This window comes from Brevibacillus sp. HD3.3A, from assembly GCF_013284375.2.
GTDB classification, from domain to species: Bacteria; Bacillota; Bacilli; order Brevibacillales; family Brevibacillaceae; genus Brevibacillus; species Brevibacillus parabrevis.
The window spans coordinates 1225515-1340857 of record NZ_CP085874.1 but is presented as its reverse complement, the minus strand read 5'-3'; the positions used below and the strand labels follow the sequence as shown (position 1 = coordinate 1340857).

Genomic DNA, 115343 nt, shown 5'->3' with positions numbered 1-115343 from the left:
ATTATCAACTAGGAACATTTCTCATTTTACTAGATATAAAGTAAAAGTCAATATCTTTTTGTAATCATTTTAAATAAGCTTTTTCCCATGGAGCGATATGCCAGCCAAGCTTATGATCGCAAGAAATGTGCTACTACTCCGTATTATTTTGCTATTCTGAATTTATTTGAACGCGTTGACGAAGCTGGGCATTCAGGATAAAGTCAGCCTATCGCTTGAACGCACAAAAGCAAAAAAGCCAAAAAGCGACAAAGCACAAAAGTAGAAAGCTGTGCAGCTTGTCCGCTTTTGCTTGCCAGTCTTTGCAAGGAGTTGCCATCATGAACAAAACTATTTCCTTTTCCCAAAGTCTCTGGGTGCTCTTGATCATATTCGGCATCCTGTTTCCCGCCTTATTCTGGGGGAAAGTAGAACCACACATGCCGCTTTTTGCCGCCACGATTGCGGCAGCCACTCTGCTGCGCCTGTTCGGCGTGCCTTGGAAGCAGATGGAGGAAGGCTTGGTCAAAGGCATTCAAACCGCGATCGCGCCGATGCTGATTTTGTGCCTGATCGGCATTTTGATCGGCGTCTGGATGATGAGCGGAACTGTGCCGATGATCCTGCACCTCGGCATTTCCTTGATTTCGCCGGAATATTTTACGATCAGCGCCCTCTTTTTGACCGTGATTGTCTCGACTGTCACTGGCAGCTCGTTTACGACGATCAGCACGATCGGCGTGGCGATGATGGGTGTCTCCACTGCGCTTGGGCTTGATCCGTTGATGACCGCCGGAGCGATTATTTGCGGAGCCTGTTTTGGGGACAAGATGTCTCCCCTGTCGGACACGACCAACTTTGCTGCGGCTATCGCCAATGTCTCGCTGATGAATCACGTCAAATTCATGTCGCATACCGCGATTCCGGCGCTGGCGATTACTGCGATTTTCTTCGTCGTTCAAGGGCAGTCCGCGAACGTGAGCCTCGATGCCATCCAAGCGATCCAGTTGTCTTTGGAACAAAACTTTTCGCTTGGCATAGCGACTTTGTTGCCTGCTGCCGTCGTGCTCGTCTGCTCTGCCCTGCGCAAGCCGATCCTCCCGACGCTCGTCTTCGGGATTTTGAGCGGAATCGCCACAGCTGCCCTGATGCAAGGTGTTCATTCCCCTGTCGAATGGATGAACGTCATGCAAAACGGCTTCGCCAGCGAGATCGCCAACGAAGCCGTTGCTTCTATCGTAAACCGGGGAGGGCTGTTGTCCATGACCTGGTCCCTCGCCTTGATTTTGATTGCCCTGTCTCTCGGCGGCATCCTGCAATACAGCGGTGTGTTCCACGCCTTGTTCGCAGGCATGATCAAACGGATCAAAAAAGCGGCAGGCATGGTCGGACTGGCCGGATCGTCTTCCATCCTCGTCAATGTGCTGACAGGGGAGCAATACTTGTCGATCCTGCTGCCGGGACAAATGTTCCGCGATGCGTTTGCCGAGCAAGGAATCGAGGGCCGACGTCTTTCCCGCACATTGGAAGACTGCGGTACATTGGTTAACCCGCTCATCCCCTGGGGCGTCAGCGGAGCCTTTTTCACCTCTACGTTGCACGTAGCGACGATCGATTACTTGCCGTATGTGATCTACCTGTGGATTTCGCCGCTGCTCACTTTCCTTTTTGCCCTGCGACAGCCGAAAGCCTAGCCTGTCGCATACACGGTCGTACAGTTTTTGCCTCTGCGCTTGGAGCGGTACAGTGCCTCATCGGCTGCCCGCTTCAAGCCGTCCGCCGTGTTGCTGTCGTCCGGAAACCGGGCGATGCCGACACTGACCCCGATTGGAATACAGCAATTGTCCTGAAGCAAGGGATGCAAACGCAAAAAGTCGCGAATCGCCCTCACCTTTTCTTCCGCCTCTTTCATGCTCGCCTGTGGACACAGCAGCATAAACTCGTCTCCTGCATAACGATAGGCGTTCTCTTTTTTGTCCGCCACCGTCCGCATCGCTTGGGCAATTCTGCGGATCAGCTCATCCCCGGCATGATGCCCGTACAGATCGTTCACCGATTTCAGGCTGTCCGAATCGAGCATGATCAAGGCAACCGCCGAATCCTCTTCTCCCAGCAACTGCTCCAAATCGCGGTGAAACGCCCGGTAGTTGGCAAGCCCGGTCAATTCATCCTGAAAAGACATTTGGTACATGCGATCGTACAGACGCGCCGTCTCAATCGCGCTCGCCACCTGGAAGCCGATCATTTTCAAAAGCTCCTCGTGCTCTTTTTTATAGGCAAATTCGAGATACGACTGGGCCGAGATCACGCCTTTGATTTGATTCCCCAGCATCAAGGGAACGAAAATACAAGTGTTGGTGTCGATCTCCGGGCTGCCCCAGCGGATCATTTCCGGCTCGCTCGGCTCTCCCTTCATCGTTCGGATGTGGATCGTTTGCTTCGTCTCGATCACTCTGGAGATGAGCGCCTGTCCGTACGGAATGACAAGCGGCCCGTAATTGACACCGTCGTCGATGCTGATCGGAATCCTGATCTCACTGTCGCCCTCGTCAAAAAACGCAATGAAAAACGCATCTGTGCGCATCACGCGCGAAACCAGCTCGAACGCTTTCCACAAAATCTTGTCCTCTTCAAACGTCTTCGCAAAAATGTGGCTCAAGTCGTGCAAAATCTTCATGTGCTCCGACATCCACATCATTTCGGACACTTTGTCGCGCAAGGCGCTGATTTTGCCCAGCAGCTCCTTGTGCAGCTGTCCGACATCTGCGGAAAATACTTCGTCTATCTCGACAGCGACTGCCTCGATTTCCTGCGGATCTACTGATTCCACACGGCTGAGCCAGTCGCTGTAACGCTCCAACAACTGCTTTGCATACGCTTCTTTTACGGCGTGGTCTTCATGCATGAACAACCCTCCGACTATTGGGTAGTCTTACGATTTTTTCTCATGATATCGATCGACAGCTGCACGAATTGCCTGCAAAACAGCTCCCTGGCCGGGGGCGAGGAAACGCTCCTGAATCGTCTGCGTAATTTCCTGCATCCCTGCTGCCACAGACTTGCCCACGAGCAAACTGACCAAAAACTCACTGGTCTTGTCCATCACAAAAGTAAAGCTGGCATCGCATATCACACCGTCATCCGCGTCGATGATGAGCACACAGCCGACCATCGTCGACACCTCGTACAGTGTCGTCCCTTTGGGAATTTGGGCAAACCCCGCTGTCAGCACCGTATTTCTGTTTTTCCAGTCAGCCATTTGCTTGTCCTCCCCTTCGCCGCTCGCGCCCTGTTAACTGATAATGGGCAAACATACCTCTACCGTCGTACCTCTGCCCTGGGTGCTCATGAGCCGTAATGTCCCGCGATGGTTTTCGATGATTCTGCGGCTGACCATCAATCCCAGTCCGGTTCCTGACTCTTTGGTCGTGAAAAACGCCTCGCCCAGACGAGCAAGCTGCTCCTCGGGTATCCCTACTCCATTGTCCTCAAAACGGATGACAACCTTGTCCCTCTCGCACCACAGCCGGATGACGATTTCTCCGCTGCCGGATGTGGCTTCGATCCCGTTTTTCAAAAAGTTGATGAATGCCTGCTTCAGCTGGTTCTCATCGCAATGCACCATCGGCAGCGGCGACTCCATGACCATGCGAATCGTCACTTTTTGCAGGATCGCTTCCGTTTCCAAAAGCGTCACGACGTGGTTCATCAAGTTGGTCAAGTCCCGTACCTCGAAGGCGGAAGCGTGCGGTTTGGCCAGCACCAGCAGTTCGCTGACGATCAACTCAATCCGGGCCAGCTCCGAGCTCATGATGGAAAAATACTCCTGCTTTCTCATGCCATCTTCTTGCATCAGCTGCACAAAGCCTTTCAAGGAAGTCAGCGGATTGCGAATCTCATGAGCGATCCCGGCAGCCAATTGCCCAACCAATGCCAGTTTTTCCGAGTTTTGCAAAAATTCATGCGCTCTTTTCCGCTCGGTCATATCGCGAATGAGTATGTATTTGCACAGCTTGTCCTGAATCATGACAGATGTTCCGCAGACCTCGACTTCAATGCGCGCCCCGTCCAGCCGGATCAGCTCCGCCTCGATCGGAGCCGCTGTCTCTCCCCACTCCAGCCGCTTTTGCAACTCGCGAATCAACGGCATGTCTCGCGGATGAAAAAAGGATGTGAAAGGATACGGCAACAGTTCCTCGAAACGCTGTGCCCCGATGAGCCTGATGCCAGACTGGTTGACATAGCGCAGCACGCCCTTTTCATAGACAAAAGCCGCTTCCAGAGACAGGTCCAGTATTTTGCACTGTTTGACCTCGCTGGCCTCTGCCATGGCTTGCGACATCTTTTGCACCATCGCGTAGTATCCGATCGTTGTCCCTTCGGAAAAAAACTCGCCATATGTAATATGTACGTGAACAGGCGGGCCATTCTTGCGGGAAAAATAGGTACAAAACGGCTTCGGCTCCCCTTTTACCGCGCACTGCGTTTGCAGACGCACTCTTTCCTGTTCTTCTGCAACTGCCAGCTTCCAGAACGGGTCGCCTTCCCACTCGTCTGCTGAAAAGCCTGTCAGTGCTTCGCAAGCCGGATTTCCCTTGCAAACGCTTCCTGATTGATCTAGCAAAAAAGCGGCTTGCACCATTTGATCAAAGAAGGAGCGATAGAGAAGACTGCTCCTGCATTCATTATCTACCAAGTCTTTCATTGTGCCCCTCCCCTCCTGGGACGAGAAAACGGCTACTCCACTCCGGAAATAGCCTAACCGTTCTCAAATGCTATTCATACCCAATTTTACCCTATTCCCTGGGTCGTTTCCAACCCTTGGGTTTGCGAAATGCACATAAATCTTCTTTTATATAAGTTCGATTGCTTCTCTGACCTTGTGGCCGACACGCGCCAGACGCTCTTGTGCTGCCTTGGCTGCCAGTCCTGTTTTCTGCATCACAATCGCCACTTTCACATCGCCCGCCGCTTCCGCAAGCAGTCGGTCGGCAACCGCGTACGAGACACCCGTCGCCTGCATCACAATATGTTTGGCCCGCTCGCGCAGCTTCTGGTTGGTCGCCTGGACGTTGACCATCAAATTTTGGTAGACCTTGCCCAGCTTCACCATGCTGGCTGTCGTCAGCATGTTCAGCACCATCTTCGTCGCGCTGCCCGCCTTGAGCCTTGTCGAGCCTGTCACCACTTCCGGGCCGACTGCGAGATTGATCGCAATATCCGCGCTTTTGCCAATATCCGGGTCAGAGTTGCAGGAGAGCGAAATCGTTCCCGCCTGCCGCGTCTTTGCTTCCTGAAGCGCGCCCCATACGTACGGTGTCCGCCCGCTGGCGGCTATTCCGACCACGACATCTTTTTGGCTCACTCCTGCCTCCTGCACATCTTGACAGCCCAGCTCGCGGGAATCCTCGGCTCCTTCGATCGCCTCTGTCATCGCTTTGACTCCGCCCGCGATGATTCCTTGCACGACAGAAGGCTCCGTGCCAAAAGTCGGAGGGCATTCTGCCGCATCCAGAATCCCCAGCCTGCCACTCGTACCCGCCCCGAAGTAAAGCAGCCGCCCTCCGCCGGACAAGGAGCGCACGATCATGTCGACGGACTGAGCTATTTGTGGCAGCACACGCTTCACGGCCAAGGCGACCTTTTGATCTTCTTCGTTCATCAAAGTGACGATTTCCAGCGCACTCATCTGATCCAGCCGCTCGCTTGCCGCATTGCGCTTTTCGGTCTGAAGCTGATACAAGTTCTCATCCATGGTGAGGCTCACCTCTTCTCCAAGGCTGTACCGCTTTCTCGCAACTGCTCTGCCACGCTTTCGTCCACCCGGTGGCCTGCGCGGGTCATGGCTGCAACCAACGCCCCGATCACAGGCGAAACCTCAGGGATCACAACCGGAAATGAAGCTTCTGCGAGCACGCGCTGTCTGACCAGCGTGTCTTGTGCAAGCACCCCGCCAGCGAGGACAACCGGGAGCGCTTCCTGCGTCTTTTTCAAGCAAGTATGCGCCAGTTCGCACAGCGCAGCCGCCGCTTCCCGGATCAGTCCGTTCGCGAGACGGTCCTTCTGCCTTGCCGCCTGCTCCACCAGCTCACTGGCCCTGGCAAGCTGCATGCGCGGGTTGTCGTCACCGTAAATGAATGCGATCAACTCTTCCGGACTGGACACATGGTAATGGGCAAGAAACAGCTCGGTTAAAACCGTCGGCTCCCCGCGCCCGTCATGTGCGCGCAAAACGGCCGCGGCCGCTTTTTTTCCCAGATCAAAGCCGCTGCCTTCATCTCCGAGCAAATAGCCCCAGCCACCTACGCGATGCCGCACTCCTTCGCTCGTCAACGCACACGCGATCGAGCCTGTGCCTGAGATAAGAACGATCCCCGGCTGCCCCCACGTCCCGGAGTAAAGCGCCGGGATCACATCGTTGTCAAAGAACAACCGCTCCTGCCACGCCTCAGCAAACGCAGCATCGATTTTTTCCCGAACAAACGGGCGATCTGCACCGCCCAGGCCGATGAACAGGCCCGAAACCTCTTCATCCCTGATCCGGGCCTCTTGGCATACGGTTGTGACGAGCTGTTTGAGCGTCGCTTCCACCTCAGCCCAAGGACGCGACAACGGATTGGAAGAATCGCCTGTCGCGATCGTCTGCACCTGACCTCGCTCATCGCAAATCGCCGCTTTTGTCTTTGTTCCCCCTCCATCTATCCCGATAAACCATTTTTTTTCGTCATTTGACAGCACCTGCGGTCAACCCCTCCATGAACTGCTTCGACGCCAGCAAAAATACGACGATCATCGGCAAAGCAGACAATGTCAATCCGGCAAAAAGCAGACTCCAATCTGTTTCGTATTCTCCGAACAAAACCATCATGCCCACCGGAATCGTCTTCAGCGCTTCTTCCTGAATGAAAATCAGCGGGAAAAAGAAGTCGTTCCAGGCGTGGATGAAATTAATGATCACAACGGTCGCAAGCGCTGGCCGGATCAACGGCAAAAGCACCCGCCAAAACACTTGAAGATGATTGCAGCCATCGATTCGCGCCGCTTCCTCCAGTTCCACAGGCAAGGTCCGGAAAAACCCTGTCAAAATAAACACGGAAATGGGAATCCCGCTTGCTGTGTAGATGAGAATCAGCGACCAGAGCGAATTTAATAGCCCGATATTTTTCATCAGCAAAAACAACGGCACAATCCCCAGTTTAATCGGAATCATCAGCCCGATAATGAAAAAGAAGTAGAGCGCCCCCGTCCATTTGTAGGAAAAGCGAGACAAGTAAAAGGCCGCCATCGCGGAAAAAACGGTGATGAGCAGGACCGACATGCCACTGACGAAAACACTGTTCAGCAAAAAGTCGGCAAAGGGCACGGCTTCCCACAGCTTTTTATACGTATCCAGACTGAAAGAGTTGGGAAGAGACAGAGGACTTGAAAATATTTCCAAGTTCGTTTTCAAGGAAGAAAGAATCATCAGGACGATCGGATACAGCGACAGTAATGCAAACACATACGCGGCGACATACGAGATCGCCTTGCTGCCCACGTTCGTTTTCACCCGCATCCCTCCCTTCACGTTCCATTTGCCACACGCCTGATCGCTCAATGCTGGACTTCACGCTTGCGCATCAAGTAGAGCGAGACGGCCGATACGGATGCGACGATGAAAAACAGCACGACAGCCAGGGCAGAACCGAGTCCGACTGCCACGTCTCCCGCCCCGCCCGCGCTGGAAAACGCCAATCGGTAAAAATAGACGGCAAGCGTATCCGTCGACCGAAACGGCTCGCCCATCGAGCCTTGCATCGCATACACCAGCTCAAAAGCTTCAAACGCCTGGATAAAGGTGAAAATGGTCATAATCGTAATCGCAGGCATGCACAACGGCAGGATGATTTTCCACAACAGCCGGAAGCCCGTAGCGCCATCCAGCCTGGCTGCCTCAATCAGCTCCTCCGGGATCGCCTGAAGCCCCGCCAAAAATATGAGCATGGCAAAGCCGATGCCGAACCAGCAGTTGATCAAAATGATCGCGAGCAGCGCCGTATCCGGGTCGCCCAACCACGGTTTGGCCCATTGTTGCAGCCCGATTTCTGTCAGCAGCGTATTCAACGCACCATAATTCGGATTCAAAATCAATTTCCATAAAAACCCAATCACAATAACGGACAGAAGTCTCGGCATGAAGTACGCCATCTTGAGAAAAGCCGCGCCGCGAATTTTGCGGTAGATGAGAAAAGCCAGGCCAAAGGCGATGCCGTTTTGCACGATCATCTCGATGACAAAATAGTAGACGTTGTGCCCGAAAGCATTCCAGAACATTTCATGAAACGGCTCCACTGTAAACAACGTGACGAAATTTTTCAGCCCGACAAATACTCCGCGCTTGATCCCATCCCAATCGTACAAGCTATACAAAAAGGCGCTCACAATCGGGTACAGGACAAACAGCGTGTAAATGATCAGCGCGGGCAAAGGAAACAGGTGGATCAACCAGCGAGCCCGCCCTTTCGGTTGAATCGTGTGCCTGTTCATCGTACCGATGTTCTCCACCCCCTTAACAAATCAACAGGCGGGAGTTTTGCCCTGCCTTTGCCTCCCGCCTGTTGTCATCACAGCCTACTTTTTAAATGGAGGGAACCAGGTAGCGGCTGACTTTTGAATTTCCTCTGCAACCTGTTCCGGTGTGAGCTTGCCCAAATACATGCCTTGCAGTGCATTTTCCAGCGCTTGCTTCGTCGTCGGTTTGCCCTCGGCAAAATGAACGACCATCAAATACGGTGTCGAGCTGGATTGGGACAGCTCCGCCATTTTGTTCACCAACGGATCATCAGTCGACACGCCCGGCACTGCACTGATCCGCTTGAATTGGTTGGCAAACAGCTCCCCGAATTTTTTCGTCGCCATAAACTCCATGAACTTCAACGCTTCCGGCTTATGCTTCGACTTGGCGTTCACCGCATAAGAGCCGTCTACCCAAGTCGTAATGACTGCTTTTTGATCGTTGGTCGGCATCGGGAAGAAATCGAGCTGCAAGTCAGGGTTGAGCTTTTTCAGTCCTTCCAGCTCAAAGCTGCCATTGATGAACATCGCCGCTTTTTCTGTCGCAAACAGCGTGCGCATATCATTCAACTCAAGGCCAACATAATTTTCCGGGAAATAAGGGATGAGTTCCTGCATTCGTGAAATGGATTGGAGAAACTCGGGACTTTGCAAATTGCTCTCGCCTTTTAGCAGCTTGTCGATGTAACTGCTGCCGCTGTAGCTCGCTGGCGCAATGACGCCGTGACTCAAGGAGAGCAGCCAGCCTTCTTTTGCTCCAAACGAAATCGGAACGATTCCTTTTTCCTTCAACGTTTTGGCCGTTGCAATCAGTTCATCCCAGCTTTTCGGTTCCTTCAGGCCGTTTTGCTCGAAAATTTTCTTGTTGTAGAAAAATTGCGTGGAGTTCAGGGAGAGTGGGACGCCGTAGACTTTGCCGTCTTTGCCTGTCGCTGCTGCGAGGACGTCTTTGGGGAAAGCCGAGATGCCTGCTATGTTGTCCAGCGGTTCCAAATACCCTGCTTCCGCAAGCGAAATGCCCGGGGCGTATGGCCGCAACTGGAGAATGTCCGGCCCGCTGTCGCTTTGCAGCGCCGTGTTGAGAATCGTGTTGTACTCCGTCGCTTTGAACGGCTTGAAGTCGATCTTGATATTCGGATTTTCGGCCTCGAATGCTTGGATAATCGCCTTGTAGCCTTCCGTGTCCTCGACGCGCCAGCTATGCATGGACAGCGTCACTTGCTGTCCGCTCCCTTCACTTGCGCCTGGCTGAGTGCCTGGCGCGGCTTTCTCCCCTCCTTGCGAGCTGCAACCGACAAGCGCCATGGCTGCAATCAAACAGACAGATGCCACCTTGTGAAGACGGAACTGCTTCATCCGCAAACCCTCCCCCTTTTTCTTCGAACCGATCCTTCCTGCTGCTCTCGCTTTATCCAGTCAGACCGTTTGCAAAGCGGTCGTGACAGCGTCATGCAGAATAGGCCGCAGTTGCCTAAGCTGATGATTGCGCCCGAGGTGAACGGCATTGGTGAGGAAAATGACAGCAAGCTCGCGTACCGGATCGAGCCAGATGCTTGTTCCGGTAAAGCCTGTATGTCCGTAGCTGGTAGAGTGAAAATTTTGACCGCAACTGAGCAACGTTCCCGACTGATTCAGCTCCCAGCCGTAACCGCGACTGCCATTGGCGTACGCCGTATGATTGCGGACAGCCTGATCGCGCCACTGCTTTGCCAGCAAGGGAGGGTCGGCGTACAGCCAGCTTTTGGCGTACAGGCACAAGTCGTCAGCCGTCGAAAACAATCCGGCATGGCCTGCGACGCCTCCCATGGCGAATGCTTTTTCATCGTGCACTTCCCCGCAAATGTACGCGTCTGTGAGCGAACAATACTCCGTTTGCGCAATATTCGGAAAACAACTGGCACTTGGACGGAAACAGGTGCGTTCCATTTTCAAAGGAGCAAATACGCGCTGCGTGACAAACTCATCCAGTGGCTTCTCTGCCAGTTTTTCAATGAGCAAACCGAGCCAGATCATGCCGAGATCGCTGTAAACGACCTGCTCGCCTGGCTTGTGAAGCAACGGCTGGCGATACAAAAGCCCCGGCAGGTCAATGTCGCTGTTCCTTGTGCGCACCTCCAGATCAGCGGGCAAACCGGATGTGTGCGTGAGCAATTGCCCAATCGTAATCTCAGCCTTATCTGCTGGACAATCCGCAAAAAAGGCGCCAATCCGGTCGTCAGCCGCAAGCTTTCCGTCCTGCATCAAGAGCAGCACGGCGGGCAATGTCGCCGTCACCTTCGTCAGGGACGCCAAATCGAATAACGTGTCTTTTGTAATCGGTTGGCCGCAAGCTACACTCGTGGCGCCAACATCGAGAGAAAAGCAGGTCCGCCCTTCCCGTACGATGCGCAGGGCGGCTCCTGGCAACAATTTCTCGTCGATCCAGCTTTGCAACAATGTTTCGATCGCCTTCATGCTTTCCCCTCCTTCCGCTGTCAATTGGATGAACGCTTCGTACGGCTGACAGCCAGCCTGGTTTTTTCCAGCAATGGTATGACCTCTTCCTGCTTTCTGCTGACCATGGTCATGAACAAAATATCGATGACATTCAACTGTGCGATGCGTGATGCCATCGCTCCGCTGCGAATGCTTTTTTCGACCGAACTGGTAAAGAGCCGAATGTGGGCCAGCTCCGCTACGGGAGAAGGGCCGAACTTGGTCAGCGTAATGACGGTAGCCCCTTGCTGTCTCGCTTCCGTCAGCGACTGAATGATGTCTTCTGTCTGCCCGGAATAGGAGATGCCGATCACTACATCGTTTGGCGTCAAATTGACTGCCGATGTCAATTGGGCGTGAAAATCGGAGTACGCCTCGCACCACAGATTGATCCGGCAAAATTTTTGCTTGATGTCATCGGCAATGACGGCGGAAGCTCCCACGCCGTATACATCTATTTTTCTCGCTGTAGACAGCGCTTCGACCGCTCGCTTCACTTCCTCGCTTGATAAAACCGAGAGAGTATCCTGGATCGACTGGATGTTGTTCCAGCTGACCGCCTGCATGATCGATTCTACCGAGCCTTCCATCATGATTTCCTGATAGCTCGTGGGAGTCGTCTGCTTGTTCAGATCGCCCGCGATTCGCAGCTTCAGCTCCTGATAGCCTTTCATATTGAGCGAGCGAGCCAGACGAATGATCGTCGCCTCGGACACTCCGCTCAGCTCCGCCAGTTTTTGCACCGACAGCTTCACCACGTCTTCCGGGTGAGCTACTATATATTCTGCCACCTTGCGTTCGGATGGTTTCAACTCATCCAAAATCGCCTGCAAGCTGACAAGTCCTCCGTTTAACATATGCGCCACCGCTTTCTTCCTCCAAATCTTACTTCCATTTTATGTAGCATTATTTCCTGCGTCAATTGTTATCTAATAAACAATATTACAGAAACCTGCAAATCAGCACTGCTTTTCCGCCCGATGCTGTTTTTTTCACGGCAAAACGTCCTTGACTCTGCCGTGGCGTGAAGCTTTACGCTAACAACCGAACAAGATACCAAGGAGGAAGCGGAAATGAAAACATTGCTGATTAAAGGCTGCCACATCATGACGATGGTGGAAAAGGAAAAGCCGTGGATCGGAGACATTTTGATCGAGAATGGCCGGATCGTCCGAATGGCGGAAGCGATTGAGGCGAGTGCAAGCACCGTCACCGTGATCGAGGCGAAAAATAGGATAGCCATGCCAGGGCTGATCAACGCGCACAACCATGCCAGCATGTCGCTGTTGCGCGCTTTTTCCGACGACCTGAAGCTGATGGATTGGCTGGACAAAAAAATGCTGCCTGCCGAGGCGCGCATGACGCGAGAAGACGTCTACTGGGGAACGTTGCTTGGCATTGCCGAGATGATCGCATCCGGCACGACTGCTTTTGCCGACATGTACGTGCACATGGATGCTGTCGCCGAAGCGGTGCAGGACAGCGGAATCAGAGCTTCCCTGACTCGCGGGCTCGTCTTTTTGCAAGATGACGGCGGCCGCCGCATGACAGAAGCCCTCGATTTGATTGATAAATGGTCGGGTGCAGCAGACGGCCGAATCACGACGATGCTCGGGCCGCACGCACCTTACACGTGCCCTCCGCAACCGCTGCAAGAAGTATCCGCCCTGGCCAGAAGCCGGCAAATCCCGTTGCATATTCACCTCGCGGAAACGCGCGAAGAAGTGGTCAAAGTCCGCGAAAAATACAACCAGACTCCTACCGAGTATTTGCACGAGCTTGGGGTGTTCCACGACAATCACGTCCTGCTCGCCCACGCTGTCCATCTCGATCCGGAAGACATTGGACGGCTTCGCGGCATGCGCGGCGGTGTCGCGCACAATCCGGTCAGCAACCTCAAGCTCGGCTGCGGCATCGCGCCTGTGACGGAACTGCTCTCGCAAGGTGTCACCGTCGGAATGGGTACGGACGGAGCGGGAAGCGCCACAACGCTCGACATGTTTGCCGAAATCAAGGCGGCATCCTGGATGCAAAAGCTGCACTACGGCGATCCGACTGTCCTGCCTGCCGAGCAAGTTTTGCGCATGGCGACGATTGAAAGCGCCAAGCTGCTGCGCATCGATCACGAAGTGGGCACACTTGAGGTCGGCAAGCGGGCTGATCTCATCCTGATCGATACGAACAAGCCGCATCTCTCTCCCCTCCACGACTTGCATTCGCTCATCGCTTACAGCGCTACCGGAGCAGATGTCGATACGACCATCGTCAACGGGGAAATATTGATGCGCAACCGCGAACTGACGCTCATTTCCTGGGAAGAAATCCAGCGGGAAGCCGCTGTGCGGGCCAAGCGACTCGTCGAAGGACTGTAAGCCAAGCAGCGCTCAGCGCTCACAAATTCAGCACACAGAACGAAACAGCCAAGTAGATGGCAAATACGCTCCACTGCAAGTACGGAATCAAGAGCGAGGAAGCGATTTTGTCCAGAGGACGGATCGCCCGGATCAGGACCCATGTCGAGTACAAAATCAGGAGCGTATCGACAGCGGCAAGAAACGGGAGCTGCAAGCCATAGAACAAAAGCGGAAACAGCTGATGAAAAAACCAGTTGATTCCATATAATAGAAGCAGCTCCCGGTTCATTTGCCTGCGGCGAACCGAAAGAACGACAGAAGCGGCGATGAGCGCATGCAAAAGAAACCAAACCGTTCCCAGCACATAGTCGGGTGGCGTTCCGTCGGGCTTGGCTAATGAAGCATACCAAGCCCCGCCTACTGGAAAGGCGAAGCTCGCCAGCGAATAAAGGACAATGACAGTGAAAAATAGCAAAACATGATGCAGCGTACTCATTCAGACAACCCTCTCCTTTTTGCCAAGTTGCCTTTCCTATGTTTCTATGTCTATGAGAGTCGCTACCATTTTCATGCCGTATTTTCAAAGATAGTCCCTTGCTTTTTTTTCAGCGTCAAGTTTAGAATGCGTATTGCCTGATAAAAGGAGGCAAGCAAATGAACAGGCCTCTCGGAGTAACCTTAATCGGCTATTTTTACATATTTGGTGCAGTCGTGCTGCTCGTCACAGCCGTAATGTGGCAAGCAGATGCCAGTGAAATCGGGCTTGCAGACAGATTTGGCGTCTCGCCCTTCCCGGAACAACTTTTTCGAGTGATCGTGGCTATTGCTGCCCTGATCGGCGTCTATGGCTACATGCGGCTACAAAAATGGGGTTTCTGATAACTCCTGGCAAAACAAGAAAAACCGCTTGTCCCTTTTTCGAGACGAGCGGTTTTTTGCAATCGCAAAACAAGTGCTCAAGCTACGGCAGACGCAAAATCTCTCCCGGCTTGAGCGCTTTGCCTCTGATATCCTTTTCGGCCAATGTCGCAACAAAGGCGTCTCCATCCTGCTTGATCGGCGGGAAGGTGTCATAATGAATCGGCACAACGTAGTCGGCTTCGATCCACTCAGCAGCCTTCACGGCATCCTCCGGCCCCATCGTGAACACGTCTCCGATCGGCAAAAACGCCAGATCGATGTCGTGGGAATCGCCGATCAGCTTCATATCCCCGAACAAGCCTGTATCTCCCGCGTGATAGATCGTTTTGCCGCCCAGCTCGAATACGAATCCGCCCGGCATGCCCATGTAGACGATTTGCTGTTGGTCATCGAGCACCACGCCCGAGCTGTGGAACGCCTGTGTCATTTTGACTTTGCCAAAAGGCAGCGTCACCGATCCGCCCAAATTCATGGAAATCGTTTTTACTCCTTGCCAGCCAAGGTATGTAGCAAGCTCATGCGTCGCAACGATCGTGGCATCGTTCGCTTTTGCCAGTTCCACTGCATCGAGAATGTGGTCCTGATGTCCGTGCGTCAGCAGGATGTACTGGACGTGGATGTCTTCAAGCTTTGTTTTTGCCAGCGGATTTCCCGAAATAAACGGGTCAATCATGATCGAATGACCTTCACTGGTCAACTGCACGGAAGAGTGTCCGTGAAACCGGATTTCCAACATGGTATCCCCTGCCCTCTTTCATTATCGTTTTGTACTCTATCATGTTACCACGTCCAGGGGTGGGAATAAAATCCACCTGAACAGTTGCTGCCCAAAAAGAGAAGAGGCCGCCGATTGCTCGACAGCCTGAGGAACAACTTTTTTCTTGCCAAGACTTCCTTGGAAGCTTAGCAATCGTGGTCGTGTTCTGTAACGGCAATGATTTTCGAATCACGGATGATAGTGCGGCGATTATTATCGTGTTCACGCAGGATGATCGTGCTGGATTTCACTTCAACCAGCTTGCCGAAAAAGTTGCCATTCACAGTCTCAACCTTTACATTTTTCCCTTCGAATCGTTTCACCTGGTCTCTGAATGCCATGGTCAATCCCTCCTTCTGTAAGCATCCTATGTACGTTTGGCATAGCCCTACTGAGCAGATGCACAGACAAACAGAAAATGTACTTGTACCCGTCCGTCATTTGTCCCGATTGCCGCTTTTCCCGTCAGATAGACAAGTTTTTCCGCCAGTTGGCAGAGCCGGACAAACAGTCGTGCACGAGTTTCGAACGCTGCTGGAATTTGTCGCACGATTCCAAAAGGATTTCTCTTTTGGCGCACAGAAAAGGGTTAGAAAACGTACGAACGCACTCTGCGTCAGGAGGGGTAAACATGGGAGACGTCATTGAGCTTGTTGCCAGAGAACGGACTTACAGCGGCAGGGAAGTCGCCGAGATGCTGGGAATTGGCGCGAGCACCTTGCGCAAATGGAGCATGCTCTTAGAACAGCACGGCTACTGGTTCCTGCGGGACAGCCAAAACCGCCGCGAGTATCGCCAGCTGGATGTGTCCTGCATGAAACGCTTTTATCGGCTGACCAAAGATCAGCTCATCCCCCAGGAAGAAGCCGCGCAAATGATCGTCAGCCAAACCCAGGTGGAAACGACCCGAAACGAAACGGCTGTCGCGGTTGCCCTCGCTCCTGTCACTCACCCTGCCGCAAATGAAGACGCCCTGGAAGCACTGGAAGCCATCGATGAAAAGCTGCACGCACTGGCGCTCCACGTGAAGCAACAGGACGAGAACCAGCAGGCATTGCTCGCCCGTCTGGAAAAGCAGGAAGCGTACATTCGCACCAGCTTGAAGGAGCGCGACCGCCGCCTGACCAAAGCAATGAGCGACATCATGGCCGCCAAGGTACAGTTGGCAAAAATGCAGGACGCCGAGCGGAAAACTTCTATTTGGCATAAGCTGTTTCGGCTGAACTAAGTGTAATGGTAGATAGCTGCTGCTTGGCAAGCTGGCGGGGGACGGTTCTGCGGTTTCGTTCATTTGTTCGTGAGGCAAATGCAAAAACACTCTGACTCGCCTCGGTGCGGGAGGGCGGTAGAGTGTTTTTTGTTTTGGTCGTTAACTGTTACGTTGTGGGGCTGGTCATGATAGGCGATTGCGCATGCGCTCCAGGCGCGTTGCTGATCATTGGGTGTATTTTTCATCTCTTCCGCCAGTTCGATTCTGGCAGACAGCTTGCCGCTCCATCGTCCATTCAGGTAGCCTTCCCTTTGCCCTCGCTGTCTCTCCGGTGAAATTTCTTGATGCGAGTCGTTTACGATTTCAATGAACCACTGTTTATCTGTCTCCTGCGAAGAGTCAAACCTGACGATCCCTTGTCATTTATTTGGCACTCTTGTGCAGACATTTGATAATGTTCTAAAGCCAGTTTGGCACCACCAGGAGGGACTCAGAAGCTGACGCCAGTTGAGTACCGACATCAGCTTGCTGCCCAGGACTTTTTTCAATGTCCACTAAACAGGGCTTGACCACAACTCGACCTATTCAGATACCAAAAGACAGGTGGAGAAAATAAATGAAAAAGCTTTCCATAACGGTACTTTCAAGTATGTTAGCTGTGTTACTGGGAGTGGGTTCTGTTGTCGCTCTGAACGAATACAAAAAAAGCGATCGTCAGGAAACCACTGCTTTAAGCCCAGCCTACAAAGAAAAAGACAAGCTGATGAAGAAATCGGATCTGATTGTGACAGGCTTTGTTCCCGAACAATATACGGAAGTAGAAGTAGAACTGCCTGACGAAAAAGGGCTTTATGAAATTTCACGCGTGTACGAAGTCAAAGTGGCAGAGTCCGCCAAAAACAACAGCAACCACGCTCTTAAAAAAGACGAAATGATTGAGCTTTACGTTCCAGTTGGATTGAAACAAAAGAAAAGCGGTAAATTTCTTCCTCTTGTCGAAGAAGAAAAAATAAAATTGGAGGCAGGAGAATATTTACTCTTTCTTAAAAGCACCCACTCAGATTTATACGGGAAAGAAATTTATCAGCTGACAACTCCCAACCATATATACAAAAAGAACGGCGAAAAATACGAAAACATCGGCTCTTCCCTTGTTCCAGTAATAGAAGCAAGAGAGCTTTCCATTGAATAGTTTTGCCACAGCAAAAACAGACACGTCACATGCACGTGTCTGTTTTTCTTGCAACAACTCCCCGCACCCGAACCGGAACTTGCACGCTTATAGTAACTTGGATCTGTACTTCCTTCCATCATCTTCCCAAAAGCATAAAAATTCAAGCGTTTAAGTACGTACAAGCATATTAGAGGAATATCATGCGGAGGTGATGAGGGTTAAGTTCTTTCGGAGTGTGCCGCCCGATTCATTTGGCACTGGGTGTGAAGGAGAGATAGAGAAGGTGGCAACTATTCAGCTACCACCCTCTTGTAATTATTTGTTCATTGCTTATTCTTTAACATCTATTTATGTCTACATCCAACACTTCAATTTCGTCATGATTTTTAAGTACACTTTTAAGCAGCATGGTTAAATAATAATCAAGTTTAAACTCCTCTCGTTCAACATCACATATATTGTCATTTGGCAAAATTGATAATACATAACCTTCTGTTTCACCAAATCCTTTATACCCTTGTAATACCACGCTCAGACCTAATAATGGAGATGAGATGAATAATGCTGGTACCTCATCATAAATTCTCTTCTCCTTCCCTCCAAATTTTAATCCCCCTAATATTTCCTTAGAAATAACGTTTCCTACTTCCTCTATTTCCAAGTTCGATTTTATTGTAACATCGCCCACGAGATAAGGTAATTTATCCATTCATGTCCTCCCTATTTAAATAAATTGTATCCATACGGTTTAACCTTTTGTTCGAACTCTGCCTCTGTCCAAACCCTAAATGTAAATGGTTTTCCAGGTTCCGTGCGATATCCATCAAAGGATTTTTTAAATACCTTCTCCAAGTCATCACATATAGCACCTAATTCCTTAAACCTTCTCGCATCCCTGAAAACAACGTTAGGGCCAAACTGAGAAGCCAATTTATCACTTACGATGAAAGCATCTACGTCAAAATCATTCGGGTCAAAAGGGCCCCCAGTGGAATATTTGGTGCCAGTTGCAAGAGACCCTCGATAACCAACTTTTGCATCGGGATATAGCTTTTTAATTTTTGTTACATAGGTAGTCATAATGTTGTAAACACTTTTAGCTATATCACACCATCCAATATTATGAACCCAAATGCCCAAGTCACTTACAAAGTAGGTATGGAAGTCAGCAACAGTAAAATTATATACCTCAACTGGCTCATCATGCTTAACAATCTTGATGTTGTCAATCGTCAAGGTATTCCCGTTACTCTGCTGTAACTTATCCCCCACCTTCAAGTCTGCCGCCAGTACCCAGCCTTTGCCTATTGCCCAAAACGGATGGTTATCGGTTGTCTCAATGACTTGGTCGCCTACAGTGAGTTCATAGATGATCTCCTTATCATTTCGATACAGATGCGTAACTACCTTGTAAGCCTGCTCACCAGTTTCTTCATTCTTGGAAAGAACCTTATCTCCGACTTCAATGTCTTCGATATTTTTCTCCCCTGCGTCTGTTAAAATCTTTGTGCCTGCTGTAAAGCAGTTGCATTCAAATAGATCATCAATGGTCTTACCCGCTTTCTTGACTAGCTTTCCACCACTCTTGGTCAAGCGAAGCACAGGAACCGCGGCTGCACCAGTCTCATATATAACAATATCTCCATTAAAGAGAAACTGAGCAAACTTTCCATATTTATCCCGCCCAGTCGCTCTTCCTGAATGGATGTAATAAACTAACTGATTCGTTAACTCCCCTTTCTCTTCTAGCACTTCTCCACCGCCAACGTTTACGTTGAGAGAAACATGCACGCTTCTGTTCAGAATCACTTCAAAAGCAATGGCAGACATCAAGAAGTCTTCATTGTACGCACCCGTGATCGGGCCATCGTAGAACAGCATCGCCTGTAGGTTCTCTTGTGCTTGACGGATCGTTGCGCTTGGAATGGTGCTATTGTAGCGAGAGATTAAATATTGGATATCAAGCTCTTCATTCGGGTTCGTATTCACAACGCTTATTGGCACAAGAATTTGATATTGTTGTGCATCGGAAGCTACGACTTTAACAAAGTAGACGCCACTTTCAGCCCGTTGTCCGGGATTCCCTTTTGTGTAGATGCCATTCCAGCTAAACGTATGGTATCCTGCTGGTTGGTTTGTTCTGGTCTCTTCATAGACAGGTCTTCCCTGCTTGATTACCTGAATCGTTACGTTTGGATGCGGATTTGAAAATCTCCATTGTACTGTTACTGATTTTTCAAAACCTGGTGTTGTATCCACTGCGAAATTACTGGAAATTCGTTTTGGGCCATGAAAACCTGCCTGATAGTTTCCACCGATTTCGGTGGACAATAGCGAAATGCCAGACTTTAATTGGGCTTGCGTCTGGCTTTTATTCCAAACTACTTTTGCATAATAGGTCCCAGCCACTTCTGTAACAAACAACGTGTCTTCCTCATTCGCATGGAAGGTTTTAAGCTCTGTTCCTTGCGAGTCCTCCAAGATGAGCATGTTATTTGTCACATAAAGGTTCATGTAAGCCATTTCTTCAGCCGTGAGCACAAAGTAGTCAACGTCATAGGGAGAAGACAATTTGTCCGTATAAATTTCATCCCATTCAGCCGGAATGGCTGTTTCTCTCGTGCTGTCCAAGTCTTCTTCAAATGTAAGTCGAGACTGCAAGGCAGATGCTGTTGTTTCAAGTTTAACGTAGTATGTTGTATTCGCTGTTGCGTCCCATTCGACTTTTGAAAATTTGGTGCCAAAAGGACCATCGTGATCGTCGTTGCTTGTCACTTCATTCTGCAAATTTACATCCGAATAAATATACAGTCTTGTATCTTGTTCAAGTCCATTATTTAAATACGGAGACGAAAAGATCCGGTGCTTACCAGAATGGTCCGGCGTTACTTTAAAGAAAGCCGCTGTGCGATTATTTTTATTTACATCCGTAAATACATCGACACTCAAGTTCTCAAACTGCGGTTCATTGCCGCTGTCATTTGCGATTTGAATATGATCGTAGGAACCAAAAAAAGTGATCGGAGCTGCTGATGTTACGGTTACTTTAATCGCTCCACCTGCCGGAACTTGAAGCGAAGTAAGCGCTGAGTTTAACTCGCTGGAAACCAGTGAACCCGCGCTATCGTAGATTTCGTAATCGTATCTCTCCACCACATTGATCGCATCGTATCTCAGCAGTTGGCTCTCCAGCAAAGATTTGTTTTTAAATGCAAGGTTCTGGCCTTGAACAACGGTTTCTCTAATAATTGCAGGCTGTGTTCTTTCCAAGCCAACAAAATCCGAGGTGAAGGCTTCTAGCATGAGCGGATCATTGGAATGATTCGTAATGATCAATTTGCCACGCGGCGGAACTTGCATGGTAGAAATGGTTGCATCCATATCTTGTGAACGGATAGACCCATCCTGATTCAAGGTCACAAAATCAAACGACTTTGCTCCATTGGTACGGATATCTACACTTTGTTGCTGATCGGTTTGATTCACAAACTCATACGATTGAGTGTTCTCCAAAGTCTTTTGAATGATAGAGGAGGCACTCTGCAATTCCGGCCGAAATATTTGTTCGTATCCGCTAAAGGTAACGGGCTCCTCTGATGTTACGGTAGCAAGGATAGTTGCATTCGCAGGGATGTTTCGATAGGAAACAGCGGCATTATGATGAGCAGATGTAACCGTTCCGTTTTCCATCAACTGGTAACTAAACTTGCCTCCACTGCTCATGGTGAGCAAGTCTGCATTCGCCTTGCCGATGTTCGTTACCGAGATACTGCTTCCTTTGCTGAGCCTCTGTGTAAATAGAGCAGGTCTCGATGTATCTTGCCCGATAAAATAAGATTTGAATGCCCGGAAGGTTACAGGCAACTCTGATGTTGCGGTAACGACAATCGTTCCACCTGCAGGGACAACTTTGGAAGATACGCCTGAATCAATATCCTGGTATAACGGGTCCCCGCTGCCGCTATAGATGGCATAGTTAAAAGTTCTTTTACCGGACGAATTTAAAGTCCCATCTGTATCTATGCTTTGGTTAGAACCTGACGTATTTACGAAAATATAAGATTGACCATTGTCCAACGTTTTCGTAATGATCGAATCCGCCGAAGTAAGGTCTTGCAAAATATCATAATAGCCGGTAAAGGTAACAGGCGTATCACTGATTGTGGTTGCAATCAGCTTGCCACCAGCAGGGATGGAGAGAGAGGTATTTCCAGAGTCATAGGACTGTTGATAAGTAGATCCATCACTTTTTAACAACTGGTAACTGTAGCGTCTGCTGCTGGAGCCGTTTACCAAAACCGTCGTGCTTTCCGTTGCCGTATTGAATAGTTGAATGGTTTCCTCTTTTTTGAGTGTTTTTTTGATTAATGCCGGATGATCGTTTCTTTTCCCACTAAAGTAGCTTGTGAAAGCCTTAAAGGTAACGGGAATAGCTGACGTGGCAGTAACGACCATTTTCCCGCCAGCAGGGATCGTTTTGGAAGTAACCGTTGCATCGGCATCCTGGGCATGAGCGCTACCATCTGCTTTATATATGGCTGAATCGTATGTCTTCTTGGCACTGGACGAGTTTGAAGCGTTTGTTTTAATGACGTGGGTAGCCGTATCATCAAGATTTTCAAAAAGATAGGATTCCCCTGCTTCCAAAGTTACGAAAAGTAATGCATCGCTTACAGGTTCTTCGTCGTTAAAGTCATAATATCCAGCAAACGTAACGGGATCGTCGGCTGTCACTGTAGCGATGATTTTCCCGCCTGCGGGTATCGTTACGGTACTGGAAGCATAATCATAGGCTTCGGTTGATAAAGTACCATCTTCTTTATACGTTTGATAACTAAACTCTTTTGCTACACCTTCCACCTTGATGGAATTGTTAACCTCCCCGGTATTTACAAACGAGAAACTCTCTCCTGACGACGCTTCTTTTTTTACTAATGCCGGAGTAGTGCTCGCTTCAGAGCTGACTTGACTGGTAGTAAAAGTGAAAGTAACGGGGTTTGACGAGGTAACTGTAACGACCATGTGCCCACCGGCACGAACGGACCTGGAAGTAGACTTTGAATCCGTATCATAATCGTAACCGGATCCGTCTGGCAGGTAGATGGCGTAATCGTACGTATTTGTACTCGTTGCGTTAGATTTTATGTACGTGGCATTCGTATGGATGTTCGTGAATTTATAAGACTCACCCTTTGATAAGGTGATGGATCCATCGTAAGCTGCTGCTAGTGCAAACTCCCCTTTTACCGGGGCTTCTTCTTCAAGATTAGCAGGCTCTGCTTCGGGTGTTTTTTCTGATGACGTGCCATCAGCAATCTCTTCTTCTGTATCAGTCTGGACAGGTTCTTCCGGAGGGGCAGTGCCCGGATTCGTCTTGCTTTCATCGACGGATGAAACAACTTCCTGGGCCAAGGCCGTGTTGTTAAAAATGAGTGGCTGGCTAAAAAAACCGATTGGTTCTAGCAATAGGCAAAACATAACAAAGCAGCATAAAAGTCGTTTTAAGTGAACCAAACCTTACACATCCCTTCCTCTTTTTCCAATTAATTGATATGCAAACTTGATTATACGCTTAATGAATCTGAGTGCAAGATGATTAGCTTTTCACATCAAAAACAGACACGTCACATGTACGTGTCTGTTTTCCAAAAAACCCCTGCCCCCAAACCAAAATCTACCGCCGCGGCGGGAAGAGAACGATTCGATCATCCTGCAACTCGATCCGCAGCTTGCCGTCTGCCTGGATCGCCTGGAGGTACTCCATCGGGATTTGCAGCCGTCCAGCCTGGTCAAGCACTGCCCATTCTTCATGGGAATCCGCCTCTTCTCCTGCTGAATCGCCGCTGTCCTCTTCTGTTCCTTTTCGCCGCAACAACTCGCTGGACGTCTTTCCGTCCCGGATCGCTACGACGCGATCCACCTTGCGCGCAAGCTCCAGGTCATGCGTCACGATCACGACGGTAAGACCGAACGAACGGTTCAGCTCCTGAAACAAGTCGAGAATGATCGCCGCTGTGCGGGTGTCTACGCTTCCCGTCGGCTCGTCAGCCAACAGCAGCTTTGGGTTGTTTGCCAAAGCAATGGCGATCGCCACTCGCTGCTGCTCGCCACCGGACAGCTCGCTCAGCTTGTTCTTTTTGCGATGGCCCAGCCCGACCAGTTCCAGCAGTTCGTGCGCCCGCTCGCGTTTTCGCATGCCGCGAAGCAGCATCGGCATCTCTACATTTTGCAAAGCCGAGAGATACGGGATCAGGTTGCGCGCGTTGTTTTGCCAGACAAAGCCGACCGTCTGCAAACGATATTGCACCAATTCCCTTGGCGTCAACCGAAACAAATCCGCTCCCGCGACCGACAGCTTTCCGGCCGAGGGACGATCCAGTCCCCCCAGCATGTTCAGAAGCGTTGACTTTCCGCTCCCGCTATTTCCGATGATTCCCATCAATTCCCCGGTCTCCACACGCAGATCCAATCCTTGCAGCGCCACTACTTCCAGATCGTTAGCCTTGTAGATTTTAACCAAGTTTTCGCACACAATCATCTGCTTAGTCCTCCCCCAGCTTGACGGCCTGGTGAATCTGCATGCGCGACAGCAAAAACCCTACAATGCCGATTCCGATCGCAAGCGTCACCGCAATAAACGTATAGATCACTTGCTCATCTTGCGGCATCGAGACGACGGTAAAGGGCGGCACTTGCTTGTCTGCGTGCAAGTAGAGACGCAGTGCCGGCAAAAACAGGATGTTGGACAGCTTGCCTGCCGCCATTCCGATCGCAAAAGCAAAGCCGAACGTCAACAGCTGCTCCCAGGCCAGGATGGACAAAAGCTGCCTGAACGGCATGCCCATCGCGCGGAACACGCCGTATTGCAATTTCCTTGCTCCCAGTGTCAGTACCCAATACATCACGTACCCGATAAAAGTAACGAGCATCGACAGCAAAAATCCGAGCGTCAGCGAGCCGTTCAGTCCGAGGTAAAAGGCGTTGTTTTTCACCGTGATCAGCTGCTGCCTGGCATTGTCCAGCATGGCGAGCTTGACCCCGCCTTGGGCCAAACTTTTGTAGAGCGACTCGGAGGATGCCCCAGCCTTCATTTTGATCCAGACCTCATAAGGCTCCAGCCGAATCTTGTCCTGGACAAAAGGCAAGTTGGCCACAGCCAGGTACTGTTCCTGCATTTTGCTTGTATACGTGCTTTTGACTGGCGCCGGACTCCATCCCGGCCAGTAGTCGACGATCGCATATACAACCATCTCAACCCGGCGCGAATTGCCCCATCCCATCAGGATCGTTTGCCCCTCCACAACGTGCAGCTTGTCGGCGAGCGAACGGGACAACAAAAGCGCCCGCGGTTCTTTTGCCAGCAAGTTCAAATATTCATGAAAATGATGCGGCAGCAAACCAGGCTTGATCCAGGCCGTCTGTCCGAACTCTTTTGGATCGATCCCCATCAAGGTAACATCGGACACCGGATCTCCCTGAAAAGCGGCCTCGGCCAGTCCATTTACGTATACCTTCGCGGCATGCTCCACTTCCGGCAAGCTGGTGAACACTTGAAAATCCGGCTCGATATACTGAACAGGAGGCGCTACAGGCTCTTTTTCCGCGCTCTCGCCTTCCTCTGCGTTGTTGCCCCGCCTAAAGACCATGACAGGTGGCTTGTCGCTCTCCCACTCGGTTTTCAGCCGGATGTCGGCACCTGTTCCGTAGCGGATTCGCTCTTCCGCATTTTGATTAATGGTCCGCGCCGTGCTTGCGCTGTACATCCCCACTGCAACGGTAATCGTCACAAAGAGCATGAGAAAATGATACTGGCGCGGCGACCTGCCTACCTGGACCAGCGTAGTATGCAGCGAGAGCGGAAAGACCGAGCGCCCCGCCCACGACAGCAACCGCAGCAACCACGGGTACAGCCTGAGGCAGAGCAAGCCAAAGCCTAGCGAAAACAGAACAGGCACAAAAAAGAGCAGGAAGTCTACGGAGATGTCCGAAGCCCCTTCCGTCACTTTGGCGGCGTTTTCCACGGCGAGTCGGTGCGAATACCAGCCATACCACGATATCGCAAGCAGCAGTACATCGAGGAAAAGCCGATGCCAGACCGCCGAGCCACTCATTCGCGCGAGACTTTGCTTATGCGTCACTATATTTTGTCTCGTAGCGAAAAGCACCGACAACAGCAAAAGCCCGATACATGCAAGCACCGTCCACGCCGCGTAAGCAAAAACCTCGCTGTTTACGGCGATCTCCAGTCCTTTGCGATCGACAAATTCGAGAAACCCGTTGGAAATGCCCAATATTTTGCTGAGCTGAACCCCGACAAAAGGCCCGAGCAGAAAAGCGCACAATCCGAGAATGCCTATTTCCATTAAATAGATAAAAAAGATTTGCAGCCGACTCGCTCCACGGCTCCCGAGCACTGCAATCTCTGTGCGCTGCCTCTCCACAATCAAGCCGGAAACCATGACCAAATACAGGCCGAGCATCAGAAAAATCGGGATGTAGAGCGACCAAAGAATCAGCTTGAACTGATTCGCCTGCTCCTCGTATTTTTTCGCGATACTGCCTGCTGGAAACTGAATGCCGTACTCCGCCCCCTTCAAACCTTGCTGCTTCAAATACGCTTCCATCCCCGCTACGACAGAAAGCAACTGTTCCGTATCGGGAATGCGAAACGACTGATACTGCATGGCCACGTACATCTGGGCAAATATAACGAGATTCTTTTCCTGCAAAAAAACGCTGCGCAATAGTTGCTCGTCCAAAATAAAGCCTTTTTCGTATTCGGACGCGGTGACAAACCAATACGGATCGTTTCCCTCTTTTTCCTTGAATACGCCAACTGGCTTGACTCGTACCGCGAGTCCTTTTGCCTTATCTGTCGTCAGCTCATACAAACTTCCCAGGACCATTTTTCTATCCCGCAAAGCTTTTTCCGTCACAAGCGCTTCCAGCACGCCATCTACTTGCGTTGCAGCCGGCATTCGCCCATCGACCAGAGTCGTATGCTTTTCCAACTCACTCAAGGAATAGAGCGGCGTACTATCGGAGCTGGCAGCCTTTGTTCCTTGCAGACGGGATGGCACGGCGTCAAAAGGGACTGTCCGCAAAACGGTGACATGTTCGAGTACAGGCACACCCAGCGGAGCAATCACCTCGTTTTGCAAATGGACGGCCATATTGTCGAAAAGGGCTGCGCTATTCTCCACTGGTTTGTTCAAATTGACGGAGACGAGCAGGCCGCCAGGGAAGTGCTTCACCTTGTTTTGGTATTCCTCCAGCTCCTTTGTGAGCAAACGCTGGAGAACCCCTGACGTGAAGGCAGGAATGCTGGAAACCAATCCTACAGCGACGATCAGCCCGATCAGCAAACTGCCGACAAGCCAGCGGTTATTTATCATTTTTCGCAGGATCATCTGCACCATCGCCACGACATTGTCCCCCTATTCCAAAATAATCAGTTGGCCTGCCACAAGACCTTTGCGAATTTCGACCTCCGTCTGGTTCATGATCCCGATCTCCACGTCCACTTCCTTCTTGCTCTTGCCGTCCAAGACGCGCACGTAGTTTCTGCCCGCTATTTCATGCAGCGCTTTTCGCGGGATAATCAGTGTCTGCTCCGCTTTGTCCACGATAACCTCAATGCTGACTCCCGTTCCGATTTCCAGTCCCTGCGCAAACGTTTTCGGGGAGATGAGCAAGCTTCGCTGATACAAATTGCTCAAATCTTCCGGCAAATTTTCCGGGACGTGAAGCGGTGTCTGTACGACTGTTCCCTCTATTTTATCTCCGCCGTTAACAGAGATAATGACGTTCATGCCTTCCTTGACATCTTTCAGAGCCTCTCGCTCCGGAGCGGTGTAAATGACGTACAGCTTGCTCGGATCGCCTACAGTGACGAGCGTTTGGTGCGCGTCCACCTCATCGCCTACTTGCTCGTTGCTGACGAAGATGACGATTCCGTCAAAAGGCGCCACCAGCTTGGTCTGCGTCCAGCGTTTTTGCAGATTGTCCAGCTCCATTTGCTTTTGCTTCACATTCAGCTTCGCCCGCTCCACGGCGTACTTGCGCTCTTGCGGGTCCTGCAATTTTGCCAGCTCCAAAAGAGCCTTGTCCCATTCGATCTTGGCCAGCTTCGTCTCACTCGCCTTGGCGTTCATCTCCGCCTTCAGAGCATCCAGCTTGGCCGATTCCACTTCGTAATGATTGTCGCGCTGGGCATCCAGCAGCTCCAGCTTGGCTTTTTCCACCTCGTAGCGGGCGGATTCGATCTCCCGCTCCAGATCGGCGGCATCCAGCTCAGCCAGCACTTGCCCTTTTTTCACCCGCTCCCCGCTTTGGGCAGCAAACGACTTCAGGCGCAGTCCTTTTGTCTCGGGAAAAGATAGCTCCACCGTATTCGCGGTCGTAAACGTACTGTTGCCTTTGACGCTTTTCACGATTGATCCTTGCGTCACTTCGGCAACCTCGTACGTAATCGGAGATGGCTCCACCAACGGCGGCGCCAAAGCTTCCTCTTCCTTTGGCAACAGGGAACAGCCTGTCAACATCACGGCCAACGATACATACAGCCACTTCATCTGCTTACCTCGAACCGCGTACCGTCTTGATGCGACCGTCCTCCAATTCATAGACATCATCCGCCACCTCCATTACCCCAGGATCGTGTGTGGTCATGACGATGCTCATTTCGCCTTCATCCACCAAGCGGCGAAACAAACGGCTGATCTGCAGCCCTGTTTTGCTGTCTAGCTCGGCTGTCGGCTCATCTGCCAAAAGCAGTGTCGGCCTGCTCGCAATCGCTCTGGCAATCGCACATCGCTGCTGTTCTCCTCCGGACATCTCGAACGGCCGATGCTGTGCCCGTTTGGACAATCCCACGAAGTCAAGAGATTCACCGACACGCTCCTTCCATGTCGCAGCAGACGCTCCGGACAGGCGCAGCCCAAACTCGACGTTTTCCGCCGCTGACATGAGTGGAAGCAAGCCAAACGATTGAAAAATAAAGCCCATGTGCTTTTTCCTGATTTTGGTGCGCGCATGATCAGGAAGCTTGCCGATTTCACGGCCCTCGAAATAAACGCTGCCTGACGTCGGGCGATCAAGGCCGCCCAGCAGATTTAAAAGAGTCGTCTTGCCTGACCCTGATCTTCCTTTTAAAACTAGCAATCTTCCTTTTTCCACGTGCATTTCTACACCTTGCAGCGCTCGAACGGCAGCCGCCCCTCGGCCAAATATGCGTTCTACGCTTTTTGTCTCTGCAATCAAAGTCACGATGACACCCCCGAAAATAAATTTTTAAATAGATAGAATATTATAGTAACGAAAATAATGACTTCTTTTCCATGAAAATGCAATAAAGCAATATAAAATAAAATAAACCGTTACTTTATTTCTTTTTGTTTCCAGTTCTATTCCTATTCAAAATTCTTATTGATAATAGTAATCATTCTCTAATATAATCATCCCAAAAGACAAAGATATTGATTCTCATTATCAAGTAACGGGAGGCTATACATCGTGAAGCAAGCAGGATGGAAAATGGGCATGATGGCGTTGCTGTTGACAAGTGCAGTCGGGTGCAGCAACACGCAACCTGCCGAACCGGCGAAGGATTCAAGCGCAACCGCACAACAACCAGCTACAGAACAACAGACAACCTCGTCCTCAACAGAGAAAGCGGCTGCCGCAATTAGCGTGGACGAGAAACAGGCAGCAGAGCTGCTGGCGCAATTCCAGGGTCACTCTCCTGCCAAAGTCGTAACGATCTCCGTCGCGATTACCGAAATCATGAACGAGCTAGGCATTGCCCCGATCGGAGTGCCTACGACCAGCAGCAAGCTGCCTGCTGCTCTGGACAGCGTGCCCCGGATCGGGACGTCGCACCAGCCTGACCTGGAGCAAATCGCCAAGCTCCAGCCGGAAATCGTCCTCGGCCCCAGCTCCATCAAAGACAGTGTCGACAAAAAATTGAAGCCTGCGGGCACGCCAACCGCTTATTTGCCCGTCGATTCCCTCGATGAGCTGAAGCTGTCCACAGTCGTGCTCGGACGCCTTTTCAAACAGGAAGCGAAAGCAGAACAACTGCTCGGCAAAATCGCGGAACAGGAAAAAACCGCCATCGAGGCGACGAAGGGCAAGCCGGCTCCCAAAGTGCTGTTTTTGTTCGGCTCGGCTGAAGCGCTCATGGTCATGAATGAAAACACGTTCGCCGGAAGCATCGCCCGCAACCTGGGGGCTGTCAACGTAGCTGCCGATACACTCAAACAAACGCAAACCTACGCTCCTTTGAACATGGAGAGCATCATCGCGGCCAATCCGGATGCCATCTTGCTTGTAGCGCACGGCGATCCGAATGCTGTAGCGAAAAAATTCGAAGAAGACGTGAAAAAGAACGGCGCCTGGGAAAAAATGAACGCCTTCAAAAATGGCAAAATGCAGTCGCTTGATTTCAGTACGTTCGGCACGGCTTCTCTCGTCAACGCCCCTGCGGCCTATCAGCAGCTTGCGGACATCCTGTACAAGTAAGCAATAAGGAGCTTTTGCCGTGAGCCAGAACCACTCAAACAAAAAAACAGTCGTGTTGGGAATCGCCTGCCTGCTGCTTCTGCTGGCTACGCTGCTCTCTGTCGGGCTCGGGAGTGTGCAGCTATCGCTGTGGGAAACAATGACAACGGTACTGGGGCAAGGGACTGAGGCCAACCATACCATCCTGTGGGACATTCGGATTCCCCGCGTTTTCCTTGCGCTCTTGATTGGCGCCAATCTCGCCGCATCCGGAGCGCTGTTGCAGGCTGTCATGCAAAACCCGCTGGCCGATCCCGGGCTGACCGGAGTATCCAGCGGTGCAGCCGTCACGGTTTTGTTCATTATGCTGGTGGTGCCCGGCTATTCCGCTCTCATCCCGCTTTTTGCCATCCTCGGAGGCGGGGTCGCTGCCTTGATGGTTTACATATGGGCCTGGAAAAAGCAGGGGGGCTTCACTCCTGTGCGCATCATCCTGTCTGGTGTCGCCGTCAATGCCGTATTTGGCGGCGTCATCGGCCTGTTGTCCATTTTGTACAGCGACAAGCTGCCAGCGGCTCTGCAATGGATGAACGGGAGCCTGTCCGGGAAAAGCATGAGCGATGTGCTGACGATCCTCCCCTACTCGGTCGCCGGGTGGATCGCCGCTCTGTTATGCATTCGCTCCGCCAACATTTTGCGCCTGGGCGAGCAGGTCGCGCACAATCTCGGGCAAAACTTGAATCGGCTCCGCTTCACCTTGTCCCTGATCGCCGTCTACCTCGCTGCCATCTCCGTATCGACCGTGGGACTGGTCGGTTTTGTCGGGCTGATCGTCCCGCACATGGCGCGCATGCTGATGGGCTCCGATTACCGGATGAACCTGCCTTTCGGACTTGTCCTCGGCTCTCTCGTCCTGCTCGTAGCGGATACGCTGGGACGGACGCTTTTTGCACCGCTCGAAATTCCGGCAGGGATCGTCATGGCGATTGTCGGCGGCCCCTACTTCCTTTACCTGATGCGAAAAGGAGGACAGTGAAGTGCTACATGTACAGTCGTTGAATATAAATTACGGGAGCAAACGAATCGTCAACGATTTTTCCCTGACGATCGAGGAAGGGGAAATCGTTTCGATCATCGGACCAAACGGCTCAGGCAAATCGACCGTGCTCAAAGCGATCTCGCGCCTGATTCCTTGCGAGAGCGGCTGTGTGCGCATCGCGGGCCAACTGGCGGACAGCATGAGCATGAAGCAGCTGTCCCGCGTCATGTGCATGCTGTGCCAATCCAACTCCTGTCCCTCGGATGTCACCGTCGAGGAACTCGTCGGATATGGTCGTGTTCCGCACAAAAAATGGTATGAACGACTCGATGCAAACGATTTTGAAATCGTCGACTGGGCCTTGCAGCAAACAGGCATGGACAGCTACCGGAAGCGCTATCTGGCTTCCCTGTCCGGCGGGGAAGCCCAACGAGCCTGGATTGCCATGGCCTTGGCCCAGAAACCGAAGCTTCTCTTGCTCGATGAACCGACAACGTATTTGGACATCGCCCACCAGCTGGACGTGCTGGAGCTGGTAGCAAAGCTGAATAAGGAATTACAGCTCACGGTTGTGATGGTGCTGCACGATCTGAACCACGCCAGCACTTACAGCGACAAGATTTGCGTCATCAAGGACGGGGACATTCGCGTATTCGGCAAGCCCCAGGATGTCTTTACGATGGAGCTGATTCGCAGCGTCTACGGCGTCGACACGGAAATTCAATATACGCCAGACAGCAAAAGCCCGCGTATCCACGTCCTGAAAAAAGCACAATAATTTACGAAAAGCGAGGGATGCTCGTATGAAAGCAATGGACAAAGAAGCGATGAAGGTTCAGTACCAGACGTTTGCGGCCGGTATGAAAACACTCATGCTCAGCACAATCGACGAGCATGGAACGCCGTTTATCTCCTATGCCCCGTTCGTCAAGCACAACGGAAATTTTTATATTTACATCAGCAAAATCGCCAATCACTACCGTTACCTGGAAGAACAGCCGGGAGTCGATGCGATGCTGATTGAAGACGAATCCAAGACGGCGAATCTGTTTGCCCGCCAGCGCGCCCGCTTCGTCTGCACAGCCCGCAACATCGGCAACACCGGACATGATGAGATATTCGCCCAGTTCGAACAGCGCTTCGGCAAAAGCATGATGGATATGCTACGCGGCCTCGACTTCTCCCTGTTCGAGCTTGAGCCATCGGAAGGCCGCTACGTTGCCGGATTTGGTCAGGCGTACGACATCGACCTGGCCGCGGACAAATTCGTGCACGTCAACCGGGACGGCCATTCCCAATCAGCCAAATAGACATTCACGCCAACAGGAGGGCAATTTCATGACTACATATTCAACTGCATTGACACTGTGGCTCACCATCCAGGAGAGATTCCACAAAACAGCCAAAAGCATGCCGGAAGAAGATTTGAAGCTCCGCATGGGCGCGGCATCCATCGGCTATATGCTCAGACATAACGCCGAGGTGGAATACATGTTTGCCGACTGGTATTTCGGGCAAAGCATCCCGGCAGACGTTCAGCTTTTGACGAAAAACGGGCCTGTCGAGGGAAAAGAATTTACCAACATGCGCGAGCTTGCCGATTTCATGACAGCCTCCAACGACCATCTGCTTGCCGGAATGCAGAACATGTCGGAAGAAGCGTGGACGACGCCTGTGACGACGCCGCTCGGTACGTCGACCCCGCTCGAAGCATTGGGACGCCTCATGTACCACACAGGCATCCACGCCGGACAAATCTCGCAAATTCAGCGAGCGTTCCATGCAAAAGAAAAAGAGCGCACGCATTAAAGCGCCGCTCTACACAAAAAAATCGCCCCTCGTCACGATCCAGCGGACGAAAGGGCGATTTTTTCATTGGCAATTGCGTCAGGACATGACGATTTTTCTGGCTGCGTTCAAAAACATTTTCACGCCGATTTCCAGCGCATCCTCGTCGATGGTAAAGCGCGGATGATGGTGCGGGTAAGTGATCCCCTTTTCCTTGTTTCCGGCCGCGACATAGAAGAAGCAGCCCGGAGCTTTTTGCTGGAAGGCGGAAAAGTCTTCGCCGCCCATCGTCGGACGCATATGCTCGACCCACTCTTCGCCCAGCGCTTCCACGACGACCTCTTCCATCAGACGCGTCACTTCCGCATCGTTGATTACCGGACGGTAGCCGAACTCGTATTTGAACTGATAGCTCGCGCCGTGTGCTTCGGTAATCCCTTTGATCACGCGCTCCATCAGGCCGGGAATGGACTCCCGCAACGTTTGGTCAAAGCTGCGCACCGTCCCGCAAATTTCTACCGAGCCAGGAATGACGTTGTGAGTAGTCCCGCCGACAAACTGCGTGACGGACAGCACCAGGTTGTCGAGCGGATCGGCATTGCGCGAGACGATATGCTGCAAATTGGTTACGACCTGTGCCGCAACGGCGATGCTGTCGATAGTTTCATGCGGAAGCGCGGCATGGCCGCCTTTTCCCACCACAGTGATCCAGAACGTGTCAGGCGCTGCCATCATTGGTCCCGGGCAAATGCCGACTGTCCCGAACTCCATCGTCGCCCACAGGTGCGTCCCGATGACGATATCCACGCCATCCATTACACCTGCCTGCACCATCTCCTCCGCACCGCCTGGAAACACTTCTTCGGCGTGCTGGAACAAAAAGCGCACTTCGCCCTTGATCTGCTCTTTCATGCCGGACAAAATTTTCGCAGTACCAAGCAGCATCGAGGTATGTCCGTCGTGCCCGCAAGCGTGCATCACGCCCGGATTTTTCGAGACAAATTCAAAGCTGTTTTCTTCCGTGATCGGGAGCGCGTCCATGTCCGCGCGCATCGCCAGCACTTTTCCCGGCTCGGAGCCGATAAGCCGCGCCATCACACTGTTTTTCGTCGGTCTGCTCACTTCCAGGTTGCCAAAAGACAAAAGCGTCTCATAGACGAATTGCGCTGTCTTCTCTTCGTGGAAGGACAGCTCGGGATGCTCGTGCAAGTAGCGTCTCCACGCTATGACTTGCTCTTTGACCGCTCCGGCCGCCTGGTTTAAATCTGTCACTGTCGCTGTCATCGTTGTCTCCTCCTCGCCCGGCGAACGGCTTTGGAGCGCCTGTCCGCCTGCCTGCTCTCTATATTTGCTTTGCCAAAGTCAAAACGGTTCGGTACAACACCTTCGCTCCGTCCGCGCAATCCTCCATAGTCGAGTATTCCGCCGGATTGTGGCTGATGCCGTCTTTGGAGCGGATGAAAATCATCCCGACCGGACACAAATCGACCAGCTGCATGCAGTCGTGCCCCGCTCCGCTAGGGAGTCGGAACACTTCCAAGCCTTCCGCTGCACAGCCGTCCGCCGCAGCCTCCTGAATGCTGTCCGAGCATACCGCTGGCGCGATCCGCTGCAACAACTCCACTTTCAGCGTCACGTTGCGCTCTGCACAAATCGCCTTGGCCCGATCGCAAATGCGCCGTTCCACGTCATCGCGAATCAACTCGTCCACATCGCGCAAGTCGAGCGAGAACTCTACCCGGCCCGGAATCACGTTGACCCCGCCAGGAAACGCCTGGATTTGTCCGACTGTCCCGACGCTGGTTCTCGTCCGGGCGGCTTCGTCTTCGATGGCGAGCATCACGCGTGCAGCCGCTGCCAGCGGATCACGGCGCAAATTCATCGGGGTAGCTCCGGCATGCCCTGCCTCGCCTTCCAAAATGAATTTCATCCAGAGCGGCCCCGCTACACCTGTGACGATTCCGACGGACAAACCGCGGCTTTCCAGCACTTTGCCCTGTTCGATATGCAGCTCCACATACGCCTTGACGCTGCCAGGCGCGCGTGCGGCAAGGCCCGTCTGGTCAGGATCAAGCCCGACCTGGCGCATCGCCTCGGCTATGGTGATTCCGTCCTTGTCTGCCTGCTCCAGCTCGCTTCTTTTGATCAGTCCGGCAATCGCCCGGCTTCCGATCATCCCGTAGCCAAACCGCGTTCCTTCCTCGTCCGTCAAAGCAAGCACCTCAATCGGGTGCTCCGTCTCAATTCCCTGCTCATTCATCGTCTGCAAAATTTCCACGCCTGCCAAAACGCCAAGAGGCCCGTCAAAATCTCCGCCATTCGGCACGGAGTCGATATGCGAGCCAACCAAAACAACAGGTGCCGAAGGATTTTTCCCTTCTTTGCGTCCAATCAGATTGCCTACTTCATCCTCGCGAACGTCAAGCCCTGCTTCCTTCATGAAGGAAGCTACGAGATCTTTTGCCGCACGCTCCTCGGGGGTAAACGACAGCCGCGTTATCCCTCCAGCTTCCTGGGCGCCAATCTTGCCCAACTGCCCCAGCCGATCCCACAACCGATCCGCATTGATCATGACGAGTGACTCCTCCCTTATCCAACCGCTTATTAACGGTTGATTTACGGCTATGTCCCTAATTGTATAATAGTCTGTCTATTTTGAAAAGAAAAAAGCGTGTCGCCACGCCTCCCAAATAACGCACTTTTCACAAGGAAATCCGGTACACTTTGCGCGGACGGCCGCGCGGATTCGGACTCTCCTCGCCGACGACTTGCGCGATGCCTTTCGACTCCAGCTCGATCAATATCCGGCGGGCGCTGCGCGGCAAAATTTGCATATGCGAAGCCAACTCATGCGCGTTGATCTCTTGCTTGCCCCGCTTTTTCAAAATCGACTCCAGCTTGGACAAAGTCATGACGCTTAACGACGTCAACTGGCTCAGTTCCTGCAACTTTTCCGAGTCGTAGCGATAGGCGATCTGCTCCTCCCGTCCCAATGGCCCAAGGACGCTTTTGTCGTCCAAAAACACCATCCAGTTGCCAGCTCCCCGCTCCTTGGCGTGAAGCAGTGCCGTGCCGCCGTGAATTTCCGCTTCGTAAGCTGTCTTGCCGATGCCGATGCCGCACGTGACCAGATCGGGGCGAATCCCGAACAGCTCCTCCAGATCGGGAATCGTGGCGTAGTCAGACGTGACCTCCTGCACTTTTCCGCGCGTGGTAAAAATCACGTAGCGCCCCGGCCCGGCCGTCTTCAGCGAGCCTTGCAAATACTTGGCGTAGCGCAAGAGCTTTTCCATCGTCTTGATCTCGGCATTTTGCCATTCATCCGTGGAAAAATTGCCGCCCGCAAGCTCGCGGAACGGATCGATTTCCATCATCTGCACCGCGATCTGCGTATCCTTGAAGTGGAGCATCTCGTGCGTGCGCAAAAGCATGTGGATGACAGACAGCACGCCCGCTTTTGTCGGCACGACGCGATGTACCGGGACACCGCGGCGCAAAAGCTCCAGCTCAGCCGTTCGCAGGCAAGTGACCGCTGCCTTTGTCTTGCCTTCCTGCCATAGCTTTTCGTGAAAATCCGCCAGCTCACTGGCCAAAATCGCGCCCTCGTAATGTTTGAGCCAGCGAAAGCCTTCTGCTATGCCCGCTTCCTGCAAAAAGTGTCCCAGCTCTTCCGCAGTGAACGTGTCGAAGCTCACCTCGTCTACGCGAATCCCGAGCTGGTGGGACAAATGCAGCAACGTTCGGTACAAGCTCGCGCCAATGTGCGGCACATAGGCTGTCGGCACCTGGATTTTGCCCGTCTGGCTCGCCATCGCATGCGGAACCTGGCCGGAAAAAAGCCACATGTCCACCTCGTCCAGGTGCGGCAGCAGCAAATCCGGAATGTCTTCTTCTCTCCAATACACAATCGGCAAGCATTCAATCTCGGGAAACTCCTGCACAGCCGATTCGATGATCGCAAGCGAATCATCTGCGCCGATCACGCCTAGTCGCAGCCTCAATACTCGTCCCTCTTTCACGCTTTTTTCCTAGAATAGCAAAAATTTGCGCCGGCAAACAGCCACCGCCTTCCGTTAACGGGCGACCAGACTGCCTGCTGCCTGCCCGATCCGGTGCGCCGCGTACAAAATGGGCACGACCAGCAAACAGTAAGGCAGCGTGCTCCAGACGAGCGACCATGTGACCAGACCCGCTTCGAACAAGCGAACATACGTGTACACGCTGTAGGGCAGAACCAAAATCACGGCAGTTGCCACGCCAGGTGTGTACGTGCGCAGCGCAATTGTATGCCCGAGATGGGTGAAGACATGCAGAAACATGACGTGCAGGCAGACCAGGAACAACGGCAAATAAGTTCCCTGTGGCAGTGTGGCAGCCGCAAGCACGACCGCAGCAGAGAGGACAGCGAAAATGCACGCGACTGCCACGGCAAACTGTGCGGTACTCATGGACAGAGACGGCTCCAGCCATTTTTGCAGGCCGCGGGGAACCTTTTGCATGATCTGCTCCCGCTTCACCCGGAGCCAGCTTTCGACCATGATGATTTCCTCCAGATCGTGAAAGACAAACACAACCAGCAACAGCCAAATGAGATGCGTCAACTCACCCATGCGCCATCCTCCTCATCGCTTTTCCTGCAAAATTCCGTGCGCCAAAAAGCATACGGCTTCGTCGGCGAGCTGCTCGGGCGGCTTTTCCCCGGTCAGCAAAAAGCGGGCCGTCAGCCGGTAGCATACGGCGACCATCGCTTCTGCGGCCACTTCAGGCGACAAAGCGGCGCGGACGTGTCCGGCAACCTGATTTTGCCGCAAGTTGGCGCTTACCATCGCTGCCAGCTTGCGGTGCAGCTCCTCTCCTGCTTCCGCCTGATACAGGACAATCTGCGTCAATTCGGGCCGCTCCTGAAAGAACCCAAACAGAGCGACGAGATTTTCGCGCACCTGGTCGAAGACGTCTGCTTTGCCCAACGCCGTTACCTTGCTCCCTCCGTCAGCAAGCTCCCACAGCCGGGAAAAAAATTCGTCCATAAGCTGCTGGTACAGCCCTTCCTTGCTCTCGAAATACTGGTAAAAAGAAGCTTGCGTCAGCCCCGCCGCCTTGACGATGTCGCTCACCCGCGCACGATGAAACCCTTTCGCCGCAAATTCAGAAGCTGCCGCCGCAAGCAGTCGGCCACGGCTTTGCTCGCCTTTTGGCAATTTGCTCTCCTCCATCTCCCCACCCCCAAAAGTAACTCAACAGTTATATAACTCATGAGTTACTTTTACATTTTTTGGCTTATTTTGTCAATCCCCTCTTGCTTTTTTGATTGGCACTGCGTAAAATGATTGCTCAAAGGGTATCTTTTTAATGGCAATGAGGAAGAAGAGTAGTCATTTTTCGAGACGACAGAGAGCTGATGGTTGGTGCGAATCAGTGTTGAGGGAATGATGAATGGGCTTCCGAGCTCCAAACCGAACCCGGCTTGTTCGCAGCGGCAGTAGGCTTTGGCGTTACGTCCGTACGTTACAAAGGACACCGTATCAAAACGGTACGGAACAAAGCGATTTTGCGCATGATTGTTTCCTGTGCAAAATAACAAGGGTGGCACCACGGTTCATTCGTCCCTGTCCAGGGCGGATGGACCTTTTTGTATTTCCATCATTTATTTCCCCATTTGGAAAGGAGCAGCATCTATCATGAAAACCATTTTTTCCGGTATTCAGCCCAGCGGCATCTTGACCCTCGGCAACTATTTGGGCGCCATGAAGCATTTTGTTCCGTTGCAGGACCAGTTCAACTGCTATTACTGCATCGTCGATCAGCATGCGATCACTGTGCCGCAAGAGCCGGCTGTTTTGCGCGAAAACATTCGTCGTCTCGCAGCCCTCTACCTGGCAGTCGGCCTCGATCCGAACAAAATGACCTTGTTCATCCAATCGGAAGTTCCGGCCCACGCCAAGCTCGGCTGGATCATGCTTTGCACGGCGTACCTCGGCGAGCTGGAGCGCATGACCCAATTCAAGGACAAATCGGACGGACGCGGCGAGTCGATCCCTGCCGGACTGCTGGCGTATCCTCCACTGATGGCGGCAGACATTCTCCTGTACGGCACTGACCTCGTTCCGGTCGGCGAAGACCAGAAGCAACACCTGGAGCTGACACGCGACCTGGCAACCCGCTTCAACAACCGTTACGGAGAAATTTTCACCATTCCGGAAGTTCGCCTGCCGGAAACGGGCGCACGCATCATGTCGCTCGCCGATGGCACGAAAAAGATGAGCAAATCCGATCCGAACCAGGGCGGCTTCATCTCCATGCTGGATGACCCGGCTACGATCACGAAAAAAATCAAGCGTGCGCAGACCGATTCCGACAGCGCTGTGCGCTATGACAAGACAGAAAAGCCAGCTGTCTCCAACCTGATGACCATCTACTCGCTCTGCTCCGGCAAATCGCTGCAAGAGATCGAAGCGATGTACGACGGCAAAGGCTACGGCGCTTTCAAGACCGACCTGGCCGAAGTCGTGGTGGAAACATTGCGTCCGATCCAGGAGCGCTACGAGCAGCTATTCCACTCCTCCGAGCTGGATGACATTCTCTCTGCCGGAGCCAAAAAAGCCAATGATGCTGCCAACGAGATGCTGCACAAAGTCGAAACAGCGATGGGCATGGCTCGCTAACCGACAGCAAGAACCACGCAAAAAACGGGCCGGGATATATCTCCCGACCCGTTTTCTTTTGGCAAAAGCGACTACGAATACTGCGTTACTTGCTTCGCATCGGCCGCCTTTTTGGTAACGAAGCTGACAGCAACCATGACGAATATGTTGACCACGAGAGCGAAGACCCCGTTGTTCAAATCCTGAATCCACTGGGGGAAGCCCGCGAACAGCATGGCCATGGTCGTTTTGGTGAACGTCATGTACAAGACGATTCCTACCCCGAAGAAAATGCCCAGGAACGCCCCTTGCTTCGTAATCTGGTTACGCTTCATCAAGCTGCAATACAGGGCCGGAGCCAGTTGGGTCACCAAACTGAACGAGGTGAGGTACAAAGTGGCAAGCGTGTTGTTCTCGCCCAAAGCCATCATCGTGCACACGAGGGACAGGACGATCACGAAGCTTTTGGCAATCAGGGCAGAGTTGGCCCCTTCGGCCTTGGGAAACATGTAACCGTATACATTCTTCGTCAGCATCGTAGCCGCAGACATCAGCATCATGGAGCCGGGCACGAGGGTAGCCAACAAGCCTGTAGCACCGATGATGCCCACAAACCACGGATCAAACGTCTTCATCGACAGGCGCAAAAGCGCGTAATCGCCGTCTGGCCCCGTAAGTCCAGGCACTTGAACGATGGCGGTAAAGCCGACAAAGTAGACGAACAAAATCATGATCGCATAGAGCGGAAGCAAAATGGCGTTGGTACGGAATGTCCGCGCATTTTTGGCTGCGAAAATCGTCGGTGCGTTATGCGGCCACATGAAGTAGCCGAAAGCGCTGATCGCTACGGTGGAGATGAACCAGGAGAGACTCATGCCTTTGTCCGGCAAGGTCAAAATCCCTTCCTTGGCCGCACTGACCGTTTCAAACATATGTTGAAAACTGCCATGGTAATGCACGGGCAAGTAAATACCGAGGAACAGGATGACAAAGAAAATCAGAAAGTCTTTCACCGTGGAAGTCCAGGCAGAACCGTGGATGCCGGAAATCATGACGTAAACGACCAAGGCGATCATCCCGATCCAGATCGCTACGGTAGGAGAAATCGCTCCGTACGAAGTGGCGGACACCAGTATACCCATCGACTTGAACAACAGAACAATATAAGGGACAAGGGCGACTACGCCGACAATCGTCACAAACACGCCCAACACGGGACTGTTGTATTTGACGGCAAAAAATTCGGATTGGGACACGAGGTTGTGTTTCTTCGCGAACCGCCAGATCGGGGGCAACAGCCAGTAGGACGTAATCGCGCCCAAAGTCGTTAAAGCGATCAGATAAAAGCCGACTGCGCCTTTGGAATAAGCCAGACCGCTCGTGCCAAGCAGGGTAAAAATCGAGTACGTCTCACCCGCCAACAGCAGGAACACGAAAATACTGCCGAATCCCCTGCCGCCAATCGCCCATTGCTCCATGCTCATGTCTTTTCCCCTGCGGGCCATGATGCCCAGCAACAGACTGACGAGTAACGCCCCGAAGATGATCCCCATCGCGCTGTTCATTCGGTTTCCTCCTCTTGTTTGTTAATCGGATCGAGCTTGAAAATGATCCACATGATGACAGAGGACATAATCGTCCAGAAAAAGAACCAGAACAGCAGGAAAGGAAGTCCGAAAACGAATGGTTCCATTCGGTTGACAAATCCTGTGCCGACAAGAATTGCCAGAAACGGCAGCAAGCCGAGCAAATAATACACTTTCATCGATGTAGCCCCCTTTTCGTGGCAGGCAACAGGAGACCAGCCGCCCGGTCCGGTCGTTTACAGCCGTTCCGGTAAAAATGGCCAGCGCTCCGTTCGCCTGCTCTGTGACTGTTTTTATTGGGCCTGTCCGTATGTTTTCATCAACAAATGCAGCGTTTCCAGCATGACATTGGCTCCAGCCTCAATGTCTTCCCAAGACGTAAACTCATCCGGATGATGGCTAACCCCGTCCTTGCTGGGAACGAAAATCATGCCGACGTCGGTAACAGCCGTCAGCGAGTTGGCATCGTGATTGGCCCCGCTGAACATGTACTGGTAAGACTCGCCTAGTTGCTGGCACGCTGCCTCTATGTTCGCCTGAATCCGCGGCGAGAGCGCGTTTGGCCGCTTTTCCACGTCCACCTCGATCCGGGCCGCGATATTGGCTTGCGACCAGTTCCGAATCTGCTCCTCAATCCCCTTCATTTCCTCCCAGTTGCTGCCGCGAATTTCAATGTTGAGATCGGCTTCGCCTGGCACGACGTTTGCCAGATTGGGCGAAATAGCTATTTCGCCAACCGTTGCCACAATATCGCTGTTCGCTGCGACAGCGAGCCTGTTGACCTCCTGGATCAAGCGCGCCGCATCAAGCAAGGCGTCATGGCGCAGATGCATCGGTGTCGTGCCGGAGTGGCTGGCCTGCCCCTTTACTTTCACGGCTAGTCTCAGGATTCCCGCAATGGCTGTCACAATGCCGATTCGCTTTTGATTGGTTTCCAAAAGGGCTCCCTGCTCAATGTGCAGTTCCAGATAGCAATGGTAGTCGTCTTTACTGCGCTTGGCGCCTGCAACGTCGCACCATGTAAAGTTCAACTGACGCAGTTTTTTGTCAAAATCTTCCGACTGTTCGATTGATCCTGCGACTGCTCTGCTGCCAAATGTGCCTCCGAGAAGATTGGCTTCCTCGCCTACAAAACCAACCAGTTCTAGCGGCACTTCCGGCAGGCTGCCTGCTTCCTGCAATGTCTGGATACATTCCAGTCCGACGATGACGCCGAGCGCTCCGTCGTACAATCCGCCGTTTGGCACCGTATCGAGGTGGGAGCCAAACACAATGGCGGGTACTCCCGCAGCTCCCCACCGACCAGTCACGTTTCCCAAGCTGTCTTCGTTTACCGTCAGCTTCAGTGCGGACATCTTTTCTTGCAGCCAGGCAAGCGCCCTTTTTTCCTCGGCGGAGTAGGCCAGCCGGGTATAGCCTGCTGTTCCTGCATTGGCAACCGCGCCCACTTCCATCAAGTTGTTTTTCAACCGTTCGAGGTTGATGCGCATTCGTGTCATGTTGTCTTCATCCTTCCACTGACCAACTTTCGATCCGCTCCAGCCATTCGCTGACGGACGTTCGCTCTGGCAGCAGCAAGGCTTCTGCGATCATCTTGCTGGATACATCCGCCTTCCATCGTCCGAGCATGCTGGTAAATTTGTCGCGCAGCAATTCTGTTGGAAACGGCTGATCGAATCCCCCCGATGCCGCATCGACGTAGACGCTTTTCGTTGTGCCTTCGCGCGTCGCAACCGTCACTCTCGCCGCACGCTTGGCTGGCAGCAGCGCCGTCATTTCGGCACTTTCCGTCACGCGTATTTTTTTTGCCAGCTCGCGGACAGAACGGTCTTGGAACAGGGCTCCAGAGAAGCAATCGTACAGCGAATGGCCGTGAATGAGCACGGAGAGCAAAAACGGGATGGAAAACTTCGCCGCCAAAGCGTTCGCCGGATCTGGATCGTCCAGGCGGGCCGCCAAACCGTACGTCTCTACTTGCACGAAGTCGATCTGCGCTGCTTGCAGCTCCATTTCTTGCTGGAGAGCAAGCAGGGCATCGATTGCGGAATGGGAAAAACGGCAAGACGGGTATAGCTTGAAGTAATTTTTGTTCAACAAGGGCGGTGCCCACAAATCCGTCTGGAACAGCTCATACCGGATGCCTTTGGACAAAATCGTTCCCCACAGATGGTCGACGACATGCTCGCTGCTTGCAAAACCGGCCGCCTGGAACTCCCACGCCTGCAACGCCAGAAAACTGCCGATCCCGGCATACAGATTGCGAACCGTCATCCCCGTGACGGCTGCTTCCCAAGACGTTGCCAGCGGGAGCGAGGCAGCGAGCAGCGCCGCCTCGATGATTTGCTGCCTGGACTTTTTTTGCAAAAGGCCGCTGGCAACCGCTCCCCCGACAATTCCCCACGTTCCGTGCGGGTGCATGTCGTCATTCATGTTGCTCGCATAAGCCAGACGCGCTGCTACTTCATAGCCAATGGCAAAGGCACGGATCAGTTCTGCGCCTGACGCCTTGTGCTCCAGGGCGGTAATCAGGGCAGGCGCGAGCATGTGCGCCGCAGGATGCCCTTTTGCAAACTGGTTGCCCTCATCCAGCTCATTCGTTACGATCGCAGTGCCGTACAGCATCGCTGCCTGCGCACTCGTCGTATACAATCCGGTTCCAAATACGGGAACGGCGTGCAGTTCGTCCCGCTCGGCAAAAGCCACGTTTTCCAAATAGGCGCTCAGCTCTGGCGAAGCGAAGCCGTAGCAGGCAGCAAACAGCGTATCCGCAATCATCCACGTAGCCCGCTCGATCGTCTCGTCAGGGATGTCTTCCGGCCGCAAGTCGAGCAGTTCGCTCAACATGTCTGTAAATCGCTCCATGCTCAATGGTTGCGCCCCCCAACAGCCGCTCCCTTGTAAGCGGAACCGGGAACAAACGAACCGAAGCCCGGCTCGACAGTGACCTCTTCGCCGTCGTACACAGTCGTCCCGCGCACAATCGTCTGAATGACTTTGCCCTTCACTTCCTGGCCGTGGAACGGCGACATTTTCGAATGAGAGCGGAAGCGAGTCTCGTCAATTACCCATGTCTGGTCAGGATCAATCACGGCAAAATCGGCATCGTAGCCTACCGCGATTTTCCCTTTGCCCGGAATCTGGAACACTTCTGCCGGATGCTGCGCCATTACTTTGGCGAACTGGACAGGGGTCATCGTGCCTTTTGCTACCGTCGCAGCAAACATCAGCGGCGTCATGATCTCCACGCCTGGCAAACCGGATGCCGCTTTGAAAATGTTGTCATTGCCCGGATTTTTGTGCTCGGCTCCCCATGGCGCATGGTCGGAGGAAATCAGTTCGATATTCCCGTCCTGGAGGTGCTTCCACAACCCTGCCACTTCCTCTGGCTCGCGCAGCGGAGGATTGTTTTTCGCTTTCGGTCCGAACTGATCCAGTGCGTTCACGTCCAGCAGCAAGTACGGATAACAAGTTTCGCTCGTCACCTGGACGCCTTGCGCCTTGAAAGCATTGATCAAATCGATCGTACGCGGATGACTGACATGGACGATGTGCAGCTTCACGCCTGTCCAATAGGCAAATTCCATCAGCTTGAGCACGGCGCTTGTCTCGGTGACAGGCGGGCGCGTCTCATTATGCGCTTTTGGGTACACTTTGTTTGCCTGTTTATACTCCTCGATCATGTCGACGATGATTTCGTCATTTTCGGAGTGAAAAGCTGCGCGCAGTCCCGTTTCTTTGATCAGCTCCATCGCCTTGATAATTTCCGGGTCCGGGATGCGCGGAAAACGGTACGCATCGGTCTCAAACGTGGACATTTTGAAAGCGACGGCGCCAGCCTCCGCGAGCGGCACGATCTGATCCGTCCCGTTCGTTTTGGAAATGGTGCCCCACAGACATATGTCCACGACCGCTTCTTGCTCCAATTGTTTTACCTTTTTTTCAAAGATTTCTACATTCGAAATCGGATTTGGCAGGTCGTAGGGCATGTCCAGAAATGTCGTGATTCCCCCTGCTGCCGCAGACATGCTCGTCGGGATAAATCCTTCGTTCGGATTGCTGAAACAGTGAACGTGAACATCGATGGTTCCCGGGAACACGTAGGCGTTGGCAAAATCCAGCACCTTATCCGCCACAAGAACCGCATCCGGCGACTCGATAACGGCAATCTTCCCGTCCTTGACTCCAATCTGTCCCAAAGTCACCTGATCTTCTCGTACCATTTTCCCGCGAACAACCAAATCGTATTTTTCCATTGTATTCTCCCACCTATCTTTACAGATAGCGCTGAATCGACTCTGCCGCTGCCATCAGATGGGCAACCAGTTCCTTTTCGTCTTTTTCCAGCATCCGTCCACGAGGTCCGGCAATGCTCAAAGAAGCGACAACCTGCTGATCGGAATCATGGATGGGTACACCGTAAGAAACGACGCCTTCATCGATCTCCCCATCCGAGAAGGCATACCCCTTCTCTCTGATTTCAGCCAAATTTTGTTTCATGACGGCGAGATCGGTGATCGTCTGCTCGGTATGTTTGCGCACAAACCCTTTCCCGTACAGCTCTTCCACGATCTCCTCTGCAAGAAAGGCAAGCAGCGCCTTGGAAGATGCCCCGCCGTACAACGGAACAATCTGTCCTTGCTCCGACGAAACTTTGATGGGCTGATGAGACGCAATCGTTTCGAGACAGACCGCCTGCATGTTGGAGTACACCAGCAAAATCGACGTCTCTTCTGTCACCTTGGTCAATTGCCTCATCACAGGCTGCGCGATGGCTGTTATGTTCATGTCCAGGCGGACGATTTTCGCCAGCTTCAAAAAACGGTAGCCCAGGCTGTAGTACCCGTTGGCCGATTCCATGATATAGCCTTTTTCTTTGAGCAAACGCAGATGACGATAGACAGAACTTTGCGGCTGTCCCAACTTCTCGGCGATTTGCGGTACGTTCAACGCTCTTGTGTCAAAATCGAACAAATCCAAAATGTCCAAGGTTTTCTCTGCACTCATCTGATCTTGTATCCTTCTTTCGTAGTGTGATATCCCTCCTAACAGATTAGCATAGGACTGACTCTTGTTCCATTATCAACATTTGATAATTGATTATCATTTATTAAATTTTATGTTTTTACTATAGCGCACTTCGTTTGCTGAAGACAACTCATTTTTTCATTTGCCTGAAAATAAAGCTTTTCTCCCGGCCATAAATGCTTGATACGAGCGGGTTTTGTTTGGTACGCAGCAAAAAAGAAAAAGCTCCCCTGTTTGACAGAGGAGCTTTTCGCTCATTGGCTAGTTTCTACAATTCGCACAAACACATACACCTTCACCGTCTTGCCTTCATACTGGATCGTGATCGTTGCCCTTGTACCCCCAGAGGCATCTGCCAAGACGCGAATCCGTCCTGTCTCGTCTACCTCCACCTGCTCGGGCACGCTCGACTCGAACTGGATTCCTGCTGCATCCGTCACTTCTTCTGAACTTCCGTCGCCGTAAGTAGCGAGGACTTCAAGCTGCAGCTCCTCTCCAGGTACGAGCTTTAGCGATTTTGCCTTGACTTCGAGTTTGTCCAAAGCGGCATCTCCGACGACGTAAGCCGCAGCGGATTGCACCGGGAACACGGCCATGTCATCCTCTTGTGTCACCTTGATCGGCTTGCCCCTGGCTCCGGTTACCGTCTTCCACTTTTTGTTCCGGTACGTGTAAACTTGCCGCTTGTCGTCGCCGTCAGTTGCAGCGGGCAATCCGAGCGTGAAGCCTGCTTTGCCCAGGCTGGTCAGTTCTTTTCCGTTACTCCACGCTTGCAACAGGTAGGCTTCGCCCGGATTGGGAACGCCTTGCCACCCGTTTCCTTCTGCTTCCGTCAAGGAGAGGGCGAATTTTCTGGCCCGTTCCGCCGCAAAATACGCTCCCGGCACTTCCACCCATGCCCCGCCAGGTACGGTCAGGCTTGCACCGATCTCCTTTTTCTTCAACACTTCGACCAGTTGCTGATCCAGTGAAATCTGCTGCTCTTCCTGCCTTGCTTGTTTGCTCTGGAAGCGATCTTCTGTATCGGCATCATCCTCCTCGGGTGCCTCTACTGCCTCCTCTTCGATCTGGATGAACAACGCAGGCGTGAAGCCGATTTTTTCCCTCACATCCTTGATTGCCACAAGGAAATCGCCGAGCGTTTCCAGCAATTCCTCCACTTGCTCGTCTGACGCCTTGATCTCGGCTCCAGACTCGACCTCGATTGTGCCAGCCTGTTTCAGCAGCGTTTCAGCCAGGACGCGAACGCGTTTCGCCGCGTCTTTTGAGATATCTTCTGCATCGAGTGGGGCGAGCGCCGTTTTGGCAAAGTTCGTCAAGGCAGCAAGCCCGAGTCTGGCAAGCTCTTCGTCCTCCCCTTTTTCGCTGACAAGAGGATCAAACGCTTTTTGCAAAAATGATTCGGTCAAATCACGCAGTGTCGCTTCCCGGATGACGTCACGTTCGGCCTGCTCCATTACAGCAGCCAGCACCGTTGAAATCGTATCGGAAACTGTATCCCACTTGTCCGCTGGCTCCGGCTTTTTCGATTGGAGCAGCTTTTCCAAACTGCCGAGAACGAGGCCCACCTGTTTCACAATGCTTTCCTCGTCGGTTGCAGACAAAATCGCGTTTTCCGCTTGCTTGTTCAACTCCCTCTGCTTTTCCGGCGTCGGTGTCGTGTCTGGCGGGGTGACTGGCGGAATCGACGGGCTTGTCGGTTTGGCAGGCACTTGTACCGCAAGCGTTTGGGTCAGGGCAGTCGATTGATCTGACAGCCTGGTCACTTGCAAAATCAGCTCTACACTCGTCGCGCGATTCGGCGGCGTGATCGTGCCATCCAGCGCTATGACATCGGTGTCGCTCGACGACTTGATCGCCACCGCAAATTTTGCCGGCACTTGCGGCAGAGCGAGCCTGGTCGCTCCGGCTGCTGGCTGGGCGATGCGCGTGATACTGTCTGCTACTTCCTGCGCTGTCGTTTCGTACTCGCCTTGATTTTGCAAATCGAGCTGCACAAGCACCGGATCATGGTCGCTTACCCGGCCTTGACGCTCTGTGAACCCGGCATTGATATGCACGATATCGACCTTCGCGTTCGATTCCAGATGCGGGCTGACCAAAATTTGATCGAGCACTTGCGAGTTGCCTTGGTACACATACGTGTATTGTCTGCCCGGCGGCAGCGTCTCGACCATGTTGGTCAAAGCTCCATCCGCCAAAGCTCTCACTGGGTTGGAGAAGGGGAAGTCATTCAGGTCACCCAAAACAACTACGTTTGCCTTGGCGTCTGCTGCGTGAATCTGTTTGACAAAGCGGTTCACAACGCCGGCGATTTTCATCCGCTGTGCTTCACTCACCAGCTTCGGCGGCTGATCTTTGCCAAACAGCGCCCCATCTCCGCCCTTGGAATTAAAATGGTTGGCGATGACAAACACGGATTGGTCCTGGAATACAAACTCGGCTGCCAGCGGCTTGCGGCTGGACGCGAACGCCTCGTTGTTCGGATCGACCCGGCCCGGATTGAGTGTGAGGTGCGGCGCTCCGTTGCGCGACTCGACCTGCACCGCTTCTGTTGCTGTTCCCGCTGCGCCGTCTGCCAGTTGCACGCGATCCGGGTTGTAGAAAAATCCGACGCGAATGTTGCCGCCTGGCTGGCCGCCGTCCTGGTTGTTTTGCGGAGCGATATCGACGTAGCGGTAAGCAGGCCCGTTCTTTTGCCCGATGGCCTGAATCAACGCTTGCGCCGATTTGGAAGCATCCGTCTCACCGTTGTCTGTCGGCCCGTTGTTGTCCTGCATCTCTACGACACCGATAATATCCGGCGCTTTCATGTTCTCCACGATCGTTTCCGCGATGCGCCCGATTTTGTCTGAATCCGTTTTCGCTGAAAAGTTCTCGATGTTGTAGGAAGCGATCACGAGCTTATCCGGTTTTGGAGACAGTTTGGTCACAGTCGGCTCGCTTTCGCCTGCCTGTACGGAAAACGTTTTGGTGTGATACAGCTTGTAGTTCGCAAAGCTGTAATCGACAATTCCTACCAACGGTTCGGAAAAAGTGTCGCCAACCTTCGGATGATCCAAGATCGGCTCGAATTTGTCCGCTACCGTAATGCGCTCAGGGTGAAAATCGTCTGCTTGCAGCAAAACTCCGCCTGCTGGCGTGCGCGGCTGTTCGGGGTGCGCCTGGTCGTCAATGATGACGAACTCAACGCTTGCCGGGTTGGAGAAAACTTTTGTCTCCCCGACCACGACTGGATTGTCGATCTGAACCAGCATCCCTTCGAGGCTTTCCCAAAAATCAATGCCGTCCTCCTCCGGATCGAACTTGCCCAGACTGTCGTTGTCGATGACCCTTTTTGGATAGCGGTAATTTCCTTTTCCGAGCACAATCGGGTCTGGCAAGGACTGATCCGGTTTCGTCACGGTGACTTTCGCAGCATCAATCTGCGTCTGCGTGAGGTCAGTGGCCGCCCTGCTCTGTTGCACATACTCCTTCACAGTCCCGTCGACGCTCACTTCATCGCCCGGTTTGACGGCTGCTTTCGGCTCATACACATAAATTCCTTCTGATGTACGCGGATCATCGTCGGGAGCTGTGTCTTGCATGTAGAAGCCCTGGACTGTTCCGCCGCTTTTCACGACCGCCGTGACAATTCCCGCAACGGCTTTTACCGTGCCGTCCGCCATCGGCGATTGGTGCGAAGCTCCTTGGATATCATGAATGCGAATGTTGTCTTTTTGGATCGTGTAACGGAACGTGGCGACTTTGCTATCCGTAAAGCCTTCTTTGACTGCAAACGCTTGAATCGTCGTGTCCGCATCAATCTGGAGCGGGGCTGTATAGACGGCACTGGCGCGAGTCGGCGGCGAACCGTCTGTCGTGTAGTAAATTTTCGCATCGGCCATAGACGTAGACAAAGTTACTTTGGTGCCTGCGGCGATCAGCGGCCCTTGCGGATACGCTGTCACAGTCGGCACTGTGGTCGCATCCTCTACCAGATCAGCCGCCGTGCGCGGCACAAGTTTGTACTCGTTATAATCGTAATTGACGACCCCGGTGATGCTGGCGTAGGTCACGTCCTTTTCCAAAGGAAGCGCTGGCGATGGACGCGACAGAAAGCTTCCCTGCGCGTCTTGCAGCGTGTAGTTTCCGCTTTGTACGGACTTTACCGTAACTTGGTGAACTGTGACCAGCTTGCCTTCGATTGCTTCTCCCGTGCTTGCCGCAAAATCGGCCGAGGTAACCAACTGCGGTGCTGGCACGCCTGCCTGCTTTTCTACGACCGTGACCTGATCGGCTGCCGCTTCCAACTGGGCAAGCCCGTAGTAGTCGTTCAGTTTTCCGGTCGCCTGAATTTTGTCTCCGACCTCGATCTTGCCCGCAAGTCCTGGCGCGCGCAGGACAATCCCGGCTGTGTCATCCTGCATGTAGACGTTGAACTGCCCGCCTGCCTCGAACATGGCTGTGACGGTTCCTTCAATCATGGCTGTTGTCCCTTTGGCCAAAACTCTCGCTTCGGCAATCGCGCTCGGCGCAAGCACAGCCTTCGCCACGGCTACAGGCTCGCTTTCGAACATCTGGCCGCGCTCGTCCGCAAGCTGCTGCGTCACGTACACTTTTTCCAGCTGATCGGGAACTTGAACCGAATAGGAAAAGGCCCCATTGTCCGCTGCGCTTCCTGTCGGACTGCCGCCGAGCAACAAGCTGTTTCCGCCGGGAGCGTCATACGCGCGAAGAATCGCCTTGCCCGCTGCCGCTCCTGCCTGGCCCTTCAGCTCGGCTGTCTGCCCCCCTTGCTGCAAACTGACTTTGTCTACTGCGATGGCAGGGCTTGTAGCTGCTGGAACCAGTTCCGCGCCCTGACTTTCCTGTTTGCTGCCTTCTTTTGCCGTGAGATAGACAGCCGTTGCCCCCGGATTGTGATTGGCAAAAGTCAAATCGATTTGCCCGGCTTGGTCTGCTGCTTGTTCAGCCAGAGCTGTTTCGCTTCCCGTGGGCTGGGCTGCGTATACTTTGATCGTGACATTCGGGCGGACATAGCCGCGAATGGTGGCTGCCGCCGGATTCGTGTTGTCAAACAGCAGCCCTCTGCCGCTCGGCTTCTCGGTGACATCTGTCGCAGGCGGAGTTTCTGCCGGACTCGCCGTATTTTTCGGCGTCAGCTCACCCGCGATGAAGTCGGCGCTGTTATCGTTCGTATCCCAGCCGTTTCCGCCGTTTGGCGCGATGCCGTCGGCGTTGCTTTTGCGGGAGACACTGGTGGAGGCCGTCGTAGCCGGAGCAGGTGCTGCGCCTTCATACGCATTGGCTGCTCCGAAGCCGACCAGATCGACGATATCAGGGGATGACACATCGGTTCCGGTCAAAACGGTTCCGCTCCTGACCAGCGCAACCTTTCCTTCCGTGCCGGACAAGTTCAGCGTCCCTGTATCATCCGGTGCGGGAAGCTCTGCTATGCCACCTGTGCCTGCCGCCTGTTTGACCAAATAAAAGCCGTACGGGGCAATCGTGCCAGTCAAACTGGACTTTTGCCAGGCGCCTGTTCCTTTGGCAGAACCGTATTGCACCGACCAGCCGTTAAGAGATACTGGTGTGCTAGTCGGGTTGTACAGCTCGATAAAGTCATTTTTGTAATGGGACCCGCTGTTTCCCCCGCCCCCGTACACCTCGCTGATCACGATATGATCGGCATGCTGCGCCTTTGCCTGCGGCAGCCATCCCGTCGGCAAAACCGCGCCCGCAACCACAGCTGCGATTAGCGCCAGCTTGGGCAAACGGCGAAAACCTTGGTTTTTGTGTGACATTCTTTCTTCATTCCTCCTCTCCAAAATACGAAACGAAAGCTATGAACATCGTAAACAATCAATCTGAACTGTATGTAAATTTGATGTAAACAATGTATAATCCTTCCATTATGCACACAACAAAAACCGCCAAAAAGCACGATGCTTTGGCGGTTTTTCTGTCTTTTCACTTAATCCTCCGGAACTTTCATACTGCGGGCGATATAGAGAACCGGCGTGGAAGCGGCCGATACGACAAACTTGATCAGGTAGGTAGTCAGCAAAATTTGCCACCATACTTCCATCGGGTATACACCGAGAAAAGCAATCGTGCAAAAAGTAACGGAATCGAGCAATTGGCTAAACAAGGTGCTCCCGTTGTTGCGAATCCACAACTGATTGCGGCCCGGGCATTTCTTTTTCAGCCAGGAGTAAATTTTCACGTCGACAAACTGGCTGAGCAAATACGCGCACAGGCTGCCCAGCGCAAGCCGCGGCATCAAGCCGAACAGCGTCTCCAGCGATTGCTGCGAAATGTCTGTTTCTTGCGGCTCAAATACAAGCACGAGCTGCATAATGATCGTCGTCGCGATCAAGGTGAAAAATCCGAACCAGACTGCCTTTTTCGCTGCCTTCTCCCCATACTTTTCGTTCAGCAGGTCTGACACGAGATAAATCGACGCGTAAATCGTGTTGCCCAATGTCATGACCAGTCCAAACATTTCGATGGTTTTCACCACCTGTATGTTGGCGAGCACCGTAGCCATCCCGATCCAGGCATACAGCCCCATGCGGCCGAACAGGCGGTAGCAGAGCAGAAACAGCCCGAAATTCACCAGAGCGAAAAAGACTCCAAGTGTAAGATTAAACATATATAATGCCTCCTAGTTTTGATAACGCGGGAGTTTTGCGAACCGCGGCCCTTTTTGGGCATTCCAACATTGTACTTGGATTTGCTTGTTTTCGCAATGATATCTTGGCGAGGTTCCCACTCCCTCCCCCTCCCCCTCCGGCTTGCCGCGCCGCATGTCGCCCGCTGTCGTTTTCCACGTGCTATTTTTCATGACAACGATCCTTCAAGCATGTCCTGTTACTCCTTTGTCAGCACGATGTCATCCGGTTGTAACCATTTCGCTATCTGCTTCGTACATAATGAACGCATAGCAAGACACGAGCTCACTCACCACACACACCACGAACAAACATCTGGACAGGAGAGGATTTTCATCATGAACAACTGGAACAAAATCGTAACCGGAACGGTGCTCACTTCGGTGCTTTTCACCGGACAAGCCCTGACTGCCGATGCCGCAAGCACAAGCTCTGCACCGAAAAACTTGCAGGTGCTCTCGCAAAAAACGGCAGACGTTACCGGCGACAACAAAGCCGACACGATCGCCTTGTATGGCAAAAAGGAGAAAAACAGCCCGTACGTGAGCGATCTCACTGTCAAAGTGACAGACGGCCAAACGAAAAAGTCCGTGACGATTGACCTCAAAGACAGCGGCTATGAGCCAAAGCTGTCCGTGCAAGATTTCACTTACGACAAAAAAGGCGAAATCATGGTTTCGGCTGATACAGGCGGCAGCGGCGGCTATACCACCAACTATATTTACACGCTGAAAAACGGCAAAGCCGAGAAGCTCAGCTTGCCTGGACTGGATAAAAACAAGGCAGGTGTGCTCGGCGGCGGATTCGTCCAGCTGAAACCGATCGACAACAATAAAAACGGCCTGTACGTTCTGGAAGGCACAGAGCGCCTGACCGGAGATTACAATGCGGACGTTCGCGGCTACCTCCAGTCGAAATGGAAATGGAGCCAAAACAAATGGGAATTGATGAGCGCCCACTTCGAGCCGACCAAAACGGAAAAGCAAGTGTACCAAGGTTCTTTTAAAAGCCATGACTCCGCGTATGCTTTTCTCGCGCCAAAGTCTTGGAACGGCAACATCCTGATTGACGAGCGGACAGGCCCGAACGCAGACCCTTACTTGCCGGAAGCCAAAAGCGTGACTTCCTTCCAGTTCAACGCAAGCAAAACGGAAGATCAGGCGGCTGTCGTCGTCATCTACGCTTTTGACAAAAACGACTGGAAAAAGCTGAACAACCCTGACGAGCCGCCAGTCGGCTACGAAATCGCGCAAGATCCCGCTACCAACACGGTCTATGCAGCTGCTTTGCCTCAGGACAGCGTATTCGACCCGGCAACAGACCAAGGCAAAAAGTTTCTCTCGCTGGTCATGACGCTGGATGAAGTGAAAAAAGCGTTCGTGCTGGTGAAGCGCTAAGCTTTCAAGCATCTGAGCCAGCCGAGCCTCTAGACTTCGTGAGCCATGAAAAAGAAAAGGACACCTTTTGCCCGATCAGGTGCAGCAGGTGTCTTTTTTCTGTGAACAACGTCTCGGCGTTTTTTTATGCAATGGGGTGTGACGGCTTGCGCTCAAACGACACGGTCATGACTGTTTGGTTTGACACAGAAAAAACGTTCCGTCCCGGGGTACAGCTCTCCCAGGCTCTCCACGGCAAAGCCACACGCCTGATAAAACGCGACTGCGTCCTGGTCTGTCTCCGCTTGCAGGGCAGCAAACGAATGCTGCTGCAATACCTCGTCAATCAGTTTGCGGCCAATTCCTTTTCCTCTTTTTGCTTCTTCGACAGCGATATGTAAAATGACGGCGGTATTTTCCGTGCGATTGATTTTGAGTCCAATGATCGCCACGAGCTTTTCGCCTTCCGCGAAAGCGTACAAAATCCGGTTCGGGTCGGACTTGTACAGCCGCATGAGCACGTTCAGTTTTTCCTCGGTCGGGTTGAAAATGCTCGCTGCGATGACGGACGCGACATCATCCGTCAGTTCATGGATTTGTTTTAGCTGGAGCATTTGTTTCCTCCCCTTTTTCACTTTTTGAATGCCGCCGACATAAAAATCATTGGCTGTCAGGTTTTCCTTGAAACAGGCATTGCATCGCTCTACACCTGCTCGTTCATTATACAGATTCCTCCAATTTTCTTGTGTCCCGATGTGACAATGAAAATTTGTGGAGATCATCGGTGCCGTTCACTTTTACTACCATTCCGTATTTGGATGAGGAGCACCAGTTCGAACCGTGTGGAAACTTTACTTTTCCCATCACATGAGGGCAGTGAAATTTGAGATCGTTTCTGTCGTCGCCTGCGTACGCCATTTCAAATCTAAATGTTGCAATGGATGGAACCGGATGATCGATGGGAAACCCACATTGATAACGCAAACGTAAATCACTGATAAATCTCAGGTGAAGGGCAATAAATTAAAAAGTGCCTTCGCGCGGCGCCATCAACAAAGCCCGTAAAATCGCTTCGCGGCTGTGCCCCGTTGCACCTTGGGGGGAATGCTTCTTAATTCTTTTACGTATTGGCACAAGTGACTTCACCTTTCTCGAAGTTTTCGTGCTTGGTCGCTTGAAAACCTCCAAGAAGGTGAAGTCTTTTTTATGCTTTTCTAGCCCTTGATACCAAAGGTCTCAAGAACCTGTCAAAGACTCATCTATGAAAAACGCTTTAGAAAACTATGCACCCTATTTATTTTAAAGATAGCTATTAAGAGACGTATGAAAGCCAAAGTAAAAGTTTCAAAATATTAATAATTGGAAATGAACTCCTAAACAATATTTTACAACAAAAATAATTAATGGTAATATTTCACTTATTATAAAGGAGGTAATAAGTATGAAAAAAATAAGTAGTTTAGTTATAGCTTTTGCTCTTGTATCTTCCTTAGTGGTTACACCTAGTGGTATGGCAGCAGAAAAAAATTTCAATATAAGGACAGTAGGTCACCTTGAGTCAATCACTTCAGAAACGGAGTACAATGAAGCAACAGGGGAAGAAATAACAACTGAAAAACACGGTGTAGATGTAAAAGGAATGTTTAACGTGAATGAAAAATTGTTTTCAGCCAAGATTAAGAATTTAGAACAAGGGATTTCCTACAATTTAATAGGAGAATTAGATAAAGTATTGTCTGAAGATCAAGCTTACTATTTTATTGGAAAAGATTCTAATAATGACTTGATTCAATTTGAAGCAATAGTAGAAAAAGTATCAGACAATGACTATAAATCAACCATTAACATCTATGAATACTTGGAAAACAATGAAGAACCAATAAATGCAAATACTTTTATATTTGATGGAAATTCTTCTGAGATAAAAAAATATAGAATTGAAACAGAAAGAAAACCTATTGTACTTAGCTTATCTAATAATGCTCTAAAATCTTTTAGTGAAGAAGACTCCTATTATAGCGATTTACAAGGTGGGTCTGGAGAAGGCTATAGATACTTAATTCAAGGGCCTGAGACAACACATATAGACGCTGGTAATAATTACGCATTTAGATGGGGTACAAAAATTAAGGACATTGAAACAAAATTAAAAAAAGAAGGGATTGATTACACTGGATACCATGATATTGTTGATTTCAGAACAAGAGTATACACTAATGCGCCTCTTGTATTTAACACTGTAGAGCCAATTAGCAATTCAACAACAGAGTTCCAAATCCCAATGTACTTAGGACAATACGTGGGTACACAATTTATTACTGTGAGAGCTCACGATGTTACAATAACAGGATCAGGTACAGATAACTTACTCTACAAATTAACATGGAATTCAGCCTATTCCCCTTCTGGTTACCTAGATGAAAGAAAATTTGATGTTAATCCTAAATCCGCTCCAGGTTTTGTTGTAAAATATTTTATGGATACGCCCTCTTCAATAAGCACTGGAAGCAAAAAAGTTAATTTTAATGGTTATTTTAAATACAGATCAAAATACAACTCCTATTCTCTACTACTCAATTATTATACAGAAATAACGCATAGTGATTACTACACGATTAAAATAATTAAATAATCTTATTTGCACAAAAATAGCGGTTAGGCTATATAACCTAACCGCTATTTTTGCTTTTAGCTTCTTTTATTTAAGTTATGTAACTTTTTTAATAGGAAAATGGATACATATCACTAAAAAGAATTGTATCGCTCAGAATGTAGTTATCCACTTCTGTCACAAAGGAAGAATAAACTGAGGTGAGTGGAGCAGAGTTATTTCCTTTCTTCCAGTATGTCAATCGAATTTCCACATCATGACTAACTGAAAATACAGACTCTTCATATCCTCCTTTCATCCCTTCAAAACTGACTCCTTCGGCTTGCTTGAAACTCTCTGGAGCTAATTCTAAGTACCTATTGTCTGCATGAATAATTATTTTGGTCTCTCCTGTTTGAGGTACTCCTGATATTTTTAAATTTATGCTTATTTTATCCCTTTCATTAATCGTAGTTCCATCTTCCTCATACTCAACTTTTATCTTTTTTAATGCTTCAGTAGCAGAATTATAGTTATACAAATCTCTAGCAAGCAATCCTAAGACAACAGCAATAATAATCAGAAAAACTAAAATAATTTTTCTCATTAGAATCTACCCGCTTTCTATTTTTGTATAAAATTTACATTTTAAAATTATATCACAAATAAGTAATATCGTATAGAAACCTCTTCTTAACACAGGCATGCTCTCTTTTTTATGTAATTTCATCTTTATCAAAAGGCAATTTTTCATCACGCCCAAACGAGACAAAAAAATACCCCGACTATTTACGTCAGGGTATCGTTGTCTCACGCCAAAATCGGCAGCATCAGGTTGAGCAAAAACAGTCCGGCGATCACGTAGAGCAGAGCAGGCACTTCCTGGCGTTTGCCCAGCGCGAGCTTCATCAGCGGGTACGCCACGAAGCCAAAAGCGATTCCGTCGACAATGCTGTAGGACAGCGGAATGATCGCGATGATCAGGAAGGCCGGGAAGCCCTCGGAAAAGTCTTTCAGGTTGATGTTTTGCACATTTTGCAGCATCAACGCCCCGATGATGATCAACACAGGAGCAACGGCGCCATCCGGGATCATTTTCACGACCGGAATCAGGCCGAGCGAGAACAGCAGAAGCGTTCCGGTCACGAGCGTGGTCAAGCCTGTGCGCCCACCTGCGGCGATACCTGCGGCTGTCTCAACCGTAGCGACCGTCGGGCTGGTTCCCATAATCCCCGAGATGGCTGCCGACAAGGCGTTTGCTTGCAAGGAGCGGCGAAACTTTTGCGGCTGGCCGAACATCGCTGTATGCCCGTGCAGCAATCCGATATTTTCAAACACGATCACCATTGCCAGCGAAAAAGTGGCGATCCAGAATGGCAAAGTCCAGATGGCGGAAAACGACATGCCAGCAAAAACTTGCCCGTACTGCGCAAACGAGAAGCTGCCGCCTTCACCCGGCGAAACAACCCCGAGCAAGAAACCCAATCCGGTTCCCGCCGCAATCCCGATCAAAAAATTGCCCGGGACATTGCGCACGAACAAGATCAGCGTAAGCAACAACGTGACCAGCGTCACTACCACGTGCGGGCTGGACAAATCGCCGAGCGCCACGAATGTGGACGGGTTGGTGACGATCAGGCCGCCTTTTTGCAGCCCGATAAAGGTCAAAAACAGACCGATGCCCACGGTGATCGCTTCTTTCAGCGACGTAGGAATCGCATTGGACAAAATCGTCGCCACCCGGGTAAAGGCGATGACGGTAAAAATCAACCCGGAAACGAATACGGCTGCCAGCGCCTCTTGCCAGGACAGCCCCATCGACTGGCAAAGCGTATAAGTGAACAGCGCGTTAATCCCCATCCCAGGGACGAGAATGATCGGCGCATTCGCCCAGAAGGCCATCAAGAGCGAGCCGATAAAAGCGGTCAGTACCGTTGCGAGAATGCCCGCTTCCATCGGTATTCCGGCATCCTGCAAAATCGAAGCGTTTACGGCAACAATGTAGACAATGGTGACAAAGCCGATAAATCCGGCGATAAGTTCCCTTTGAAACGTCGTGTCGCAAGCGCGCAAGTGAAAAAGTTTTTCCAGCCACGTACGCACGTATATTTCCCTTCTTTCTTCGTTGTCTTCTCCAACTTTCACGTAAAAAATATGCTATCATAGCGACAACAATATGAAAAATATCAAGAAAATCTGCTTTTCATATCGAAATCATATAGATGACAACAGAAAGAAGGAAGCTACGTGGATATACGGCAGTTACGCTACTTTATCGCGATCGCGGAAGAAGGGCAGATTACGGGGGCGGCAAAGCGGCTGAACATGGCCCAACCGCCGCTGAGCCAGCAGCTCAAGCAAATGGAGGACGAGCTGGGAGTCGTACTGGTGGAGCGCTCCGGAAAACGGATGGAGTTGACGGAAGCCGGACTCACTCTGTACAGACAGGCGCTGAATATCGTGCACCAAATGGAAGAAGCTTTGTCCGAAGTAAAAGAAACGGGGGAAGGGATTCGCGGGACGCTGTCCATCGGGGTGAGCGCTCTGTCCGCCTATCGCCTGCCGGGGCAAATTCGCCTGTTCCAGCAAAAATACCCGCTCATTACGTATAAAGTCTGGAAAGGCGACACCCAGTTGCTCAATCAATGGCTGGAGCGGCGCACGATTGAGGTCGCCATCGTCCGGCTGCCCCACTCGCTCAACAACTGCACCATGATTCCGCTGGAAGAGGAAGCTTTCGTCCTGATCGTCCCGGCAGACTCGCCCTATGCAGATCGCAGCGAGATTCACATGCGTGAAATCGCCCAGTTGCCGCTGATCATGCCAAGCCTTCCCGGGCTGGGCATCTACGATCTGATCGTGAAAGAATTTTCCCGGCTGGGCGTGGAGCCGCACGTCATCTGCGAGTGTCCGGATATTTCGCTGATCGTCAGCATGGTCGCCGCTTCCGTCGGTTCGTCGATCGTCCCGATCTCCGCCTGGGAAACGCATCAGAGCGAACAAATCCGCGGAATCAAGCTCGCGGGAACTTCTATTTACTCGTCCGCGGCTGTCGTCTGGCAATCCGGGCGGCATTTGTCCAAAGCCGCCAAGCGGTTCATTGAGACGTTTTCGTAGAGGCTGCCGTATGTCTAATGCCATCTCATTGGAATAATCTCGGAAATCTCGCGGGACGATAAACTATCGCCATATTGCCTGTCCCGGGAGGAACCGTATGACCTTTTTCATTTCTATCGTGATCGTGGTGCTGATCGTCTTGTTCGGTGCTATCTCGCCGGAGCTTTTTGCCAGCGCAGCCGCGCAGGTGCTGAAGATGACCACGACGAACTTTGGCTGGTTTTACTTGATCGTCACATTCGGTTTTCTGATCTTTTGCCTGTTTCTCGCGTTTAGCCGCTATGGACAAATTCCGCTCGGCGGCGATGACGACGAGCCGGAATATTCCTTGCCGACCTGGTTTGCCATGCTGTTTAGTGCCGGAATGGGCATCGGGCTTGTTTTTTGGGGAGTGGCAGAGCCGATCTCGCACTACTTTGCTCCCCCGGCGGGCGTGACCGGACAAACGACCGAAGCCGCCCAGACGGCCTTGCGTTACGCCTTTTTCCACTGGGGCTTGCATCCGTGGGGAATATACGCCGTCATTGCGCTTGCCCTCGCCTACTTTCAGTTCCGCAAAGGGGCAAAAGGCTTGATCTCCTCGACTTTTCTCCCTCTGCTTGGCGACAAAGTAAACGGCCCGATCGGCAAAGGCATTGATGTGCTCGCTGTCATTGCGACTGCTTTTGGCGTTGCCACTTCCCTCGGGCTGGGCACGCTGCAAATTAACGGAGGCTTTACCCACTTGTTCGGCGTGCCTTCCAATTTGTTCGTGCAAATCGCCATTATCGTAGTCATTACCGTGCTGTTTCTCGTGTCCGCAACGACCGGACTGGACAAAGGGATCAAGTACCTCAGCAACACCAACCTGATTTTGGCATTGGCCTTGCTTTTCCTCACGCTTGTCCTGGGGCCGACCTCGTTTCTGTTCGATACTTTCACAAGCACCCTTGGCAGCTACTTGAACAACCTTGTCTCCATGAGCCTCAGACTCACCCCGTTCACGCAAGGAACATGGGTGGCGAACTGGACGCTGTTTTACTGGGCCTGGTGGATTGCCTGGGCACCGTTTGTCGGCATGTTCATCGCCCGCGTCTCCAAAGGGCGCACAATCAAAGAGTTCGTCATCTGCGTCATGCTCGTGCCGAGCCTGCTCAGCTTCATCTGGTTTTCCGTGTTTGGGGGAACCGCGCTGCATCTGGAGATTTTTGATCAGGCCCAGATCGGGCAAGCTGTGCAGAACGATATTTCCACTGCCCTGTTTCTCGCTCTGGAGCAGCTTCCCATGGGCTACATCTTGGCCGTAGTCGCAACGCTTTTGGTCATCACCTTTTTTATCACTTCGGCGGACTCGGCTATTTTTGTCCTGGGCATGCTGTCGTCGGACGGCAAGCTGAATCCGTCCAATCGCGTCAAAATTACGTGGGGCATCCTGCAATCGGCCATTGCCGTCGTGCTGTTGCTCAGCGGCGGATTGGAAGGGCTGCAAACCGCCTCGATCGTCGCTGCCCTGCCTTTTGCCGTCATCATGGTTTTGATGTGCTACTCCTTGCTAAAAGCGCTCAAAGAAGAAGACCAGCTTGTCAAAAAGCAGCGCAAGGAACAGCAAAGAAAGTTGGAGCGCTTGCTGGAAAAATCGTGAATGGCTCATGAGGAGTCAGCCAGCACAAAAAGCCCGCGTACAGAGCAATCGCTGCGTACACGGGCTTTTCATGGCATCGCAGGCAAAAGTTTTCTCCACCCGCTTTGTTCTTCTGTTTCGCTTTAGTCCCGCTCCGACTGGACTTCTATCCCGTTTCTGCGGAACAAGGCGGCGGTCAAGCCGATGCCCGACACCTTTTTCCCCGAAAATTGGCCGTCGTACACAAACGAACTGCCACAGGACGGACTGTTTTCCTTCAAAATGGCAGAAGTTGCCCCGACAGTTGTCGCCAGCCTGAGCGCCTGCTGTGCTCCCGCCAAAAATTCGGCCGTCACGTCGCGGCCTGTGTTGTCGATAATTTTTGCCCGGCCATCCAGCACATCGTATCCGTCGCCCCCGACAATCTCCGCTGGCGGACGGGGAGTTGGCAGACCACCCAACTGCTCAGGACAGACAGGGATTGCTTTGCCCTCCCTCAGCAGTTGTTCCAGCTCGCTGTCCAGGCACGATTTCTGGTCATAACGGCATTCACACCCGATCAAGCACGCACTGATCACTTTCACAAGCAATCCCTCCCGTTGCGATTCGCTTTTCGTTACAGTTTGCGCAGCTTGACGCTTTGCACCATGTGATCTTGCCCTTTGTTCAAAATGAGCTGCGCCCTGACTCGCGTCGGCAAAATGTTTTGCACCAAATTGGCCCCGTTGATTTCCGTCCAGATGCCTGTCGCCACTTCTGTCGCTTCTTCGTCGGACAAGCTCGCATACCGTCTGAAATACGAGTTCGGATCGGAAAACGCCGTTTGCCGCAGCAGCTTGAAGCGCTCGACGTACCATTCCAAAATGTCTTTTTCTTCTGCATGCACGTAAATCGAATAATCGAAGAAATCGGAGACGATGACTTCGGATATGCGCGGCTCGTCGCCTTTTGGCGGTTGCAGAACATTCAATCCTTCCACAATCAGAATATCCGGCTGGCGGACGGTTTGCCATTCCCCCGGAACGATGTCGTAGACCAGATGGGAGTAAACAGGAGCCTTGACTTCAGGCAACCCGGATTTCACATCGGCCAAAAAATTGATAAAACGGCGCAGGTCGTAGCTCTCCGGGAAGCCTTTGCGCTTCATGATGCCCCGCTCTTCCAGGACGCGGTTCGGGTAGAGGAAGCCGTCTGTCGTGACCAGATCGACCTTGGGATGGTTCGGCCAACGCGACAAGAGCGTCTGCAAAATCCGGGCCGTCGTGCTTTTGCCTACAGCCACACTTCCGGCAATCCCGATAATAAACGGAACCTTGCCGTCCTGATTGCCCAAAAACGTATGCGTAGCCTGATACAGCTCCTGCATGCCGCCGACATACAAGTTCAACAGTCGGGACAACGGCAAATAAATGTCGGCGACCTCGGTCATAGATATATTTTCATTCAGTCCCTGCAAACAGGAGAGCTCTTCATCTGATATGGTTAGCGGTGTGGAAGCACGCAGTGCTCTCCACTGCTCGCGGTTGAAAGTAACGTAGGGTGATGCCATGGGAATGTACATCCTTTCCATCATGAAAGTGCTTTCTTTGTTTCATCACAAAGTAAGTTTACACTAGCATGCCGCTCTTGGGAACAAGAGGGATGTCCCGAAGCAAATCACGGACACTTTCCCCCTGCGAAAATGAGTACATTCCCACAGCAATATCACCTTTCTTGTTTCGCGAAGTCTTTGGCTGGCAAGCTCTGTTTTTCCTCCAATTCCCAGGTTTTCGTTTGCTCCACCCAGCGGTAGCGAACAGACTGATCCCTTCCCTTTCCGTCATTGTAAATCACGATTGCGGTAGGATTATGCCTTGCTAAAAATACGGAAGGAAGGCTCCCTTTGTACGGCCTGTTCTCGAAAACTGGTTGCATGGAGAGGCGAGCGATTTGTTTTAACGCCTCTTCCCTCCATCCCAAATCAGCGTAGATACGACCCTGCTTGTCATTGCTGAGGTAAATAAAGGCAGACGGCTCAAGAGAAAAAGACTGGAGCATCGCTGCTTTTTTTTGCGCAAGTTCATAGGCATACTTCACATCTGCCTGAAATTCCAGGTTGTTCGTCAAAAAAAGAATGTTTTGAAAAGCATACACATAAGTTGGCCCACTGGCTCGCAGCGGCAGCCGTTCTGCTTTCAAACGGGCATTCTCAAACGTATACGTAATATCGTGCGAGCGCGTGAAGTCTTCTTTGATCTTGATTTGGTCTGCCTGATAGCCTTCCGGGAACAAAACGACATGAAGCTTCCTGCGCTTGTCTTCTAACAGCAGCGCTTCTTTGGCATCGAGGAAGACACCGTCCAGTGGTGAACGTGACATTTTCTCGATGTTCACCCCTCCATATACCCACATCAGCTCTTTCATGCTTTCCAGCTGCCTTTGAACGAAATAATCGCTCACTGGAACGCTCTCTTTTTCCTGCGACCAATTTTTGCTGCTCTCCTGGCCAAACTCGCTCGTAACGCCTGCACTTGTCACGGCAATGAGAACCGAGCACGCCAAAATGGCTGCGATCCGGCCTGACCCGCTTTTTTTCCTTCCCTTTACCTGGGCGAAAATGTTTTGTTCGATTTGCTTCAAGTGTTCTGCATCCGCCTTGAATGCCTTCTGCTCGCGCTTTGCCAACAGGCGCAGTCCTTTCTCTATGTCCAATCCTCTCCCTCCTTTAGCAAAAGTGCCTTTAGCTTTTCGCGGGCACGATGCAATCGCGTATACACCGCACCAGTCGAGATGCCAAGCACCTCTGCGATCTCTTCCGCGCTAAGCTCTTCAAAATAGCAGAGAATCAGCATTTGCCGATGCCGATAGGGCAGTTTGGATACAGTTGTAACCAATTGACGCCATTCTTCTTTTTGCATGACTTCCTCTTCCAATTCGGTAAACCCCGGAACAAGCGGATCTGCCTGGTAAAACAAATTTCGGAATGACCATGATCGTCGATATCTTTTGCATTCATTGACAGCAATCCGATACAGCCAGGTTTCGACTTTACTATCGCCCCGAAAGTTCGGCAGATGCTGATACGCACGCAAAAACACTTCCTGCGTGATATCTTCCGCAACCAGCCGATCTTGGACCAGCCAACAACACAGGCGATACACGCGATAAAGATGGTCATCAACCAATTGTTCCAACGAGACTTCCGCCGTAGCATGGAGAACCGAGATGGACGATAGCAGCTCTTTATTCCTCAGCTTTCTCGCCTCCTTCTCCTGTTAGATACAACATCTGCTTGTTTCTTACAGCTATTTTGTAAATATTTTCATATAAAAACAAGCTGACACCAAAGGCATCAGCTTGCTTCTGCTTTCGTTTATTTTCCCAAGTACGCCTGCAGCATCCAGACATGCTTTTGCAAGCTTTCACTCATTCCCAAAAACATGTCGCCTGTCGCTTCGTCGTTTGCCGCTTCCGCCGCCGTGATGCCCTCTTCAAGCTCCCCGATCAATGTCGTGAAATCGCTCACGACTGCTTGCACCATCTGATCGGCCGACTCGCCGCCAGCCGCTTCCTTGATGGAAGCTTGCTCGATACAGGACTTCATGGTCGAGACAGGCTTGCCGCCGACAGCGAGAAGTCGTTCAGCCAGGTCGTCCACATACGTCGCGGCTTCGTTGTACAGCTCCTCGAATTTGGCATGGAGCGTGAAGAAATGCGGGCCTTTTACATACCAGTGGAAATGGTGCAGCTTCACATACAACACAGACCAGTTGGCAACCTGCTTATTCAACACATCGGTGACGGGCCGACTCATTGTCATGCTCATGAAAGACGCTCCTCTCTTCACTTTCCTAAAAAAGATATGCGTCTGTATTGTGCCGCCGCTCGCGATATCCTATACCCGTCCCACGGATTCAGCTTCCTCGCTATTTTGCTTGGCGTTGCGCCGCCTGTTTTTGCAAAAAGGTCATGGCGTTACAGGCTTGCATGGCTGCGCCGATCATCAGGCTGCGCTCATCGAGGTCGAAGCGCGGGTGGTGAACGGGATAAACGAGGCCCGCCTGCTCATTGCGCACGCCCAGGTGGTAAAAAGCACTGGGAACATGCTCGGCAAAAAAGGCAAAGTCCTCTACGCCCAGACTGGGCAGCTCATTCACCTTAACCTTGTCGGTTCCCAGCAGTTGCTCGCCGCACTGCTTTACGAGGTCAACCATGGCGCTGTCGTTGATCAAGGAAGTGTAGCCTTCCTCAAACACGACCTCAGCCGCCCCGCCGAGGCTTCGCGCCGCAAGCTCTGCCACCTCGCGCACGCGCTCCTTCACCATCGTCCTGACTTTTTTGTCCAGCGTCCGAATCGTTCCGGTCAGCTTCACTTCCGAAGCGATCACGTTGCTCGCCGTCCCGCCGGAAATCATGCCGAGCGACAGCACCGCCGAGTCGCGCGGATCGACGTTTCGGCTGACAATCGTTTGCAGAGCGGTGATGACGTGGGCGGCGATCACAATCGCGTCTCTTCCGTTGTGCGGATAGGCGCCGTGCCCGTTTTCTCCCCTGACGACGATGTGTACATCGTCAGACGCGGCGTTCATTTGTCCGTATTTGACCGCGATGCTGCCGACGGCAAGCTCCGGGGATACGTGCAAGCCAAAGACGGCGTCCACACGCGGGTTGTCCAGCACGCCTTCGCGAATCATCGGCAACGCCCCGCCTACCGTCTCTTCTGCTGGCTGGAAAAACAGCTTCACGCTGCCTGCCAGTTGATGCTTCTGCGCTACGAGCAGCCGCGCTGCGCCAAGCAAGCATGTCATGTGGGCATCGTGACCGCAGGCATGCATCCGGCCCGCGATCTGGGAGCGGTACTCCACCGCGTTTTCCTCGAAAATCGGCAAGGCATCCATATCGCCGCGAAGCCCGACAACACCACCCGGATGCGCTCCTTCGATTATTCCGACGATACCTGTGCCCGCCACTTTTTCATGCGGAATGCCCAGTTCGTTCAAGTAGGCGCTGATTTTTTCCTGGGTACGAAACTCCTCCATCCCGAACTCGGGATATCGGTGAAAATCGCGTCGAACCTCCGTCAGCCACGGAAGCAGCTCTTGTGCATGTTGCAGCAACGCTTCGTTTAGCCCTGTACTCATACCGTCACACTCTCCTCAATCGCCAACACCCCGTGCGTTGCGTCAAGCGTAGCCTCCACGCCCAAAGGCAGAGCCATGTTGAAAGCGCCGTGCCCGATTTGCACGTTCCAGATGGTCGGCTTCCCGTACGGCACGACAATGTTTTGGAAGACGTCCCACACGGAAAAGCCTTCGCGTTTTTTCGGCTCGCAGTTGGTCCACGTACCGATGACCACGCCCGTGCAATCGTTGAACAACCCGCCGAGCGCCATCTGTGTCAGCATGCGGTCGATGCGGTACGGCTCCTCGTCGATATCTTCCAGAAACAAGATTTTTCCTCGCGTATCCAGCTGATAAGGCGTGCCCATCAAAGTGGCGATCAAAGCGAGATTGCCGCCGACAATCGGCCCGTACGCTTGCCCTTCTACGAGACAGACAACGTCCTCTCCCGGCGGATTGATGATCGGTCCGAGCGGCTCCGGTCGCGTCATCGCCCGCAGCAAATACTGTTTGGACCAGTCATCCAACCCGTGTGCAATATCGGAAGTCGCCATCGGGCCGTGCAAAGTCGCAAGCCCGGCCTGCTGCCCAAAAGCGGTGTGCAGCGCTGTAATGTCGCTGTAGCCGACAAACAGCTTCGGATTTTGCGCAATCAGGTCGTAATCGAGCATCGGCAAAATTTGCGGCGCCCCGTATCCGCCACGCATGCACATGATTCCGTCCACTTCATCATCGGCAAACATCGCGTTCAGCTCGCCAGCCCGCTGCAGCGGCGTCCCGGCCAAATACCCGCCGTACGTCTCATAGCACGTTTCCCCGACTTTTACCTTGAAGCCAAGCTCCACAAGCCCGGCAATCGCTTTGTTCAACATTTCTTCCGTAGCCGGACTTGAAGTGGCAACCAGTCCGATCGTATCTCCTGCACGCAACGCTTTTCCTTTGTTCATCCGACCCGTCTCCCTTTTACGATGATTGATCCCGTTCACAGCTTCCTGTTGCATGCAACTTGGCACGCCCCGCGTACGCTGCCACTATGCTGTTGATGACTTTCGTAATATTGCAAAAACAATGCCAATACGTTGGCTGCTCGCGATCCGCTCCTCCTCTATTCACCGCTGCATATCGGAGTCGCTAAAAGCGAAAATCATCGGCTCGCGTGCTATTCGCAGTTGAATAGCGTTTATTCACGCGTGAATAGCCATTTTCGCAGCTTCCGGCTCGCTGACGGCTGGCTGATGCCAAGCACTTCCGCTACTTTTGTCGTCGTCTTATGCTGCTCGTAGGCGCGCTCAAGCAATTGCCGCTCCACTTCCTCCATCGCCTCCTGCATCTGCATCACCCGCTCCACTTTGATTCCCCCTGAAGGGCTGCCCTCGTGGCCGTGGATATAGCGCGGAATTTGACTCGGCGTGATGAGGACGTCCGGTGAAGTCACGACAAGCCGCTCCACTACATTTTCCAATTCACGCACATTGCCAGGCCATTCGTACTCCGCAAGAATCCGGTAGCACACATCGGCCAGCCGTCTGTCCAAACAATATTTTTCCGAAAAAACATGGAGAAAGTAATGGACGAGCACCGGAATTTCTTCGCGGCGTTCCCGCAATGGCGGAATCTCCAGCGGCACGACGTGAATCCGGTAGTACAAATCCTCGCGAAATCTGCCCTCTTTGACCATCTGCCGCAAATTTTGATTGGTGGCGGTAATCAGCTTGACGTCGACTTTCCGCGGGACCGCACTGCCGACAGGCGTAATCGTTTTTTCCTGCAACACATTGAGCAGTTTGACTTGCAAAGATAGCGGCATTTCGCCGATTTCATCCAAAAACAGCGTGCCGCCGTTCGCCTTTTCGATCAAGCCTGCTTTGCCGTCCTTGTCCGCTCCGGTAAACGCGCCTTTTTCGTACCCGAACAGCTCGGACTCCAGCAAAGTCTCGGGGATCGCACCACAGTTGATGTGGATAAAAGGCTTCCCTGAGCGCGGACTGCACTCGTGTATGTATTTCGCCAGGACGCCCTTCCCAACGCCTGACTCGCCAAGCAAAATCATCGACGACTCGACCTGCGCCAGCTTTTCTGCCATCGTGGTCACCTGCTCCATCGACTGGCTGCGGTAGATCAGGTTCGTTTTGCTTTTTTTCCTGCTGTTCTCCTTGGTCATCTCGCTTTGCAAAATGCCGCCGACGTACTTCCTCTCGTTCTGCACCTGCTGTAGCTGCTCCTGATCGGTAATATCAAGCGACGTGTTGACGACTCCGCAAAACTCCCCGTTCGCATCCCACAGCGGAGTGCCTTCGACCAGCAATCTGCGGTTGTTGCGCGTCGTCTGAATCGTATGCACCTTTTTTCTGTCGCGAATGACCCGCATCGTGATGGTCGGAGAAAAATAGCCCAAATGATAAAATTCCTCGATAGGCTTCCCGATCATTTCCTGCGGGTCAATCCCGAAAAATTCCTCGTAGCGCCCGGAGCAATACAGTGTCCGTCCCTTTTCGTCGGTGACGTGCACGATATCAAAAAGCGCCCCCAAAATGGCTTCGTAATCGATCATATCCGCTTGCCACCCCCAGTCTCGTGCTCGCTTGCGCCTGCCTCCGCTCGCTTGGGCAATGGCAATGCAAGGGTAAAAACAGAGCCTTGCTCACTGCTGGATGCAAGCACCAGCTCCCCGCCGAGCGCTTTTGCCATCAGACGGGAGTAGGACAGCCCCAATCCCAATCCGCGCACTTTGTCTTTTTTGTTGCTGCCCCGAAAAAAGCGCTCGAAAACAAGCGGCTGCTCCTCAACGGGAATCCCGTTGCCATTGTCTTTTACATCGATGCACACCGCGTGCTCTGTCTCGTACATCACCAATTGGATGTTCCCGCGCGCGCCTGCTTTGCCTACTGCCTGTCTTGCGTTGTTCAACAAATTCGTCAAGATTTGCTGAACGCGGCCAGAGTCAACAAACAGCAGCAGTTGCTTTTCCGGGACGACGATCTCAAACACGATTCCTTCCAGCTCCTGGACGATTCGCCATTGCGAAGCGATTTCTTTGACCAGCTTGCTGATGTTTTGCTCTTCTTGCTGGACTGTAATGGCTCCGACCGCAAACGAGTTGAAATCGAGCAAGTCTTCGACCATTTTTTGCAGACGCTTTGTTTCGCGCAGGCAAATCTCCAGAAATTCTTTCTGCTCGGCTCCCGAAACGACCTCGTCGTTAACCGCCTGCACCAATCCGCTAATCGAAGTGACGGGAGTCTTCAACTCGTGGGTCACACCTGCCAACAGCTCCGTGCGCATGCTTTCCAGTTGACGAAGCCGATCCGCCATCTCCTTGAAAGTATACACCAGCTCGTGAATTTCCCGCTCCTTGATCGGCTTCGTAATCGTCACATCGTAGTTGCCCTCCACGATTTTGCGCGCAGACAGCACGACATTTTGAATCGGCTCAGACAACCTTCTGGAATGGAAGTAGATGACGGCCCAACCGAGCACGCCGAGACTGCCGAGCATGATGACCAAATACTGTAGCTGCTCCCTGCCGATCTTGATGTCTGTTTCCGGAAACAGCAAAATGACCTTCCCGATTACGCTGTCATTATATTCCAAATTTTTCCTGATGACGTACAGCGTATCTCCTGTCGGTTGCCGAATTTTGTCTGCCTCGTCTGCTTGCTGGAGCAAACCGGGAAGCACCTTCTGAATTTCGGGAGGGAGCATGCCCATCCCCGGTCGGCTGTAGATCACTTCGCCCTGCTTGTCTTTGATGAACAAAACGAGGTTGCGATCCACCCCCATAAATTTTCGCCGATTGTCCAGCGTCTGATGAAGCTTGCCGCCTACCAAAATGTTGCCATCGTCGTCTACGACCCGATCCGCTACTTCTTCGGCGAACAGCTTGGTCACTTCAATCTGCTTCTCCACGGCGGCGTATTTAATCCAGTAGGCGGAAACCGCTCCGACGATGAGCAGCCCTACTACCAACGTCAGCAGGTAGCGCGTCGTCCAGTAGCGCAGCAGCGAGACAGGCTCGTTTTTTTTAGTAAACACAGAACTGATACCCCACCCCTCGGAGCGTCTTGATCTCGCCTTCTTGGGCAGGCCAGTTCTCCAATGTTTTTCTCACTCGCTTGATAGCGAGGTCCACAGCGCGATCGCTGCCTGCAAAGTCGATTCCCCATACTTGATCTATTAATTGTTCCCGCGTGAACGTCTGATTCGGATTTTGGGCCAAAAACAGCAGCAGCGACAGATCGCGAGGATGAAACACCAGCTCCAGTCCATGCAAGGTTACGTGGTGAGACTGGAAGTTGATTCTCAGACTGCCGAAAAAGCGCGTCTCCTGATCTTTTACCAAAATCGCCGACCGCCGCAGCACAGCATTGACCCGCGCCACTACTTCCTCAGCGACAAACGGTTTCGTTATATAGTCATCGGCTCCCTGGTTCAGCCCTTTCAGCTTTTGATCGGTCTGCCCCAGCGCAGTCAAAATGATCACCGGACAGGCGCTCTTTTCGCGAATATACTGTAAAATCTCCCAGCCGCTTCGCTCCGGAAGCATGACATCCAAAAGAACGAGATCCGGCTTTTTCTCGTCAAAAAGCCGAATGGCGGCGATTCCATCGTCAGCTTGCCAGACCTGATGGCCTTCCTTTTGCAGGTACGCCTTCAAAACGCGCGAGATTACCAGTTCATCTTCTACCAACAAAATGCTTTTCATAGGCTCCCTTTTCTCCCATTCGCGATTGCTCGCATGGTTCCTCTCTTTCCAATACGTACTCCTAATACTATCAGTTTACCTCTTTCTTTTTATATTTGGATTTGCGGTTTTTGGAAAATAGGAAAAAAGCCTTGCCCCATTTTTCGGGAAGCAAGGCTTTTCTTTAGAAAAGATTAGTTGATAACATCGTCTTCGAAGCTGATTTCTTCATCGCTGGCATCGCCATCAAAGTCGTATTCCGTTTTGTCGTTGTTGCTGGAGTCTACGATTTCGCCTGTTACGTCAGCGTCTTCAAACTCATCCCAAATGTCTTCGATGACATTTTCCACGAGGTCTTCGAAGTCCGATTGATCCAGTTCATCCTCGTACTCATCGAAGTCAAGCGCGATTTCTACGTCGATGTCATCCTCGTCGCCGCTCAGGGTGATATCCCATTCAACGCCACGGAAATCTCCGTAGTCGTCATTCAGGGCATCCTCCAGATCGTCCATACGGTCATCTACATCGTCGTCATCGTCTTTGTTTTTCGCATCGTCCAAATCGTCTTCCAGATCAGAGATTTGTTGGTTCAGCGTGTCGATCTTGCTTTGCAAGGTGCGAATCTGGGCGTCACGCGCGGACAACTCGGCTGCATGCTGCGCATCTGCCTGATCTTTTACCGTGATGGTGTAGGACGTGCCATTCCACTCGACTTCCTTGTTGAACACGCCTGCCATCATGCGAAGCGGGATGTAAGTGGTTCCGTTTACGATAAATGGTTCGATCGTAGTCGGAACAGTAGCACCATTATACAAGACCTTGATATTGTTGTACTTTGCCTGCAAGTTTTTTGTTCCAGTCGCTGCCTGAGAGCCAGTCGGCAGCAAGCTCGTCGCAAGAACCACCGCTGAGAAAACTGCTAGATACTGTTTTTTGAACATGAAAAGTCCTCCTTCTCCCGGTTGTCTTTTTCCTATCATGTCGCTATGTACATAACTTACTTTACCTATTGATCGTGTCGAGAGTATGTCAACATCGCATTTTTTCCTTGCCAAATTCCGGAGACATCCTGTTTCGCACCTCCAAGTTTATTCCATCGGACAAAAAAAAGAACCCGCTGAGCGCAGGTTCTGCTGTTTCCTTATGGATGCTTTTGGCAAGCGCCAGCCATGCCGGGCTGCCTGGTTAATCATGCGGCCACGTCTTGCGCAAGTCTTGCTCAAACTGGCGAAGGTGATTGATTCGCTTCTTGGCAGCCTGGTATTCGGCTTCCCAGCCTTCTTTTTCCCGTTCGCGGATGATTTCCGCTTTCTTTTCCAGCTCTCGCACTTCATTGCGCAGAGCGATGACAATGTCCAGCAGCTCATCCATCTCCATGGAGCGCATGTCCGAAATAAAGTTCCACTCTGCTTCTGTCAAACGATATTGCTTGTTAGCCACGCTTCATCACCCTTAAAAAATGTGTCAAATCTATGCGAATTTGTTTCGGTTATGCCAAAAAGGGAAAGCCGCTTCGTGTATAATAATGGATAATGGGTACGTATGTCGACAATGCTTCCAAGGATGATCCGGAATTATTACTAAAGTAACACCGGAATGGTTATAATTCCAAATGATCTTGCGCGACATGCAGGGCGCTCTTTCGTGCATAAGAGTGATTACCTATATACATATGGGCAGACGTAGAAGGAGGTTGTTGCATGTTCTCGATTCGCGAGACGGATTTGCCGGGAATCGGCAGAAAATATCAGGTAGAAACAAAAGGCGGCGACAAGCTGGTCATCGTCATTCACGATGACGGCCGCCGGGAAATGTACCATTTTGACCGCGAAGATCCGGATGAGAACATCTCGATGGTTACGCTGGATGACGACGAGGCGCGGCAAATTGCAGCGATTGTCGGCGGCCTGACGTACACGCCGACCGCTCTGGAAACAGTTGAGGTCGCTTTGGACAAGCTTATGATCGAATGGTACAAAATCGACGCTGGCTCACGCGCCGTCGGCAAGACGATCGGCGAGCTGGACGTGCGTCAGGAGACTGGTGCCACGATCATCGCTGTCATTGAAAAAGACCACACACAAACGATCAATCCGGGACCGGAGTATGTGCTTCGTGCAAGCTCCACCCTCGTAGTAGCAGGCGAACGAAAGCAGGTGAAAGCGCTCAAGACTATTCTCAGCAACGGGGGTGATTGACCTTGGAGCACATCGTGTTTGAAGTCGGCCTGGCGCTCGCTCTGATTGCCATCGCCGGCTTCCTCTCCATCAAGTTGAAGTTCTCCATCGTTCCCTTTTACATTTTGGTCGGGATGGTCGTCGGTCCGCACGCCCCCGATATCGGCCTGTTCGATCTGCGCTTTATCGACAGTGCGCCGCTCATCGAATTTATGGGCAGAGTCGGGGTGCTTTTCCTGCTGTTTTACCTCGGCCTTGAGTTTTCGGTAGGGCGTCTGATCAAGGCCGGGCGCTCTATCGCGATCGGCGGGACGATCTACATCGCCATTAACTTTACTCTCGGCGTGCTGTTTGGCTGGGTCTGCGGCTTTCCGCTGAAAGAAGTGCTGATCATCGCCGGAATCACTACGATTTCGTCCAGCGCCATCGTCGCCAAAGTCCTGGTCGATCTCAAACGGACAGCCAATCGCGAAACCGAGATGATTCTTGGGATCATCATGTTCGAGGACATCTTTTTGGCGGTGTACATCTCGATCGTATCGGGGCTTGTCCTCAGCGGAGCAACTTCTCTCGGAGGCGTGGTTTCCTCCGCTCTGATTGCTCTCGGCTACATGCTCCTGCTCATCGTCGTAGGCCGCAGGCTCGTCCCTTTTTTGAATCGCGCGCTAAACATCAAATCAAACGAAGTGTTCATGATTACGGTGTTTGCCGCCCTGTTTTTGATTGCGGGTTTTTCCGAGACAATCCATGTAGCTGAAGCCATCGGCGCGCTGCTCGTGGGGCTCGTATTAGCAGAAACACAACATATGAAACGCATCGAACATCTGATACTGCCATTTCGCGACTTTTTCGGCGCCATGTTTTTCTTCAGCTTCGGTTTAACGATTGATCCTCTGTCATTGGGGGGAGCCGTCTGGTTGTCCATCGCTGCGGTCGTCATCACCCTCATCGGAAACGTCACTGCCGGACTTTTGGCAGGACGCAGCGCCGGGCTGCCGCCCAAAGCTTCCACCAACATCGGACTGACAATCGTTTCACGCGGTGAGTTTTCCATCATCATGGCTAATCTGGGAAAAGCGGGCGCACTCATGGATATTCTCCAGCCGTTCGCAGCTTTGTACGTGCTGATTCTCGCCATTTTAGGCCCTTTGCTGACGAAAGAATCAAAGCGCATCTACCAGCTGCTGAATGCCGTCCTTCCACTGGAGCGCGGCAGTGTCAAGCAGCCTCCTGCAAACCAGTCCGATTCATAGTGTATTGATAGGTGATTCAAGGCAGCCGCTGCGTGTACAGGCTGCCTTTTTCGTCCGTTCCGTCCATCATCGTGCTCGCCGCTTTCCGCCCCCATGCTTCCTCACTGAATCGCTGCCAGCGTCTCCTCCATCCATTCGTAGCTCATCGGCCCGATGTACTTGTGCTGGACGATGCCATTCGAATCAATAATGTAGCTGGTCGGAATCGAGATCGCCTTGTACTCGTTGGTGACTTGCTTGTCTTCATCCAGCAGGACAGGGAACGTCATGCCGTACGCTTTTACGAACGCGCCGACATCTTCCGGCTTTGTTTCTGTCGTCGTCAAGTTTACGCCCAAAATGACGACATCGTTGTCTTTGTTTGCTTCATAGTATTGCTGCATGTCGGGAATTTCTGCCCGACAAGGCGGACACCAGGTAGCCCACAAATTGACGATCACTTTTTTCCCGCGAAAATCGGACAGCTTTACTTTCTTGCCGTCCAGCCGTTGCAGTTCAAAATCGGGAGCCGCGTTTCCTTTTTCCGTGCCGACCTGCGCTGTGCTAGTCGCCCCCGGCCCGCTCGTCGCGGCATTTTTCCCTTTTGGCGACAGGATCGAGGCATCGACAATTCCCCACGCCAGCAAGCCGATCAACACGACAAACGCCGCTATTTGATTAAACTTCATCTGCGTTCTCACCTTTCCGTTTGGTCATGCGTCTGGACAAAAAGAGCAGCAACAGTGCGCACCCGTAGTAGACAAGCTGCTCGGAGGAAAGTCCCGCGAAGGCGGCTTCGCGCGGTTGAACGTAAAACTGCACGTACACTTGTCCAATCGCAAACCACATCAGCAGCATAAGCCAGACAGCCAGCTCGTTCAGCTGTTTTCGCGCGCGTTGGAGCCAGACAAGGAACAACAGGCATAAAACGATCTGCTGAACATGGTACAAAAAGCCGCTTTGTTCAAGCAGCACCGTCAATAGCTGATACATGCCTGTCGCGGCCAGCGAACCAGTAGCCACCGCCCAGGCCACGAGGTCGACCGGAACCGATTTTTTGCGCAGACGCAGCGAAAAATATACCAGCACAGCAAGCGCCGCCAGCCAGGCTCCACGCTCGCCGCCGGAAAAATACAAAAGCGACGAAGGATTTTGCACGACTTGGTCCAGATGAAACAGCGCATAGCTGAACTTCCAAACCAAAAAGCCGAGGAGAACGGCGTTGCTTAGCAGCTCCGTGAGCGCCCCTCTTGTCGCCCTGTCTTTTTTGACAAGAAACGTGATTGCAAGAAAGCCCGTCGCAATGGAGACGATGACGGCCAAGGTGCTCATTTTCAATAAAAACGGGCCGATTTGAACAGCATCCCACAAAGAGGTTTCCTCCCTGAAAAAAATGACTTACGCTAGAGGGTATACGTACCAACTATCACCATATCAGGAAAAGGAGAATAATGGAATGCTTCAGCAAATTTTTGCGTTGCAAGAGAGCTTTGACTGCTCCTTCTCGAAACGCACGACCGTGCCCCACGTTCATCACTACCGGGACGAGAACATTTCAGACATGTATTCCAGCAATTTCAGCCAAATTTATGACGCGCCGGATGAAGGCTGGATCAAAAGCTACATAGCCAGGCAGCTACAGGACGCCAAAGAACGAGGGCTGGGACATCTGAAAGCAACATTGCATCCCTCCTTGCCTTTTTCGGGCGAGCTAAGCTGCCTGCTTCTCATCGCGGATCGCGCACAAAAAGAAACAACCTAAGTCGACATCCCGATCAGACTTAGGTTGTTCCTTTTTTGCCTATGATCGATCACAGCCCAGCCATTCAGCTACAACCGCCTCTGCCTCCCGATCCCTTCGCTCGACCTCCCCGCTGCGGGTCCATTCCAGGAAACGGTCATCCAAAAGCTCGGCCAAAACGGCTCGTTTGCCTGCAGCGTCCAGTTCGTCCAGCGCGAGCACCCGTTTGCGCATCGTTCCCAAAAAGCGCGTGTAGTCTTCGTACTCAGGCCCGATCCACGCTTCCAGCTGGCGGCGCAGTTTTTTCGCCAAGCCCGGATTGTTGCCCCCTGTCGAGATGGCCACAGTCAGGTCGCCGCGCTCGACTACGGACGGAACCGTAAACGAGCACAGGTCGGGACGATCCACTACATTGATCCACGGGCACCCGGCTTGCTGACACGCTTCGTAGACAGCCAGATTGACCGCAGAATCGCTGGTCGCAGCGACAACGAGCACAGCAGAAGAAACATCAGCGGAAGCAAACGGTCGCTGCCAAAGCGTCAGCCTGCCCGCTTGCCCCCAGGCGTGAATCGCTTCTGTACAGGTGGGACTGACGACGCAGACATCCGCGCCAGCGGCAAGCAGACTGGCGATTTTCCGTTCTGCGACCTGTCCGCCACCGACTACGACGCAACGTTTACGTTCCAGATTGACCATCATCGCATAGTGCGGCATCCGCCGTCCCTCCCTGCAATACTACATATTCGCGGCAGCAAACCGTCTAGCCTAGCCGCCCAGCCGTTGCGCTTTACTCGGCAAGACTATCGTTTACGCCAAGCGTGGCCTCAAACCAGTTGATTTTTTCCCGCATTTTCACGACATCGCCGACCAAAATGATCGCCGGATTGGTGACGTGGCTGTTCTCTGCCAAGCGTTCCTCGATGTTTGCCAAAGTGCCCGTTACGACCGCTTGCTTGGGCAGCGTCCCCCAGGAGATGACAGCGACAGGCGTCTCTGCGTCGCGGCCGTGCTTGATCAATTGCGTGCGGATCAGCGGCAAATTGGCGACGCCCATGTAAAAGGCAACCGTGTCGATCCCGCTCGCCAGCGCCCGCCATTTTTCCACAGCCAGCTCCGGCTTGTCTTCGCGCAGATGACCTGTCACTACGGCAAAAGATGAACCGTGATCGCGATGAGTCACCGGGATTCCCGCGTATGCGGAAGCCGCGATTCCCGCCGTGACGCCTGGCACGATCTCAAAAGCGACTCCTCGCCCAGCCAGATGCTCGGCTTCTTCTCCCGCACGTCCGAACACGCACGGGTCGCCACCTTTCAGGCGTACGACGATCTTGCCTTCCAGCGCCTTCTCCGCGAGGACTTCATTGATCGATTCCTGGCGCATCGTGTGATGATCAGGCAGTTTGCCGCAATAAATACGCTCTGCCGTTTCAGGCGCATAAGCGAGCAATTCAGGGTTAGCCAGGCGGTCATAGACGACCACATCAGCCTTTTGCAAGCATTCAAGCCCTTTGACCGTAATCAGCTTGGGATCTCCAGGTCCAGCGCCGACGAGGTACACTTTTCCCGCGCCGCTCATCGGTCACTGACTCCCGCCGAAGCAAAAGTCGCCATCTCGCGCACCATCCGTGCCGATGCCTCGACGATGGAAAACGCCACTGCCGCTCCGCTGCCTTCGCCAAGCCGCAGGTTCAAATCGAGCAACGGCTGTTTGCCCAGTACGTTCAGTACGAAAGCATGTCCCGGCTCCTGGGAACGGTGACCGGCAATCAAGTAGTCCGCTACGCCTGGCTCCAACCGCACCGCCAAAAGTGCTGCTACGGTGGCGATAAAGCCGTCGAGCAACACCGGAACGCGTCTGGATGCAGCGCCGATCACGGCCCCTGCCATCGCGCCGATTTCCAGTCCGCCCACTTTTGCCAGCACGTCGAGCGGCTGATCCGCATCCGGGCGATGCAGCGCGAGCGCTTCGCGGACAACGGCTTTTTTGCGCTGCCAGCCAGCGTCGTCCAAGCCTGTGCCCCGCCCGACAATCTCATCCGGGTCTGCGCCCGTCAAAGCGGACAAAATCGCGCTGCTCGCTGTCGTGTTGCCGATCCCTACTTCACCGACGATCAGCACCTTGGCTCCTTCATCGATGATCTGCTGCGCCAGCTCGATGCCGACCGCAAGCGACTGCCGCGCTTCTTCCGGCGACATCGCCGCTTCTTTCAGCATGTTGCCCGAGCCAGAGCGGATACGTCTGCTGGTCACTCCGGGAGCCTCTACCTCTACAGCCACGCCGACATCCACGAATTTTTGGATCGCGCCGATTTGCCGGGCGAACACGTTGATCCCCGCGCCACCGTTCACCAGGTTCAGCACCATTTGCGCCGTTACTTCCTGGGGATAGGCCGACACTCCCTCAGCAGCGACGCCGTGATCCGCCGCGAAAACAAGTACGCCAGGCGGCGTGACGACCGGAAACGTCTCTCCTGTCATTCCTGCCAGCTCCACAGCCAGTTCCTCCAGGCGTCCCAAACTTCCCAGCGGCTTGGTCAGCTGATCCACATGTTGTCTCGTTTGCTCACTTGCCTCATGGTTTCGCGGCTCAATCGCCGGAAATAGCTTTTCCAAGCCTGCCATCATATACGCACCTCTTTTTCCTGATAAGCCTTCATCTGTTCTTCAATGACATCCATCCGCACATGACGGCGTACCGTATCTGCCAGCAGATCGTAGCCTTGCTCGCGAAGCGCCACGAAGGACGGACGCTCCACGATTGGCTCCAACCCTTTTTTCGCACGGATTGCGTTCAATAGCAGCGTACGAAAGCGGTCGTTGTGAAACAACCCGTGAAAATACGTCCCGATCAGTTGGCGCTCCTCCTGACAGTAGCCTTCCGTGCGCTCTCCCATCTGGATAAAGGGGGCATCCACCTGCTCATAAGCGGACTGGCCCATATGAATCTCGTAGCCTTCCACTTCGAGCCGCTCTCCGGCAAACACCGCTTCGCCCTTGGACAAAACCGTCGTCTTTTTTGTCTCCATCGTCGTCGTCATCGGAATCAGCCCCAGCCCGTCAAGCTGCTGCAACGGAGATTCCACGCCATCCGGGTCCAAAATCGTCAGCCCCAGCATTTGATAGCCGCCGCACAGACCGACTACGTACGATTTTTTTTGCACATGGAGCTGTTTCACGGCGTCTGCCAGCCCTGACTCGCGCAAAAACTGCAAGTCTTCCAGCGTATTTTTGCTACCTGGCAACACGATGAGGTCAGGCTCGCCCAGCTCTTCCAAACGGGTCACGAAGCGCATCCGGCAATCCGGCTCCACAAAAAACGGGTCTACGTCTGTGAAATTGGAAATGCGCGGATAGCGCAAGACCGCGATGTCCAGATCGCGCGGCGTCTCTCTCTGCCCCTGGTAGCGATGCAAAATCAGCGAGTCCTCCGCATCGATCCACAAGTCGGGAATGAACGGCACCACGCCAAGCACAGGCTTGCCCGTATACTCCTCAAACCAGTCCAAGCCTGACTGCAACAGCGTCAGATCGCCGCGAAAACGGTTGATGACGACGCCGATCACCCGGTCGCGATCTTCGGGTTCGAGCAGTTGCAGCGTGCCGACCAGGCTGGCAAAAACGCCGCCGCGCTCGATGTCAGCCACCAAAATGACCGGAGCGTTCGTCAGTCGCGCGACCCGCATGTTGACCAGCTCGCGATCGTTGAGATTGACTTCTGCCGGACTGCCTGCCCCCTCAATCACGATCCGCTCATACGCGGCGGCGAGCCGCTCGTAAGCCTCGCCGATAATCCGCAGTCCTTCCTCGTAAAACTCCTGGCGATACGCCATCGCTTTCATGTTGGCGTACGGCTCGCCGTTCACCACGATTTGCGACTCGGAATCGCGCGTCGGCTTGATCAGGATCGGATTCATGTCGGTCGTGGCGAGAATCCCGGCCGCTTCCGCCTGAACGCCCTGTGCCCGCCCGATTTCTTTCCCGTCCAGCGTGACGTAGGAGTTCAGCGCCATGTTTTGCGATTTGAACGGGGCCGTCTTGTAGCCATCCTGCGCAAAAATTCGGCAAAGTGCCGTTGCGATCGCACTTTTCCCTGCGTCTGAGCTGGTTCCCTGAACCATCAGCGGGAGAGCTTTAGGCACGAGCCGCCACCTCCGCGCACAGACTCAGCCACCGCTTCACCAACTCTGGATTGGAGCCAAAGTGCAAGTGCGTGTAGCCTGCGACCAGATTGCCCTCTGCGAAGCCTTCTGGCTTAGTTCCGCGCAGCCCTTTTGTCTCATAGGCCGCAGGAAGCTGTTGCTCGCTGGAATAAGTCGAATAATGGAACTCGTGCCCTTTTGCCTGTTCATCCGGGCCGATCAGGAAATTGCCTGCCTTGCCGCGCACTTCCCGATAGCCAAGCGCGGCCAGCTTTTTCTGCATCGTCACCTTCCCGGGCACGATCCCGAGCATCGGGAAGCTCTCGCCGTCTGTGGTCACAATCGCTTCCGTCAAAAACATGAACCCGCCGCACTCGGCCAAGGTCGGCAAGCCTTTGGCAATCGCCTTGCGGAACGAGTCTTTCACCAGCTCGTTTTGCGACAGCTCGGCAGCAAACTCCTCAGGAAAGCCTCCGCCGATGTACAGGCCGTCCGCTGCTTCCGGCACGCCTTCTCCTGCCAGCGGCGAGAAAAAGGCCAGCTTCGCTCCGTGCGCCTGCAGCAGTTCCAAATTTTCCGGATAGTAAAAATGAAACGCCGGGTCTTTCGCTACCGCGATCGTCACGTCGTAGTTCGCTTGACGCGGCGCGAACAGCTTTGGCTCCACTTGCAGCGGCTCTGCTTTCGCCAGTTCCCAAACCAGGTCGAGGTCCACCGTTTCGTGAATCAAGTCTGCCAGCTTCGCAAACAGAGGCGCAAGCTCGCCGCGTTCCACGGATGGCACGAGTCCGAGATGACGCTCGGGAATTTCCAGCTCGTTTTCCCGTTTCAAATAGCCGACAACCGGAATCCCGCACTCCTGCTCAATCGCCGCCTTGACGATTTTGTGGTGCCCTTCGCTGCCGACTTTGTTGGCGAGCACACCGACGATTTTCGCCTGCGGATTGAGCAGTTGAAAGCCTTTGACGATCGCAGCCGCGCTGCGCGCCATGCTTTGGCAGTTGACCACGAGCAACACAGGCGAAGCTGTCAAAATGCTGATTTCAGCCGTGCTTCCTTTGTCGCTCGTCGCTTCCTTGCCGTCGTACATGCCCATGACGCCCTCGATGATCGAGATGTCCGCGCCTTCGCTGCCGCGGACGAAAATCTCTTTGACCACCTCATGCTCCAGCATGAAGCTGTCGAGGTTGCGCGACGCTCTGCCTGTTACGGCTGTATGGTAAGTGGGATCGATATAGTCAGGGCCGCACTTGAAGCCTTGGACGACATGGCCTTTGCGGATCAGGGCAGCCATCAGTCCGATGGTAACGGTCGTCTTGCCTGCCCCACTGCCCGTTCCGGCGATTACGATACGGCGGCTGTTATCCGTCATACGCGCTCCTCCTCACGATAAGGCATTAAAGCGACAGAAATAGTGGCGTTGCCCGATTTTTTCTTGGTCAGGACGAGTTCGTCGACACCTGCGTACAGCTTCGCCGCAGGCTCGCTTACCCCGTACGCTCCCGTGAACTTGAATACCGTCTCGGACGGATCGCTGATCTCCACCTTGTTCAGTTCCTCCGGGGAATACCAGACAAAAGGCCAGCCGTACTTCTCGCACACGGCGATCAGTCCAGCCTCGTCTTTTTTCAGTTCAATCGTCGCAAGAGCCTTGACGCTTTTGATGGAGAACTGCAATTCATCCAGCGTCTCCTTGATGACCGCCTCGATCTCCTCGGCAGATGTTCCCCGGTTGCAGCCCATTCCGAGCACGATTACTTTCGGACGATACAGGACGCCATTGTCCAAAATCGTCTGCTCCTCTGGCGCAAGCAAGCGGTGAGAGACGACGAGCGCGGCATGCGGATTGGCTGCCTGCGCTTCGGCAATCGTCTTGTATTCCTTGATCGACGGCGGCATCGGCGTGTCGTGCATCCACCAGTCGCGCTCGCCTGATTCGTTGACCACCGCTACATGCTCCTCGTTGACGACAGAGGCGCTCACTGGCGTCAGCTTGTCAGCCGAATCCCACTCCCAGCCAAAACGGCGGCCGAACAAATCGACAGGGATCGTCTTTTGTACATCGGAAGCAGTCGTGATGATCGGACGAGCGCCCATGATCGCCGCTACCTCGCGAGCCAGCTCATTGGCTCCCCCGAGGTGGCCGGACAGGACGCTGATCACATTTTCCCCGCGATCGTCCACGACGACGACACCCGGGTCTTTCTTTTTATCTTCCAGCAAAGGAGCGATCATCCGCACAACCGCCCCGAGCGAAATAATGATAATCAGCCCTTTGTAAGCGGGCCAAAGCGCAGGAAACAGCATGCGCACACTGTTGGAAAACAGCTGGATGCCGCGAGCTTCCTCGTCTCCACGGGCGAACTTGCTCATGTAGTACAAGTCTGCCCCGGGAAATTTTTGCGCCAGATCGCGTGCCATCTCTACCCCGTGCTTCGTGATGGCGACGATCGCATATTCCCCGCGCTGGCGGATGGCTGGAATTTCCCCTTCAACCAGTTCGATAATCATTCTTTCACACCTTTTCTGTACCCGTGCGTGAAGGTTTTATCGTACAGCTTGGAACGGTACTGTTCGCTTTTTTCATGGATATCCGGGTCCAAAGCCCAGCCTGCCAAAATCATCGCGTGCTTGCGAATGCCGTTTTTGCCCATGTCTTCGTCCAAATTTCTCAAAGTCGTGCGCACGATCAGCTGATCCGGCCAGCTTGCCCGTTGCACGACAGCGACTGGCGTATCTTCGCTCCAGCCTGCCTCGACAAGCTCACGCACTACTTTTTTCGTCAAAGTCGCGCTCAAATACAAAGCGAGTGTGCAGTGATGCTCGGCAAGCGCGCGCAGCTTCTCCCTGTCCGGTACAGGCGTGCGCCCCTCTGCGCGGGTAAGGATGAGCGTCTGGGTCAGCTCCGGGATGGTCAGTTCGGCGCCTACTGCTGCTGCTGCCGCAAATACGGAGCTGACGCCTGGCACGATCTCTACCTCGATGCCTTTTGCTTTCAGCAAGGCGATCTGCTCCATGATCGCTCCGTACACGGACGGGTCGCCCGTATGCAAGCGCACGACTGTTTTTCCGCTGCTGATGCGGTCTACCATCAGCTCTACCATTTCTTCCAGCGCCATGCCGGAGCTGTGCAGCACCTCTGCATCAGGATTGCCAAGCGCAACCAGCTCTTCGTTGACGAGCGAGTCGGTGTACAAAATGACGTCTGCCTTTTGCAGCAGCTTCATGCCTTTTACGGTAATCAAATCCGGGTCGCCGGGACCCGCTCCCACTATGTACAGTTTCATCCCTTTTTCACCACCATCAGTGTAAGATAGCTAAGCTCTGCCCGCTCCAGTTCACGCATGTCCGTCCAGACCATTTCTTCCGAGGAAGTGACCTTTGTCGCAACAGCGGCTTTGTCTGCGAGTCCCATTTCTTTCAGCAAACCGATGATCATCGGCAGCACTTTTGCTACCTTCAAAAACACGACGGTATCGTGATCTTCAATCGCTTTGCGCATCGCTTCCTTGTCTTCTGTAGCCGGAATGATCCCGATTTGCTCGTCGCCATCCGCGAGCGGCATGTTGAAGCGGGAAGCAGCTCCGAGGAACGAAGATACGCCCGGCACGGTTACGACAGGCACTTCCGGGTGCTCTTCATGCATGACGCGCATCATGTGGATGAACGTACTGTAAAACATCGGATCGCCTTCGGTGACAAACGCGACGTCTTTGCCTTCGGACAGACGCTCCCAGACGATTTCGACCGTTTTGTTCCACTCGCGCTCCAAAATTTCTTTGTCGCGTGTCATCGGGAAGACGAGTCCGAGCATTTCCTTGTCTTGCGGCTGCACGTACAGCTCGGCAATTTGGTGGGCGTAGCTTTTGCTGCCCATCCGTTTTTTCGGGTACGCAACTACCGGGGATTGCTGCAGCAGGCGGAATGCCTTGACAGTAATCAATTCTGGATCGCCAGGGCCGACTCCCAGCCCGTACAATGTTCCGATCTTGGTCACTTGCTGTCTCCTCCTTGTTCCTCTGCCTGCTTGGCCCAGGCCGTAATGATGTAGATCGGATTCAACGCTTCAAAACGGGTCAAAGACAAAATCGGCTTGCTGCGCGACAGTTGCGCCAGCGTGACCGATGTTTCGAAGCCTTCCTCTGCAAAAGCTTGCGTCGCTTCGTACAACGTCTCAATCGTCGCTGCGTTGACCACGATGCGTCCGCCTGCCCGAAGCCGCGTGCAGCAAATGTTCAGAAGCTCGCGCAATTCTCCGCCGCTGCCCCCGATGAATACAGCATCCGGGTCGGGGAACTCATCCAGTCCTTTTGGCGCGCGGGCATTCACAACAGTCAGATCGGTGCGAAACTTCGCCATGTTTTGGCGGCAGTTTTCCAGGTCGTCCGCATTTTTCTCCACGCCGTACACTTCGCCTTCGCGTGCGATTCGCGCTGCCTCGATCGCGACGGAGCCTGTGCAGGTGCCGATGTCCCAAACGATGCTTTTGGCGTGCAATTGCAGTTGGGCGATGCTTAAAATGCGCACTTCTTTTTTCGTAATCAGTCCCTTGTCCGGCTTGCGCTGGGAAAACTCCTCGTCCGCAATCCCAAACGGCCAGACCGGGCTTGGCCGACGCTTTTTCAAAATCACGACGTTCAAATCGGAAAAGACGCCGTCAGCCATGTCCTGCAAAGCGTACCAGCCTGTCCGCTCGTCTTCGCTGCCCAAGTTTTCCGCCACGAACGCATCGTATTCGGTCATCTGAAACGACAGCAAATACTTGGCGATCGCCGCAGGCGTGTTTTCCCGATCGGTGAGCAGCGCGACTTTGTCCTTGCCGTCCATCCGCTGCGCCAGCCCTTTGATGCTGCGGCCGTGTACGCTGAGCAATGTCGCATCTTGCCACGCCTCGCCCATTTTGGCAAAAGCGAGCTGAATGGAGCTGAGGTGCGGGTAAATGTCCACGTTGAGCTTTTTCGCCAAAAGGCTGCCGATCCCGTAAAAGAGCGGATCGCCGGAAGCGAGAATGACCGTCTTGCGCGTCTCTGACCGCAGTTCCTCGACCATCGCGGTCAATCCGCCTTTCAAAACTCGCTTTTCCCCTTTGTACTCCGGAAAAAAGCCAAGATGCCGCTCTCCTCCAACCAACAGCTCACTTTCTTCGATCCAGGTCCGGTACAGCGGCAGCAAGCTTTGCTGTCCGTCATCCCCGATCCCGATCACTTTCATCGCTTGTGTCATCGATCGTCACCCTTCCCAGCAGGGACCCTTTCATAGTAATGATGATGGTTTCGACCACGATGCCGCCGCCTACTTCTTTCAGGGCGGCACGGCAGCAGTTGGCGCACATGATCTCGAAAAAGGCAGGCGTCTCCGCCATCATATCCCCGACCTGCGAGGCTGTATTTGCTCCCAGTATTTCGTCCACTTGCTCTTGGGAAACACCTGCTTCCGTCGCCATCTGGGCCAAAAATCCGAAGTCGACAGGAGCGCTTTTCGAGTGAACCATCATGACACCTTGCGCCACTTTGGAAAACTTGCCCATCATGCCGACAAGCGTCACTTTGCGCATTTTCCTGACCTTGCACTGCTTGAGCGCAAACCCGACGAAATCGCCCATCTCCACGAAAGCTTCCTCGGACAGCTCCGGGTAGGTAGCGATTCCATACGACTCGCTTTTTCCGCCCGTGGAGAGGACGATGTGATCGCAGCCCGCTTCTTTGGCGACGTTGATCGCCTGAGCCACGCTTGCCTTGTAAGCAGAAGTGGAAAACGGCACCACGATTCCGCGCGTCCCCAAAATGGAAATGCCGCCGAGTATGCCGAGTCGTCCGTTCAATGTTTTTTTGGCAATTTCCTCGCCCGCAGGCACGGAAATTACGATTTTGATCCCGCGCTCTATCCCGTACTCATCGAGTACCGCCTGAACCGTCTCGCGAATCATTTTGCGCGGAACGGGATTGATCGCGGCCTCGCCAATCGGGACAGGCAACCCTGGCTTGGTCACCCGTCCTACCCCGACGCCACCGTCCAAAATAATCCCAGGCTCGTCTGACCATTCGACAGTGGAAAGAATCAACGCCCCATGCGTGGCATCCGGGTCGTCACCGCCGTCCTTGATCGTGGCTGCTGTCGCTTTTTCCGGCGAAAACTCGCAGCTCTCCATCTGGAAAGTCACGTCTTCCCCGATCGGCAGGCGGATCGTAGCCTCCCTTTGCGGCTCCTGGGTTATCAGCGCTATCAAAGCAGCCTTGGTCGTCGCCGTTGCGCATGATCCAGTTGTGTAGCCGTGGCGGAGGGGTTTCGCCTCTTTTTCGTCCGATGCTGCTTTGGCTGCCATCTGCTTAGCCCAACCGTTCCGCCATGATGGAGATGGCATTCAATGCCGCTACAGTTACAGGGCTTCCGCCTTTGCGCCCGATGTTGGTGATGAAAGGAATGTCGAGCTTCGCCAGCTCTTCCTTGGACTCCGCCGCAGATACGAAGCCTACTGGCATTCCGATGACAAGTCCTGGCTTCGCTTCCCCTTCCTTCACCATGCGAATCAGCTCCAGCAGAGCTGTCGGCGCGTTACCGATGCAGAAAATTCCTCCGTCTGCTTCCTTCACAGCTTTGCGCATGGAAATAATCGCACGAGTGGTGTTGAGGCGCTTTGCTTCTTCCATGACGTCGCGGTCAGAGATGTATACTTTCACTTCGCCGCCGAATTTCTCAATCCGATTTTTGCTGATGCCGACTTGAACCATTTGCACGTCCGCCACGACGATTTTTCCGCTGCGAATCGCTTGAATACCGGATTGGACAGCATCCGGGTGGAAAACGAGACTGCGTCCGAGATCAAAGTCGGCGGAAGCGTGGATGACGCGCTGCACGACAGGGTATTGTTCCTCTGTAAACGGGTGCTCGCCCAGCTCGTCGGTAATGATTTGAAAGCTCATGTCCTCGATCTCTTGCGGTTGTACAGTCAAAGGCTTAAATTCGGTTTTGAAGTCCATGGTTGGTTTCCTCCAGTCACTTGTTTGGATGCTTGTTTATACAGGCGGCATGCCGCGTTATTGCACGACCTCTTTAAGCTGGTTCAGCACGCTTTGGTAGTCGGAAAACTTGGTGCCGTAATCGATTTTCGGACGTCCGATGACGATTGTCTCGATGCCCATTTCCAGCGCTGCTTCCACTTTTTCGTCAAAAGCGCCTACCTTGCCGCTCTCTTTCGTAATCATCAGCGTCACGCCATAGTGGGCGTAGAGCGCTTTGTTCAGCTCTTTGGAAAAAGGCCCTTGCATGGCGACGATGTTTTTTTGCTCCACGCCGAGTTCTTCGCATTTTTGCATATTGTCGAGCCGCGGCAGCATGCGGGCAACCAATGTCGTGTCCGGCAGGCCCAGGAGACGATCCGTGAACGTCTTCAACGTCTTGCTGCCAGTCGTCAGCATGATGACGCCGCGCTTGTCAGCCGCAAGCTCGGCTGCTTGCACGTAATCCTCGACGATGATCAGCTTTTCGCTGCCTGGCGCATCCAGACTCTCACGCTCGTAACGGATGTACGGAACACCCGCTCCTTGTGCGCCCGCCATCGCGTTTTTCGAGGCTTCCTCCGCAAAAGGGTGGCTCGCGTCAACGACACAGCGCACGCCCCTTTCCTGGATCAACTGCTGGATGTCGTCGGCAGTCAAGCGTCCGACCTGGACGGGCACACCGGCCTCCTCCATGCTTTTCGCTGCGTTGTCCGTTACGACGGTGGTCAGCAGATCGTAGCCGTTTTCCTTGATCAACAAGGCCAATTCACGCGCGTCGCTCGTTCCAGCCAATACGAGAATCATGCTGTGTCTCCTCCTACTTGGTTACGTGGTCATGCTTGTGGTCGTGTTTGTGATCATGGTCATGATCATGGTAATGATCGTGGTCATGGTTATGATCGTGAGCATGGTGGTGATCGTGGTCATGGTGATGATCATGGTCATGGTGGTGATCGTGATCATGATGATGCCCGTGATGGTGGTGGTGATGTCCATGTCCGTGATCGTCATCATGGTGGTGGTGATGGTGGTCGATATGCTCCATCGCTGCCAGTCTGTACTGACAGGTGTCACAGTTCAGCTTCACTTCCCCGTGCAAAGCTTCCTCGACGCGATCCTTGAGCACTTCTTTCAGCAACGGGTGGAAACCGAAATACTCGGCCATCTCAAACTGGGCATCCGGATATTGCGCGCGGAACTTCTCCAGTTGATCGCTCATCCGTTTGATCAGCACACCTGTAAACAGGAAGTACGGCAGCAGCACGATGCGCTTGGCGCCAAGCTTCAGGCAGCGCTCTACTCCCTCGTCGTACAGCGGGTAGGTCACACCCATGAAAGCTGTCTCGACCAAAGGCGCCTTGTAACGCTCCCAGAAAAGGCGGGACATTTTGTAAATATCACTGTTGGCATCCGCGTCGCTGCTGCCGCGCCCGATGACGAGCACAGCCAGATCGTCGTAATCTTCTCCGGAAGCGAAGCCCGCTTCTGCCATGCGTGTAGACAAAATGTTGATCACTTCTTCGTGAATGCCGATCGGACGACCGTAGATGAACTGTACGTGCGGGTGCAGCTCCTTCGCTTCGTCAATCGCCGCCGGGATGTGGATTTTCGCATGCCCCGCAGAGAACAGGATGATCGGAATAACCGCTACCCGCGTCGCTCCTCTCGCTACACACGTATTCAATCCTTGCAGCATGTCTGGTCTGGCAAACTCCAGAAAGCACGTCTCGATAATCGGCACATCCAGCTCAGGCGCAAGGGAAGCGACAAACTGGCGAATCTCTTCGTTGCCTTCCGGGTCCTTGCTTCCGTGTCCTACAAATAAAACCGCGTCCATTTCGTTTCCCCCTCGTTTTCGGTCAACTCCGCTACCTATTGATCCGTCTGTCAATCTCCGCAAGCGGCGTTCTCGATTTCCGCTTTGGCAGGTTCGTACCAGGCATACCCCTCCAGCTCGCCTACCCTTTGGAAAAACTTGTGGAAGCGCTCATTCGGAAACGCCTCTTTTTTGAATCGGTTCACGATTCGCTCGACAAGCGGCACAATCGCCTCTTTATCAATGCCTTCCGCAACCGGAATGCCGGAATGCGCGTTACGTCCCACCGTTTTCGCGCCCAGGAACAAATCGAATTTGCCTTTGCGGAACACGATTCCGATATCCTCCTGAACAGCTCCATAGCAGGCCATTCCGCAGCCGTTAAAGCCGATTCTCAGCTCTTTGGGCATTTCCTTGCCACCCAGCCGCTGGTGCAGCTCCTCCGCGTACGGGATGCTGTCTTTTTTCTCGCCATCGCAAAAATCGCACGCCTTCACCTGCAACACATCCCCGATCGGGCTGAGGATAAGCCCCAGCTCGCGCAAACGGCTGGTCACACTTTCCGGATCAGCAGTCGGCACACGCATGATGATCTGGTGGTGCGGGGTATATTCGATCTCGCCTTTTTCTCCTGCGACTTCGGCGATCGCCATCATCTGCATCGGCGTGATTTTTTTGTTGGCGACACCGGGACTGACGGCGAACTCAAAAATCATTTCCGGCTGAAACGATGAAGCCGTACGAACAGCGCTTGTTTGGGCAGGCTTCGTTTCGATGCCTTTTGCCGTATTGACGGCACTCAGCGCTTGCATGGCCCAATCGAGCGGCGAGCGCTCTGCCTGGTGAGCAACCGTTTGCGCTGCCTGTTCCACCGGAGGAGCTTCCAGGACAGCCGTACTCGTTGCACTTCCGGCTAGTCCGGCTTGACCAGCAGCCGACGGACTTTCCACATCAGTCGCCAGCACAGGTCGCTCACTTGCTGGCTCTACTGTCTTTGGGGCAGTCGTGCCCACGCTTTCGTCGCCTGCTTCCAATGACCACGGTTCATTTTCCACGCGCAGCCGTTGATGCGGCTTGAGCGGCTGTTCGTCTGCCGACAGCGTGTATTTGCGCTGGTAGCCGCGCGGCGTAATCATTTTGCCATCGTACACGAACGTCGAAGAGTTCCCGATGATGACCGTCGTCAACATGCCGATGTCGTGCTCCAGCATTTGCGCAAGTGTCGTCACCACGACCGTCTCGCGCTCGCGGTAGGCGCTTTTCACGATTCCGACAGGTGTATCAGGCGAACGGTATTGCAAAAGGATGCGCTGCGCCTCCACAATCTGGCGCGTGCGTCGACCGCTGCGCGGGTTGTACAAGGCGATGACGAAATCAGCCATCCCGGCTGCATCGATCCGTCTGGCAATCAGCTCCCATGGCGTCAAGTGGTCGCTCAAGCTGATCGTGCAGGCGTCATGCATGATCGGAGCACCGAGAATAGCGCCACAGGAGTTGATCGCCGAGATGCCCGGAACGATTTCGATCGGAACGCCAGTCGCCTCTGTCCAGCCTTTCTCGACCAGCACTTCGTAGACCAGACCCGCCATCCCGTAAACGCCGGAGTCTCCACTGGAGATCACCGCTACTTTTTTGCCTTCCTCTTCCGCTTGGCGCACGGCTTCGCGCGCACGCGTCACTTCTTCGGTCATCCCGGTGCTGACGATCTCCTGATTGGTCAAAAGTCCGCGGATCAAATCCACGTACGTCGAGTAACCGATAATGACGTCAGATTCTTGCAGGGCTTCCCGCGCACGCTTGGTGATATGTTCAAAACTTCCCGGGCCAAACCCGATCACAAACAACTTGCCGCTCATACGGCCCCTCCCCTTTCCATCGCATACGTGTCGCATGCAGGCGTTATATGGTCTTACTCTTACGGTGTCTTTTCGCTCATCATCCGGCTAGACAAGTGTCAGAACTGCTGCAATCCCCAAACATAAAAGCAGGCACAGCAAGGAAGTGAGATACATCAGACGAATGGTTGCCGTGATATCGGCAGCAGCCAACGGCCGATGCGGGTCCCCGAGCCTTGCCCGATTGGACGGCACACCCTGGTAGTAGTTAAGACCCCCAAGCTGTACGCCAAGTGCGCCAGCCACCCCCGCTTCCGGCAATCCGCTGTTTGGACTTGGATGCAGGTGCGCGTCTCTTTTGATCATCGCCCAGCACTGTCTCCAGTCCAGTCGTTGCAACCAGCTTGCCATGACCAAAAGCAGCGCGGTCAGGCGAGCTGGTATGTAATTCATCACGTCGTCAAAACGCGCGGACGCCCAGCCCAAGTTTTTGTACTTCTCATTTTTGTAGCCGACCATCGAATCAAGCGTGTTGGCCGCCCGATAAGCCATCGCCAGTGGCGCACCGCCCAATGCGGCGTAGATCAGCGGGGAAACAATCGCATCCACGATGTTTTCCGCTACCGTCTCCACCGCCCCCCGGCAAATTTCCGGCTCATCGAGCTGATCCGTGTCACGCCCTACCACCATCGACAAGGAGCGCCTTGCCGCCGCCATGTCATTTGCCAGCAGATGGCGGGCAATCTCCAGCCCGGCGTCCGCCAAGCCTTTTGTCGCGATCGTCGTGGAGATGAGCCAGGCTCCAACCACCCACGCGAGCAGTGGATGCACGAGAGCAGCCACCCACAAAATCAGCCAGACGGCGGCATAGCTGCCTGACACGATCAGGAGCGGAAACAAGATTCCCGCCAGCTTCAAATGCGATTCCCGCTTGACGACCGCGCGAATGACACGCTCCAGCCGCGTGATCCACCATCCGATGATCACCACCGGATGCGGCAAGCTGCGCGGGTCGCCTACCACCCGATCAATCAAGTATGCCGCGCACAATACCCACACTTCCGTCATGTTGTCCCTCTCTTTAGCTTCCCAGCCTTTGTCTGTGCCAGCGCTGCCCATCCCACTCCGCAAACAGCGCTTCTCCGTGCTTTAGCCCGTCTACTTGCCAGTATTGGCGCGGATCTTTTGCAAGCCATGCCGCCTGGAACCAGCGAATCACTCCGCCGTGGGCAACCAATACGGTCGTTTCGTTTGGTTCCCGCTGTTGCCGATCCATCAGCTTGCACAACCAGCCGTCTACGCGGTGGCCCAGCGCTTGCAGGCTTTCCCCGTTGGGCGGACAGCAGTGAAAAGGATCGTCGTACCAGCGCGTAGCCCGCTCGCAATCCGCCTGCATCAGCTCGTCGTAGGTCAGCAGCTCCCAGTCGCCAAAAGACAGCTCCCGCAAAGCCGGAACAGAGATGATCGGCACATCCCATACGTCGGCCAGCGGTTGGGCCGTCTCCAGGCACCGGAGCAAATCGCTGGCGTAGAGCGCATCAGGCCGTTCGATCTGGCGGGACAAGCGCTCTGCCAGTTCACTCGCCTGCCTTTTTCCATCTATGTTCAAAGGGACGTCGCTATGCCCGAGATATCTGTGTTCCCGATTGCTGTCAGTCTCGCCATGGCGTATCCAGACCCACCTCATAACCACCAACTCCCGACCAGTACAAGCAGCATGACCGCCTCGCTGCTCTCGATGACAGCCCCGTAGCAATCCCCGTTCAGCCCGCCCAGCTTGCGGGCAACCGAACGACAGAACAGCAGAGCGAACAAGCACGATCCAGCGATCGCCGCGACGACCTGCCAGCCGCCTGCCAGCCAGCCAGCTGCGAGCAAAGCCACATAGCCGATGACGATCGCCCACAGCGACAATCCGGCGCTGATGCCTTTGCCGATCCCTTTATCCGCCGACAAGTACGGCCAGAACCGAATGGCAAGCAGGACATGGGTCCGCGCCGCTGCGGGAACAAAAACGAGGAGCAGCCCCCAGCCTGGATGTGTCAGCTCTGCCAAAGCGCCCGCCTTGAGCAGCAGTAGCAAAAGCGCCGCCAGCACGCCAAAAGCACCCACGCGGCTGTCCTTCATGATCGCAAGCACTTGTTCTTTTGGCCTGCTGCTGCCCAATCCGTCCGCCAAATCCATCCAGCCGTCGAGATGCAGTCCGCCTGTGATGTACACCCAGACGACGAGCGTCAACACGGCGGCAAGCCACGGACTGAAGAGCGAAAGCCCTGCCTGGTGGACACCCCATAGCAAAATACCTATGACCAGCCCGACAGCCGGATACCAGTTGACGCTTTTTTTCCACGCCTCATCGGATGGGCGCAGCCACGGGACGGGAATCCGCGTAAAAAAGGCAATCGCGTGCCAAAATGCATTCATCCTTTGATCCTCCACGGGATTCCGGCCATTACCGCGTAGACGGCATCCGCCTGCCGTGCACTCTGTTGATTGACATCCCCGAGCACATCGGCGAACCATCTGCCCAGCCGATTCATCGCCACTCCGCCCAAGCCGACCTCGCTGGTGACTGCGATCACTTTTTGCGGGGAGCGGCTGACGAGGGCAAGCCACGCCTCCAGTTCCTGCAAAAGCGCTTCGGTATGCTCCTGGCTGCGCCACTGCGCTTCCTCGACGCTCATCAGCCGATTGCTCACCCATGTCGACAAGCAATCAATCAGCACGACCCCGTAGCCTGATGCAACGCTCTCGTAGTCGCAAAGCCGCTCCCCTACCTCGACGCTTCCCCATTGACTTGGACGGCGCTCTTTGTGCCGCTCGATCCGCTGCTTCATCTCTTCGTCCCAGGCTTGCCCCGTTGCTACGTAAAGAACTCGCTCGCCAGCCTGTTCGGCCAGCTCTTCGGCAAAGCGGCTCTTGCCGGAGCGAACGCCGCCTGTCACCAACACCAGACTCAACGCTTGCCGCCCCTTTCATCCCGCACCTCGCGCAAGACCGCCATCAGGCGAGCATTTTCCGCACTTCCGCGAACCGCGATGCGCACGTCATGGGCAGTCAGTCCGGGATACATCGCGCAATTGCGGATCAGCACCCCTTTTTTGCCAAGCCATTCTTGCAACTGGGCCGCCGGCAGCTCCCCCGGCGAGCGAACGAGCAAGAAGTTCGCCTCTCCCGGCCACACTTGCCATCCCAGCTCCTTGCCGACGAAGTCGAGCAATTTGGCCCGCTCTTCGGCGATCAGGCTGCGGGTTTTTCGCTCGTACTCCTGCTCTATCAGGCACAGTTCCCCCGCCAAAAGGGCCAGCGCATTCACGCTCCAGCTCACTTGCTTTTGCCGCATGTTGGCGATCGCGTCCGGATGGGCGATCGCGTATCCCAGACGCAGACCGGGAATCGCATACATTTTCGTCATCGACCGCATCAAAATGACCCGAGGAAAGCTCTCCAGGCGACTCGCCAGCGTAAATTGCCGTTCTTCCGCCACGAAATCGAGAAAAGCTTCGTCCACGACCAGCCAGGTGCCTGTCTCTGCCGCCCAGTCCGCCATTTGCAACAGCTCCTGCGGCTCGTACAAGATCCCGGTCGGGTTGTTCGGCGAGCCGACAAATACGAGATCAGCCTGTTCAAACAGCTTGTACAGCTCGGCATGATCCGGCTTGTAGCCGTTCTCTGCTTTTCCGTAGCAACCAATGACACGCGCGCCAAACTGCTCGGAAAGCTCTGCATATTCCGAAAAGCACGGATACACGACGCCGACTGTCTCTGGTTGCAGCCCGAGAATCGCCAAAGCCATCGCTTCCGCCGCTCCATTGGCTGGCAAAAGATATGCTTCCGGCAGTCCGAGACGCTTCGCCAGCGCCTGGCGAAACTCGCGGTGTCCCGGGTCCGGATAGCGCAACACCGCAGACAGCGAATCCAGCAGCATGTCCCTGACCCGTTCCGGCATGCCGAGCGGATTGATATTGGCGCTGAAATCGAGAAACTCTCCAGGCTTTACGCCAAAGCGTTGCGAGGCGGTCAGCAAGTCGCCACCGTGACCATACGTTTCCAGCACGTTCATTAAAATTCTACCCCCAGCACTGCTGGTATTCCTTCGTCATAGTAATGCTTGAGCGGCTTCATTTCTGTCACCAGATCAGCCATGTCCATCACTTCCTGCTTGGCGCTCCGCCCCGTCACGACCAGATGCACATGGCTCGGCCTGTTTTGAATCGCTTCCAAAACATCCGACAGCGGCAGCACATCGTCAATGGGAAAACGATCGATCGCCAGCGCGTTGTTCAGCTCGTCCAAAATCACGACGTCATACGCTCCCGAAGACAGCTTTTCCCGGGCAAAAGCCCACGCCTCCTTGAGCGCTTCCCGATGCTCCTCTGGCGTCTTCGTCCACGTAAAGCCTACGCCCTTTTGCACGATCTCGATGCCGAGCTTGTCAAAAATGATTTTCTCTCCATACGTCCGCTCAGGCGACTTGATGAACTGAATCATAATCACCTTTTTCCCCCGCCCGGTCGCCCGTACAGCCAGGCCCACCGCTGCTGTCGTCTTTCCTTTTCCGTCTCCGGTATAGACCAAAAACAGTCCACGTTTATTGCTCACAACGCACACCCCCAGATTGAAGTGAAGACCTTGCTGTCATTTTGACCCTACATACTTTTCAGGGCCCCCGTCAGTTACCTAAAAAAGGATAGTTTTCTCCAGCCCTTTTCAGGTACTTTTCGGGGACCCCATTGTCCAGTCCAAAAAGTGTCAGCGATTGCTTGTCAGGCGCACAAAAAAACGCTTTGTTTTCCAAAATCTAGAAGGAAAACAAAGCGCGGATAGCTGACAAAAACAATCCTCACCTCTTCCTTTGACCCGAAGGAAAACAGTGCATACACCAAAACAGGCAGGTTTCCTGGCTCAAGGATCATCACTCTTCTTCTCCTTCCCGCCTCGTAGTGGGGCAGTGGATGGCGCCGTTGCCAGGAAGAAGAGCTACTCTTTTACAGTGGCGGGACCGCGTTGGCATTTCACCAAACTTCCCTTTTAACCCTGTCTTTCACGAAATAAGCACTCGCAAAAACACAAGGACCTGTTTTCTATCCTATTCAAATGTCGTTCATTCATTTCAATAACACTCACTTGTTTTAATAATAGCAAATGCTACCGTGGATTCAAGCAAAAGCTGCAAATCGGAGAGGGAAAATGGAAAAACACGGAAAATCCGAGGGAGCGATTCTTGCAAACAACGAAAAAAGCCAGCCTGAGCTGACTTTTAAACTTCCCATCATTAACCAGCGAGGAAATCAGCCAAGATCACTTCCATGTCAAACGGGGTAATCCCCTCTTCCATGGAAAAAACCGTGTCTGCTTCCTCCATCCGGTCGGTAATCGTCCCTCTCGCCTGTGCGTGCAGGGTGAACAGCTCGTGCAAGGTCGGCTTCACAAGTGTCGTCAGCGCGCGGCCCATCCATTCGATACCGCCGCCATTTGCCTCTACGTTGTTGACGAAGCGCGGATGCGAACGCAGCGCGATGTCCGTCCAAATGACTTTTCGCTCTGCCAGATCGAGAATGACCGGGAGGCAGATCGTCGAACGGGCAGCGATGTCGGCTTTATCCTGAACTGTCAACGGTTCAAAAACTTCGCCGGACTCGGGCTGACTGCGGATCATCCAGCCTGCGAAGCACTCCGGCAAATCGCAATACGGCTGGCTCGTAAACGAGTTCAGTGACATCACGACATAGCGCCCGCCGTATCGAAGCACTGACTCGATATCGACATCGATGAACTCGCACGCTCCGTTCGGCGCCTGTACGACATCGCCGCTATGGCAGGCGCGATACTTCGCGGACCGCAAATTGGTGTAGGACACATGCTCCATGTACGTCCACTTCTCGTCATACAGGACAGCGGACAAATCGATATCTACCCGCCCGGTAGGGACATCGTTGACGATCCCTTCCTTCCACCAGGTGAAAAAGCGGATCGTGCTCCCCTCGGGGATCGGCAGTCTGGAGCCGCGCGCTATCGTGCGCAACGCCTTGCTTGCCGATCTTTGGGAAAAAGGCACCAGTTGCTCGTGCAATTGCGGGTCGATATAAACTTTTCCGAGAGCAGGCAAGGCAGAAAAGCGCTGAATCAACACCTCGCGACATATCCCGGCTGCACGCGCGCGCTGTTCATCCGCCAGCCGTGGAAGCGCATTGGGGATCGCCTGTACTTTTGCCACTTCTCCTTTTGGAAAGAACGTTCGCCACTCACCGTATCGCTCCCGCTTGTCAAAGTGATTCATCACCTGCAAAAGGACGGGGGTCGATACAGAAGTCGCTATCTGCTCAAAGGAGCGCAACACCTGATCGCCCGCTTCCGTCAAGCGAAGCATGTGATCCAGCCGTCGGGCAAATTCACCTGGCCGTTGCATCAGCAATCTGGTCGCTTCTTTTATATCGCACGCCAGGATCGCCAGCTCGACCTGACTGTTGAAAGTCTCGATGCGCCGATTGTTGCGCAAAATATCAAACGCTTCCGCTGCCCGCGGATAACGGTCTTTGTATTCAAAAGGATGCAAAATCTCCCCGAGGCGAATCCAGCGGTTTTTATAGCGCTGCATGTCTTCCGCCAGGTTCGGGCTTGCTTCCAGCAATCGAAGCAACAGCCTGCGCTCGGCCCGTCTGAACTTGCGAAACTTCGCAGGGGCAGCCAGGCTGACATCCCCGTCGGACAGAGCCGCCGCCAGTCGCAGAACATCTGTCGACGTCTTGCAATATTTCGCCAAAAAGTCAGGCGGCATTTTGTCGGCCCGAAGCAACATGCTCGCCACGACAGCGGCATTTTCCTTGTGCGGGATTTCCGGCGGCAAAGCTTCCGCAATCCCTTTGCAACCGTGAATCAAGCCTTTCAAGTCTTCCTTGTCCTGAGCGGAGAGCGAACTGTTCGCCCGCAGCATGTTCATGCCTATTTGCAGCAGCTCTTCGTCCGTTCCCAGTTGAATCACTTTCAAACGGGATTCTTTCAGGAGCGGCAGCCGCTTTTTCACTTCATGCACGGGAAGCTGCCACGTCAAGTAATGGATAATCGCCTGGAGGTACAGTTCCCCGTCGCTCGCTTCCATGACCTGGCGCGGGAAATTCGGATAAAAAGGCTTGAAGCGCCTGGAGGCACCGACCATGTCTTTTAAAACTCTCACTACCTCCGAGTAGAGCGGGAAAAATTCCGCTTCGGACAGCGTGCGGATTCGCTCGATCAGCTCCAGGGAAAACGTGTAGCCCAAGCTCTCCATATTGCGCAAGGCCGCAGCCAAGTAAGCGACAGGCAATTCATGCTGTCCCGCTTTCACAATCAGTTTGTTTTTCCGGCGAAGGTAGATTTGATTTTTCATCGGCAGCAATAAAAAAAATCAGGAAAGCAGTACCCCTAATATCCAAGTTGAGTAGAAGGAAGGTGTACAATAGCCTGATTTTTTTGTTCCTTTTGTCATTTTTATACATATTATCCTGTTTGCCATAGGTTGTAAAGGCTCTCCCGAAAAATAGGAGTTTCTTCACAGGCGGTCTGTTTGGCCTTGCATCCTTTCGATCAGGCACTGGAAAACAACCCCATAGTACAATAAGACAGCACCTGCCTGAAATGAAAAACATTGAGGACATGACAGATGAAAAAAATTCAGCAAATCATGGCGCTGGCTGTACTGCAAAGCGCTGTTTCCTTCGGCACTCCTGTCTGCGCACAGCCCGTCGACGTCACGGTAAACGGGCAAGCTGTCGCCTTTCCCGACGTCCAGCCGTATGTAGACGCACGCTCGCAACGTACGCTGGTGCCCGTCAGATTCGTGGCTGAAAAGCTCGGGCTGCGCACGCAATGGGATGCAAAAACCGGACAGGTTACGCTGCAAAACGCGACAACCACGATCAGGCTGACGGTCGGTCAAAGCATTGCGCACGTGAACGGCAAGCAAGTCCAGCTGGATACGGCAGCTGCGCTCCGCAATGGCCGGACAATGGTGCCGCTCCGTTTTATCAGCGAATCATTTGACGCCCGGATCGATTGGAACGCCGAGCGCAATCTGATTGTTATCGCGACAGCCGCTCCAAAGCAGCACAGCACGTGGCTGTGGGATGCGTCCTTGCTTTTGAGCGGTCAGGAACAGGAGCGAATGATTGAATTTGCCGCGGAACAGCAAGTGACGAGCATTTACTTGCAAATCGACAAGGACATTCCGCAAGCTGTATACCAATCGTTCATGCAAAAAGCGCAAAAAAGGCAAATCAAAGTAGAAGCATTGAACGGCCGCCCCGGATGGGCTTTTCCTTCCGGCCACAGCCAGATCGAGGCTTTTATCGACTGGGTCGAAGCCTACAATGCGGCTGTCGCCCCTGAGGAGAGGTTTTCCGGGCTGCATTTTGACATTGAACCGTACGTGCTTCCCGAATGGAAAAGCGATCAGACACGGGTCGTCAGCAACTGGATGGACAGCATACGCCTGATCGAGCGCAGAACAAAAGCGAACGGTCTGCGGCTTACGCTGGACATTCCTTTTTGGCTGCATCAGGTCAAGGTTCCCGACACCCGCTACAGTTTGAGTGCGTGGATGCTGGAAAAAGCCGATGCGGTGGTCATCATGGATTACCGCAACTCCGCTTTGGGCAATGACGGAATCATCGCCAATGCCCAGCCGATTTTGCGGGAAGCGGGCACATTGGGCAAGCAGGTCATCGTCGGAATCGAAACCGCCCCCAGCGCGGAAGGTGCCCATACGACTTTTCATTCGCTGCCGACACATGTGCTGAAAACAGAGCTTCAGCTCGCCAAGGAAAAGCTCGCTCAGCACGCAAGCTACGCAGGCTTTGCCATTCATGACTACAACCACTGGACGAAACTAAAGCAAGACAGCTTCTGAGTGTCCGGGCTGCTCGGGCTCGGGATACGGGAACAAATCCGCTACCCGCACGCTCTGGCCGCTTTCATTCGTGTAGACGACATGCTCGCGCGTAAAATCACGCGGGCTTTCCAGTCCACAGGCTGCGGCGAGCGAAAACAAGCCTTCGCGCAACTGCAAAATGTAGTTCATGACCCGCCACTGCTTTTCTTCCGGGGCGAGCGCCTCCTGGTATTTGGCGTCCGTGGTCGTAATTCCGGTCGGACACTTGCCTGTATGGCATTGCATCGCCATGATGCAGCCGTTCGCCATCATGAAGCCGCGCGCGGAGTTGACAGCGTCCGCCCCTAAGGCGAGAGCAATCGCCACTTTGTCAGGCGTGATCAGCTTGCCGGACGCAAAAATTTTGAAGCGGTCACGCACGCCGAATGTCCGCGCCACATCGTCGAGGATGAGCAGCGCAGGATAGAGCGGCAGCCCCATCCCGTCCGCCATCGCTTTGAAAGTCGCGCCAGAACCTCCCTCCGAGCCGTCAACCGTAATGAAATCGGGGTAAATATCCAGCTCGGTCATTTTGGCGAACAGCGGCTCCAGCCTTTTGGCGTCACCGACGACGATTTTAATTCCCACTGGTTTTCCGCCCGCTTCCTGCAACGTGCCGACAAACCGGAGAGCTTCCTCTGGTTTGGTCAGAAACGCAAAACGGTTGGGGGAATTGACCGTTTTGCCCACAGGCACCAGCCGCGCTGCCGCCACCTTTTCTGTCACCTTGGAGCCTTCGAGATGGCCGCCCCGTATTTTTGCCCCTTGATGAAATTTCAGTTCAAACGCTTTGATCGCAGGCTGACTCGCCTTGCGCTTGTATTCCTCGATCGAGAATCGCCCTTCGTCATCGCGGTATCCGAACATGCCTGGCCCGATCTGTGCGACGATATCCGCGCCTGTAGCGAGGTGGACTTCCGCCACGCCCCCTTCTCCTGTGTTGATCCAGGAGCCGCCCGCCATTTTGGCTCCGCTTCCCGTAGACAAAATGTAGTTTTCTCCGACCGCCCCGTACGATGTGGCAGATGCCCCGAACATGCCTTTGAGCCGCCACGGGTGTTCGCGGCGCTCTCCCACGACAATCGCATCCTGATCAGCCAGCAGCCACGGCTTCACTTGTTCCTCGATGAACTTTTCCTGGCGAGTGAACAGGCCCTCATCTGTAATCACGTACTTTTTGCCCACAAGCACTTGCTCGTTGTCTACCCGCAGCTCGCTCGTCAGCTTGGGAAACATGGCGTTGGACAAGTAAAAGCCCGGCTTTTCGTAATCTCGTCTGCCGCCAAACGAGATGAGATCCGTGCGGTATTTCGCCGCGTAGACCAACCCGACGAAATCAGCGCGGGAAAACGGTCTGCCGTCTGTGTCGTTGTCAAACCAGTATTGGCGAAATTCCGGCCCGAGCTTTTCCAGCAAATAGCGCACCCAGCCCAAAAACGGGTGCGAGCGGATAATCGAATGCTTCGGCTGTTTGGACAAGGCGTACATATATCCGAAAAAGACAAGCGGCGGCAGTACCACCACCACGAGCACTATGATCAAAAGTATCGACTGCATCTTGTTTCCCCTCCGGCATTGAGCATCTTCGTTCATTAGGATGCTACCTGATCCTTCCTCTCATACAGTACGGCGGTTTAGGGCAATTCCGCTCCTGTTTTTGTGCAAAATATTATTTAAAGTAACTTTCAAATGATATTGATTATAAATATCATTCATGATAATTTGATAGCAGAACCATACATCATGCCTACAGAAACGAGGAGATTCTCGATGAGCGCACGCATTGGACTTCCCGCACCCGATTTTACGATGGACACCGTGACGTTTGACAACGGCTTCCCTGTTCCGAAAAGCTTGGTCGATTACCGCGGCAAGTGGCTGCTGCTATTTTTTTATCCATTTGATTTTTCCAAAGTATGCCCGACCGAAATTCTCAGTCTCAATCGCCGAATTGACGAGTTCCGTGAGCTGAACGTCGAAGTGCTCGGCGTCAGCGGAGACAGTGTGCATACGCACAAAGCCTGGATGAGAGCAAGCGACGGAATCGGGCCGCTGTCGTTCCCGCTGGCTTCTGATTACAGCAAAGAAGCGACCAACAGCTACGGCGTGCTCGATGAAGCGACCAAAGCACCCCTGCGGGCGAGCTTCATCATTGACCCGGAAGGCATCTTGCAGTATGCGGTTGTCTCCAACTCCAAAGTGGGCCGAAGCGTAGATGAGACATTGCGGGTCATTGAAGCTTTGCAATCCGGCGGCCTGTGTCCGATGGACTGGAAGCCAGGGCAAAAAACGATCTCTTAACAGGCATACAGCAACTGACAGGCAACGAAAAACCTCGACCGAATGAGCTGGTTGACAGCTCCGGTCGAGGTTTCTTTTTGGCGAACAAACAGCCTAATCGTACTTCTCGTCGTCCACGCGTATTTGCCCGTCCACGATCAGCTCCAGCTCCGTTTCGAAGTTCAGCACGATTTCGCCCGGCATCTGGTCGGCGACCTCTGCCAAATCGGGAAGCAGCAGCGCGTCTTCCAGCGATTCGGGCTTTGCTGGCAGCTCATTGAACCAGCCGCGAATCGCATCCATCAGCTTGTAAAACGACGCCTCGAACTGGTTGGCGTCATCTTCGGCGTCATCCTCATGGCTTCTTTTCATCCGCTCCCACGCATCCAGCGTCTGGCGCAGTGCTTTTTCGATCGTCGCGTCCATGCCCCGCCCTCCTTTTCGCTCCTGTATTCTTCCTAGCTAGTATGACCGCTTTCGCTGCCCTTTTCCAGCCTTTCCGGCACCTCCGCTTTCGGATGAAGTCCCTTCCATTTTTTATAATCGTTGCGATTTTTGACACCTTTTATAGCCCGTTTGAGTCATACGCAAATGAATCGGGACTGCTATCCTAGTCTTAGCTGGCAGCCCCTTCCCTCAGGAGGAATTATCGAGAGCTCTCATTACAAAGGGGGGAACGTACCCTGACTCGTACTAGGAACAAAAAAATGGCGCTTCGCCAACTGCTGTCTGCTTCCCTGGCAATCGCGCTTGTCATGCCTGCTGCCCTCACAGCGCTGGCGGAAGAGTCCGCAGACTCCTTGCAAGCACAGATCGACCGGGCGGCACCAGGCGAAACTATCACGATACCGGAAGGCAAATACGAAGGGCCGATTCGCATTACGAAGCCGCTCAAACTGGTGGCAGACGGAGACGTCAAGCTGACCAACCCGAGCGAGGAAGCTGCCTTGATCATCGCGGCAGACGACGTTACCTTGCAAGGCATTACGGTGGTGGACAGGAGAATCAACAGCGAGGATGCCTCGATTATCGTCAAGGGCAACCGCAATCTGCTGGAAAAAGTCACCGTGGATACGATGGGAACGGGCGTTCAGTTGCGAGGGGCCAACTCCAATACGCTGCACAAAGTTTTCGTCATCGGCAAGGTAAAAGACAGGGGCAGTACGAGTGATGCCGGCCACGATCACAGCGCTCATCTGTCCAAAAGCCAAAGCAAGCCAAAGGTGACGGTCCAGGCTCAAAAAGGAAACGGCATCGACCTGTACGACTCGAATGACAATCGGCTGACCGACAATCAGGTGACGAACGTCTTTGACGGAATCTACCTGGAGAAAAGCAGCGGCAATCAGCTGGAGCAAAACTGGGTGGAAAAGTCGCGCTACGGCTATCACCTGATGGGCACCACGAATACAACTTTGAAAAACAATACCGGCAGCGAAAATGTGACGGGCGCCATGCTGATGGAAACAAGCGAAGCCACAGTCATCGGGAACCAATTTTTGAAGCAGCAGAAAAACCCGAACTCCCAAGGCATTTTGCTGTACGATGTGCAAAACTCGCTCATCACGGACAACCGCATCGAAGGGAACCGGGTCGGACTGTACCTGGAACGCTCGACCGAGATTACCGTCAAAGGCAATCAACTGGCGCTCAATTTCGTCGGAATGCAGCTCACGTCCTCTTCGCAAAACACGTGGACGAACAACCAGTTCATCTCCAATGTCATCGCGGCGCAAGCCCAGGACAGCGCCACTGACAACATAAACGGCAACTATTGGGACAACTTGCTCGGTCTTGACGTAGACGGCGATCATATCAGCGATCTGCCGTACGAAATGAACCCGTTTTACCTCGGCCTGACTGACGCCGTTCCCGCCTATCAGCTGTTTTTCCAGTCGCCGGGCTTCGTGTTTCTGGAAAATTTGTTCACAAACGGCGCAGGCAGTCCGATTCGGGACAACTCGCCGCTGATGCCGACATCCGCTGTCTTGGCAGCCGATGCCCAAACGACCAGCGGCTGGGGTGCTGGCATACTTGGCCTCATTCTTTTACTGGGAAGCTGTACATTCATATACGTAGGAGTGAAGAAATCATGATGAAATTGAAAAAATGGGTAACCACACTGGGAGCAATCGCAGGAATCAGCCTGCTCATGGTCGGCTGCGGAAAAGAAGAAGCACAGCCTGTAGACATCGCGGAAGGCGTAGACAAATGTGACCTCTGCCACATGCACGTGCCGAACGACCACAACGCAACAGAAATCATTTTGAAAGACGGCAAAGCGCTGAAGTTCGACGATATCGGCTGCTTGCATGAATGGACGAAAGAACACGGAACAGACGAAGTCGCCATGCAATACGTTCGCGACTACTATACGGCAGAGTGGACAAAAGCCGATACGGCAACTTTTGCCTACGACAAAGAATTTAAAACGCCAATGAGCTACGGTATCTACTCGTTCAAAGACAAAGCGGAAGCGGACAAATTCGTGGCGGAACAAAAGAAAGGCGTCGTCATGAACGCGGAAGGCCTGAAAAGCCACACGTGGGAACGCAGCATGAGCGAGCATATGAAAAAAGACGGACATTCTTCGGGCGGACATCAATCCGGCGGTACGGAGAGCACTCCTGCCCCAGCACACGGCAATGGCACAAGCACGCCAACGACTACACACCACTAATACCACGAATAGAGGAAGTGGCGAGCCTTGCACATCAATCTGATTGCGAAAAGGGAAGTGAAGGTAGGTTTCCGCAATCCATGGGCCTACTCTTTCATGGCTCTGTTTTCCCTGTTTAGCCTGGGGCTGCTGGTGATCCAGTCGCAGTCCTACATGAAAGGCTACACGTATACGACAGGCACCATGCTCAATCTGATTTTGTATTTGCTGCCGCTGATGACGATGCTCCTCTCCTCTTTCTCCCTGACTGCGGAGAAAGAGGAAGGTAGCTGGCAACTGCTCTCGACCTACGCGATGACGACCTCGTCGTTTCTCATCGGCAAATACGTCGGCCAGGCGCTCGTCCTGATTGCCATCGTCAGCTTTGGCTACGGCATCTCCGGGGTGGCTGGACTTTTGCTCGGCAAAAGCTTTGCCTTTTCCACCCTGCTGTTCCTGCTCGTCTTCTCGATTTGTCTGATCCTTTTATTTTTAGGAATCGCCATGCTGATTGGCGCTCTGTGCCGGAATCGCTGGCAAGCTTTGACCATGGGCGTCAGCATCTGGTTTTTCTACATCTTGGCCTGGCCGACGCTGTTGATTTCCTTGCTCAGCTTCGTGCCGTACACATGGATCAAGCCCTTGCTGCAAATCGTGACTTTTTTCAATCCAGCTGAATTTGTCCGCGTCTATTCTGTGACCCGGCTTGGCGGCGGTGCCATTTTCGGGCCGGAATACTACAAGTGGATTTACTGGATCGACTCGGCGCTCGGCGACGTTTGCTTCGTCGCACTCTGTCTGCTGTGGATTAGCGCTACGCTGTTTATCGCTACCCGGGCATGGGAAAGGAGATAACACGATGCAAACATTCGGCCTTACCGTCGATCAGGTAAGCAAGACGATCAACGACAAAACGATTGTCCATCCTTTCAGCCTGCGCATCGAGCCTGGCGAAGTGGTCGCTCTGTGCGGCGGAAACGGAGCGGGAAAAAGCACGATCCTGCGCATGCTGGTAGGCATTCTCCGTCCCACTACAGGCACGATTCAGCTCAACGGCATGAGCTGGGAGGAGCAGCGCGTCGACTATTTGCAGCAGATTGGCTACATGCCTGATCATTTCTCCTTCACGGCTGGTCTGACTGCACGCGAGACATTGGAGTTTTACGCAGCGTTGCGCAATCGGACCGCAGAAGATGCCGACAGGATGCTGAAAGCCGTCGGTCTGCACGATGCCCGCAACAAGCGCGTTTCGCATTTTTCCAAAGGCATGCAGCAACGCCTGCTGTTCGCCCAGGCGATCCTGGCAAAACCGGCCTTGGTCGTCCTGGACGAGCCGACAAACGGCCTCGACCCTTACTGGATGGACGCCTTCGTCGATCTCGTGCGCGAGCTGCGCCTGGCGGGACAGTCGGTCATCTTCTCCACTCACCAGCTTCAAGTAGCTGACGCCGTGGCTGACCGCGCGATTTTCCTCATGAACGGACAAATCGTCCGCGACGACACGATTGATCAGTACCAGGAGCAGTACGGCAATGTCGGGCTGTACGGTGCGTTCGCGGAGCTGGTGTCTCGGGCGCATTCATAGCCAAAGAAGAACATACAGTCAGACATGATAGTGACACCGCTGTTCATTCGCAGCTATCGTCCAAACGCAAGAAGCCAGTCAACGGTTGATCCCGCCGACTGACTTCTTTTTTTTCAGGCTAAGCTTTAACATGCGATAACAGTTGCGAATAATCATCGTACGATAGCTGACTTCCATCCCCATAATGCTTTCGTTCTGCCTCGACAAGTCTCTCTTGCGGATTGTCAGCGGTAGCAGCCCACTCCCTGATATAATTCCTTAACCGATCGGAAAACTGCAATCCGCGTGTCTTGTGAATCTTCCAAGCGCGAACAACATTAACCTCTGGAGTAGGGTTTTTCCATACGACCTCATCATCAAGCAAAATATCAAGCACTCTGCTATTTATCGCTTCCATGAAATAAGTGCAATCAAGGTTCTGCCATTGCAAATGAAAACTTACTGCATCGAAATTGAAAAAGACCCCTTTAGATATATTCTCAAAGTTCGGCGCTAATAAGCGTTCGCGAAAAGCCCAATTGCTTTGGATTCCCCATATGTCGAATTCAATGCCGTCAACCTTAAGCTTATATCCCCCGAACCGATTTTGTTTATAGGAAAAGCTGGAAAAAGCTTCTGCAAACCTCGTATCGGGAGCATCCACAATTATGTCATAATCCCGTGGTGTTCTGCTCTCAGCCAGATCCCGTACAGCCCCACCAATCAAAATCAAATTACCGTAGGAGCTAAGGTCATGTAGCAAGCGGTCTACTTGTGGGCTGACTTCTCTTAACAGTTCAATCCTTTTTAGGATCATGCCTGTCTGATTGTAGTCTTCGTGAGCGCATCTCCATGCACTGCCCATAAGTAGCCCTCCTTACAATTTGATGCCTGATAGCTTTTGATACAATTCTAACGCATAAGTGTCAGTCATGCCACAAACAAAATCCGTCACTAGCAATAACCGATCATACAAACTTGGCTGTTTATCAACTTGCAGCGAAAAGGGGTAGCGCTGCATGAGATAGCGATAATTATCAGAGATCAGCATGAAATTCTTGCCTTTTTCGGAGTAGGCAAATTCATCATTGATTTTGAAAATATTCTTCTCCAGTTCAGCTAGCTGGTAGATGCTATCTGTACTCACTGAGCAAACGAATATTTCCAGCAATCCGCGAATCACCTTTCCCCCTACCAACTCGCGTGTAATAATGTCCCGATTCGGAAAAATATAATTCTCTGCAAGCGCTCGGAAAGCTTCCCGAACCTTCGCTGCTGACGAATTTTCCAAAATCTCCTCATCAAAGTCGCCGTTCAAGATGCGGTCATGCAATTTGAGGAAGCTTTCCACTACTCCATGAATCATGGCTCCCTGCGCCTTAATCCGCAGCTTTTGCACCGCATTGTCTAAACGGTCTGAACGCCGCTCCTCTGTATTTTGTTTAAAGTCACTTACAAAGGAATCGAGAAGCTTTCTATCGTCTTCTGTTTTGAAAAATTCTGCGAACACATCTGTAATGATCGAATAGTCCAATACTTTCTTTTTGCACCCATCTTCAATATCCGCTGCTGAGTAGGCAATATCATCGGCCGCCTCCAACAAAAACGTGACAGGATGGCGTTTATCCATAATTCCGGTATATTGGCGAACTAGCTCAAAACGTTCCTGCTCCGAAGTCATGTATCCAAATTTTTTGTAAGAAACGCCGAGATCTTGTGCTTTGCGCTCTGCTCTGCTTTTGTTCCCTTCCAACGAAGAACGGGGATATTTCAAAATGCTTGCCAAAGAAGCGGCGCTTAGATTGTAGCTATATTCATCCACTAATCCATTCAGCTTGGTCAACAGGCGGAACGATTGCGCATTTCCTTCAAAGTGTTCAAAATCAGCCTGCATCTGCTTTGCATACTGCGAATTCCCCTCAGCCAGTTGCCTGAGATTTTTTTCGTTTTCAAACCAATCCCGAAAGAAAGTTTGAATCGCTGCTTCCCCAAAATGACCAAATGGCGGATTACCCAAATCATGCACAAGACCAGCAACGGCCAATAGCGCGCTCAGTTTTCCAACAGACTCCTCTTTAAATGCCTGCGGTTTTCGTTTCGAAAGATACTTTTCCACACTGATGCCCAGTGATCGACCAATTGTCGCCACTTCATGAGAATGCGTTAAGCGAGTGCGCACAAAGTCACTGTTATCAAGAGGGAAAACTTGCGCTTTATCTTGTAATCTGCGAACTGCTGAGCTAATAATCAATCGGCTATAATCATCATCAAAGTCATTTCGCAAATCGTATTCATTATCCTTTGTGCGATCTTTTACCTGTCGATCTCGCAAGCGAACTCCGCTCAATAGTTGTTCCCACTGCATTAATGTGCTGTTCTGCATCTACTCATCCCTCCCTTCTCTATTTTACTACACAAAAACGCATTATTTGGTATTTTTGTCTCTTTATACAAACAAAAAATATTACTTTTTTCCTAAAAACCAACTAGAGTTACCTACTCTTCCGTTCGTTTGTTCTTATCCTCGCTTACTCAAATCGCCTTCGCTTCCATATAAAAAACAGATAAAAACTTTTTCACGCTGATGCGGCATTTTGTCGTCTTTTCTCCGGCTTCCAGCTCCTGCATCCGTTGGCGAATTTCCTGGAAGTCAAACAAGCGCGGGGCAAAATGCTCAAAAGTCGGGTTCGCGTAATCCGTCAAACCGAGCGAGGACAAATGCGTAAACGCTTGCAACACCATGCGGCGAATCCGCTGCTCCATCGCCCGTACCTCTTTGGTCAACGCCTGCTCGTCGAGGCTGCCGTGCAACTTGAGCAAAATTTGCGTGTACAGCTCCTTCAGCTGCAAATCCCGCAGTTTGTCCACTTCCCGATCGTTTTGCGCAAGCCAGCCCATGATGACGAGCAAATCGTGCGCCCCCGCCTCGCTTGCGATCCCGAGCTGCAACAACAGTTGTCTCGCTTTTTGCGCCAAGCCCTCCTCGTCGGAGGAATGAGCTTTCAGCCCGCCCGTCGGCTGCTCTTTTCCTTTGACATCAAGAATTTGCAACGACTTGCGGATAGATTGCAAAGAGGCTTCCAGCGTCAAGTAATCAGACACCCTTTTGAGCACTGCGATGACCTCCAGGCGGTTGATCGGCTTCTGGATAAACGTATCAATCCCCTGCAAATAAGCCTCTCCGATCATCTCCTTGTTCTCCACCTGAGAAACCATGATGAACCGGCCCGCGAACCCTTCCGCTTGCAACTTCTTGATCGTCTGGATGCCATCCAGCCCAGGCATGAGCAAATCGATCAGGACGACATCTACTCCGTAAAGCTGATCGATGGAGACACAGTTGCCATCGCTTGCCTGGCCGACGATCTCGCCCAGGCCGCTGTCCGCTATGATTCGCTCCAGCATGCGCCGCACTACGGCATCGTCTTCAATCAAAAAGAAACGTATCATCGGTTATCCTCCCTCCCCTCTCAGCAATTGATGAGTCGGAATCCGCACTTCAAAATGAGTCCACTCTCCCAGATCGCGCAAAATGTGCAACTGTCCCTGCAAGCTCTGCACGATGCCTCTAGCATGTGTCAGGCCAATCCCGGTGGATGCGTTGCCCTGCGCGTCGTATTTCGTCGTATAGCCCGGTTCAAACACCCACTCCCGTTCATCCTGCGAGATTCCCGGCCCGGTGTCCAGCACCTGAAAGACGATTTGCCGCCCTTCCAGTCTGACGTTCAATTCAATTTTACCCGATCCGTCGATTGCTTCTACGGCATTCGCCACCAAATTGTTCAGCACAGACAACAGCGCATAAATTTGATTGGTCGCCAGGCTGACCTGACAGCTCCAGGCAAATTCGATTTCTTTTCCGAGCATCTCCGCATACTTCTGATTCGCTCGCATCACCAGCTCGCACAATTCGCCGACAGGCATCTGGGGAGCCAGTCCCTCCTGATTGATCAGCTTGGAAATACCTGCGAGAATGCGCTGCGAGTCTTTTTTTACCTCGTGCACATGCTCGGCAATCGTCAAAGCCGTAGGAGATTCGGCATGCTGCGACGTCAGCAGCCGCCTGTACAACCGATAGCTTTCACGGGTGATGTCCTCCAGTTGCGTCATCGATTTGCGCAAGTAAAACGCCTCTTCGTAAAGCTCGGTATTGATCATCCGCAGCCGTTCCAGCTCTTGCTGGCGCACCTCGCCTACCGCCCGAATTTGCCGGATCGAGACGCTGTTGTACAGACCGACAGCGAAAAAGCTGCGCAATACGCCGAAGAACAAGAGCATGAAAGAGCCTTGCCACGTAAGCGGCGGAAAACCGTTCAAAAACTCGCGCACCTGCAATTCGACCAGATTGGAAGCAAAGTCGACAGAAGCTCCAATCAGCCCCATTTTCAGCGGAAATTCCACGTAGTTTCTTGCCCGCAGCACCCGGAACAAAATGGCAAAGCTGAAATAGTAGAACGCAGAGGGAAGGTGATCATACACGCTTTCCAGCCACGGGCCATAGCCCATGAGCATGTCCATGCCGACCCGAAAGCCGAGGATGAACGTTCCGGTTAAAAAGCCTGTCGTGATCACAGGTACGGAAGAAAACCAGAGCAGACCGAAAGAAAAAGCAGCAATCCCCAGCGAGAAGCGAAACGATCCTCCAAGCGGATTGACCTTCATCTCTCCGAAAAAGGCCGTTGCCAGCATAATAATCATGAGGACCAACAGGCGCTCGCGCATAGATTCCCCCCTTTCCTACGCAAAAAGATCTCCCATTCCTATTTTACTAAGAACTGGAGATCCGAACAGATGCTTTTGCATCAGGCGTGTTTGTTTTCAAGTCGTTTGGACACGATCGACAAGGCGTAATTGACGACGAAGTACATGACCGCTACCAGCAGGAAGGTCGGGATCACGTAGTTGACGTTGCGCCCGTTGATGATTTGCGCGTGGTTCATCAGCTCTGGCAGGGCGATTACGACGGCGAGCGACGTGTCTTTCAGCAGCGAGATGAACTGGCTGACGATCGGCGGAACCATCCTTCGCAAAGCTTGCGGCAAAATGATGTGCCACAGCGTTTGCACGTAGGTAAGGCCCGATGAACGCGCAGCCTCAATTTGCCCTTTTTCCACCGATTTTAAACCGCTGCGCACGATCTCCGAGAGCATCGCCGCTTCAAAGATGACCAGTGCAAGGACAGCTGCATAAAACTTGTCGAGCTTGATGCCGACTTCCGGCAAAGCAAAGTACGTGAAAAATATAATCAACAAGAGCGGCAGGTTGCGGATCAGCTCGACGACTGTAGCCAGAGCTTGGGAAACACCGGGAATATTGGCGTAGCGCAGAACCCCGACGACGATCGCGATCGCAAAGCTGAACACAATCGCTAAAAAGGCAACTTGCAAAGTAAGCCAGAAACCTTCGAGCAGGAAGGTCAAATGACTGGGCGCGTATGCTCCGATAAAGTCCATGTTTTCCCCTCCCTTAGCGGCTTCCAGCCAAGCGTCGCTCCCAATAGCTGACGAGCATGCTCAACGGAAGTGTCAAAATCAAATAAAAGATGGCGACAAAAATGTAAACGTCAAACGTCACGAATGTGTCGGCAGAGATCAAATCCCCGAAGTACATCAGATCAAGACCCGCGATAACGCCAAGCACCGAGGAATTTTTCACCAGGTTGATAAACTGGTTGCCCATCGGCGGAATGACGACCTTGATCGCTTGCGGCAAAATGATGTAGCGCATCGCCTGTCCGTACGTAAGTCCCGAGGAACGGGCTGCTTCCATTTGTCCTTTTGGTACAGCCAAAATTCCGGCGCGGATAGTCTCCGCAATGAATGCTGCGGTGTACACCGTCAGTCCAAGCGTCCCGGCTACGAATGGCGCCAGCAAAATGCCCATGGCAGGCAGACCGACAAAGAACAGAAACACGACGAGAATCAGCGGAATGTTGCGGACGAACTCCACGTAAGCCGTTCCGATCCAATTGAGCGGGCGAATCGGCGAAATCCGAAAAATCGCAAAAAGCGTTCCCAAAACAAAGCTCCCGACGAGAGCGAGCAGGCTGGCTTGCACCGTGTTCCAGAAGCCTTCGAGGTACATATCCCAATGATCAAACAAGATGGAAAAATCGATCATAGCTGTAGCGATCCCCCTAGTCGTAAGAAAATAAGGGAATGAGCGGCGAAGTGAACCGCTCATCCGTCATGGAGTAGAACCGCTTATTTTTTTGGTTTTTCCCCGATCCATTTTTCATAAATCTTGTCGTATTCGCCGTTTTCCTTCATTTCTTTCAGCAGGTCGTTGACGGCTTTGACAAACTCGGCGTCGCCTTTGTTGATCGCGATACCGTACGGCTCTTCGGTGAACGTTTCTTCTGTTACACGGTAGTTCGGATCTTGCTTCGCCATTCCGTACAGGAGAGCGTTATCGGTAGTGAGCGCATCGCCTTGTCCAGCCTTGAGCGCTGTGAAGGCTTCTGCGTAGTTTTCAAATTCGAGCACTTCTACATCAGGCGCGCTGGCGCGAATGTTTTTCGCAGAAGTGGAGCCTTTGGCTGTCAGCACTTTCATCCCTTTTTGCAGGTCTTTGAGTCCGTTGATCGGGCTGTCTTTTTTCACGAGCAAAGACTGTCCAGCCAGGAAGTACACATCGGAGAAGTCTACTTCTTTTTTGCGGTCCTCGGTAATGGTCATCGTCGCGATAATTGCGTCAATTTCCCCGTTTTTCAGCATCGGGATGCGCGTTTTGGAGGTTACTTCCTTCAACTCGATTTTGTTTTCGTCGCCGAGCACTTTTTTCGCAATCGCTTTGGCGATATCGATGTCGAAGCCTTCTACGTTGCCGGACGCCGGATCTTTCAAACCGAACAGGTTCAGGTCGTACTTGACGCCGACGACAAACTTGTCTCTTTCTTTGATTTTTGCCAATGTTCCGGTACCAGCTGCCGCACCAGCGCCAGTCGAAGCGGTTCCTCCCTCCGACTTGGCCCCGCCACAGCCTGCCAAAGCAGTTGCGCTAAGCATCAAGACAAGACCCATTCCTGCGATTTTTTTCCAGACGTTTTTTGTTTTCATTTGATTACCCCTCATCTCTTTTTATGTGAATGGCTAGTGATTCAAAATTCGGCTCAGGAACAGACGCGCACGCTCTTCACGCGGACTTGCGAAAAATTCCTGCGGTGTCGCTTCTTCCAAAATCGTTCCCTGGTCCATGAACACGATGCGATCGGCCACCTCGCGGGCAAAGCCCATTTCGTGCGTGACAACGACCATCGTCATCCCTTCTTTTGCAAGCGTCTTCATGACGTCCAGCACTTCCCCGATCGTCTCGGGATCGAGCGCTGAGGTCGGCTCGTCGAACAGCATGATTTTCGGACGCATCGCCAGTCCACGGGCAATCGCTACGCGCTGCTGCTGCCCGCCGGAGAGCTGGGTCGGGAATTTTTCCGCCTTTTCCGGAATCCCTACCTTCTCCAAGTAATAGAGCGCCGTTTCTTCTGCTTCCTGTTTGGAGACACCCAATACTTTGATCGGCGCAAGCGTGATGTTTTCCAGAACAGTCTTGTGCGGATACAGGTTGAAGTGCTGGAACACCATGCCGATATCGCGGCGCAGCTTGTTGATGTCGGTATTTTTGTCGTTTACTTTTACGCCGTCCACCAAAAGCTCTCCGCTTGTAACCGTTTCCAATCTGTTGATGCAACGAACCATCGTACTCTTCCCCGAACCGGACGGGCCGATGACGACGACAACCTCTCCCTGGTTGATATGCAGGTCGATGTTTTTCAAGACGTGGAAGCTTCCGTAATGTTTGTTGACTTGATGAAAACTGATCAACCAGATCCCCCCTTGCTCTCTTTCATAGTTTGTATCGTAAAGGCGAACTACCCGAATCTACAGAAAAATACAAATCAATTTTATTTCTCTTTATAATTTTCTAAATTGTGAACGGAATTTAAGCACAAAAAAGGCCAGTTGCCCCCATGCCTGCCCGGCACAAAAGTCAACTGGCTTCGTTTTTGGATCGCCTTATCCCCGCAGACGGTTCACCCAGAAACCGCCCTTCAAGTGTTTTGGCTCAAAAGAAATGACAAAAGCTTTAGGCGCGATCTGCTGAATGAGCTGCCACAGTTTTTTTTCGTTGCTGCGCTTGGTCAGCACTTGCATCATGAGCCGATGCCCATCGCGGCCTTCCGCTACCCAGGAAGTGACGCCAAAGCCATGTTCCCGCAGCTTCACCGGAACGTCCAGATCGACAGAATCGACCACCACCTGGAGCGTCACATAGCCCAGGGCCAAATATTCCTCGATCTTGCTGCCGATGTACACGCCCATTCCCCACCCGATACAGTAAGCGGCGAGATTGACCGGATTGTCCAGGTTATCCAGAACAATCGCCAGTCCTTTCAAATACACGAACACTTCCACCATCGCCAGGAGCGAAGCCAACACGCGGTACCCTTTGATCACCATCAACAGTCTCAACGTAAAAAAAGACACGTACAAAATGTTAATCCCGATGATGATCCACACAAACTCGAAGCCCATTTCTCCCCTACCCCCACCCAGACCGGGTCATTGCTGTTTTCCAATCACGTCTCGAATATAAACGATGTGCCGTGCAAAATCTAGCTGGAAAAGGACGCTTAAAATTTTCCAGCGAGCCGCCTTTCACCAACAGCCCAAAACAGCTTAATGACCAAAAGAATTGGGTAGATTTGCTCAGTTCGCCCGCCGATCCAGCAGCTTGTCAGCCATCTGCTCGATCAGCTCGCGCTTGGCCAGCAAATCGAGCATTCGCTTGGGCAGTGCCTCGACTCCGTAGTAGGCTCCTGCCAATTGACCGTAAACAGCCCCGGTCGTATCCGCGTCATCACCGAGATTGACAG

The 115343-nt window shown here is 52.9% G+C and carries 106 protein-coding genes, 1 riboswitch and 1 other annotated feature (1 of these 108 only partly in view); of the genes, 24 read left to right on the top strand and 82 right to left on the bottom strand.

All coding sequences use genetic code 11. The annotated features are described in order from the left end of the window. Positions 1–320: 320 nt before the first annotated feature. Entirely contained in the window at positions 321–1673 is a 1353-nt protein-coding gene (gene nhaC, locus HP435_RS06700; protein WP_173596083.1) for a Na+/H+ antiporter NhaC, read from the top strand. Here the strand turns inward: nhaC and HP435_RS06695 are convergent. The 10 genes from HP435_RS06695 to HP435_RS06650 all read right to left on the bottom strand — a co-directional run bounded on the left by HP435_RS06695 (position 1670) and on the right by HP435_RS06650 (position 11864). Beyond that, positions 1670–2884, bottom strand: coding sequence for a sensor domain-containing diguanylate cyclase (locus HP435_RS06695; protein ID WP_122962876.1), 1215 nt, complete (start codon positions 2882–2884; stop codon positions 1670–1672). The genes nhaC and HP435_RS06695 overlap by 4 nt on opposite strands. 27 nt (positions 2885–2911) lie before the next feature. Then, complete coding sequence (locus HP435_RS06690) at positions 2912–3238, bottom strand: DUF3870 domain-containing protein (RefSeq protein WP_063229137.1); 327 nt, start codon at positions 3236–3238, stop codon at positions 2912–2914. A 33-nt stretch (positions 3239–3271) separates the two neighbouring features. Beyond that, positions 3272–4684 carry a PAS domain-containing sensor histidine kinase gene (locus HP435_RS06685; protein ID WP_173596082.1) on the bottom strand — a complete coding sequence of 471 codons (1413 nt, stop codon included), beginning with the start codon at positions 4682–4684 and terminating at the stop codon, positions 3272–3274. Between the two features lie 147 nt (positions 4685–4831). Beyond that, entirely contained in the window at positions 4832–5734 is a 903-nt protein-coding gene (gene murQ / locus HP435_RS06680) for an N-acetylmuramic acid 6-phosphate etherase (RefSeq protein WP_122962874.1), read from the bottom strand. Positions 5735–5742: 8 nt separating this feature from the next. Continuing rightward, on the bottom strand, positions 5743–6717 hold the full coding sequence (locus HP435_RS06675) for an N-acetylglucosamine kinase (protein WP_122962873.1): 975 nt from the start codon (positions 6715–6717) through the stop codon (positions 5743–5745). Further along, positions 6704–7528: a carbohydrate ABC transporter permease gene (locus tag HP435_RS06670; protein ID WP_122962872.1), complete on the bottom strand. Its 825-nt coding sequence runs from the start codon at positions 7526–7528 to the stop codon at positions 6704–6706. The genes HP435_RS06675 and HP435_RS06670 overlap by 14 nt, the downstream gene beginning before the upstream one ends. Before the next feature lie 44 nt (positions 7529–7572). Further along, entirely contained in the window at positions 7573–8505 is a 933-nt protein-coding gene (locus HP435_RS06665; RefSeq protein WP_122962871.1) for a carbohydrate ABC transporter permease, read from the bottom strand. An 84-nt stretch (positions 8506–8589) separates the two neighbouring features. Continuing rightward, positions 8590–9888 (bottom strand): ABC transporter substrate-binding protein, encoded by a 1299-nt coding sequence (locus HP435_RS06660; protein WP_173596080.1) that lies wholly within the window; start codon positions 9886–9888, stop codon positions 8590–8592. 60 nt (positions 9889–9948) lie between these two features. Then, a complete protein-coding gene (locus HP435_RS06655; RefSeq protein ID WP_173596079.1) occupies positions 9949–10986 on the bottom strand; it encodes a serine hydrolase domain-containing protein in 1038 nt (345 codons plus the stop codon). 20 nt (positions 10987–11006) lie between these two features. Then, the gene (locus HP435_RS06650; RefSeq protein WP_122963250.1) at positions 11007–11864 is read right to left on the bottom strand and encodes a MurR/RpiR family transcriptional regulator; all 858 of its coding nucleotides are present in this window, start codon (positions 11862–11864) and stop codon (positions 11007–11009) included. A 216-nt stretch (positions 11865–12080) separates the two neighbouring features. Between HP435_RS06650 and HP435_RS06645 the strand changes: the two genes are divergently transcribed. After that, positions 12081–13379 (top strand): amidohydrolase, encoded by a 1299-nt coding sequence (locus HP435_RS06645; protein ID WP_173596078.1) that lies wholly within the window; start codon positions 12081–12083, stop codon positions 13377–13379. A gap of 19 nt (positions 13380–13398) precedes the next feature. Here HP435_RS06645 and HP435_RS06640 read toward each other — a convergent pair whose 3' ends face one another. Next, complete coding sequence (locus tag HP435_RS06640) at positions 13399–13857, bottom strand: TspO/MBR family protein (protein ID WP_122962867.1); 459 nt, start codon at positions 13855–13857, stop codon at positions 13399–13401. Positions 13858–14015: 158 nt separating this feature from the next. On the opposite strand from HP435_RS06640, the gene HP435_RS06635 reads away from it, so the two are divergent. After that, positions 14016–14240: a hypothetical protein gene (locus HP435_RS06635; protein WP_122962866.1), complete on the top strand. Its 225-nt coding sequence runs from the start codon at positions 14016–14018 to the stop codon at positions 14238–14240. Positions 14241–14322: 82 nt separating this feature from the next. Here HP435_RS06635 and HP435_RS06630 read toward each other — a convergent pair whose 3' ends face one another. After that, a complete protein-coding gene (locus HP435_RS06630; protein WP_122962865.1) occupies positions 14323–15018 on the bottom strand; it encodes a metal-dependent hydrolase in 696 nt (231 codons plus the stop codon). A 167-nt stretch (positions 15019–15185) separates the two neighbouring features. Then, positions 15186–15380: a hypothetical protein gene (locus tag HP435_RS06625; RefSeq protein WP_122962864.1), complete on the bottom strand. Its 195-nt coding sequence runs from the start codon at positions 15378–15380 to the stop codon at positions 15186–15188. Between the two features lie 290 nt (positions 15381–15670). Here HP435_RS06625 and HP435_RS06620 point away from each other — a divergent pair, with 290 nt between their 5' ends. Further along, complete coding sequence (locus HP435_RS06620) at positions 15671–16267, top strand: MerR family transcriptional regulator (RefSeq protein ID WP_173598445.1); 597 nt, start codon at positions 15671–15673, stop codon at positions 16265–16267. A 598-nt stretch (positions 16268–16865) separates the two neighbouring features. Continuing rightward, positions 16866–17441 carry a hypothetical protein gene (locus HP435_RS06615; protein WP_173596075.1) on the top strand — a complete coding sequence of 192 codons (576 nt, stop codon included), beginning with the start codon at positions 16866–16868 and terminating at the stop codon, positions 17439–17441. A gap of 319 nt (positions 17442–17760) precedes the next feature. On the opposite strand, the gene HP435_RS06610 is transcribed toward HP435_RS06615, so the two are convergent. From HP435_RS06610 to HP435_RS06585, 6 genes are all read right to left on the bottom strand, one after another. Next, complete coding sequence (locus tag HP435_RS06610) at positions 17761–18132, bottom strand: hypothetical protein (RefSeq protein ID WP_122962861.1); 372 nt, start codon at positions 18130–18132, stop codon at positions 17761–17763. An 11-nt stretch (positions 18133–18143) separates the two neighbouring features. Next, entirely contained in the window at positions 18144–22937 is a 4794-nt protein-coding gene (locus HP435_RS06605) for a polymorphic toxin-type HINT domain-containing protein (protein ID WP_173598446.1), read from the bottom strand. A gap of 160 nt (positions 22938–23097) precedes the next feature. Continuing rightward, complete coding sequence (locus HP435_RS06600) at positions 23098–23961, bottom strand: ABC transporter ATP-binding protein (RefSeq protein ID WP_173596072.1); 864 nt, start codon at positions 23959–23961, stop codon at positions 23098–23100. Between the two features lie 4 nt (positions 23962–23965). Then, entirely contained in the window at positions 23966–26842 is a 2877-nt protein-coding gene (locus tag HP435_RS06595; protein WP_217365625.1) for an ABC transporter permease, read from the bottom strand. An 18-nt stretch (positions 26843–26860) separates the two neighbouring features. Then, positions 26861–27997, bottom strand: a complete 1137-nt coding sequence (locus HP435_RS06590) for an efflux RND transporter periplasmic adaptor subunit (protein ID WP_229049842.1) — start codon at positions 27995–27997, stop codon at positions 26861–26863. Between the two features lie 4 nt (positions 27998–28001). Beyond that, positions 28002–28691, bottom strand: a complete 690-nt coding sequence (locus HP435_RS06585; RefSeq protein ID WP_122962856.1) for an ABC transporter ATP-binding protein — start codon at positions 28689–28691, stop codon at positions 28002–28004. A gap of 246 nt (positions 28692–28937) precedes the next feature. Between HP435_RS06585 and HP435_RS06580 the strand changes: the two genes are divergently transcribed. The 5 genes from HP435_RS06580 to HP435_RS06560 are packed head-to-tail and all read left to right on the top strand — an operon-like array spanning position 28938 to position 32772. After that, positions 28938–29945 (top strand): helical backbone metal receptor, encoded by a 1008-nt coding sequence (locus HP435_RS06580; protein WP_173596069.1) that lies wholly within the window; start codon positions 28938–28940, stop codon positions 29943–29945. A gap of 19 nt (positions 29946–29964) precedes the next feature. Next, positions 29965–30960 (top strand): FecCD family ABC transporter permease, encoded by a 996-nt coding sequence (locus HP435_RS06575; RefSeq protein ID WP_122962854.1) that lies wholly within the window; start codon positions 29965–29967, stop codon positions 30958–30960. Between the two features lies 1 nt (position 30961). Beyond that, positions 30962–31741, top strand: a complete 780-nt coding sequence (locus tag HP435_RS06570) for an ABC transporter ATP-binding protein (protein ID WP_122962853.1) — start codon at positions 30962–30964, stop codon at positions 31739–31741. Positions 31742–31766: 25 nt separating this feature from the next. After that, positions 31767–32273: a HugZ family pyridoxamine 5'-phosphate oxidase gene (locus HP435_RS06565; RefSeq protein ID WP_122962852.1), complete on the top strand. Its 507-nt coding sequence runs from the start codon at positions 31767–31769 to the stop codon at positions 32271–32273. 28 nt (positions 32274–32301) lie between these two features. Then, positions 32302–32772, top strand: coding sequence for a DinB family protein (locus HP435_RS06560; RefSeq protein ID WP_122962851.1), 471 nt, complete (start codon positions 32302–32304; stop codon positions 32770–32772). A gap of 78 nt (positions 32773–32850) precedes the next feature. Here HP435_RS06560 and HP435_RS06555 read toward each other — a convergent pair whose 3' ends face one another. The 5 genes from HP435_RS06555 to HP435_RS06535 form a co-directional block, all read right to left on the bottom strand. Continuing rightward, a complete protein-coding gene (locus tag HP435_RS06555; protein ID WP_122962850.1) occupies positions 32851–34035 on the bottom strand; it encodes a M20 family metallopeptidase in 1185 nt (394 codons plus the stop codon). Between the two features lie 58 nt (positions 34036–34093). After that, the gene (locus HP435_RS06550) at positions 34094–35323 is read right to left on the bottom strand and encodes a Zn-dependent hydrolase (RefSeq protein ID WP_173598448.1); all 1230 of its coding nucleotides are present in this window, start codon (positions 35321–35323) and stop codon (positions 34094–34096) included. Between the two features lie 130 nt (positions 35324–35453). Continuing rightward, positions 35454–36752, bottom strand: a complete 1299-nt coding sequence (locus HP435_RS06545; RefSeq protein WP_173598449.1) for a helix-turn-helix domain-containing protein — start codon at positions 36750–36752, stop codon at positions 35454–35456. 72 nt (positions 36753–36824) lie between these two features. Further along, positions 36825–37361, bottom strand: coding sequence for an HXXEE domain-containing protein (locus HP435_RS06540; RefSeq protein ID WP_173598450.1), 537 nt, complete (start codon positions 37359–37361; stop codon positions 36825–36827). Positions 37362–37373: 12 nt separating this feature from the next. Continuing rightward, the gene (locus HP435_RS06535; RefSeq protein WP_173598451.1) at positions 37374–37964 is read right to left on the bottom strand and encodes a TetR/AcrR family transcriptional regulator; all 591 of its coding nucleotides are present in this window, start codon (positions 37962–37964) and stop codon (positions 37374–37376) included. Between the two features lie 133 nt (positions 37965–38097). Further along, positions 38098–38362: a binding site (T-box leader), on the top strand. Between the two features lie 67 nt (positions 38363–38429). On the opposite strand from HP435_RS06535, the gene trpS reads away from it, so the two are divergent. Then, the gene (gene trpS / locus HP435_RS06530; RefSeq protein ID WP_122962844.1) at positions 38430–39413 is read left to right on the top strand and encodes a tryptophan--tRNA ligase; all 984 of its coding nucleotides are present in this window, start codon (positions 38430–38432) and stop codon (positions 39411–39413) included. Positions 39414–39484: 71 nt separating this feature from the next. Here the strand turns inward: trpS and HP435_RS06525 are convergent, their stop codons facing one another. The 8 genes from HP435_RS06525 to HP435_RS06490 all read right to left on the bottom strand — a co-directional run bounded on the left by HP435_RS06525 (position 39485) and on the right by HP435_RS06490 (position 52640). Next, entirely contained in the window at positions 39485–40957 is a 1473-nt protein-coding gene (locus tag HP435_RS06525; protein ID WP_173598452.1) for a sodium:solute symporter family protein, read from the bottom strand. Beyond that, positions 40954–41157: a DUF3311 domain-containing protein gene (locus tag HP435_RS06520; RefSeq protein ID WP_122962842.1), complete on the bottom strand. Its 204-nt coding sequence runs from the start codon at positions 41155–41157 to the stop codon at positions 40954–40956. Before HP435_RS06520 ends, HP435_RS06525 begins: the two co-directional genes overlap by 4 nt. Positions 41158–41271: 114 nt before the next feature. Beyond that, complete coding sequence (locus HP435_RS06515; RefSeq protein ID WP_122962841.1) at positions 41272–42477, bottom strand: Zn-dependent hydrolase; 1206 nt, start codon at positions 42475–42477, stop codon at positions 41272–41274. Between the two features lie 7 nt (positions 42478–42484). Continuing rightward, positions 42485–43840, bottom strand: coding sequence for an MmgE/PrpD family protein (locus HP435_RS06510; protein ID WP_217021881.1), 1356 nt, complete (start codon positions 43838–43840; stop codon positions 42485–42487). Positions 43841–43842: 2 nt separating this feature from the next. Continuing rightward, entirely contained in the window at positions 43843–45231 is a 1389-nt protein-coding gene (locus HP435_RS06505) for a hydantoin-5-propionate amidohydrolase (RefSeq protein ID WP_122962839.1), read from the bottom strand. A 19-nt stretch (positions 45232–45250) separates the two neighbouring features. Beyond that, positions 45251–45982, bottom strand: coding sequence for an IclR family transcriptional regulator (locus HP435_RS06500; RefSeq protein ID WP_173598453.1), 732 nt, complete (start codon positions 45980–45982; stop codon positions 45251–45253). Positions 45983–46257: 275 nt separating this feature from the next. Beyond that, entirely contained in the window at positions 46258–51789 is a 5532-nt protein-coding gene (locus HP435_RS06495) for a chitobiase/beta-hexosaminidase C-terminal domain-containing protein (protein WP_173598454.1), read from the bottom strand. 170 nt (positions 51790–51959) lie between these two features. Beyond that, positions 51960–52640, bottom strand: a complete 681-nt coding sequence (locus HP435_RS06490) for a queuosine precursor transporter (protein ID WP_122962836.1) — start codon at positions 52638–52640, stop codon at positions 51960–51962. Between the two features lie 357 nt (positions 52641–52997). On the opposite strand from HP435_RS06490, the gene HP435_RS06485 reads away from it, so the two are divergent. Then, positions 52998–54056 (top strand): hypothetical protein, encoded by a 1059-nt coding sequence (locus tag HP435_RS06485; protein ID WP_122962835.1) that lies wholly within the window; start codon positions 52998–53000, stop codon positions 54054–54056. A 152-nt stretch (positions 54057–54208) separates the two neighbouring features. Here HP435_RS06485 and HP435_RS06480 read toward each other — a convergent pair whose 3' ends face one another. Then, a complete protein-coding gene (locus HP435_RS06480; protein WP_173596057.1) occupies positions 54209–54649 on the bottom strand; it encodes a GNAT family N-acetyltransferase in 441 nt (146 codons plus the stop codon). Between the two features lie 827 nt (positions 54650–55476). Between HP435_RS06480 and HP435_RS06475 the strand changes: the two genes are divergently transcribed. Continuing rightward, positions 55477–56667 (top strand): hypothetical protein, encoded by a 1191-nt coding sequence (locus tag HP435_RS06475; protein ID WP_217364955.1) that lies wholly within the window; start codon positions 55477–55479, stop codon positions 56665–56667. Between the two features lie 88 nt (positions 56668–56755). On the opposite strand, the gene HP435_RS06470 is transcribed toward HP435_RS06475, so the two are convergent. Both HP435_RS06470 and HP435_RS06465 read right to left on the bottom strand, forming a co-directional pair. Then, on the bottom strand, positions 56756–57232 hold the full coding sequence (locus tag HP435_RS06470; RefSeq protein WP_122962834.1) for a hypothetical protein: 477 nt from the start codon (positions 57230–57232) through the stop codon (positions 56756–56758). 203 nt (positions 57233–57435) lie between these two features. Then, positions 57436–58728 (bottom strand): NCS2 family permease, encoded by a 1293-nt coding sequence (locus HP435_RS06465; RefSeq protein WP_122962833.1) that lies wholly within the window; start codon positions 58726–58728, stop codon positions 57436–57438. Between the two features lie 144 nt (positions 58729–58872). On the opposite strand from HP435_RS06465, the gene HP435_RS06460 reads away from it, so the two are divergent. Both HP435_RS06460 and HP435_RS06455 read left to right on the top strand, forming a co-directional pair. Beyond that, the gene (locus HP435_RS06460; protein WP_173598455.1) at positions 58873–59742 is read left to right on the top strand and encodes a LysR family transcriptional regulator; all 870 of its coding nucleotides are present in this window, start codon (positions 58873–58875) and stop codon (positions 59740–59742) included. Positions 59743–59839: 97 nt separating this feature from the next. Then, the gene (locus HP435_RS06455; RefSeq protein WP_173598456.1) at positions 59840–61363 is read left to right on the top strand and encodes a glycine betaine uptake BCCT transporter; all 1524 of its coding nucleotides are present in this window, start codon (positions 59840–59842) and stop codon (positions 61361–61363) included. Between the two features lie 122 nt (positions 61364–61485). Here the strand turns inward: HP435_RS06455 and HP435_RS06450 are convergent, their stop codons facing one another. The 12 genes from HP435_RS06450 to HP435_RS06395 all read right to left on the bottom strand — a co-directional run bounded on the left by HP435_RS06450 (position 61486) and on the right by HP435_RS06395 (position 72562). Then, entirely contained in the window at positions 61486–61926 is a 441-nt protein-coding gene (locus HP435_RS06450; RefSeq protein ID WP_122962830.1) for a 2-thiouracil desulfurase family protein, read from the bottom strand. A 32-nt stretch (positions 61927–61958) separates the two neighbouring features. Then, entirely contained in the window at positions 61959–62891 is a 933-nt protein-coding gene (gene coaA / locus HP435_RS06445) for a type I pantothenate kinase (protein WP_229049841.1), read from the bottom strand. A gap of 155 nt (positions 62892–63046) precedes the next feature. Next, positions 63047–64033: a hypothetical protein gene (locus HP435_RS06440; protein WP_173596056.1), complete on the bottom strand. Its 987-nt coding sequence runs from the start codon at positions 64031–64033 to the stop codon at positions 63047–63049. Then, on the bottom strand, positions 64024–64515 hold the full coding sequence (locus HP435_RS06435) for an RNA polymerase sigma factor (RefSeq protein WP_229049840.1): 492 nt from the start codon (positions 64513–64515) through the stop codon (positions 64024–64026). The genes HP435_RS06440 and HP435_RS06435 overlap by 10 nt, the downstream gene beginning before the upstream one ends. A gap of 179 nt (positions 64516–64694) precedes the next feature. Next, complete coding sequence (locus tag HP435_RS06430) at positions 64695–65147, bottom strand: Dps family protein (protein WP_122962828.1); 453 nt, start codon at positions 65145–65147, stop codon at positions 64695–64697. Between the two features lie 100 nt (positions 65148–65247). Continuing rightward, entirely contained in the window at positions 65248–66462 is a 1215-nt protein-coding gene (locus HP435_RS06425; RefSeq protein WP_173598457.1) for a M20 metallopeptidase family protein, read from the bottom strand. Next, positions 66459–67388, bottom strand: coding sequence for a S66 peptidase family protein (locus HP435_RS06420; RefSeq protein ID WP_173598458.1), 930 nt, complete (start codon positions 67386–67388; stop codon positions 66459–66461). The genes HP435_RS06425 and HP435_RS06420 overlap by 4 nt, the downstream gene beginning before the upstream one ends. A gap of 233 nt (positions 67389–67621) precedes the next feature. Continuing rightward, positions 67622–68992: a sigma-54 interaction domain-containing protein gene (locus HP435_RS06415; protein ID WP_173596054.1), complete on the bottom strand. Its 1371-nt coding sequence runs from the start codon at positions 68990–68992 to the stop codon at positions 67622–67624. After that, entirely contained in the window at positions 68989–70473 is a 1485-nt protein-coding gene (locus tag HP435_RS06410) for a HAMP domain-containing sensor histidine kinase (protein WP_122962824.1), read from the bottom strand. Before HP435_RS06410 ends, HP435_RS06415 begins: the two co-directional genes overlap by 4 nt. Then, the gene (locus tag HP435_RS06405; protein WP_122962823.1) at positions 70463–71143 is read right to left on the bottom strand and encodes a response regulator transcription factor; all 681 of its coding nucleotides are present in this window, start codon (positions 71141–71143) and stop codon (positions 70463–70465) included. Before HP435_RS06405 ends, HP435_RS06410 begins: the two co-directional genes overlap by 11 nt. 173 nt (positions 71144–71316) lie before the next feature. Beyond that, positions 71317–72063, bottom strand: coding sequence for a stalk domain-containing protein (locus tag HP435_RS06400; protein WP_122962822.1), 747 nt, complete (start codon positions 72061–72063; stop codon positions 71317–71319). Between the two features lie 244 nt (positions 72064–72307). Continuing rightward, the gene (locus HP435_RS06395; RefSeq protein ID WP_063228359.1) at positions 72308–72562 is read right to left on the bottom strand and encodes a hypothetical protein; all 255 of its coding nucleotides are present in this window, start codon (positions 72560–72562) and stop codon (positions 72308–72310) included. A 260-nt stretch (positions 72563–72822) separates the two neighbouring features. Here HP435_RS06395 and HP435_RS06390 point away from each other — a divergent pair, with 260 nt between their 5' ends. After that, a complete protein-coding gene (locus HP435_RS06390) occupies positions 72823–73320 on the top strand; it encodes a cation:proton antiporter regulatory subunit (protein WP_173596053.1) in 498 nt (165 codons plus the stop codon). Positions 73321–73322: 2 nt separating this feature from the next. Next, on the top strand, positions 73323–74552 hold the full coding sequence (locus tag HP435_RS06385) for a cation:proton antiporter (protein ID WP_173598459.1): 1230 nt from the start codon (positions 73323–73325) through the stop codon (positions 74550–74552). Positions 74553–74653: 101 nt separating this feature from the next. Here the strand turns inward: HP435_RS06385 and HP435_RS06380 are convergent, their stop codons facing one another. Continuing rightward, entirely contained in the window at positions 74654–75220 is a 567-nt protein-coding gene (locus HP435_RS06380; RefSeq protein WP_173598460.1) for a peroxiredoxin family protein, read from the bottom strand. Continuing rightward, positions 75210–75902, bottom strand: a complete 693-nt coding sequence (locus HP435_RS06375) for a hypothetical protein (RefSeq protein WP_173598461.1) — start codon at positions 75900–75902, stop codon at positions 75210–75212. The genes HP435_RS06380 and HP435_RS06375 overlap by 11 nt, the downstream gene beginning before the upstream one ends. Before the next feature lie 85 nt (positions 75903–75987). On the opposite strand from HP435_RS06375, the gene HP435_RS06370 reads away from it, so the two are divergent. Further along, positions 75988–76293 (top strand): hypothetical protein, encoded by a 306-nt coding sequence (locus HP435_RS06370; protein WP_173598462.1) that lies wholly within the window; start codon positions 75988–75990, stop codon positions 76291–76293. Positions 76294–76332: 39 nt separating this feature from the next. Here the strand turns inward: HP435_RS06370 and HP435_RS06365 are convergent, their stop codons facing one another. The 21 genes from HP435_RS06365 to HP435_RS06265 form a co-directional block, all read right to left on the bottom strand. Further along, complete coding sequence (locus tag HP435_RS06365; RefSeq protein WP_173598463.1) at positions 76333–76989, bottom strand: precorrin-2 dehydrogenase/sirohydrochlorin ferrochelatase family protein; 657 nt, start codon at positions 76987–76989, stop codon at positions 76333–76335. 73 nt (positions 76990–77062) lie between these two features. Beyond that, the gene (gene cobA, locus HP435_RS06360; protein ID WP_122962815.1) at positions 77063–77851 is read right to left on the bottom strand and encodes a uroporphyrinogen-III C-methyltransferase; all 789 of its coding nucleotides are present in this window, start codon (positions 77849–77851) and stop codon (positions 77063–77065) included. Further along, complete coding sequence (gene cobT, locus HP435_RS06355; RefSeq protein WP_173596049.1) at positions 77848–78900, bottom strand: nicotinate-nucleotide--dimethylbenzimidazole phosphoribosyltransferase; 1053 nt, start codon at positions 78898–78900, stop codon at positions 77848–77850. The genes cobA and cobT overlap by 4 nt, the downstream gene beginning before the upstream one ends. Next, the gene (locus HP435_RS06350; RefSeq protein ID WP_173598464.1) at positions 78897–80414 is read right to left on the bottom strand and encodes a cobyric acid synthase; all 1518 of its coding nucleotides are present in this window, start codon (positions 80412–80414) and stop codon (positions 78897–78899) included. The genes cobT and HP435_RS06350 overlap by 4 nt, the downstream gene beginning before the upstream one ends. Next, a complete protein-coding gene (locus HP435_RS06345) occupies positions 80407–81786 on the bottom strand; it encodes a cobyrinic acid a,c-diamide synthase CobB (protein WP_173598465.1) in 1380 nt (459 codons plus the stop codon). The genes HP435_RS06350 and HP435_RS06345 overlap by 8 nt, the downstream gene beginning before the upstream one ends. Beyond that, positions 81783–82925, bottom strand: a complete 1143-nt coding sequence (locus tag HP435_RS06340) for a cobalt-precorrin 5A hydrolase (RefSeq protein ID WP_173596047.1) — start codon at positions 82923–82925, stop codon at positions 81783–81785. Before HP435_RS06340 ends, HP435_RS06345 begins: the two co-directional genes overlap by 4 nt. Beyond that, the gene (cobM, locus tag HP435_RS06335) at positions 82922–83701 is read right to left on the bottom strand and encodes a precorrin-4 C(11)-methyltransferase (protein WP_063228368.1); all 780 of its coding nucleotides are present in this window, start codon (positions 83699–83701) and stop codon (positions 82922–82924) included. Before cobM ends, HP435_RS06340 begins: the two co-directional genes overlap by 4 nt. Continuing rightward, positions 83698–84411, bottom strand: coding sequence for a precorrin-2 C(20)-methyltransferase (gene cobI, locus HP435_RS06330; RefSeq protein ID WP_063228369.1), 714 nt, complete (start codon positions 84409–84411; stop codon positions 83698–83700). Before cobI ends, cobM begins: the two co-directional genes overlap by 4 nt. After that, positions 84408–85637: a precorrin-6y C5,15-methyltransferase (decarboxylating) subunit CbiE gene (gene cbiE / locus HP435_RS06325; RefSeq protein ID WP_122962811.1), complete on the bottom strand. Its 1230-nt coding sequence runs from the start codon at positions 85635–85637 to the stop codon at positions 84408–84410. The genes cobI and cbiE overlap by 4 nt, the downstream gene beginning before the upstream one ends. Continuing rightward, the gene (locus HP435_RS06320; protein WP_173598466.1) at positions 85600–86736 is read right to left on the bottom strand and encodes a cobalt-precorrin-5B (C(1))-methyltransferase; all 1137 of its coding nucleotides are present in this window, start codon (positions 86734–86736) and stop codon (positions 85600–85602) included. The genes cbiE and HP435_RS06320 overlap by 38 nt, the downstream gene beginning before the upstream one ends. A 4-nt stretch (positions 86737–86740) precedes the next feature. Then, entirely contained in the window at positions 86741–87391 is a 651-nt protein-coding gene (locus HP435_RS06315) for a precorrin-8X methylmutase (protein WP_063228372.1), read from the bottom strand. A 57-nt stretch (positions 87392–87448) separates the two neighbouring features. After that, positions 87449–88216: a precorrin-6A reductase gene (gene cobK / locus HP435_RS06310; protein WP_122962809.1), complete on the bottom strand. Its 768-nt coding sequence runs from the start codon at positions 88214–88216 to the stop codon at positions 87449–87451. Between the two features lie 13 nt (positions 88217–88229). Further along, positions 88230–89249 carry a sirohydrochlorin chelatase gene (locus HP435_RS06305; protein WP_173598467.1) on the bottom strand — a complete coding sequence of 340 codons (1020 nt, stop codon included), beginning with the start codon at positions 89247–89249 and terminating at the stop codon, positions 88230–88232. Between the two features lie 50 nt (positions 89250–89299). Then, on the bottom strand, positions 89300–91084 hold the full coding sequence (gene cobJ, locus HP435_RS06300; RefSeq protein WP_173598468.1) for a precorrin-3B C(17)-methyltransferase: 1785 nt from the start codon (positions 91082–91084) through the stop codon (positions 89300–89302). 87 nt (positions 91085–91171) lie between these two features. After that, on the bottom strand, positions 91172–92131 hold the full coding sequence (cbiB, locus tag HP435_RS06295; RefSeq protein WP_173596040.1) for an adenosylcobinamide-phosphate synthase CbiB: 960 nt from the start codon (positions 92129–92131) through the stop codon (positions 91172–91174). A gap of 13 nt (positions 92132–92144) precedes the next feature. Beyond that, positions 92145–92750, bottom strand: coding sequence for a histidine phosphatase family protein (locus tag HP435_RS06290; protein ID WP_173596039.1), 606 nt, complete (start codon positions 92748–92750; stop codon positions 92145–92147). Next, entirely contained in the window at positions 92747–93487 is a 741-nt protein-coding gene (cobS, locus tag HP435_RS06285) for an adenosylcobinamide-GDP ribazoletransferase (RefSeq protein ID WP_173596038.1), read from the bottom strand. Before cobS ends, HP435_RS06290 begins: the two co-directional genes overlap by 4 nt. Then, the gene (gene cobU, locus HP435_RS06280; RefSeq protein WP_229049938.1) at positions 93484–94014 is read right to left on the bottom strand and encodes a bifunctional adenosylcobinamide kinase/adenosylcobinamide-phosphate guanylyltransferase; all 531 of its coding nucleotides are present in this window, start codon (positions 94012–94014) and stop codon (positions 93484–93486) included. Before cobU ends, cobS begins: the two co-directional genes overlap by 4 nt. Before the next feature lie 5 nt (positions 94015–94019). Further along, complete coding sequence (cobD, locus tag HP435_RS06275; RefSeq protein WP_173598469.1) at positions 94020–95126, bottom strand: threonine-phosphate decarboxylase CobD; 1107 nt, start codon at positions 95124–95126, stop codon at positions 94020–94022. Beyond that, on the bottom strand, positions 95126–95665 hold the full coding sequence (gene cobO / locus HP435_RS06270) for a cob(I)yrinic acid a,c-diamide adenosyltransferase (RefSeq protein ID WP_173598470.1): 540 nt from the start codon (positions 95663–95665) through the stop codon (positions 95126–95128). Before cobO ends, cobD begins: the two co-directional genes overlap by 1 nt. A 270-nt stretch (positions 95666–95935) precedes the next feature. Then, a riboswitch (cobalamin riboswitch) is annotated at positions 95936–96159 on the bottom strand. A 179-nt stretch (positions 96160–96338) separates the two neighbouring features. After that, positions 96339–98429 carry a TerD family protein gene (locus tag HP435_RS06265; RefSeq protein WP_173598471.1) on the bottom strand — a complete coding sequence of 697 codons (2091 nt, stop codon included), beginning with the start codon at positions 98427–98429 and terminating at the stop codon, positions 96339–96341. Positions 98430–98702: 273 nt separating this feature from the next. Here HP435_RS06265 and HP435_RS06260 point away from each other — a divergent pair, with 273 nt between their 5' ends. After that, complete coding sequence (locus HP435_RS06260; protein WP_122962799.1) at positions 98703–99947, top strand: copper amine oxidase N-terminal domain-containing protein; 1245 nt, start codon at positions 98703–98705, stop codon at positions 99945–99947. On the opposite strand, the gene HP435_RS06255 is transcribed toward HP435_RS06260, so the two are convergent. Next, positions 99927–101525, bottom strand: coding sequence for an FMN-binding glutamate synthase family protein (locus HP435_RS06255; protein WP_122962798.1), 1599 nt, complete (start codon positions 101523–101525; stop codon positions 99927–99929). The genes HP435_RS06260 and HP435_RS06255 overlap by 21 nt on opposite strands. A 213-nt stretch (positions 101526–101738) precedes the next feature. Between HP435_RS06255 and HP435_RS06250 the strand changes: the two genes are divergently transcribed. Further along, the gene (locus tag HP435_RS06250; RefSeq protein ID WP_122962797.1) at positions 101739–102269 is read left to right on the top strand and encodes a peroxiredoxin; all 531 of its coding nucleotides are present in this window, start codon (positions 101739–101741) and stop codon (positions 102267–102269) included. Positions 102270–102362: 93 nt separating this feature from the next. On the opposite strand, the gene HP435_RS06245 is transcribed toward HP435_RS06250, so the two are convergent. Beyond that, on the bottom strand, positions 102363–102674 hold the full coding sequence (locus HP435_RS06245) for a hypothetical protein (protein WP_122962796.1): 312 nt from the start codon (positions 102672–102674) through the stop codon (positions 102363–102365). 281 nt (positions 102675–102955) lie between these two features. On the opposite strand from HP435_RS06245, the gene HP435_RS06240 reads away from it, so the two are divergent. From HP435_RS06240 to HP435_RS06225, 4 genes are read left to right on the top strand one after another with little or no spacing between them, the layout of a single operon-like run. Beyond that, on the top strand, positions 102956–104344 hold the full coding sequence (locus HP435_RS06240) for a right-handed parallel beta-helix repeat-containing protein (RefSeq protein WP_229049839.1): 1389 nt from the start codon (positions 102956–102958) through the stop codon (positions 104342–104344). Continuing rightward, positions 104341–104928 carry a nitrous oxide reductase accessory protein NosL gene (locus tag HP435_RS06235; RefSeq protein ID WP_122962795.1) on the top strand — a complete coding sequence of 196 codons (588 nt, stop codon included), beginning with the start codon at positions 104341–104343 and terminating at the stop codon, positions 104926–104928. The genes HP435_RS06240 and HP435_RS06235 overlap by 4 nt, the downstream gene beginning before the upstream one ends. Before the next feature lie 27 nt (positions 104929–104955). Beyond that, a complete protein-coding gene (locus HP435_RS06230) occupies positions 104956–105762 on the top strand; it encodes an ABC transporter permease (protein ID WP_122962794.1) in 807 nt (268 codons plus the stop codon). A gap of 4 nt (positions 105763–105766) precedes the next feature. After that, complete coding sequence (locus tag HP435_RS06225) at positions 105767–106492, top strand: ABC transporter ATP-binding protein (protein ID WP_122962793.1); 726 nt, start codon at positions 105767–105769, stop codon at positions 106490–106492. A 118-nt stretch (positions 106493–106610) separates the two neighbouring features. On the opposite strand, the gene HP435_RS06220 is transcribed toward HP435_RS06225, so the two are convergent. From HP435_RS06220 to HP435_RS06175, 10 genes are all read right to left on the bottom strand, one after another. After that, positions 106611–107336, bottom strand: a complete 726-nt coding sequence (locus tag HP435_RS06220; RefSeq protein WP_122962792.1) for a nucleotidyltransferase family protein — start codon at positions 107334–107336, stop codon at positions 106611–106613. 12 nt (positions 107337–107348) lie between these two features. Continuing rightward, positions 107349–108854 (bottom strand): dGTP triphosphohydrolase, encoded by a 1506-nt coding sequence (gene dgt, locus HP435_RS06215; RefSeq protein WP_173596029.1) that lies wholly within the window; start codon positions 108852–108854, stop codon positions 107349–107351. Between the two features lie 149 nt (positions 108855–109003). Beyond that, positions 109004–109921 carry a response regulator gene (locus HP435_RS06210; protein ID WP_122962790.1) on the bottom strand — a complete coding sequence of 306 codons (918 nt, stop codon included), beginning with the start codon at positions 109919–109921 and terminating at the stop codon, positions 109004–109006. Between the two features lie 3 nt (positions 109922–109924). Then, complete coding sequence (locus tag HP435_RS06205; RefSeq protein WP_173598472.1) at positions 109925–111193, bottom strand: sensor histidine kinase; 1269 nt, start codon at positions 111191–111193, stop codon at positions 109925–109927. Positions 111194–111273: 80 nt separating this feature from the next. After that, positions 111274–111924, bottom strand: coding sequence for an amino acid ABC transporter permease (locus tag HP435_RS06200; protein ID WP_122962788.1), 651 nt, complete (start codon positions 111922–111924; stop codon positions 111274–111276). 13 nt (positions 111925–111937) lie between these two features. After that, positions 111938–112591 carry an amino acid ABC transporter permease gene (locus HP435_RS06195; RefSeq protein ID WP_063228395.1) on the bottom strand — a complete coding sequence of 218 codons (654 nt, stop codon included), beginning with the start codon at positions 112589–112591 and terminating at the stop codon, positions 111938–111940. Between the two features lie 83 nt (positions 112592–112674). After that, the gene (locus HP435_RS06190) at positions 112675–113529 is read right to left on the bottom strand and encodes a glutamate ABC transporter substrate-binding protein (protein ID WP_122962787.1); all 855 of its coding nucleotides are present in this window, start codon (positions 113527–113529) and stop codon (positions 112675–112677) included. A gap of 33 nt (positions 113530–113562) precedes the next feature. Next, positions 113563–114291: an amino acid ABC transporter ATP-binding protein gene (locus HP435_RS06185; RefSeq protein ID WP_122962786.1), complete on the bottom strand. Its 729-nt coding sequence runs from the start codon at positions 114289–114291 to the stop codon at positions 113563–113565. Between the two features lie 192 nt (positions 114292–114483). Further along, complete coding sequence (locus tag HP435_RS06180; RefSeq protein ID WP_122962785.1) at positions 114484–115002, bottom strand: DUF2179 domain-containing protein; 519 nt, start codon at positions 115000–115002, stop codon at positions 114484–114486. A gap of 174 nt (positions 115003–115176) precedes the next feature. Continuing rightward, on the bottom strand, positions 115177–115343 hold the end of the coding sequence (locus tag HP435_RS06175) for an ADP-ribosylglycohydrolase family protein (RefSeq protein WP_173598473.1). The gene runs 760 nt beyond the window's last position; only the last 167 of its 927 coding nucleotides appear in the window; the start codon falls outside the window, past its right edge; its stop codon occupies positions 115177–115179.

Excerpts from the sequence above, each read along its gene's own strand:
- HP435_RS06290 (WP_173596039.1), bottom strand. The coding sequence starts at position 92,750 with ATGAGGTGGGTCTGGATACGCCATGGCGAGACTGACAGCAATCGGGAA.
- HP435_RS06365 (WP_173598463.1), bottom strand. The coding sequence starts at position 76,989 with ATGCCGCACTATGCGATGATGGTCAATCTGGAACGTAAACGTTGCGTC.
- HP435_RS06255 (WP_122962798.1), bottom strand. The coding sequence starts at position 101,525 with ATGCAGTCGATACTTTTGATCATAGTGCTCGTGGTGGTGGTACTGCCG.
- HP435_RS06470 (WP_122962834.1), bottom strand. The coding sequence starts at position 57,232 with ATGAGAAAAATTATTTTAGTTTTTCTGATTATTATTGCTGTTGTCTTA.
- HP435_RS06245 (WP_122962796.1), bottom strand. The coding sequence starts at position 102,674 with ATGGACGCGACGATCGAAAAAGCACTGCGCCAGACGCTGGATGCGTGG.
- HP435_RS06405 (WP_122962823.1), bottom strand. The coding sequence starts at position 71,143 with ATGAAAAGCATTTTGTTGGTAGAAGATGAACTGGTAATCTCGCGCGTT.
- HP435_RS06210 (WP_122962790.1), bottom strand. The coding sequence starts at position 109,921 with ATGATACGTTTCTTTTTGATTGAAGACGATGCCGTAGTGCGGCGCATG.
- cobM (WP_063228368.1), bottom strand. The coding sequence starts at position 83,701 with ATGAAACTGTACATAGTGGGAGCGGGTCCCGGCGACCCGGATTTGATT.
- HP435_RS06200 (WP_122962788.1), bottom strand. The coding sequence starts at position 111,924 with ATGGACTTTATCGGAGCATACGCGCCCAGTCATTTGACCTTCCTGCTC.
- HP435_RS06205 (WP_173598472.1), bottom strand. The coding sequence starts at position 111,193 with ATGCGCGAGCGCCTGTTGGTCCTCATGATTATTATGCTGGCAACGGCC.
- HP435_RS06400 (WP_122962822.1), bottom strand. The coding sequence starts at position 72,063 with ATGTTCAAAAAACAGTATCTAGCAGTTTTCTCAGCGGTGGTTCTTGCG.
- HP435_RS06415 (WP_173596054.1), bottom strand. The coding sequence starts at position 68,992 with ATGATCGATTACGAAGCCATTTTGGGGGCGCTTTTTGATATCGTGCAC.
- HP435_RS06625 (WP_122962864.1), bottom strand. The coding sequence starts at position 15,380 with ATGGCATTCAGAGACCAGGTGAAACGATTCGAAGGGAAAAATGTAAAG.
- HP435_RS06615 (WP_173596075.1), top strand. The coding sequence starts at position 16,866 with ATGAAAAAGCTTTCCATAACGGTACTTTCAAGTATGTTAGCTGTGTTA.
- HP435_RS06250 (WP_122962797.1), top strand. The coding sequence starts at position 101,739 with ATGAGCGCACGCATTGGACTTCCCGCACCCGATTTTACGATGGACACC.
- HP435_RS06645 (WP_173596078.1), top strand. The coding sequence starts at position 12,081 with ATGAAAACATTGCTGATTAAAGGCTGCCACATCATGACGATGGTGGAA.
- HP435_RS06635 (WP_122962866.1), top strand. The coding sequence starts at position 14,016 with ATGAACAGGCCTCTCGGAGTAACCTTAATCGGCTATTTTTACATATTT.
- cbiE (WP_122962811.1), bottom strand. The coding sequence starts at position 85,637 with ATGACACAAGCGATGAAAGTGATCGGGATCGGGGATGACGGACAGCAA.
- HP435_RS06630 (WP_122962865.1), bottom strand. The coding sequence starts at position 15,018 with ATGTTGGAAATCCGGTTTCACGGACACTCTTCCGTGCAGTTGACCAGT.
- HP435_RS06510 (WP_217021881.1), bottom strand. The coding sequence starts at position 43,840 with ATGGAGCGATTTACAGACATGTTGAGCGAACTGCTCGACTTGCGGCCG.
- HP435_RS06505 (WP_122962839.1), bottom strand. The coding sequence starts at position 45,231 with ATGGAAAAATACGATTTGGTTGTTCGCGGGAAAATGGTACGAGAAGAT.
- HP435_RS06685 (WP_173596082.1), bottom strand. The coding sequence starts at position 4,684 with ATGAAAGACTTGGTAGATAATGAATGCAGGAGCAGTCTTCTCTATCGC.
- HP435_RS06220 (WP_122962792.1), bottom strand. The coding sequence starts at position 107,336 with ATGGGCAGTGCATGGAGATGCGCTCACGAAGACTACAATCAGACAGGC.
- HP435_RS06560 (WP_122962851.1), top strand. The coding sequence starts at position 32,302 with ATGACTACATATTCAACTGCATTGACACTGTGGCTCACCATCCAGGAG.
- HP435_RS06340 (WP_173596047.1), bottom strand. The coding sequence starts at position 82,925 with ATGATTATCGAACTGGTTGAAGGGGAAATTCCAGCCATCCGCCAGCGC.
- HP435_RS06500 (WP_173598453.1), bottom strand. The coding sequence starts at position 45,982 with ATGAGTGCAGAGAAAACCTTGGACATTTTGGATTTGTTCGATTTTGAC.
- cobK (WP_122962809.1), bottom strand. The coding sequence starts at position 88,216 with ATGATTCTCGTATTGGCTGGAACGAGCGACGCGCGTGAATTGGCCTTG.
- HP435_RS06550 (WP_173598448.1), bottom strand. The coding sequence starts at position 35,323 with ATGATCAATGCGGATCGGTTGTGGGATCGGCTGGGGCAGTTGGGCAAG.
- HP435_RS06260 (WP_122962799.1), top strand. The coding sequence starts at position 98,703 with ATGAAAAAAATTCAGCAAATCATGGCGCTGGCTGTACTGCAAAGCGCT.
- HP435_RS06620 (WP_173598445.1), top strand. The coding sequence starts at position 15,671 with ATGGGAGACGTCATTGAGCTTGTTGCCAGAGAACGGACTTACAGCGGC.
- HP435_RS06485 (WP_122962835.1), top strand. The coding sequence starts at position 52,998 with ATGAACAACTGGAACAAAATCGTAACCGGAACGGTGCTCACTTCGGTG.
- coaA (WP_229049841.1), bottom strand. The coding sequence starts at position 62,891 with ATGGCATCACCCTACGTTACTTTCAACCGCGAGCAGTGGAGAGCACTG.
- HP435_RS06490 (WP_122962836.1), bottom strand. The coding sequence starts at position 52,640 with ATGTTTAATCTTACACTTGGAGTCTTTTTCGCTCTGGTGAATTTCGGG.
- HP435_RS06190 (WP_122962787.1), bottom strand. The coding sequence starts at position 113,529 with ATGAAAACAAAAAACGTCTGGAAAAAAATCGCAGGAATGGGTCTTGTC.
- murQ (WP_122962874.1), bottom strand. The coding sequence starts at position 5,734 with ATGGATGAGAACTTGTATCAGCTTCAGACCGAAAAGCGCAATGCGGCA.
- HP435_RS06240 (WP_229049839.1), top strand. The coding sequence starts at position 102,956 with ATGGCGCTTCGCCAACTGCTGTCTGCTTCCCTGGCAATCGCGCTTGTC.
- HP435_RS06600 (WP_173596072.1), bottom strand. The coding sequence starts at position 23,961 with ATGATTGTGTGCGAAAACTTGGTTAAAATCTACAAGGCTAACGATCTG.
- HP435_RS06305 (WP_173598467.1), bottom strand. The coding sequence starts at position 89,249 with ATGGACGCGGTTTTATTTGTAGGACACGGAAGCAAGGACCCGGAAGGC.
- HP435_RS06480 (WP_173596057.1), bottom strand. The coding sequence starts at position 54,649 with ATGCTCCAGCTAAAACAAATCCATGAACTGACGGATGATGTCGCGTCC.
- HP435_RS06320 (WP_173598466.1), bottom strand. The coding sequence starts at position 86,736 with ATGGCAGCCAAAGCAGCATCGGACGAAAAAGAGGCGAAACCCCTCCGC.
- HP435_RS06430 (WP_122962828.1), bottom strand. The coding sequence starts at position 65,147 with ATGAGCATGACAATGAGTCGGCCCGTCACCGATGTGTTGAATAAGCAG.
- HP435_RS06495 (WP_173598454.1), bottom strand. The coding sequence starts at position 51,789 with ATGTCACACAAAAACCAAGGTTTTCGCCGTTTGCCCAAGCTGGCGCTA.
- HP435_RS06695 (WP_122962876.1), bottom strand. The coding sequence starts at position 2,884 with ATGCATGAAGACCACGCCGTAAAAGAAGCGTATGCAAAGCAGTTGTTG.
- HP435_RS06380 (WP_173598460.1), bottom strand. The coding sequence starts at position 75,220 with ATGAAGTTTAATCAAATAGCGGCGTTTGTCGTGTTGATCGGCTTGCTG.
- cobS (WP_173596038.1), bottom strand. The coding sequence starts at position 93,487 with ATGAATGCATTTTGGCACGCGATTGCCTTTTTTACGCGGATTCCCGTC.
- HP435_RS06180 (WP_122962785.1), bottom strand. The coding sequence starts at position 115,002 with ATGGGCTTCGAGTTTGTGTGGATCATCATCGGGATTAACATTTTGTAC.
- HP435_RS06565 (WP_122962852.1), top strand. The coding sequence starts at position 31,767 with ATGAAAGCAATGGACAAAGAAGCGATGAAGGTTCAGTACCAGACGTTT.
- HP435_RS06540 (WP_173598450.1), bottom strand. The coding sequence starts at position 37,361 with ATGGGTGAGTTGACGCATCTCATTTGGCTGTTGCTGGTTGTGTTTGTC.
- cobT (WP_173596049.1), bottom strand. The coding sequence starts at position 78,900 with ATGATGGCAGGCTTGGAAAAGCTATTTCCGGCGATTGAGCCGCGAAAC.
- HP435_RS06425 (WP_173598457.1), bottom strand. The coding sequence starts at position 66,462 with ATGAGTACAGGGCTAAACGAAGCGTTGCTGCAACATGCACAAGAGCTG.
- cbiB (WP_173596040.1), bottom strand. The coding sequence starts at position 92,131 with ATGACGGAAGTGTGGGTATTGTGCGCGGCATACTTGATTGATCGGGTG.
- HP435_RS06525 (WP_173598452.1), bottom strand. The coding sequence starts at position 40,957 with ATGAACAGCGCGATGGGGATCATCTTCGGGGCGTTACTCGTCAGTCTG.
- HP435_RS06655 (WP_173596079.1), bottom strand. The coding sequence starts at position 10,986 with ATGAAGGCGATCGAAACATTGTTGCAAAGCTGGATCGACGAGAAATTG.
- HP435_RS06650 (WP_122963250.1), bottom strand. The coding sequence starts at position 11,864 with ATGTTAAACGGAGGACTTGTCAGCTTGCAGGCGATTTTGGATGAGTTG.
- HP435_RS06595 (WP_217365625.1), bottom strand. The coding sequence starts at position 26,842 with ATGGTGCAGATGATCCTGCGAAAAATGATAAATAACCGCTGGCTTGTC.
- HP435_RS06370 (WP_173598462.1), top strand. The coding sequence starts at position 75,988 with ATGCTTCAGCAAATTTTTGCGTTGCAAGAGAGCTTTGACTGCTCCTTC.
- HP435_RS06610 (WP_122962861.1), bottom strand. The coding sequence starts at position 18,132 with ATGGATAAATTACCTTATCTCGTGGGCGATGTTACAATAAAATCGAAC.
- HP435_RS06660 (WP_173596080.1), bottom strand. The coding sequence starts at position 9,888 with ATGAAGCAGTTCCGTCTTCACAAGGTGGCATCTGTCTGTTTGATTGCA.
- HP435_RS06640 (WP_122962867.1), bottom strand. The coding sequence starts at position 13,857 with ATGAGTACGCTGCATCATGTTTTGCTATTTTTCACTGTCATTGTCCTT.
- HP435_RS06455 (WP_173598456.1), top strand. The coding sequence starts at position 59,840 with ATGACCTTTTTCATTTCTATCGTGATCGTGGTGCTGATCGTCTTGTTC.
- cobD (WP_173598469.1), bottom strand. The coding sequence starts at position 95,126 with ATGAACGTGCTGGAAACGTATGGTCACGGTGGCGACTTGCTGACCGCC.
- HP435_RS06345 (WP_173598465.1), bottom strand. The coding sequence starts at position 81,786 with ATGACGGATAACAGCCGCCGTATCGTAATCGCCGGAACGGGCAGTGGG.
- HP435_RS06420 (WP_173598458.1), bottom strand. The coding sequence starts at position 67,388 with ATGAACAAAGGAAAAGCGTTGCGTGCAGGAGATACGATCGGACTGGTT.
- HP435_RS06515 (WP_122962841.1), bottom strand. The coding sequence starts at position 42,477 with ATGACACGAATGCGCATCAACCTCGAACGGTTGAAAAACAACTTGATG.
- HP435_RS06665 (WP_122962871.1), bottom strand. The coding sequence starts at position 8,505 with ATGAACAGGCACACGATTCAACCGAAAGGGCGGGCTCGCTGGTTGATC.
- HP435_RS06590 (WP_229049842.1), bottom strand. The coding sequence starts at position 27,997 with ATGAAGTGGCTGTATGTATCGTTGGCCGTGATGTTGACAGGCTGTTCC.
- HP435_RS06520 (WP_122962842.1), bottom strand. The coding sequence starts at position 41,157 with ATGAAAGTGTATTATTTGCTCGGCTTGCTGCCGTTTCTGGCAATTCTT.
- HP435_RS06235 (WP_122962795.1), top strand. The coding sequence starts at position 104,341 with ATGATGAAATTGAAAAAATGGGTAACCACACTGGGAGCAATCGCAGGA.
- HP435_RS06390 (WP_173596053.1), top strand. The coding sequence starts at position 72,823 with ATGTTCTCGATTCGCGAGACGGATTTGCCGGGAATCGGCAGAAAATAT.
- HP435_RS06475 (WP_217364955.1), top strand. The coding sequence starts at position 55,477 with ATGAAAAAAATAAGTAGTTTAGTTATAGCTTTTGCTCTTGTATCTTCC.
- HP435_RS06315 (WP_063228372.1), bottom strand. The coding sequence starts at position 87,391 with ATGGACTTCAAAACCGAATTTAAGCCTTTGACTGTACAACCGCAAGAG.
- HP435_RS06690 (WP_063229137.1), bottom strand. The coding sequence starts at position 3,238 with ATGGCTGACTGGAAAAACAGAAATACGGTGCTGACAGCGGGGTTTGCC.
- cobJ (WP_173598468.1), bottom strand. The coding sequence starts at position 91,084 with ATGAGCGGCAAGTTGTTTGTGATCGGGTTTGGCCCGGGAAGTTTTGAA.
- nhaC (WP_173596083.1), top strand. The coding sequence starts at position 321 with ATGAACAAAACTATTTCCTTTTCCCAAAGTCTCTGGGTGCTCTTGATC.
- HP435_RS06225 (WP_122962793.1), top strand. The coding sequence starts at position 105,767 with ATGCAAACATTCGGCCTTACCGTCGATCAGGTAAGCAAGACGATCAAC.
- HP435_RS06535 (WP_173598451.1), bottom strand. The coding sequence starts at position 37,964 with ATGGAGGAGAGCAAATTGCCAAAAGGCGAGCAAAGCCGTGGCCGACTG.
- HP435_RS06265 (WP_173598471.1), bottom strand. The coding sequence starts at position 98,429 with ATGAAAAATCAAATCTACCTTCGCCGGAAAAACAAACTGATTGTGAAA.
- trpS (WP_122962844.1), top strand. The coding sequence starts at position 38,430 with ATGAAAACCATTTTTTCCGGTATTCAGCCCAGCGGCATCTTGACCCTC.
- HP435_RS06195 (WP_063228395.1), bottom strand. The coding sequence starts at position 112,591 with ATGATCGATTTTTCCATCTTGTTTGATCATTGGGATATGTACCTCGAA.
- HP435_RS06555 (WP_122962850.1), bottom strand. The coding sequence starts at position 34,035 with ATGACAGCGACAGTGACAGATTTAAACCAGGCGGCCGGAGCGGTCAAA.
- dgt (WP_173596029.1), bottom strand. The coding sequence starts at position 108,854 with ATGCAGAACAGCACATTAATGCAGTGGGAACAACTATTGAGCGGAGTT.
- cobA (WP_122962815.1), bottom strand. The coding sequence starts at position 77,851 with ATGAGCGGCGCGGGAAAAGTGTACCTCGTCGGCGCTGGACCTGGAGAT.